This is a genomic window from Streptomyces sp. NPDC048185 (genome assembly GCF_043202495.1).
Taxonomy (GTDB): Bacteria; Actinomycetota; Actinomycetes; order Streptomycetales; family Streptomycetaceae; genus Streptomyces.
This window is the reverse complement of the sequence record NZ_JBIDAN010000001.1, coordinates 1-112,259: the sequence shown is the minus strand read 5'-3', so window position 1 is coordinate 112,259 and position 112,259 is coordinate 1. Positions and strand designations below refer to the sequence as shown.

The following is a 112,259-nucleotide window of genomic DNA, read 5'->3' as shown; positions in this document are numbered from 1 at the left end:
CGGCCTGCCGTCGGCCGTCGAGGTGGAGCTGCGCCTGGACAGCACGGAGCCGGGTGCCCGGGCCGGTCTGGCGGTGCTCGGCGACGCCTACCGCTGGATCGGTCTCCAGCGGGGCGCGGACGGGGCGGTGCACCTGGTGCACCGGTTCGCCGAGTCGGTGGCCGAGGCCGAACGCGACGCCGACCACCCCCGTGTTGCACCCGCGGGGCGGGTACGGCTGCGCGTCGAGACGGCGCCCGGGGCGCGCTGCCGCTTCTCCTACGACCTCGGCGACGGCCACCGGAGCACCGGCCAGGTCTTCGCCGCCACCCCGTGGCGCTGGGTCGGCGCCCTGCTCGGCCTGTTCGCGCTGGCACCCGCCGGCCAGGGACACGCCGGGGCCGCCGAGTTCACGCGGTTCCGGATCCGTCCCCAGTGACCCACCCCACCCGTACGCCTGTTGGGAGCCGCAATGACGCACCTCCGTAGCAAGCGCTTGCCGGGCACCGGCAGAACCCTCGCCGCCGTCCTGGGCCTGGTCACCGCCCTCGCCCTCGGAACGGCCGGGGAGACGCGTGCCGCCGCCCCGCCGGACGGCCGGCCGGCGGGCGACCCGCACCTGTCCGACCGGCCCCACGGCTTCGCCTCCCTGGCCGGCGGCACCACCGGCGGCGCGGGGGGCCGGGTCGTCACCGTCACCGACCGGGCCGCGCTGGCGGCGTACGCGGCGGCCGAGGAGCCGTACGTCATCCGGGTGGCGGGCACGATCGCCGTCGAGCCCTTCGGCGCGCAGATCACGGTCGCCTCGGACAAGACGATCACCGGCGTCGGCGACACCGGTGAGATCGTCCACGGCGAGCTGCACCTGAACCCCGGCACGCACAACGTGATCATCCGCAACCTGACGATCCGCGACTCGGCGGTCGCCGGGAACTGGGACTGCAAGGACACCGACTTCGACGGCATCCAGATGGACACCGCGCACCACGTGTGGGTCGATCACAACCGCTTCTCGAACATCTGCGACGGGCAGCTGGACGTCCGCAAGGACAGCGAGTACGTGACCGTGTCGTACAACCGGTTCGAGAACAACAACAAGACGTTCGGGCTCGGCTGGACGACGAACGTCAGGACGCAGATCACCATCGACCACAACTGGTTCGCGAACACCAAGCAGCGCAACCCCTCGGTCGACAACGCAGCGTACGCCCACCTCTACAACAACTACCTGACGGCCCAGGCCGACCCGGGCGACCCCGTGTGGACGTACGGGAACTGGTCGCGCGGCGCCACCAAGATGGTCATCGAGAACAGCTACTACCAGGACGTCCAGCACCCCTACCAGGCCGACGCCACCGCCGAGCTGGTGCAGCGCGGATCGATCCTGCGCAACACGACGGGCCGCCACGACGAGTGGGGCACCGCCTTCGACCCGCGTGACTTCTACGCCTACCGGCTCGACCCGGCGGCGGCCGTGCCCGCGCTGGTGAAGCGGTTCTCGGGACCGCAGAAGCAGCTCGGCACCCACTGAACCACCCGCAGCACCACGCACCGACCCCCCACGTCGTTCAGCACCGCACTGTTGGATCCAGAAGAAGAGAGCCGACCAATGAAGATCAGCATGCGCAGCAGCAGAAGCACAGGCAGGCGCCGGACGTCCGCCGCCGTCGCCCTGGGGGCCGTGCTCGCGCTGACCGCCACCGCCTGCGGTGACGACGGCAGCGGGGCGGGCGGCGACAAGGGCGCCGAGGGCAGCGGCAAGGGGAAGATCGTCTTCTGGGACAACAACGGCGGCATCCGCACGGCCGTGTGGAAGGAGATCATCGCCGACTTCGAGAAGGCGAACCCGGACATCGACGTCGAGTACGTCGGCATCGCCGCCACCGAGTACCAGTCCAAGGTCGACACCGCCATCCAGGGCGGCGGCCTGCCCGACGTCGGCGGTGTCGGAGCGGCGATGCTCGCCGGGTTCTCGGCGCAGAACGCGCTGGAGCCGCTGGACAACCGGCTCACCGGCTCGTCCCTGAACGGCAGGGTCAACAAGGACATGATCGAGTCGCTGCGGGCCGCCGGCGGCGGCGACGGCCGGCTGTACTCGGTGCCGACCTCGGCCAACAACGGCGTCCTCTACTACCGCACCGACCTGTTCGAGAAGGCGGGCCTCGAGGCGCCGACGACCTGGGACGCCTTCTACACGGCGGCCGAGAAGCTGACCGCCGCGGGAAGGAACGAGTTCGGCTACACCATCCGCGGCGGCTCCGGCTCCATCGCCCAGGCGCTCGACGCGATGTACGGGCAGTCCGGCATCACCTCGTTCTGGGACGCCGACAAGAAGAAGACCACCGTCAACGACCCGAAGAACGTCGAGGCCCTGGAGAAGTACGCGGCCCTCTACAAGAAGGTCACGCCGGCCGCCGACGTCAACAACGACTTCGCCAAGATGGTCGCCCAGTGGGACTCCGGCACGATCGGCATGCTCAACCACAACCTCGGCTCCTACCAGGACCACGTGAAGGCGCTCGGCGTCGACAAGTTCCGCGGCATCCCGCAGCCGGTCGGCGACTCCGGCAAGCGGGTGCAGGTGTCCAACCCGGTCGACGGGCTCGGGCTGTTCAAGAGCTCCAAGAACAAGGAGGCCGCCTGGAAGTTCATCGAGTTCGCCACCTCGAAGCAGCAGAACTCGAAGTTCAACGAGTCGGCCGGGCAGGTGCCGTCCAACACGGACGCCGCGAAGGACGCGTGGATCGCCAAGGCCGAGCCGACGAAGCTGGCCGCGGAGGCGCTGAACGACGGGTCCACGACCATCGTGCAGCTCCCGTACTACCTGCCGGACTGGAACACCATCTCCAAGGCGGACAACGAGCCGAACTTCCAGAAGGTGCTGCTCGGGAAGATGAGCGCGAAGTCGTTCCTCGACACGATGGCGGAGCAGCTGAACGAGGCGCAGGCCGAGTGGAACGAGCAGATGGGCTGACCGTCCTGAGCCGGACATCGCCGTGGGGCGGCCTGTGCGTGGCAGGTTTGCGGGCCGTCCCTGGCGTGTCGCGCCCACGCGGCGGAGCCGCACATCGACACCGCCCCGCGCCCCCCGGGGGGTGTCCCTCCCCACTCATGAAAGGCACCCAGCGTGTCACTCAGCCGAAGGCAAGTCACCGCGGCCGCCGTTGCCGCTGTTCCGCTGGCGTTCGCCGGTGCCGGTGCCGCGCGGGCCGGTGGGCGCCGGTCCCGCACGCTCCACGTCGCCGGTGACTCCACCGCCGCGCAGAAGTACGCCGACGCCGCGCCCGAGACCGGGTGGGGCATGGCCCTGCCGTTCTTCCTCCACCGGGAGCTTCCCGTCGCCAACCACGCGGTGAACGGGCGGAGTTCCAAGAGCTTCGTGGACGAGGGACGACTCGACGCGATCCTCGGCCTGATCCGGCCGGGCGATCTGCTGCTCGTCCAGTTCGCGCACAACGACGAGAAGGACGAGGACCCCACCCGCTACACCGAGCCCTGGACCACGTACCAGGACCACCTGCGCCTGTACGTCGACGGCGCCCGGGCCCGCGGGGCGCGGCCCGTGCTGGCCACGCCCGTCGAGCGGCGCCGTTTCGACGCGGACGGCGAGGCGGTCCCCAGCCACGGCGAGTATCCGGCGGCGATGCGGGCGCTGGCCGCCGAGGAGGGCGTGGCGCTGCTCGACGTGCAGGCGCTGTCGCTCGCCCTGTGGCAGCGGCTCGGCGTCGAGGAGACCAAGACGTACTTCAACTGGACCGCCACCGAGCAGGACAACACCCACTTCAACCCGCCGGGTGCGATCGAGGTGGCCCGGCTGGTCGCGCGGGAGCTGCTGCGCACGCGGGTGCTGGCGCACCGTGACGTGCGCCGGCTGGACGAGGACATCCCCGCGTCGTGGATCACCTGGCCGCGGCCGGGCACCGCCTGACAACCCCCGAACCGAGAATGGAGAGCCGCACCATGAGCACATCGAGATGGCATGGGCATGCCACAGGCAGAGTGGCCGCGCTGGCCGGCTGCACCGCCCTCGTGCTGAGCCTGACCGCCGCCACCGCCGAGGCCCGCCCCGGCCACCACCACTCCCGTGACGTCGCCCGGCAGACGCTGCCGGCGAAGGACGGCTGGGCCTCCCAGGGCGCCGGCACCACCGGCGGCGCCCGCGCCGACGCCGCGCACGTGTACACGGTCACCACCTGGGCCGAGTTCAAGGCCGCCCTCGCCGCCGGCGGCGACGCGCCGAGGATCATCAAGGTGAAGGGCACCATCGACGCCGTCTCCGAGGGCTGCGACGCCTTCGCCGAGCCCGGCTACGACTTCGACGCCTATCTGGAGAAGTACTCGCCCGAGAACTGGGGCCTGGACACCGACCTGAGCGGCGAGCCCGCCGGCAGCCCCGAGGGCCTGCGCCGGGCCTCCGCCGCCCGCCAGGACCAGTCGATCAAGGCGAACGTGCCGGCCGACACCACCATCATCGGGGTCGGCAGGAACGCCGGGTTCAAGGGCGCCAGCCTGCAGATCAAGGGCGTGGACAACGTCATCGTCCGCAACCTCGCCTTCGAGAGCCCCGTCGACTGCTTCCCGCAGTGGGACCCGACGGACGGCGACAAGGGCAACTGGAACTCCGAGTACGACAGCGCCGTCGTGTACGGCTCGACGCACGTCTGGCTGGACCACAACACCTTCACCGACGGCGAGCACCCCGACAGCGCGGCCCCCACCTACTTCGGCATGCTCTACCAGCAGCACGACGGCCAGCTGGACGTCGTCAAGGGCGCCGACTACGTCACCGCCTCCTGGAACGTCTTCACCGAGCACGACAAGACGATCCTGATCGGCAACAGCGACAGCGAGTCCACCGCCGTCGGCGACCGCGGCCACCTCAAGGTGACCTTCCACCACAACCTGTTCGAGAACCTCGTCGAGCGCGCGCCCCGTGTCCGCTTCGGCCAGGTCGACGTCTACAACAACCACTTCGTGGCCTCCGACGACTACGCCTACAGCTTCGGCGTCGGCAAGGAGTCCGCGCTCGTCGCCGAGCACAACGCCTTCACGCTCCCGGCCGGGACCAGCGCCGCGAAGGTCCTGAAGAAGTGGAGCGAGGCACCGGTCACCGCCGCGCACAACCAGGTCAACGGCCGCACGGTCGACCTGATCGCCGTGCACAACGCCCAGATCCCGGAAGAGACCCTCCAGCCGGGCGCGGGCTGGACGCCCACCCTGCGCACCAAGGTCCTCCCGGCGAAGGCCGTCCCCGCGGTCGTCGACCACGGTGCGGGCGCCGGCCGCCTGCGCTGACGCGCCCCCGAAACCGGGCCGGGGCGCCCGCACCGCCCCGGCCCACCCCCGGCCCCGTCATCCCCGAAGGAGCACGCGCATGCACCGCCCCGCACCCTCCCGCAGAGGCTTCCTGCTCGCGGCCGCCGGCGCCGGCGCCGCCGTCGGCCTCACCGCCGGACCGGCCCTCGCCGGCGGCCGCCCCCGCCCGTTCGGCCGGTACGGCTCGCCGTCCGCCCGCCGCACGCCCAAAACCCTGTACGTCGACCCGCACGGCCGCGGCGACTTCACCACCGTCCAGGCCGCCGCGACCGCCGCCACCGGCAGCGGCTGGACGCTCGTCCTCGCACCCGGCACCTACCGCGAGACCGTCACCCTCGACGCCACCCGCACCGACGCCACCTGGATCGGCGCCGGTGAGGACCCGCGCGACACCGTCATCGTGTACGACAACGCGGCCGGCACCCCCAGGCCCGACGGCTCCGGCACCTACGGCACCAGCGGTTCGGCCACGACCACCGTGCAGGCCGACGGCTTCACCGCCCGCTGGATCACCTTCGCCAACGACTGGCTGCGAGCCGACCATCCCGACTGGACCGGCACCCAGGCCGTCGCCCTCAAGGCGCAGGGCGACCGCACGGCGTTCCACCACTGCCGCTTCCTCGGCCACCAGGACACCCTCTACGCCGACACCCGCGCCCTGGACCACTTCGCCCGCCAGTACTACGCCCACTGCTACGTCGAGGGCGACGTCGACTTCGTCTTCGGCCGGGCGACCGCCGTGTACGAGAGCTGCCACTTCCGCACGCTGGTCCGCACCGACCTCGCCGCCGCCCCGTACGGCTTCGTGTTCGCGCCGTCCACGGCGGGCGCCAACCCGCGCGGCTACCTCGTGACCCGGGGCCGCGTCAGCAGCGAGGCCCCCGACGGCTACTACAAGCTGGCCCGCCCCTGGGTGCCCAGCTCCGACACCACCGCCCGCCCCATGCTCACCGTGCGCGAGACCCGCCTCGGCGCGGGCATCGACGCCGTCGCGCCCTACGCCGACATGCGCGACACCTACCCGTGGCAGGAGCAGCGCTTCCGCGAGTACCGCAACACCGGCCCCGGCGCGGCGATCACCGTCCCGGACAACCGGCCGCAGCTGACCCGTGCCGAGGCCGCCGGGCACACCAGGGAGGCGTACCTCGGCGACTGGCGTCCGTATGCCGGCCACCGGTGACCTGCCCGGCTTCCACCGGGCGCTCAGGGACGAGCTGACCTTCCCGCTCGCCTGGGGCACCTCGCCGATCCGCGACTTCGCGGCGTGGCGGCGGACGGCCCGCGCCACCGTCGAGGCGCACCTCCTCGTCGACCGGCAGGAGGACACGCCGTACGCCCCCGAGTTCGCCGACCGCCACGACGGCGACGGATGCACCCGCGAGACGGTCACCCTCTCCCTCACCCGCTACGCCCGGGTCCGCGGCGCCCTGCTCACCCCGCAGGGCGCCGGGCCCTTCCCGGCCGTCCTCCTCCTGCACGACCACGGCTCCCGCTTCGACATCGGCAAGGAGAAACTGGTCCGGCCCTGGTACGACGACACGCGCCTCGCCGCCGCGCGGGACTGGGCGGACCGGCACTTCGGCGGGCGGTTCCCCGGCGACGAACTGGCCCGGCGCGGTTACGTGGTCCTCTGCCTGGACGCCCTCGGCTGGGGCGACCGCGACCCCCTCACCTACGAGCGTCAGCAGGCCCTCGCCAGCACCCTCTTCCACCTCGGCAGCTCCCTGGCCGGGCTGATGGCCCGTGAGGACGTCCGGGCGGCCGGCTTCCTGGCGGGCCTCGACCGGGTGGACGCCCGGCGGGTCGCGGCCCTCGGCTTCTCCCTGGGCGGCTACCGCGCCTGGCAGACGGCCGCGCTCAGCGACGACGTCGCCGCCGCCGTCAGCGTGTGCTGGATGACCGGCCTGAAGGAGATGACGGTCCCCGGCAGCAACACCCTGCGCGGGCAGTCGGCGTTCCACATGCTGCACCCCGGGCTCGCCCGGCACCTCGACCTCCCCGACGTGGCGAGCCTCGCGGCGCCGAAACCGATGCTGTTCCTGAGCGGCGAGCACGACACGCTCTTCACACCGGAGGGCGTCCGGGCGGCCCACGCCCGACTCCGCGCGGTCTGGCGGGCGTCGGGCGCCGGCGACCGGCTGCGCACCGAGGTCGTGCCCGGCACCGGACACGCCTTCACCCGCGCCATGCAGGAGGACGCCCTGGGCTGGCTTGACGCGATCTTTGCCAGGTAAAGGGGTACCGATCCGGCCACAGCTCTCGCGCAGCCGGGGGTGACGCGCGTAGAAACGTGTCTCATGCATAAACCACTGCGCATCGCCGCCGGCACCGCCGCCGGCACCGCCGCCTGCGCCGTCGCCGGTGCCGCCCTCTACGGCACGGGTGCGGCCACCGCCGGACAGTCGACGGCCAACTCCACCCACGAGCCCTACAACATCGGGCAGCTGACCAAGGACATCGACACCTACTACGGCACCACGCCCGACGGCGACGGCGTCTACCAGGCGTCCCCGGACAGCCCGTACGCCAAGGACCTGGCCGGCATCGACGCCGCGGCGAGGAAGCAGATCGACAAGGCGGCCCGCGCGGCGGCGCACCACAAGGGCTCCCGGCCGGCGGTCGTCTTCGACATCGACGACACGCTGCTGCTCAGCCTCGACTACGAGAAGAAGAACAACTACGGCTACGACGGCGCCACCTGGGCCGCCTACGTCGACAAGGCCGACCGCCCGGCCGTGTTCGGCAGCCCCGAACTCGTGCGCTACGCGCAGGGCAAGGGCGTGGAGGTCTTCTACAACTCGGGCCTGAGCGAGTCCCAGCGCGCCGCCGCCGTCGAGAACCTGAAGAAGGTGGGCGCCGACGTGAACCTCGACGCCGGCCACATGTTCCTCAAGGACAAGGCGAACCCGCCGTCCTACCTGTCCCACTGCGCCACCGCGGGCACCTGGAAGTGCACCACCGTGGAGTTCAAGGCGGGCACCCGCCGCCACATCGAGCGGGACCTCGGGTACGACATCGTCGCCAACTTCGGCGACCAGTACTCCGACCTGCAGGGCGGCTACGCGGACCGGACCTACAAGCTGCCGAACCCGACGTACTTCGTCGAGTGACCTCTCGCGGCCCGGGAACGCCCCCGCCGGTCGTCACCGGCGGGGGCGGCCGCCGCGCCGGCCGAGTGGGGGCTCGGACGGCACGCACCGGCCCGGGGGGCGGGCCGGCGGACCCGGGGTCCGGACGGTCACTCGTACCTGATGTCCGAGGCCGTGAAGTCGCACGTCGTGCCGTAGGGGCCGACCGGGGAGAGCGCCGTGGGCTCCTTGCCGGTGTTGTTGCCCTCGAAGCGGACGCAGGTCTCGATCTTCTTCTTGCTGTCGCCGTGGACGCGTATGTTGCGCAGCGCGGCGGTGTCGCCGTAGTTCTGGTTGACGCCGACGATCGACTTGCCGGGCGCGGTGACGTCCACGTCGTTGATGATGATCGTGCGCCGGTACTGCGTCTTGCAGTTGCCGCAGGAGCGCACCAGCTTGCCGAAGTTCTCGACCTGGAACTTGGTGACGACGAGCTTGCCCGCGCCGTTGAACTGGAGCACCTTGTCGTCGGCGTTCTTCGCGCCGCCTCCGTACACGGTGTACACGGCCGAGGACGACGTGCCCTTGAAGCTGGCGGCGTCCTCGCCGACGTCCAGCCACCAGACGTTCTGCAGCGTGCAGGAGCCCTTGCAGTGGACGCCGTCCGCGGCCGGGGTGCCGATGATCACGTTCTTCAGCACGGCGCCGTCCGCCAGCTCGAAGATCGGGCCCTGGTCCTCGTCCTGGCCGGAGGTGCCGAGGTCACCGGTGCCGTAGAACTTCTTCATCGCGCCGTCGTAGGTGCCGGAGACCGGGATCGTCGACGAGACGGGCTTGCTGCCGGTGTCCGTGGGCCAGGACGACGCGGCACCGGCGGTGGTCACCATCGTCGTCGTCACGATCGCCGCACCCGTGAGGCCCAGGGCCGCGGCCGAGGCGATCACCGCCCGGCGCCTGCCGGGCCTGCGGCGGTGGCGGACGCGCTGTTCTGCTCGTGCAGTCATGCCCGAAGTCCTTGCGTGGGAGGGGGTGTTGTCGCTCCCTGGTCGCCACGGACGGGGAAAGGGTTGCCGGGTCCGCGGGGTTCCTCACGAACCGCTGTCGTGCGGCACGAAGTCGCCCCGCACCGACAGCCGTCCGGACGCGGCGGTGGCCGTCGCGGAGTAACGGTCGCCGTTCGCGTCCCGGCCGCCGCGCTCGTGGTTGTACTGGCCCGCGAAGACCCACTCGCCCGCCGGGACCGTACGGCCCCGCTCGAGCGTCCACCGGTACACGAGGAAGCCGTCCCGCTCCTCGACGGTGAACGTGAAGTCGTCCTCGGGCAGCGAGCGCCACGCGCCGGTGGAGGCGACCGAGCCGGTCTGCGCCACCCTCAGCTCGACGGTGAGCGCGGTCAGCGGGCTGCTCGTCCGCAGGGTGATGTTGCTCTGCGCCCAGTATTCGTTGCTGTGCGGGTCGACCACGGCGTCCGACGCCAACGGGCCGTCCTCGGTCCCGGCGGCCGGCGGACGTGCGGTGGCGGTCGCGGTGCCGGCCGGCGTCCCGGAGGGCGACGGTCCGTCCGGCCCCCGCGTCCCGGAGGAGGCGCTCGGTGCCGGGGCGCCGGACGACGGCCGGGGCGCGCGGCTCGTGGGGCCGGCCGCCGGCGGCGAGGACGCAGCCGACGTCGGCGACGTGGCGACCGAGCGCTGCGCGGGAGCGTCGTCCTTCACCGCGGTCGCCATCGTGTACCCGCCGACCGCGAGGACACCCGCCACCGCGGCCGTCGCACCGGCCACCCGGACCCAGCCCGGCACCGCGGGGCGGGCCGCCCGGCGCCCGGCGCGGTCCTGTCCCGCCATGCCGCGCTCGACCCGGGCCAGCATGCGCGCACGGTCGGGCTCGTGCGCCCCGGCCGCCTCGTGCAGCCGGGCACGCAGCTCCTCGTCCACGTCCCGCCGCCCGGTCATCGTTTCCTTCCCGCGGCCTCGCCGGTGCGGGCGATCGCCGCGTGCACCTGCCGCGCCGCTCCCCGTGTGCCGAGCACCCGCTGCAGTTCGGCCACCGCCTTCGACGTCTGGCTCTTCACCGTACCCACCGAGACGCCCAGGGCGAGCGCGGTGTCCTTCTCGGAGAGGTCGAACGCGTGCCGCAGCACCACGCACGCCCGCTTGCGGAAGGGCAGGGCGCGCAGCGCCTCCTGCACGTCCACCACGCCCGCGACGTCCGGGTTCTCCGCCTTCTCCTCGCGCTGCGACCAGAACAGGGCGACGCGCCGGCGCTCGCGCACCGCGCTGCGGATCCGGCTGCGGGCCAGGTTGGCGACGACGCCGCGCGCGTACGCCACCGGATGGTCGGCCGCACGCACCCGGTCCCAGCGGTGCCACAGCGCGAGCAGGGCGTCCGCCGCCAGGTCGTCGGCGGCGTCCGGCTCGCCCGTCAGCAGATGGGCGAGCCGGGACAGTTCGGCGTAGTGGCGTTCGAAGAAGGCGTGGAACTCCACGGAGGCGGCGTCGTCGACGACTGTGCCCACGGGCGGACTCTCCTCGCAGCGGCTTCCCCGGCGTCGAACAGCCGTGCGCCGGGCAGGGATCCGGAACTGTAGCAGCGTCGGCCGCGGCGACCGTACGGTGCGCCGAACACCGTATGGCAGCCCGAACCGGAGGTGGAGATGAGTTCCGGCCCCCGAGGCGCGGTCCGCGCGTCCTAGCCCTCGAGCGCCGCCTCCATCATCGCCTTGGCCACCGGGGCCGCCAGCCCGTTGCCGCTGACCTCGGAGCGGGCCGCGTCGGACTGCTCGACGAGCACGGCCACGGCCACCTCGTCGTCCGACGAGCCGGACTTGGCGTAGGACGTGAACCAGGCGTACGGCGTCTTGCTGTTGTTCTCGCCGTGCTGGGCCGTGCCCGTCTTGCCGCCCACGGTCGCGCCGGGGATCTGCGCGTTCGACCCGGTGCCCTCGTCGACGACCGTCCGCATGGCCGACTGAAGCTGCTCGGCGGTGGAGGAGCTGACGATCTGCTTCGTCTCCGCCGAGTCGTCGTAGTCCTCCAGCACATCGCCGTCACCACCGGTGATCTGCGACACCATGTGCGGCGAGACCAGCTTCCCGCCGTTGGCGATGGCCGCGGACACCATGGCCATCTGGAGGGGGGTCGCCGTCACGTCGAACTGGCCGATACCCGTCAGAGCGGTCGACGACCGGTTCATGTCCTTCGGGTACACGCTCGGGTAGGCCCGCACCGGCACGTCCTGCGTCTCGTCGTTGAACCCGAACTTCTCGGCCGTCGCCCGGAGCTTGTCCTGGCCCAGGTCCACGGCCATCTTCGCGAAGACGTTGTTGCACGAGTACTGCAGCGCGGTGCGGATCGTGGCGTTCTCGCAGGGGGCGTTCGGATTCTCGTTGGACAGGTCCGTCGTGGTGTCGGGCAGCGTGTACGGGTCCGGGCTGTCGGTGCGCTCGTCCACCGAGCCGTACAGCCCGTCCTCCAGCGCGGCCGCCGCCACCACGAGCTTGAACGTGGACCCCGGCGGCAGCGGCTGGCGCAGAGCGCGGTTGGTCAGCGGCTTGTCCGGGTCGCTCGTGAGCTGCTGCCACGCCTCACCCGCGGTGTTCGCGTCCGTCAGCGACGACGGGTCGTACGACGGGGTGGAGACGACCGCCAGGATCCTGCCCGTCTTCGGGTCGATCGCGACGGCGGCGCCCTTCTTGTCACCGAGGGCCTCGAGCCCGGCCTTCTGCACGTCCGGGTCGATCGTCGTGATCACGTTGCCCGGGTCGGCCCGCCCGCCGGTGACGGTGTCCATGAGCGTCTTCAGCCGCGGGTCGGTGCCGTTGAGCAGGTCCTGGTAGATGCCCTCCAGCTGCGTCGGCGCGTACGCCTGCGAGGCATAGCCCGTCACCGCGGAGTACAGCTCTCCGTCCGTGTACGTGCGTTTGTAGGTGAGGTCGCCGCCCTTCGTCGGCGCCGAGCCGGTGACCGACCGTCCGGCCACGATGATGTTCCCGAGCGGGTCCGCGTACGTCTCGATCGCGTTGCGCCGGTTGTCCTTGTCGTCCGCGAGCGCCTGGCCGTCGTAGAACTGCACCCAGGTCGCCCGCACCAGCAGAGCGAACACCAGGAGCAGCGTGAAGACCGATGCGCGCCTGATCGTCTTGTTCATCCCGCCCACAGGACGAACGGACGGGAGCGGATCGTTCCCATGCGCCCCGTTTTCTCATCATCCGTTCATGAAACCGGTTTCGCGAAGCCGGCCTCGTAGGCCCGGATGACCGCCTGGGTGCGGTCGCGGGTCCCGGTCTTGGCGAGCACCGACGCCACGTGCGTCTTCACCGTGGCCGCGCCCACCCGCATCCGCTCGGCGATCTCGGCGTTGGTCAGCCCGGTCGCCATCAGCCGCAGCACCTCGCCCTCGCGTTCCGTGAGCCGCGCCACCCAGGCCGGCGGGGCGGGCCTCGCGCGCGCGTGCTCGGCCGCGAGCGCCCGTACCGCCGACGGGAACAGCAGCGTGTCGCTGCGCGCCACCAGCCGCACGGCCTGGACGAGCGTGTCGGCGTCGGCGCGCTTGAGCAGGAAGCCCGCGGCCCCGGCGCGCAGGGCGTCGTAGACGTAGGAGTCGTTCTCGAACGTGGTCACCACGACGATGCGCGGCGGTTCGGCGAGCGTGGCGAGGATCCGCTCGGTGGCGCGGATGCCGTCGGCCTCGGGCATGCGGACGTCCATGAGGACGACGTCGGGCCGTGTCTCGCGCACCACGGAGACCGCCTCGGCCCCGGTCGCCGCCTCACCGGCGACCTCCATGTCCCGCTCCGCGGAGAGGATGGCGCGCAGGGCGGTGCGGACCATGCGTTCGTCGTCGGCGAGGACGATCCTGATCGGCGTACCTGTCATGCCAGTCCCTTCAACGGCAGGCGAACGTGGAGCCGCCACACCCCGTCGGCGCCACCCGCCTCGGCGGCGCCGCCCAGCAGCCGGGCCCGGTCGGCGACGCCGCGCAGGCCGTGTCCGCCGCCGGGACGCGGGGCACGGGCCTCACCGAAGGGGTTCTCGACGGTGATGCGCAGGTGGTCGTCCACGACGTCGATCCGCAGCGCCACGGTGACCCGCTCACCCGCGTGCCGCAGGGCGTTGCTCAGCCCCTCCTGCACGATGCGGTACGCCTCGCGGGACACCAGCGGCGGCAGTGCCTGCGGGTCGGCCGCCACGGTGGCCGTCACCCGGGGCCCGCCCGCGCGGGTGCGGCGCAGCAGGCCGTCGAGGTCGGCGGCGAGCGTGGGCGCCGGTGCGGTGCCCGGCGCGTCACCGTCCCGCAGCACGCCCAGGACGGCGTCGAGTTCGCCGACGGTGCGCCGGGTGGTGTCCTCGATCGCGGTGAGCGCCTCGCGGACGAACTCCGGATCGCTGTCCAGCACCCGCCGGGCCGCACTCGCCTGGAGTCCCACCGCGCTCAGCGCATGGCCGACCGAGTCGTGCAGTTCGCGCGCGAGCCGGTTGCGGACGGCGAGGTCGGCGGCCCGTGCCTCGGCCGCCGCGACCCGGTCCTCGGGGGAGGGGCCGAGCAGCGTGGGCGCCCAGCGGGCCAGCAGCGCGCCGCAGCCGGCCGCGCACCCGGCGAGCGCGACGAGCAGCGCGGCGCCCGCGACCGGGGTGAGCGCGAGCACCCAGGTGTGGTCGAAGAGGCCGGGCAGCGTCGGCTCGTCGCGCAGTGCCGGGACGAAGGGCAGCAGGATCAGTGCCGCCGCGAACGGCGGCACCGCCAGCGACATCCCCGCGATGATCCCGCCGGCCCCCAGGTGCAGCGTGAACCACGCGGCGGTACGCCCCTTCTCGCCCTTCGTCCGGGCGGGCCCGTAGGCGAGCCGGTCGGCCTCGACGCCGCACAGCCAGCGCACCACCCCCGACTCCAGCGGCCGGGTCGGCGGGAACAGCGAGGTGACGGCGGCGAGCGGCAACCCGAGGGTGAACGAGCCGAGTTGGAGGGCCAGCGAGCCGAAGACGTCGTCGACGCCGGTGAGCGGGCCGACCACGACCGAGCCGACCAGCACGTACGGCATGGCGAGCGCGCCGCCGAGGATCAAATGGATCCACCGCAGGCGCGCCCGCCGGCCGAACAGGGACCCGGCGAGGGCGGTCACGGCCGCACGCGGGCCGTGCCCGGCCGCCGGGCGGGGAACCGCGCGCCGACGGTGGCGAGGAGGAAGCCGACGATCATGTGGGCAGCGTAGGTGAGGATCGTCGGGCCTGTCGGGCGGTCGGCGGGATCGCCCGCCGGCGTCTGCGTCATGGGTCCACGCTCCCGCCCGGGCACCCCGGACGCGTCCCGCGCACGGACGATCCGTCTCCGCCGTGCGGCGGAGGACGTCAGCCCGCGAGGTGGAGGACGACCTCGTCGATCACCTCGCCCCGCGCCGGGGCGAAGCCCCGGGCCCGGGCACTCGTCTCGAAGCCGCACTTCTCCAGCACGCGCCGCGACCCGGTGTTGTCCGCGGCCGCCCGCGCGTACAGCGGACGGTCCTCGACCTCGGCGAGCAGGGCCCGTAGGGCGGCGGTGGCCACGCCCCGGCCCCAGTAGGCCCGGTCCACCCAGTACGTCACCTCGCGCTCGCCCGGATCCCCGTACACCGCGGCGCTGCCGATGACGTCACCGTCGCCGAGGATGGTCCGCACGACGTCGCGCGACGCCCGGATCGTGTTCCAGTGCTTGGTGAAGGCGTCCCAGTCGGCGGGATCGGGTGGGGTGAAGGCCGCCATGCGCAGGGCCTCGGGGTCGTTCATCTGCCGGAAGAAGACGGGCAGATCGCTGTCGTGGACCTCGCGCAGTGCGATGTGCATGGATCAGAGCCTACGCGTGGCCAGGGTCAGCCGGTCCCGCGCGTCGAAGAGTGCGTCCTTCACCATCTGCTCGTGCGCCGGCGTCAGCCGGGCCACCGGCACCGAGCAGCTGATCGCGTCCCGCGCGGGGGTGCGGTAGGGGATCGCCACCCCGAAGCAGCGCAGCCCCAGCGTGTTCTCCTCGCGGTCCACGGCGAAGCCCTGCTCCCGCACCTGGTGCAGCTCCTCGATGAGCTTCTCCCGGTCGGTGATGGTGTGTTCGGTCAGGGCCGGCAGGGTCTCCGGCAGCATCTTGCGGACCTGCTCGTCGCCGTAGGTGCTCAGCAGCGCCTTGCCCAGCGAGGTCGAGTGCGCGGGCAGCCGGCGGCCCACCCGGGTGAAGGGCCGCAGGTAGTGCTGGGACTGGCGGGTGGCCAGGTAGACGACGTTCGTGCCGTCCAGCCGGGCGAGGTGGATGGTCTCCGTGGTGTCGTCGGAGAGCCGGTCCAGCGTCGGCCGGGCCGCCGCGACCACCTCGTCGCCGTCGATGTACGACGTGCCCACCAGCAGCGCCCGGACGCCGATGCCGTACCGCGTGCCCGTCGCGTCCGTCTCCACCCAGCCCAGGTCGACCAGGGTGCGCAGCAGCATGTACAGGCTCGACTTCGGGTATCCGACGGCCTCCTGGACCGACGCGAGGGAGTGCATGCCGGGGCGCCCGGCGAAGTACTCGAGCAGTTCAACCGTCCGCACGGCGGACTTGACCTGCGCTCCGCCCCCCGTCTCGCCAGCCGACATCGCCCTTGACCCCTTCGTTCGACGGGAAATAATGTCCACCGTATTCATCATCGGAGACAGCGTTCAGTATATCGAACGACCCCGATGCAGAGAACGCAGAGCACGTGGAGGGACCCGCGGTGGCAGCAGCACCAGTCTGGAGTGTCGACCCCCGTACCGGGAAGCAGCGTGAACAGGTCGCGGTGGAGGCCACGGCCCAGGAGGTGGACGCCGCCGTCCGTGCCGCCCACGCGGCGCGCGAGGCCCTCGCCGACCGCGCCGTCCGCGCGGCCTTCCTGCGCACCGCCGCCGACGAGCTGAAGGCGGCCGAGAACACCCTCGTCGAGGTGGCCGACGCCGAGACGGCGCTCGGCCCGGTGCGGCTCACGGGCGAGCTCGCCCGCACCTGCTACCAGCTGCGGGCCTTCGCCGACATCGTCGACGAGGGCGAGTTCCTCGGCGTGGTCATCAACCACCCCGACGACACCGCCACCCCGCCCGTCCCCGACCTGCGCCGCTACAAGGTGCCGCTCGGGGTCGTCGCCGTCTACTCGGCCTCCAACTTCCCCTTCGCCTTCTCGGTCCCCGGCGGCGACACCGCGAGCGCGCTCGCCGCCGGCTGCCCGGTCGTCGTCAAGGCCCACCCCGACCACCCGGCCCTGTCCGAGCTGGTCGCGAGCGTGCTGCGCCGGGCCGCCGCCCGGCACGAGATCCCCGAGGGCGTCCTCGGCCTGGTGCACGGCTTCGACGCCGGCATCGAGCTGATCAAGCACCCGCTGATCGCCGCGGCGGGCTTCACCGGTTCCGTGCGCGGTGGCCGCGCCCTGTTCGACGCGGCGGCGGCTCGGCCCGTGCCGATCCCCTTCCACGGCGAACTGGGCTCCCTGAACCCGGTCGTCGTCACCGAGGCCGCGGCGGCCGAGCGGGCCGACGCCATCGGCGCGGGGCTCGCCGGTTCGATGACCATGGGCGTCGGCCAGTTCTGCGTCAAGCCGGGCCTGGTCCTGGTGCCGTCCGGCGCCGCCGGTGACGGCCTGGTCAAGACCCTCACGGACGCCGTCAGCGACACCGACGCCGGGGTGCTGCTCGACCACCGCATGCGGGACAACTTCGTCGCCGGGGTCGCCGAGCGCGCGGCGCTGCCCGGCGTGGAGTCACCGGTGACGCCGGGCGCGGGCGGCGAGCACACCGTCAGCCCCGGCTTCCTGACCGTGCCGGCCGGGCGGCTGGCCGACGGGGGCGAGCACGACCTGCTCCTCGAGGAGTGCTTCGGGCCGGTCACCGTGGTGGCCCGCTACGACGACGAGGCCGAGGTCCGGGGCGTGCTGTCGCGGCTGCCGGGGAACCTCACCGCGACCGTGCAGCTCTCCGCCGAGGAGGCGGCGGGCCAGGGGCGCGGGGCGGAGATCCTCGCGGAGCTGACGCCGCTCGCCGGGCGGGTGCTGGTCAACGGCTGGCCCACGGGCGTCGCGGTGGCCGCGGCCCAGCATCACGGGGGGCCGTACCCGGCGACGACGTCCACGTCCACGTCGGTGGGGGGCACCGCCATCGAGCGGTGGCTGCGGCCGGTCGCCTACCAGGGGGCGCCCGAGGCGCTGCTGCCGCCGGAGCTGCGGGACGACAACCCGCTGGGGCTGCCGCGGCGGTTCAACGGGGTGCTCGAGCGGTAGCGCCGTGGGGGTGCGGGCCGTTCGGCGGGCGCGGCGCCGTCGCGGCCCGCCGCGCCCACGCGGCGGAGCCGCACGCCGGTACCGCCCCGCGCCCCCGGGTGTCCCGCGGCACCCTGCGATACTCGGCCGATGGACGTGAAACTTCCCGAACTGCCCTTTCCTCTCCGCCCGTACGGCCCCGACGGCGACTGGTCCTATGCGGACGGTGTGCTCACCGGGACGGCCGGGCCCCGGCAGGACCGGTTCGTGCCGCCCGGCGGGGAATCGCTGGAGCCCGCCACCGACGCGCCGCGGCTGCTCGGGGCGCCCGAGGGTGACTTCCAGCTCATCGCCCGCGTCACCGTAGGTTTCCGGGCCGCCTTCGACGCCGGGGTGCTCTACGTCCACGTCGGCGAGCGGCACTGGGCCAAGCTGTGCCTGGAGTACTCCCCGGACGTGGCCACCGTCTGCACGGTGGTCACCCGGGGGCACTCCGACGACTGCAACTCCTTCACGGTGGAGGGGGATTCGGTGTGGCTGCGTGTCAGCCGCACCGGACGGGCCTTCGCCTTCCACGCCTCCCGCGACGGCGAACGCTGGACCTTCGTCCGCGTGTTCGCCCTGGGCGACGAGAAGGAGACGGGCGCGGCCCTGGCCGGCTTCATGACGCAGTCGCCGACGGGCGAGGGCTGCGCCGTCCGGTACGACCACCTGGAGTTCCGGCCGAGCCCGCCCGCGGACCTGCGCGACGGCAGCTGAGGCAACCGCGGGCCCGGTTCCCGCGTCTCGCACAGTGTGATCGACGAACGTGTGACCGGGAACCGGCTGATCCGCACCGTCCTGCCCGCCGAGACGGAGACCGTGGCCGCCCTGCACCTCCGCGCCCGGGCGACGTACTACCCCGACGGGCTCCCCGACGACGGCTACGACTGGGCCGGCGCCTGGCGCACCGCCGTCGAGCGGACCGACGGGCACGTGCTGTGCGCCGTGGAACGCGGGAGCATCGTCGCCATCGCCTCGTTCCGTGTCCCGGAGGACGCCCCGGCCGGCACGGTCAAGCTGTACCAGTTCCACGTCGACCCCGGCCACTGGCGCTCCGGCATCGGCACCGCCCTGCACGCGGCCTGCGTCGAGCAGTGGCAGGCCGACCGCAGGCGGACGGCGGTCCTCGACGTCCACGTCGGCAACCGCCGCGCCCAGGCCTTCTACGCCCGCCGGGGCTGGTTCCCCGACCCGGAGAACCCGCCGGCCGAGGACGACCACCACCTGTACCTGCGCTTCGACGTGCCCGGGGAATGAGACCCGACGCTTGAACGTTCACGTACGCGGCGGAGGAGAGGCCTGCGCACCGTACGACCTGGAGAAGAGCCGACACATGCGCGTCGAGATCTGGAGCGACATCGCCTGCCCGTGGTGCTACGTGGGCAAGGCCCGCTTCGAGAAGGCGCTGGCGGCCTTCGAGCACCGGGACGGCGTCGAGGTGGTGCACCGGTCCTTCGAGCTGGACCCCGGGCGGGCCAAGGACGACGTCCAGCCCGTCCTGGCGATGCTGACCGCGAAGTACGGCATGAGCGAGGCGCAGGCGCGGGCCGGTGAGGACAACCTCGGCGCCCAGGCCGCCGCCGAGGGCCTGGACTACCGCACCCGGGGCCGTGACCACGGCAGCACCTTCGACATGCACCGGCTGCTGCACCTGGCGAAGGAGGAGGGCCGCCAGGAGGCGCTGCTCGACGCGTTCTACCGGGGCAACTTCGCCGACGAGCGCTCCGTGTTCGACGACGACGAGCGGCTCGTGGAGCTGTCCGTCGACGCGGGCCTGGACGCGGCCGCCGTCCGCAAGGTGCTCGCCGACCCCACCGCCTACGCCGACGAGGTGCGCGCCGACGAACGCGAGGCCGCGCAGCTCGGGGCGACCGGGGTGCCGTTCTTCGTGCTCGACCGCGCCTACGGCGTCTCCGGCGCCCAGCCCGTCGAGGTCTTCACCCAGGCACTCGCACAGGCGTGGGGCGGGCGCACGCCGCTGAAGCCGGTCGACGCCGGGGACGGGGCCGCCGAGGCGTGCGGTCCGGACGGCTGCGCGGTGCCCCAGAGCTGAAAGCCCAGGTCACGGGGCGCGCATAAGCAGTCCTTGGGGGCATCGCGCAGAAATACGCGATGGACGGGGAGGTCCCGGGGCCCGCACAGTGGTGCCATGGAGAGCTTCGAGACCCTCGTCCGTGCCGAGTTCGACCCGAAGACCACGTACCTGAACACCGCCAGCACCGGGCTGCTGCCCGCCCGGACCCTGGCCGCGATGCGTGACGCGGCCCGGGCCGCGGCGGACGGGCAGCCCCTCGACATGTTCGCCGACGTCGAGGCGAGCCGGTCCGCCTTCGCCCGTCTCCTCGCCGTCCCCGCCTCCCGGGTGGCCACCGGGGCGTCGGTCGCCACCTTCAGCGGCCTGGTCGCGGCCTCACTGCCCGCGGGCGCCGAGGTCCTCACCGCGGAGGCCGATTTCAGTTCCCTGGTCAACCCGCTCCACACGCGGGGCGACCTCAAGGTCCGCAGCGTGCCGCTGGAGCGGATCGCCGAGTCGGTGGGACCGGACACGGCGCTGGTCGCGGTCAGCTCCGTGCAGTCGGCCGACGGCCGGCTTGCCGACCTCGCGGCGCTGCGGGACGCCGCCCGGGCGCACGGCGCGCGGACGCTGGTCGACGCCTCCCAGTCGAACGGATGGCTGCCGCTGGCCGCGGACGACTTCGACTACGTGGCCGCCGTCGGCTACAAGTGGGTGCTCTGCCCGCGCGGCGTCGCCTTCCTCGTCGTCCCGGAGGACCTGGGCGCGGCGGCCGGACTGACGCCGCTGTTCGCCGGGTGGGCGTCGGGCGAACACCCCTGGGACAGCTGCTACGGCCCCGTCGAGGAACTCGCGCACTCCGCACGGCGCTTCGACGAGAGCCCCGCCCTCTTCTCCTACACGGGCGCCCGGCACTCCCTCGCGCTCATCGAGGAACTCGGCGTGGACGCCGTGCACGCCCACGACACCGCCCTCGCCGACCGGTTCCGCGAGGGCCTGGGCTCCCTGGGCCACGAGGTGGTCCCCGCGCCGGGGTCCGCGATCGTGTCCGCGCCCCGGCTCGGCCACCGGCAGGGCGAGCTGAGCCGGGCGGGCGTGCAGGTCTCGGACCGGGCGGGCAACCTGCGGGCGGCGTTCCACCTCTACAACACGGCGGCGGACGTCGACCGGCTGCTGGACGTGCTGGCCGGCTGACGGCCGGGCCGGGACAGCAGCGGGCAGGGGCCCCCCGTCCCACACGAGGAGGCCCCTGCCCGAATCTCGGACGCGGCTTCACTTCACCGGCGTGAAGTCCCGCGCCCCGATGCTGTGTTCTTCGGGGGGCGACCCCCGGACCCCCGGCCGGAACCGGGGTCACCGTACCGGCGTGAGGTCCCGCGCCCCGATGCTGTGTTCTTCGGGGGGCGACCCCCGGACCCCCGGCCGGAACCGGGGTCACCGTACCGGCGTGAAGTCCCGCGCCCCGATGCTGTGTTCCCCGGGGGTGACCCCCGGACCCCCGGCCGGAACCGGGGTCACCGTACCGGCGTGAAGTCCCGCGCCCCGATGAACTCCGGCCGCCGGATCGGTGCCGCGAACGGCTCGACCGCCGTGTTCTCCACGCTGTTGAACACGATGAACACGTTGCTGCGCGGGAACGGCGTGATGTTGTCGCCCGAACCGTGCATGCAGTTGCAGTCGAACCAGGTCGCCGAGCCGGCCTTGCCGGTGAACAGCTTGATGCCGTACTCCGAGGCCATCTTCGTGAGCGCCTCGTCGGACGGGGTCCCCGCGTCCTGCATCTGCAGGGACTTCTTGTAGTTGTCCTTCGGCGTGGCCCCCGCGCACCCGAGGAACGTCTTGTGCGACCCCGGCATGATCATGAGACCGCCGTTGGTGTCGTAGTTCTCGGTGAGCGCGATCGAGACCGAGACGGTGCGCATGTTCGGCAGGCCGTCCTCGGCGTGCCAGGTCTCGAAGTCCGAGTGCCAGTAGAAGCCGCTGGCCCCGAAGCCCGGCTTGACGTTGATCCGCGACTGGTGGACGTAGACGTCCGAGCCGAGGATCTGCCGGGCCCGGCCGACCACGCGCTCGTCGCGCACCAGATTCGCGAAGACCTCGCTGATCTTGTGCACTTCGAAGACGGACCGGATCTCCTTGGACTGCGGCTCCACGATCGAGCGCTCGTCCGCCCGGACGGCCGGGTCGCTCGTCAGCCGCTCCAGCTCCCGCTGGTAGACGGCGACCTCGTCCGGCCCGATGAGCTGGTCGATGGCGAGGAAGCCGTCGCGGTCCAGGGCCTGGAGGTCACCGGCGGACACCGGTCCGGGGGCGTCGGGGCTGCCCCAGACCACCGGGTCCTTCCGGGGAGTGGCCACCTCGGTGGCACCGCGGGTGGGGTAGAGATCGGTGATGTTCGTGGTCGTGATGGTCACGATGACTCACACCTCCTCGGTGAGCAGCGGGTAGACGCCGTTCTCGTCGTGGTCCTCCCGTCCGGTCACGGGCGGGTTGAAGACACAGATGCAGTGGAAGTCCTCCTTGACCTTGAGCGTGTGCCGCTCATGGCCGTTCAGGAGGTACATCGTGCCGGGGGTGATGTGGTACGTCTTCCCCGTCTCGCGGTCGGTGAGCTCGGCATCGCCCTTGGTGCAGACGACGGCCTCGATGTGGTTGGCGTACCACATGTTCGTCTCCGTGCCCGCGTACAGGATCGTCTCGTGCACGGAGAAGCCGACCTTCTCCTTGGCGAGGACGATGCGCTTGCTCTCCCAGGTGCCGGACGCCGACTTCACGTGCCGGTCGGTGCCTTCGATCTCCTTGAACGAACGGACGATCACGGTGTTGCGATGCCTCCTAGGTGAAGGGTGTGCAGGGATCCCCGGCGCCCACGGTCGCGCGGGCCGAAGGCGCCGGAAGCGCGTGGGGCCGTGTCAGGCGGTCTCGCGCACGGCGCGGGCGAGGGTCTTCATGCCCTCGTCCAGCTCGTCGGGCGTGACGGTGAGCGCCGGCAGCAGCTTGACGACCTCGCTCTCGGGGCCGGACGTCTCGATGAGCAGCCCGAGCTCGAAGGCGCGCCGGGCGACGCGGCCCGCGCGGTCCTTGTCGTGGAACTCCAGGCCCCAGACCAGGCCGCGGCCCCGGTACTCCTTGACGTCGGCGAGGTTCTCCTCGGTGATGGCGATCATGTGCTGCTCGACCTGCTCACCGCGGGCACGGGTCTGCTTCTCCATCGCCGACCCGTCGGTCCAGTACGCCTCCAGCGTGGCGGTCGCCGTGACGAAGGCCGGGTTGTTGCCGCGGAAGGTGCCGTTGTGCTCGCCCGGCTCCCAGACGTCCAGTTCCGGCTTGAACAGGCACAGCGACATGGGCAGGCCGTAGCCGCTGATCGACTTGGAGACGGTGACGATGTCCGGCGTGATGCCCGCCTCCTCGAAGGAGAAGAAGGCGCCGGTACGGCCGCAGCCCATCTGGATGTCGTCGACGATGAGCAGCATGTCCTGGCGGGCGCACAGCTCCGACAGGGCGCGCAGCCACTCGGGACGGGCGACGTTGATGCCGCCCTCGCCCTGTACGGTCTCGACGATCACGGCGGCCGGCTTGTTGAGGCCGGAACCCTGGTCCTCGAGCAGCCGCTCGAACCAGAGGAAGTCCTCGACGGTGCCGTCGAAGTAGTTGTCGAAGGGCATGGGCGTGCCGTGCACCAGCGGGATGCCGGCGCCGGCCCGCTTGAAGGCGTTGCCGGTCACGGCGAGCGAGCCCAGCGACATGCCGTGGAAGGCGTTGGTGAACGACACGATCGACTCGCGCCCCTTCACCTTCCGCGCCAGCTTCAGCGCGGACTCCACGGCGTTGGTGCCCGTCGGGCCCGGGAACATGACCTTGTACGGCAGGTCGCGCGGCCGCAGGACGATGTTCTGGAACGTCTCCAGGAAGCGGCGCTTGGCGGTGGTCGACATGTCCAGCCCGTGCGTGACGCCGTCCCGCTCCAGGTAGTCGATCAACGCCCGTTTCAGGACGGGGTTGTTGTGCCCGTAGTTGAGCGAGCCCGCGCCGGCGAAGAAGTCGAGGTACTCGTGGCCGTCCTCGTCGTACATGCGGCTGCCGTGCGCGCGGTCGAAGACGGTGGGCCAGCCGCGGCAGTAGCTGCGCACCTCGGATTCGACGGTCTCGAAGACACTGAGGTCGGGCTGGGTGATGGTCACGACGAATCGCTCCTCGTGGGGTGAGGGTGGGAGAGGAAGGTCGTACGGATCCGGGGACCGGTGCGGTCTCTGCCGGGAAGTGTGAGGGGGCCGGACGGCCTGGGGTGCCGGGCCGGCCGGTCAGCCGCGGGCCGGGGCGGGAAGGGGGCCGATGCGGTACAGCACTTCGGGTTCGTGCGGCCCGTCGGGGAAGAGCTCCGTCTCGAAGAGCACCTCGCGCTCCAGCCGGGCTCCGTGCCGCTCGGCGAACGAGGTGAACAACCGCTGGGACGCGGTGTTGTCGGGTGAGATGGTGGTCTCCAGCGTCGCCGTCCCGCACTCCGCGGCAGTCCGGGCGGCCAGCTCGTCGAGCAGGGAAGCCGCGAGCTTTCGTCCACGGTAAGCCTCGTCCACCGCCACCTGCCACACGAGCAACGTGTCCGGCCGGTCCGGACGCAGGTAGCCGGTGACGAAACCAACTGGCACGCCGTGCCCGTCGCGGGCGACGGCCGATGTGGCGGCGAAGTCACGGCACCAGAGCAGATAGCTGTAGGACGAGTTCAGGTCGAGGACCTTGGAATCCCTCGCTATCCGCCACAGGGCGGCTCCGTCGGCCACTTCCGGGCGATCGATTCGCAGGTCTGCTTGCGCGGCGGTCATGCAAATTGAATTTACCCAGTGGAATTAAAAAATGCATCGCCGGAAGGGGTTACGTATGAGCGCTTCGTGTGTTATCGCGCGGGCGCGTGCTTCCGCGCGAGTCGGCGGCGATTTGGTAGTAAATGACCGGTGTATAAAACGCAAAACGGACACCATGTGCAACGGGTCACAATCATGTAACCCGTCGCGAGGTGTTCGGAGCCCGGTGTCCGGGCTTCAAGAAATCAGTGGGTTTAGGCCCGGGAAAACCGGGCAGGAGAATGCTGGAAGCATATCGAGGTAATTACTTAATTCACTTTCCGTGAAGCCATGTAATTACCTCGAATTCATGCTCCCGCGGAGCCGGTGGCGGACGGCCGGTCCCAGGCGCCCTCGGCGGCCCGTCGGGCCGCCTCCGGGTCGGTCGTGGCACCCTTCTCGGCCAGCGCGGCACCCAGTGCCGCCAGACAGCCCTCCACGGCCTCACGCGTCGCGTCCGGCCCGTAGTGGTTCACGCGGATCATCTCCTTGGCCAGCGCGCCGCCGCCCGCGGCCAGCGGCAGCGCCGGGTCGGACGCCAGCGCCCGCGCCACCAGCTCCGAGGCGTCCAGCTCCGGGGGGACCCGCAGGGTGGTCGCCACCGGCGCCGCCTCGCGGGCCTCGTGCACGTAGGGCTCCAGGCCGCCGCCCAGGGCGAGCGCGCCGGCCCTGGTGGCCGCCGCGGCCGAGGCGTGCCGCGCCATCACCGTCTCCAGGCCCTCCGCCTCGATGCGCTCGACGCACGCCTCCAGCGCCAGCATCTCCAGCTGTGCCGGCGCGTGCAGCAGCGCCGTGCGCCCGCCGTCGATCCAGCGCTCCTTCCAGTCCAGCAGCGACAGGTACGACCGGCGCGGCGCCCCGGGGTTCGCAGCCATCCGCGCCCACGCCCGCTCGCTCACCGACACCGCCGACACACCGGCCGGTCCGCCCATCGCCTTCTGCGCGCCGATGACGCACAGGTCCACGCCCCACGCGTCCGGCAGCACCGGCTCGGCGCCCACCGAGGCCACCGCGTCCAGGTAGAAGAGCGCGCCGTGCTCCCGCACCGCCTCGCCGATCTCCGCGACCGGGTTGGTGTTGCCGGTCGCCGCCTCCGCGTGCACCAGGGACACGAAGTCGATCTCCGGGTGCTCGGCGAAGGCCTGCCGGACCAGGTCGGCCGTCACGGCGGTGTGGAACGGCACGGCGAGGTCGTGCACCGTCGCCCCGCAGTCCCGCAGCCAGTTCCCGAACGTCTGCCCGTACGGCCCGGTGACGACGTTCAGCGCGACGGTGTCCGGCCCGGCGCACCCGCGGATCGCGCCCTCCAGCGGCAGGAGCGCCTCGCCCTGCGTGATCAGGACGTCCTGCCCCGTGCCGAGCAGGCGCGCCACCCGGTCCTCGATCGCGGCGAAACGGGCGGCGCTCAGCGGGGCGAGGTCCAGGAAGGGATGGGTCACGGCGGTGCTCTCTTCACTCACGGTCAGGTGTACGACGCGTACGGAGTCGAGAGTAACCGTGGCCCCCGCCGCCACTCGCGGGGGAGGCCGTCCGTTGCGACACCCCCACGCCCGGAATCGTGGCTTCCGCCACAGCCACGGTCATCTCCGGATGGTGGACTGTCCCCGTGATCGTCCTGCTGCTCGTCCTCGTCGCGGTGTTGGCGGCCGTAGTCCTCGGCCGGGGTACCGGCACGTATCCCCGCCGTCCGTACCCGGCGGCGGGCCCTCCGGGCGCCCCCGCGCCGCGCAGGCCGGGCGCCCCCTTCCGCGTCGCCGCCGCGGTCGCCGGCGGGGCCGCCGCCCTGCTCTGGGTCTGGGGCGCGCTGTGCGTGGGATCCGCCGTCATGGGGGCGGAGGACGGCGGCGCGGGCTCCTCGCCGATGCGGCCCTGCCGTGCCGGCGTGTCCCCGGAGCTGTCCGGACGGGTCGTCGACTACTCGGTCTCCTACCTGCCCCTCCGCTTCCGCTGCGAGACCGGTGACGGCGACGGTTACGCCTCCGCCGACGTCCCCGGCTACGTCAACCCCGTCCTCGCCGTCCTCGCCCTGACCACCGTCGCCGCCGTCGCGGCCGGATGGGCGACCGAGCGGCACCCCCGAGCGGGACGGCGGCCGGTGACCGGCCACTCGAACGGCCCCGCCGGCCCCGTCTAAGGTGCGGGCATGAGCGATCGCACGGTGCTGCACGTGAAGGGTCGGGTGCTCGTCGGACCGCGGGACGAGGACGTCCGCGACGAGCTGTGGGTCATCGACGGCCGGATCTCCTACGACCGCCCCACCGGGGCCGGGGAAGTCCGCACCGTCGAGGGCTGGGCGCTGCCCGGCCTCGTCGACGCCCACTGCCACGTCGGCCTCGACCAGCACGGCGCCGTGCCCGGGGACGTCGCCGAGAAGCAGGCGCTGACCGACCGGGACGCGGGCACCCTCCTCATCCGGGACGCCGGCTCGCCGTCCGACACCCGGTGGATCGACGACCGCGAGGACCTCCCGAAGATCATCCGCGCCGGCCGGCACATCGCCCGCACCCGCCGCTACATCCGCAACTACGCCTGGGAGGTGGAGCCGGAGGACCTCGTGGCCTACGTCGCCCAGGAGGCCCGGCGCGGCGACGGCTGGGTCAAGCTGGTCGGCGACTGGATCGACCGCGACCTCGGCGACCTCTCGGCCTGCTGGCCGCGCGGTGCCGTCGAGGCCGCCATCGCCGAGGCACACCGGCTGGGCGCCCGCGTCACCGCCCACTGCTTCGCCGAGGACTCGCTGCGCGACCTGGTCGAGGCCGGCATCGACTGCGTCGAGCACGCGACCGGCCTGACCGACGACACGATCCCCCTCTTCGCCGAGCGGGGCGTCGCCATCGTCCCCACCCTGGTCAACATCGCCACGTTCCCCGCCCTGGCCAAGGGCGGCGAAAGCCGGTTCCCGCGCTGGTCGGACCACATGCGCCGGCTGCACGCCCGCCGCTACGACACCGTCCGCAACGCCTACGACGCCGGGATCCCGGTCTTCGTCGGCACCGACGCGGGCGGCGCCCTGGCCCACGGCCTGGCGGGCGCGGAGGTCGCCGAGCTGGTCACCGCCGGCATCCCGCCCGTCGAGGCCCTCGCCGCGACGACCTGGGCGGCCCGGCGCTGGCTCGGCAGGCCCGGCCTGGACGAGGGCGCGCCGGCGGACCTGGTGGTGTACGAGCAGGACCCGCGCGCGGACGTGCGCGTGCTCGGCGCTCCGCGCCGCGTGGTGCTCAACGGGCGGGTCGTCGGATAGCCGGCACGGGTGACGCCGGGGAACACCCGTGCCCCGGGATTCGAAAAGGCTGGCGGAAGCCCCACGAAGGGGTGAAGTGCCCCTGGATCGCTGACGGTTGGGTGCGGACGGGGACATCCTTTCCGGGTCCCAAGCATGTCGCTCATGCGTGTTCCGCACGCATGTCTTACTGGGGGTCCCACCACCTTGAACGGCAACACCTTCCGCATGCCCGCCCGCCGCCTCGTCACCGTCATGGCGGCCACGGCCCTCGCCGCCGGTCCCGCGGTCCTGGCCGGCGCGGGCACCGCCCACGCGACCGGCGACCACGGCCGCGCGAGCGCCGGCGTCCTGCGCACCGACCTCGACGTGTCCCTGCTCAACAAGACCGTGAAGGTCCCGCTCACGGTCACCCTCAACGAGGTGCAGGCGCCCGAGAGCGCCCGGAAGACCGCGCTGACCGCCCGCCTGGACGGCGTGGAGGGCGGCAAGCCCTTCAGCGTCCTGCGTGCCGACGTGGCCGACGCCGAGGCGACGACGACGGCGGACAAGGCGGAGGGCCGCACCGAGCTGGCCCGGGCCCGGCTCCACGTCCCCGGCCTGCCGCTGCTGTCGGTCGTCGAGGTCGAGCAGGTCACCTCCACGGCCACCTGCGAGGCGGGCAGGAAGCCCGTCGCCTCCTCCGACCTGCTGGGCGCGGTGACGGTGCTCGGCAAGAAGGTCACGCTGACCACCGGCGGGACGACGGACGTGAAGGTGCCCGGCGTCGGCGAGGTGCGGCTCGACCTGTCGACGACGGAGACCACCTCGCGCACGGCCGCCGCCACCGCACTGCGGCTCACGGTGCACGTCGACCCGCTGAACCTGGGCGTGGCCGAGGTCGACGGCACCTTGACCCTGGCGAGCGCCGCCTGCGAGTCCCCGGCAGCCCCGCCGGCCGAGGCCGGACAGCCCCCGGCGAAGGCGGAGGAGGCGCCCGCCGAACCGGCCGCGGACGTGAAACCCCAGGGCGCCCCCGCCGAGGCCGACCTGGCCGAGACCGGCGGCAGCTCGACCACCCCGTACCTCGCGGCCGGCGCCGCCGCGCTGGTCCTGGCGGGCGGCGGAGCCCTGGTCGTGGCCCGGCGCAGGCGCGGCTGACCACCGCGGCCGACCACGGCGCGGGGCGCCGGACGGGGCCCGGACCGTGCGGCGACGGGGGCGCCGACGGCCGGTGGAGCGGGCGGGGAGGCCCGGCGGCCGGGGCGGCGGGCCGACCGCGTGGTGCGACCGACCGGCCCTGAGCCGGGCCCGGCGCAAGGGGACGCCTTCGTCGGCCCGTTCGGCGGACGGGTCCCGGGTGGCCGTGCCGCAGCCGAAGGGGGAGGGGCGGCCGCGGGCGCCGCACCGCAGCCGCCGGGCCCGTCCCGCCGGGGCTCCCCGCCTCAGGCGGCCGGTGCCGGCAGCGCCCGCTCCAGTGCCGCCAGGAAGCCGTCCGTCGTCGTCCGGTCCCGTACCGCCAGCCGCAGCCAGTCCACGCCCAGGCCCGGGAACGTGTCCCCGCGCCGCACCGCGTACCCGAGGGCACGCAGCCGGTGCCGTACGGCCGCCGCGTCCGGCAGGCGGACCAGGACGAAGGGGCCCTCGGCGGGCCCGGCGACCCGGACCCCGGCGGGGGCGAACCGCCGCAGCCCGGCGACGAGATGAGCCCGGTCCGCGGCGATGCGGTGGGCGGCGTGGGCCGCCTCCGCCAGCGCGCGCGGCGCCACGCACGCCTCGGCCGCCGCCAGCGCGGGCGTGGACACGGGCCACAGCGGCTGGGCGCGCTCCAGGTCGGCGACCGTCTCCGGGGCCGCCAGCGCGTACCCGATGCGCAGCCCCGCCAGCCCCCACGTCTTGGTGAGGCTGCGCAGGACGACCAGCCCGGGCACGTCCGTCCGCCCGGCCAGCGCCTCCCGCTCACCCGGCACCGCGTCCATGAACGCCTCGTCCACGACCAGGGTCCGCCCGGGACGGGCGAGCCGGGCGACCGCGTCCGCCGGGTGCAGCACCGACGTCGGATTCGTCGGGTTGCCGACCACCACCAGGTCGGCGTCCTCCGGGACGGCCGCCGGGTCCAGCCGGAAGCCGTCCTCCTCCCGCAGCAGCACCCGGCCGACCGTGTGCCCCGCGTCCCGCAGCGCCGCCTCCGGCTCCGTGAACTGGGGGTGCACCACCACCGGCCGGCGCACCTTTAGCGCCCGCGCCAGCAGCACGAACGCCTCCGCCGCGCCCGCCGTCAGCAGCACCCGCTCCACCGGCAGCCCGTGCCGCACCGCCACCGCCGCCCGCGCGGCCCGCCCGTCCGGGTAGGCCGCGAGGGAGCCGAGCGAGCCGGCCACGTGCTCGCGCAGCCACGCCGGGGGCGTGCCCGCGCGGACGTTCACCGCAAGGTCCACCAGCGCCGAACCGTCGTCCCGCACCTCGGCGTCCCCGTGGTGCCGCAGGTCGAGGCCGCCGGGCTCACTGTGCATGGGAGTGTGCGTGTCCATGCCCGTGATGGTGCCCGTGGTGGTGATGACCGTCGTCGTCGGGGTGGAAGTGCGGCTGCTGCGGCAGCCCCACCTTGTCCTCGAAGCCGGGCAGCGCGATCCGGTACACGCAGGAGTCGCAGTTCATCCGCAGATCGCCCTTCACCGCCTCCTCGTACCGCTCCCACACCAGGTCGAGCAGCTCCGGCTCGGGCCCGATGACGTCCGCCGACCGCACCTCGGTCTCCGGGTGCGCGGCGGCCCACTGCTCCGTCTGGTGCCTGACCCGGTCCGGGAGGATGCCGGTGAACAGGAAGTACGGCAGGACCACGATCCGCCCGGCGCCCAGCCGCGCGCACCGGTCCAGGCCGCCCGGCACGTCCGGCTGCGCCAGCGACACGAACGCCGTCTCCACGCCCGCGTAAGCGCGGCCCTCCCACAGCAGCCGCGCCGCCTTGAACACCTCGGCGTTGGCGTCCGGGTCCGTCGAACCGCGCCCCACCAGCAGCACGGTCACCTCGGAGGGGTCCCACGAGGGATCCACGGCCTCCGCCAGCCGTCGCTCCAGCACCCGCAGCAGCGACGGGTGCGGGCCCAGCGGACGCCCGTAGGTGTACGAGATGCCGGGGTGGCGCTCCTTCTCGCGGGACAGCGCCGCCGGGATGTCGCCCTTCGCGTGCCCGGCGGACACCAGCATCAGCGGCACCGCGGCGAACCGGCGCACGCCCCGCTCCACCAGCTCGGCGACCGCCTCGCCCAGCGGCGGCGGGGACAGCTCGATGAAGCCGCCCGCGACGGGCAGTTCGGGGTGGCGGCGGCCGAGCTCGCGCACGAAGTCGCGGAACGCCTCGGCTCCGGCCTCGTCCCGGGTGCCGTGGCCGGCGATGAGCAGGGCGGGCGGGGTGGTCACAGGTTCTCCTCGGAAATCGGGTGGTACAGCAGGGCGTTGAGCGCGGCGGCGGCCACCGCCGACCCGCCCTTCTCGGACACGTTGCTCACGGCCGGCAGCCCGCTCTCGCGCAGCGCGGCCTTGGACTCGACCGCCCCGACGAAACCGACGGGCAGTCCGACGACGAGCGCGGGGGAGGCGTCCAGGGTCAGCAACTCCTCCAGCGCGGTCGGCGCGTTCCCGATCACCCACAGGGCGCCGGGCCCGACCTGCTCGTACGCCAGCCGCATGCCGTGCGCCGAGCGGGTCAGCCCCGGCCCGGCGACGGCGTCCTTCAGCCGGCAGACGGTCTGCCGCCGGGTGATGCCCGCGCCGACCATCTCGACGTCCACGACGACGGGCGCCCCGGCGTGCAGCGCCGCGTGCGCCGTCGCCAGCTCGCCCTCGTCCATGACCAGGTCGGTCGCGTACTCCAGGTCGGCGGCGGAGTGGACGACCCGCTCCACCACCGACCGGGTGAGCGGGGGGAAGTGCGAGGTGTCCAGGCGGGCGCGCAGCCGCCGGTAGGACTCCTCCTCGATGGGGTGGACCACACGGTTCACCGGGAGCCCTCCTGCCAGCGGTAGCCGCGCGGGGTGACCATGCGCCCCGCGATCTCGCGGGTCGCGGTGTTGCCCACCGTCACGACCGTCATCATGTCGACGCTCGCCGGGTCCAGCGCCGCCAGCGTGGTCAGGCGGCTGGACTCGTCGGCACGGGAGGCGTTGCGGACGACACCGACCGGCGTCGCCGGCTCCCGGTGCCCGGCGAGGATCGCCAGCGCCTTCGGCAGCTGCCAGTCGCGGCCCCGGCTGCGCGGGTTGTAGAACGTCACGACGAGATCCGCCTCGGCCGCCGCCCGCACCCGCCGCTCGATGACCTCCCACGGCGTGTGCAGGTCGGACAGGCTGATCGACACGTGGTCGTGGCCCAGCGGCGCGCCCAGGATCGCCCCGGCCGCCAGCGCCGCCGTCACGCCCGGCACCCCGACCACCTCGATGTCGTCGGACGCCTCGGCCAGCGCCGGCGACGCCATGGCGTACACACCGGCGTCCCCGCTGCCGATCAGCGCCACCGCCTGCCCGCGCCGCGCCTCCGCCACGGCCGTCCGCGCCCGCTCCTCCTCCGCCCCGAGCCCCGACTCCAGGATCCGGGTGCCGGGCCGCAGCAGATCGCGGATCTGGTCGACGTACTGGTCGAGACCGACCAGCACGGACGCCCGCCGCAGCTCCGCCAGCGCACGCGGCGTCAGCAGGTCCCGGGCGCCCGGCCCGAGCCCGACGACCGCGAGCCGCCCGCGCCCCGGCCGCCGTACGACGGCACAGGTCGCCATGGCGGGCACCGCCGCCGACTTCCGCTTGGGCACGAGGAGTTCGCCGCCGCCCACCAGCGCCGCGGCCTCCGCCACCGACGGGGTCCCGACGGCGGCGAGCGGCGCGTCGGAGGGGTTGGGCACCTCGACGCCCGTGAGTTCCCCGGCGGCGTACGTCACCAGGGGCACGCCCAGCCGCCCGGCCGCGCCGACGATGCCGGGCTCCCCGGCCTTGGCGTCCACGGTGGCCAGGGCGGCGACCGACGCCGCCGACAGCCCGGCGTCGCTCAGCGCCGCCTCCACCAGACCGAGCACCTCGTCCACCGGTGCCCCCTTGGAGGCGCCGACGCCGACGACCAGGGACGGCGGACGCAGCACGGCCTCCCGCTCGGCCGGTTCCACCAGACGGTCCGTCAGCCGGAGCGTGTACGCGCCCTCCGCACCGAGGGGCAGCGGCGGCAGCGGCCAGGGCACCTCGGCCCGCAGCGCCACCGGCTCGCCGTCCAGCAGGGCACGGGAGACCCCGGCGACATCGCCCTCGACGGGCAGCCCCAGGGTGTCCAGGCCCGGCAGCCCCACGGCGTCGGTCGCCGTCGTCACCACCGGCTCGGCGCCCAGCACCCCGCCCACCGCGCGGGCGAGTTCGTTGGCGCCGCCGCCGTGCCCGCCGACCAGCGACACGGCGAACCGCCCGCCCTCGTCGACGCACACCACACCCGGATCGGTCCGCTTGTCGTCCAGCAGCGGTGCCACGAGCCGGACCACGGCCCCCGTGGCCAGGAAGCACACGAGCTGCTCGCACTCGGCGAACGCGGTCCGTACGGCGTCCGCGACGGGACCCCCGTACACGCGCGTGCGGTCCGGCCACGCCGCGGCCAGCCGGTCCCGCGCCGCAGCCCCCGCCGCGGTGGCGGAAATGAGGCCGATCACTGGGCCCCTCCTTCTTCGGTACGGCTGCAGGGCCTTACGCCCCACAGCAGGAAAACGGGATTGGTCGCCGCCAGCCGCGTCACGTCCCCCGGCAGCGGCGCGAGCCGGGACGACTGGAGCAGCACCCCGTCGCACTCCAGCCCCGCGTCGAGCAGCGCCTCGCGGGCCGCCGGCACCCGGTCCAGCGCGGCCATCGCGACGACCACCGCGCGCCGGGCGCGCCGCGCGCAGGCCGAGACGATCGCCGGGAGCTCGCGCCCGCCGCCGCCGACGAACACGGCGTCGGGATCGTCCAGACCGGACAGCACCGTCGGCGCCGCGCCGTGCACCACCCGGACGTCGACACCGTGGGCGGCGGCGTTGGCGCGCACGCGCCCGACGCCGTCCGGCGTCTTCTCCACGGCGGTGACGGCGGCGCCGAGCCGCGCGCACTCCACCGCCACGGACCCGGAGCCCGCGCCGACGTCCCACACCAGGTCGCCGGGGCGCGGACCGAGACGCGCCAGCGCCAGCGCCCGCACCTCGAACTTGGTGATCATCGAGTCGCGGTGGGCGAACGCGGCCTCGTCCAGCGCCCATCCGGCGGGCACCGGCCGGGGCCCGGCCACCGAGCGCACCGGGCCCAGCGCCCGCGCCTCGTCCAGGCACAGCACCACGCTCACCGCCGCACCCCAGTCCCGGACGGCGGCCTCGGCGGGCGTCACCCGCTCCACCCGCTCCTCGCCCGAGCCGAGCGCGCGGGCCACGACCAGCACCCGCCCGTCGCCCGCGAGGGCGGCCCCCAGCTCCGCGGGGCCCGCCCCCGGCCCGGTCAGCACCGCCACCTTCGGGTGGGCACGGCACAGGTTCACCGCCGTCCGCAGGTCGCGCCCGTGCGCGCTGGCCACCACGGCGTCGTCCCACGGCAGCCCGGCCCGCGCGAACGCGGCCGCCACCGAGGACACCCCGGGCCGCACGTCGAGCAGCTCCGGCCCGAACCGCTCGGCCAGCGCCCGCACGATCCCGAAGAACCCCGGGTCGCCGGAGGCCAGCACGAGCACCGGCCGCTCCTTCGCGACGTACCGGGCGACCGTGTCCAGGGCGGGCGCGAGCGCCCCGAGGACCACCCGCTCGACGCCCTCCGGCAGCCGTACGGCGTCCAGGTGGCGCCGCCCGCCGACGACCAGTTCCGCGCCGTCGGCCACGTCCTCGGGCAGCGGGGCACCGGTTCCCGCCCCGACCACCGTGATCACGTGCTCGCACCCCGCGCGCGCAGCTCCCTGCGGGCCTCGGGGTCAGCCCTGCGGTACCCGTGGAAGTGCCCCGGGTGGTACAGGTGCGAGCGGGTGCCGCGCGCGTCGAGCGCCGGGCCGACCAGGAACAGGGTGTGCTTCCAGAGCTTGTGCTCCTTGACGGTCTCCTCCAGCGTGCCGATCGTGCACCTGACGACCAGCTCCTCCGGCCAGGTCGCCTGGTAGGCGACGACGACCGGCGTGTCGGTCGGGTAGCCGCCCTCCAGCAGCTCCCGCACCAGCTGGCCGCTGCGCGCGGCCGACAGGAAGACCGCCATGGTGGTGCCGTGCTTCGCGAACTCGCGGACCTCCTCGCCGGGCGGCATCGGCGTCTTGCCGCCGCCGAGCCGGGTGAGGACGACGGACTGCGCGACCTCCGGAATGGTCAGCTCCCGCTGCGCGAGCGCGGCGACCGCGGAGAAGGCGGAGACGCCGGGCACGACCTCGGTCGCGATGCCGATCTCCGCGCACCGGTCCAGCTGCTCCTGCGTACCGCCCCACAGGGCCGGGTCACCGGAGTGGATGCGGGCCACCCGCAGTCCCTCCTCGCGGGCCCGCCGGTAGACGGCGACGACGTCCTCCAGCGACATCGTCGCCGAGTCCAGGACCTCCGCGTCCTCGCGCGCGTGCTGCAGGACCTCGGCCTGGACCAGGCTCGCCGCCCAGATCACGACGTCGGCCTCGGCGATGGCGCGGGCGGCGCGGAACGTCAGCAGGTCGGCGGCGCCGGGACCGGCACCGACGAAGGTCACCTTGCCGGCACCGGTACCGGCGGTGGGGGCCATGGGGTCCATGGGAATCGGTCCTCTCCTGCGCATATTTACTGCGGTTGCTGCTGTCGGACGCGCGTGAACGCGGGGTGATCGGATACCAAGGGCCCATGGCGGTCTTCGTCGCGCTCGGCGCGTTCCTGATGACGCTGGCCGGCGGCTGGACGGCGCAGCGCGTGACCGACCGGCGCCACCTGGTCCTGGGCCTGGCCGGCGGCCTGATGCTGGGTGTGGTCGGTCTCGACCTGCTGCCGGAGGCGCTCGAGGCGGCGGGCCGGGAAGTGTTCGGGGTCCCGGCGGCACTGCTGCTGTTCGTCGCCGGATTCCTGCTCGCCCACCTGGTGGAGCGCCTGCTGGCCGCCCGCCGCGCCGCGCACGGCGCCGAGGAGCACGGCCACCGCACGCCCGAGGTGGGCCTGACGGCCGCCGCCGCGATGGTCGGGCACAGCGCCATGGACGGCGTGGCGATCGGCGCGGCGTTCCAGGTCGGCGGCGGCATGGGCGCGGCGGTCGCGATGGCCGTGGTCGCCCACGACTTCGCGGACGGCTTCAACACCTACACGCTCACCAGCCTGTACGGCAACGCCCGCCGCCGGGCCGTCGCCATGCTGGTGGCCGACGCCGTGGCCCCCGTCGTCGGCGCGGCGTCCACGCTCCTGTTCACGATCCCGGAGGGCGTGCTCGGCGGGTATCTCGGCCTCTTCGGCGGCGTCCTGCTCTATCTCGCCGCCGCCGAGATCCTGCCGGAGGCCCACCACGAGCACCCCGCCCGGTCGACCCTGCTGTGCACGATCGCGGGCGCGGCCTTCATCTGGCTGGTGGTGGGCATCGCCGAGTGAGGCGTCCGCGCTCACAGCTTGCCGCCCCGCCCGCCCTCGCGCCGGGCCGGCGCGATGAGCGTCGACAGATAGGGCAGCGGCGCCCCGTCCAGCTCGCCGGCCGGCCGTACGGACTCCTCCGGCAGCCCCAGCGCCGAACCCCACACGGCGTCGTCGAGCCGCCCGGTCTCCCGCAGCGCCTCGGCGACCTCGGCCGCCTGCCGGCCGAACTTGTAGGCGACGACCGTCCCCGGGCCGTTCAACGCGTCCTTGAGCACCGCGGCCCCGGCGGTCACCGGCACCAGCGTCAGCGGCTCCGTGCCCTCCGTCAGCACGGCACCCGACCGTGCCGCGAGGTCCTGCATGGCGGTGATGCCCGGCACGGTCTCCACGACGGTGCCCGGCACGAGCCCGCCGACGGTCTGGGCGAGATAGGTGAAGGTCGAGTACACGTTGGGATCGCCGATGGTCGCGAACGCCACGGACCCGTGGGCCCGCAGCAGCGCGGCCACCCGCTCCCCGGCCGCGTCCCACGCCGCCTCCCGCCGCCCCCGGTCGGTGCGCTCGTTCAGCGCGAACACGACCCGGACGACCTTCTCGGCGCCCACGTAGTGCAGCACGGTCGCCTCGGCGCGGCCCCGCTCCCCGGTGTCCATCACGGGGACGACGACGACCTCGGCGGCGCGCAGCGCGTTGACGCCCTTGACGGTCACCAGCTCCGGGTCCCCGGGGCCGACCCCCACTCCGATCAGCCTGCTGCTCATGACGTCCGGCACCTCTCCACGAACCGACGGGCGACACCGGGCTCGGACGCCCAGTGCGTGTGCAGATAGCTCGCGTGCACACCGCGCTCCACAAATCCCTCGACGCGCCGCTCGGGCGCCCGCATCCCCCACGCCGGCGCCGCACCGGCACCCGGCTCCACGACCGTCCGGTGGAACTCGTGCCCCCGCATCCGCGTCCCCGCGGCGGCCAGCGCGCCGTCGCTCACGGCCACGGCGTCCCGGTAGCCCAGGGTCAGCCGCTCGGACATCCGCGCGGAGGCGTCCAGCACCCCGCACATCGGCAGTCCGTCCAGCTCCCGGCACAGGTACAGCAGCCCGGCGCACTCGGCGGCGACGGGAGCACCGCTCAGCGCGAGTTCGGCCACGCTCTTGCGCAGCCCCTCGTTGGCCGACAGCTCGGCGGCGTACACCTCGGGGAACCCGCCACCGATCACCAACCCGGCGGTCCCGTCGGGCAACTCCTCGTCCCGCAGCGGATCGAACGCGACGACCTCGGCCCCGGCGGCGGCGAGCAGCTCGGAGTGCTCGGTGTAGGAGAAGGTGAACGCGGCTCCGCCGGCAACGGCGACGCGCTTCAGCCCGTCCGGCGTTTGAGGACGAGGCCGTCCGGGCCGAAGCGGGGGCCCGGGGGCGGCAGCCCCCGGGGACGGGACGGGAAGGGGCGGCGGGGGCGAGGAAACCAAGGCCTCAGCCGCATCCCAGGCCGCACAGGGCAGCGCACCGGCCCCCCGCGCCAGCCCCACCAACGCCTCCAGATCACACCCGTCGGCCACCTGCGCCGCCATCGCCGCAACCGCCTCCACCGCCGAGGCCCGCCGCTCGGCGACCGGCACCAGCCCCAGATGCCGCGACGGCACATCCACCTGCGGCGCCCGCCGCAACACCCCCAGCACCGGCACCCCCACGGCATCCAACGCATCCCGCAGCAGCGCCTCGTGCCGGTCGGACCCCACCTTGTTGAGGATCACGCCCCCGATCCGCACCTCCGGGTCGAAGGACACGAACCCGTGCACCAGCGCCGCCACCGACCGCGACTGCGACGACGCGTCCACGACCAGCACCACCGGCGCCCGCAGCAGCTTGGCGACCTGCGCGGTGGACGCGAGTTCGCCCTCGCCCGCCGCCCCGTCGTACAGCCCCATCACGCCCTCGACCACGGCGATGTCGCACCCGCGCGCCCCGTGCAGGAACAGCGGCCCGACCAGCTCGGGCCCGCACAGGTACGCGTCGAGGTTGCGGCCCACCCGCCCGGTGGCGAGCGCGTGGTACCCGGGGTCGATGTAGTCGGGCCCGACCTTGTGCGGGGACACGGCGAGCCCCCGCGCGGCGAGCGCGGCCATCAGTCCGGTGGCGACGGTGGTCTTGCCGCTGCCCGAGGAGGGAGCGGCGACGACCAGCCGGGGGACGGAGGAGGTCACCACTCGATGCCCCTCTGCCCCTTCTGCCCGGTGTCCATCGGGTGCTTCACCTTCGACATGTCGGTGACGAGGTCCGCGAACTCCACCAGCTTCTCCGGCGCGTTCCGCCCGGTGATCACGACGTGCTGCGTCCCCGGCCGGTCCCGCAGCACGGACACGACCTCCTCGGTGTCGACCCAGCCCCAGTGCATCGGGTAGGCGAACTCGTCCAGCACGTACAGCTTGTACGTCTGGGCGGCGAGGTCCCGCTTGACCTGTTCCCAGCCCTCCCGGGCCTTCTCCTCGTTGGTCGAGTTGTCACCCTGGAGGTCCCGCTGCACCCAGGACCAGCCCTCGCCCATCTTGTGCCAGTCGACGGACCCGCCCTCACCGCCGGCGCCGAGCACCCGCAGCGCGTTCTCCTCGCCGACCTTCCACTTGGCCGACTTGACGAACTGGAACACCCCGATGGGCCACCCCTGGTTCCAGGCCCGCAGCGCCAGCCCGAAGGCCGCGGTGGACTTGCCCTTCCCCACGCCCGTGTGCACGACGACCAGCGGACGATTGCGCCGCTGACGGGTCGTCAGACCGTCGTCCGGCACGACACTCGGCTGCCCCTTCGGCATTACGCGGCCCTCCTGCTCGCCTGTACGTCCTTCACCAGCCCGGCGATGGAGTCCGCCCGCAGCTCGTCGAGCGTCACCGCCGTACCGCCCAGTTCACCCGCGAGGCGCCCGGCGAGCCCCAGCCGCACCGGTCCCGTCTCGCAGTCCACGACCACACAGGCGGTGCCCTCGGCCGCGAACAGCCGCGCCGCCCGCCCCGCCAGCGCGACGGGCTCGGGGCCACCGGTCGCCCGGCCGTCCGTCACCGTCACGACCAGCGGCCGGCGCGCCGGGTCCCGCAGCCGTTCCACGCGCAGCACCTCGTGCGCCTTCAGCAGCCCGGCCGCGAGCGGCGTACGGCCACCGGTCGGCAGCGACTCGAGCCGCGCGGCGGCCGCGTCCACCGAGGAGGTCGGCGGCAGGGCGACGTCGGCGGCCGAACCCCGGAAGGTCACCAGCCCCACCTTGTCCCGCCGTTGGTAGGCGTCCAGCAGCAGCGACAGCACGGCACCCTTCACCGCGCTCATCCGCTGCCGCGCCGCCATCGATCCGGAGGCGTCCACGACGAACAGCACGAGGTTGCCCTCACGCCCCTCCCGCGTCGCCTGGCGCAGATCGTCCCTGCGCACCAGCAGCCCGGGCCCGCTGCGCCCCCGCGCCCGCTGGTGCGGGGCGGCGGCCCGCACGGTCGCCGCGAGGTGCAGCTTGGTCAGCGCACCCCGCGGCCGCCGGGCCCCGGTCGTCCGCCCGTGCTCGGTCCGCGCCCGCGAACGCCGCCCGGCGGCGCCCTCGCCCAGCCCGGGCACGCTCAGCACCTTCGTCCGGAACGGCTCGGCGGCCCGCACGGGCGACTGCTCGCCGGCGCCGCCCCCGGAAGCCTGCGGCTCCCCGCCCTCGCCGGCCTCGGGCCGCGCGGCGGTGTCGCCGTCGCCCTGCGGCGCGTCGTCGGGCTCCGGCTGCCCACCGGGGCCGCCGCCGGGACCCGGGTCCGGATCGTCGTCACCGTCACCGTCACCGTCGCCCTGGTCCTGCCCGCCGAACTCCTCCAGCGTCTCGTCGAGCTTGTCCTCGTCGAGCCCCGGCGCGTCGAAGGGGTTGCGCCGCCGCCGGTGGGGGAGGGCCAGCAGCGCGGCCTGCCGCACGTCCTCCGCCAGCACGTCCGTCCGCCCGGCCCAGGCCGCCAGCGCGGTCGCCGTCCGGGCCATCACGATGTCGGCGCGCATGCCGTCCACCTCGAACGCCGCGCAGGTCGCCGCGATCTGCCGCAGCGCCCCGTCACCGAGGCGCACCGACGGCAGCAGCTCCCGCGCCGCCACGATGCGCTGCCGTACGGCGGCCTCCTCGCCGGCCCAGCGCGCGGCGAAGGCGGCCGGGTCGTCGTCGTACGCCAGCCTGCGCCGTACGACCTCCACCCGCAGGTCGGGTTCGCGCGAGGCGGCGACCTCGACGGTGAGCCCGAACCGGTCGAGCAACTGCGGCCGCAGTTCGCCCTCTTCGGGGTTCATCGTGCCGACGAGCAGGAACTTCGAGGCGTGCCGCACGGACACGCCCTCGCGCTCGACGTACGAGGCGCCCATCGCGGCGGCGTCCAGCAACAGGTCGACCAGGTGGTCGTGGAGCAGGTTGACCTCGTCGACGTACAGGATCCCGCGGTGCGCGTCGGCCAGCAGGCCGGGCTCGAAGGCCTTCACGCCCTCCGACAGCGCCCGCTCGATGTCCAGGGCGCCGACGAGCCGGTCCTCGGAGGCGCCGACGGGCAGCTCGACCATCCGCGCCGGCCGCGACCCGGAGGCGCCCGTCCCGTGCGGCCCGTCCGGGCACGCGGGGTCGGGGGAGTCCGGGTCGCAGGAGAACCGGCAGCCGGAGACGACGTCGACCTCCGGCATCAGCGCGGACAGGGCGCGCACCGCCGTGGACTTCGCGGTGCCCTTCTCGCCGCGCACCAGCACGCCGCCGACCGCCGGGGACACGGCGTTCAGCAGCAGCGCGAGCCGCAGGTCGTCCTGGCCGACGACGGCCGTGAACGGGAACGGGGTGGTCACTTGTCGTCGCCCTCCGAGTCGCCTTCGAGATCGCCTTCGAGCTCCAGATAGGTGGCGCGCAGCCGCTCCAGCGTCTCCGCGTCCGGCTCCGCCCACAGCCCCCGGTCGGCCGCCTCCAGCAGCCGCTCGGTGATGCCGCGCAGGGCCCAGGGGTTGGACTTCTTCATGAAGTCCCGGTTCTCCGCGTCGAACACGTACTCGGCGCTGAGCTTCTCGTACATCCAGTCGTCCACGACACCGGCCGTGGCGTCGTAACCGAAGAGGTAGTCCACGGTGGCCGCCATCTCGAAGGCGCCCTTGTAGCCGTGCCGCCGCATCGCCGCCATCCAGCGCGGGTTGACCACGCGGGCCCGGAAGACGCGGTGGGTCTCCTCGCCCAGCGTCCGGGTCTTCACCTGGTCGGGGGTGGCGGAGTCGCCGACGTACGCCTCGGGGGAGGCGCCCGTGAGGTGCCGGACCATGGCGACCATGCCGCCGTGGTACTGGAAGTAGTCGTCGGCGTCCACGAGGTCGTGCTCGCGGGTGTCGACGTTCTTCGCGGCGACCGCGATCCGCCGGAACGCCGTCTCCATGTCGCCGCGCGCCGCCCGCCCGTCGAGGCCGCGCCCGTAGGCGTAGCCGCCCCACACCGCGTACACCTCGGCGAGGTCCGCGTCGGAGCGCCAGTTGCGGGCGTCGATCAGCGGCAGCAGACCGGCGCCGTACGCGCCCGGCTTGGAGCCGAAGACGCGTGCCGTGGCCCGGCGCCGGTCGCCGTGCTCGGCGGTGTCCTCGTCGGCGTGGGCGCGGACGAAGTTCTGTGAGGCGGGCTCGTCCAGCTCCGCCACCGCCCGCACCGCGTCGTCGATCAGCCCGACCACGTGCGGGAACGCGTCCCGGAAGAACCCGGAGATGCGGACCGTGACGTCGACGCGCGGCCGGCCCAGCTCGGCCAGGGGCACGATCTCGAAGCCGGTGACCCGGCGCGAGGCGTCGTCCCACACCGGACGGCAGCCCAGCAGGGCCAGGATCTCGGCGATGTCGTCGCCCTGGGTGCGCATCGCGGACGTGCCCCACACCGTGAGGCCGACGGACTTCGGGTATGCGCCGGTGTCGCCCAGATAGCGCTGGATCAGCGAGTCCGCCAGGGACTGGCCGACCTCCCAGCTCAGCCGGGACGGGATCGCCTTCGGGTCGACGGAGTAGAAGTTCCGGCCGGTCGGCAGGACGTTGACCAGACCGCGGGTCGGCGAGCCGGACGGGCCCGCCGGGACGTAGCCGCCGTCCAGCGCCCGCAGGATGTGCCCGATCTCGTCCGTCGTCCGGGCGAGCCGCGGCACGACCTCCCGGCAGGCGAACTCCAGCACGGCGACCGCGTCGGGCAGTTCGGCGCCGAGCACGTCACGCACCAGGGCCGGTACGGCGGCCGCGTCCCACCCCTGGACCTCCATGCCCTCCGCGAAGCGCCGGCAGAGCTGCTCCAGGAGGTCGATCGCGTCGGCGGCGCTGCGGTTCGGGCCCTCGACCAGGTCCGTCAGCTCCACCGGCACCTTCACCGGAGCGCCGGGCTCGGCGAGCAGTTCCTTCTCCGCCAGCCCGAAGTGCGCGGCCAGCGCGGCCCGCAGACCGGGCAGCGCGTTCGCCTGCCCGCCCCACACCTGCGAGGCGCGCAGCACCGCCAGCACCAGGTTGACGCGCGGCTCGCCGACCGGACCGCCGCCCAGGACGTGCAGGCCGTCACGGATCTGCACGTCCTTGATCTCGCACAGATAGCCGTCGATGTGCATGACGAACTCGTCGAACGCGTCGTCGTCCGGCTGGTCGTCCACGTGCAGGTCGTGGTGGAGCTCGGCCGCCTTGACCAGCGTCCAGATCTGCGCCCGGACCGCCGGCGCCTTCGCCGGGTCCAGGTCGGAGACGAGCGCGTACTCGTCGAGCAGCTGCTCCAGCTTGGCCAGGTCGCCGTAGGTGTCGGCGCGGGCCATCGGCGGCACGAGGTGGTCGACCACCGTGGCGTGGCCGCGCCGCTTGGCCTGGGTGCCCTCGCCGGGGTCGTTGACGATGAACGGGTAGATCAGCGGCAGGTCGCCCAGCACCGCGTCCGGCGCGCACCCGGCACTCAGGCCGAGGCCCTTGCCCGGCAGCCACTCCATCGTGCCGTGCTTGCCCATGTGCACGACGGCGTCGGCGCCGAAGCTGTTCTCCAGCCACCGGTACGCCGCCATGTAGTGGTGGGACGGCGGCATGTCGGGGTCGTGGTAGATCGCGATCGGGTTCTCCCCGAAGCCGCGCGGCGGCTGGATCATGACGACGACGTTCCCGAACTGCAGGGAGGCCAGCACGATGTCGTCCCCGTCGACGTACAGCGAGCCCGGCGGCTCGCCCCACGCCTCGGTCATCGCGTCCCGCAGCTCCGGGTCCAGCTTCTCGAACCAGGCCCGGTAGTCGGCCAGCGGCACCCGCGCGGGCGCCGCGGCGAGCTGGTCCTCGGTCAGCCACTCGACGTCGTGCCCGCCCGCCTCGATGAGCCGGTGGATCAGCTCGTCGCCGCCGGAGGGGTAGTCGGTCAGCGAGTACCCCGCGTCCCGCAGCGCGTCCAGGACCCGGACCGCGGAGGCCGGGGTGTCGAGCCCCACCGCGTTGCCGACCCGGGAGTGCTTGGTCGGGTACGCGGTGAAGACCAGCGCGAGCTTCTTCCCGGCGTTCGGCTTGTGCTTGAGGGCCGCGTGCCGCACGGCGATCCCGGCGACCCGGCCGGCCCGCTCGGGGTCGGCCACGTAGACGGGCACGTCGTCCGGCCCCTGCTCCTTGAAGGAGAACGGAACCGTGATCAGGCGGCCGTCGAACTCCGGGATGGCCACCTGCATCGCCGCGTCCATCGGGGACAGCGCGGCGTCGGACGCCTCCCAGGCGGCGCGGGACGAGGTCAGGCAGAGCCCTTGCAGCACCGGCACGTCCAGGTCGGCCAGCGCGCCGATGTCCCACGCCTCCTCGTCACCGCCCGCCGAGGCCTGCGAGGCGTGCGTGCCGCCCGCGGCGAGGACGGTGGCGACCAGGGCGTCGGCCCGGCCCAGCAGCTCGTACAGCGCGGGGTCCGCGCCGCGCAGCGAACCGCAGTACACGGGCAGCGCGTTGGCGCCGCGCGCCTCGATCGCGTCGCACAGCGTGTCCACGAAGGCGGTGTTGCCGCTCAGCTGGTGGGCGCGGTAGAAGAGCACACCGACCGTCGGGCGGCCGGCCACGACGGTCCGGGAGCCGTGGACGCCGTACTCCGGCATCTTCCGCGGCTCGTCGAAGCCCTCGCCGGTCAGCAGCATCGTGTCCGACAGGAACCGGGCGAGCTGCGTGAGGTTGTCCGGCCCGCCCTCGACCAGATAGCGCAGCGCCTCCGCCACGACCCCGGCCGGCACCGACGACTCGGCCATCAGCTCCGCGTCCGGCACGGACTCCCCGCCGAGCAGCACGGTGGGGACGCCGGACGCCTTCAGCGCGGCGAGCCCGTCCTCCCAGGCACGCTTGCCGCCCAGCAGGCGCACGACGGCGATGTCCGCGCCCTCGACCAGCCCCGGCAGCTCCTCGCCCACGTCGACCCGGGTCGGGTTGCCGATCCGGTAGGCGGCGTCCGACGCGCGGGCCGCCAGCAGGTCCGTGTCGGCGGTCGACAACAACAACACTGTGCTCATGCGGGCGCTCCCGGTGGAATGAAGGGCAGTCCTTGTGGCGCGCCGGACTCGATGAGCCGCCACAGCGCGTCCGTGTCCGCGTGCTGTTCGATCAGGTCGCCGAGCCGGTCGAGCTGCTCCTCGCGCAGCGCGGCGAACGAGGTGTCGGGGGCCGGCACGAAGCGACGGCCCGCGGCGGCGGCCACCTCGCGCAGGAACGCCCGCCGGAAGCCGTCCGACTCCAGCGAGCCGTGCCAGTGCGTCCCCCAGACCTGGCCGACCCGGCAGCCGTCCAGGAAGGGCTCGCCGCCCACGATTTCGGCGACGCCGTGGTGGATCTCGTACCCCTCCACGTGCTCCCCGAGGGCCTCGCCGACGGGTCGCGTGAGGGTCTTCCCGCGGGCGAACCGCACCCGCACGGGCAGCAGTCCGAGCCCGTCCACGTGCCCGGCACGGGACTCGACCTCGTCCTCGATGTGCTCGCCGAGGAGCTGGAACCCGCCGCAGACGCCGAGCACGGGGCGGCCCTCGGCGGCCCGGCGCGCGATCGCCTCCGCGAGCCCCCGCTCCCGCAGCCACCGGAGCGCCCGCACGGTACCGCGCGTCCCCGGCACGACCACGAGATCGGCGTCGGCCAGCTCCTCCGGCCGGTCCACGAACCGCACCACGACACCGGGTTCGGCGGCCAGCGCGTCCACGTCCGTGAAGTTGGACATCAGCGGGACCGCGCAGACGGCGACCCGCAGCACGTCCTCGCCGACCGGCGGCGCGACGACCGACTCCCGCACCGTCCCGCGCAGGGACACCCGCAGCCCGTCCTCCTCGTCGATGCCGAGCCCGTGCCGGAAGGGCAGCACGCCGTACGTCCGCCGCCCGGTGAGGTCCCGGAGCATGTCGACGCCGGGCTCCAGCAGCGACACGTCGCCCCGGAACTTGTTCACGAGGAACCCGGCGACCAGCGCCTGGTCCTCGGGCGACAGCAGGGCCACCGTGCCGAAGAAGGACGCGAAGACGCCCCCGCGGTCGATGTCGCCGACGACGAGGACGGGGAGCCCGGCGCCCCGGGCGATCCCCATGTTCACGATGTCCGTCCGGCGCAGGTTGATCTCGGCCGGACTGCCCGCCCCCTCGCAGATCACCGCGTCGTACGTGCCCCGCAGCTCGGCCAGGCAGTCGAGGACCGTGCCGAGCAGCTGCCGCTGCCGCCCGCCGTGGTAACCGCGGGCGCTCATCTCCCCGACCGGCTTGCCGAGCAGCACGACCTGGCTGCTCTGCTCGCCGCCCGGCTTCAGCAGCACCGGGTTCATCAGCGCGGTCGGCTCGACGCGGCACGCCTGCGCCTGCATGGCCTGGGCCCGCCCGATCTCGGCGCCCTCGCGGGTGACGAAGGAGTTCAGCGACATGTTCTGCGCCTTGAAGGGCGCCACCTTGACGCCCCGGCGCACCAGCCAGCGGCAGATCCCGGCGGTGACGACGCTCTTGCCGGCGTCGGAGGTGGTGCCGGCGACGAGGAGGCCACCGTTCATGACGTACGTCCCTTCCTGCTGACCCCGCGGACGAGCAGCCGCGCGCCCGCGCACACGCCCAGCGCCAGCCAGCCCACGCGGCTCGACAGCCGCACCGCCCGCTCGATGTCGCCGGACCCGGCCCGGACGGCGCGTCCCGCCGCCCCGTTGAGCACCGGCCGGTGTTCGACCCGGCCGCCGTAGGAGAGCGTCCCGCCGAGCCGCACGCCCAGGGCGCCCGCGAAGGACGCCTCCACGGGCCCGGCGTTGGGGCTCGGGTGCTGCGCGGCGTCGGCACGCCAGGCCCGTACGGCACCCCGGGGATCGCCGCCGGCCACGGTGGTCAGGACGGCGGTCAGCCGGGCGCCCGGCCACCCGGCGAGGTCGTCGAGCCGGGCCGAGGCCCAGCCGTAGCGGCGGTACCTGGCGGACTTGTGGCCGACCATGGCGTCCAGCGTGTTCACGGCCCGGAAACCGAGCAGCCCCGGCACTCCGGCCACGGCGCCCCACACCAGGGCGCCCACGACCGCGTCGGAGGTGTTCTCGGCGACGGACTCCACGACGGCCCGCGCGATCCCGTCGGCGTCCAGCGCCTGCGGATCCCGCCCGCACAGGTGCGGCAGCCGGGCCCGGGCCGCCTCGACGTCCCCGGCCTCCAGCGCCCGCCCGACGGCGCGGGCCTCCCGGGCCAGCGAGGTCCCGCCCACGACGGCCCACGTGGCGGCGCCGGTCAGCGCGAGGGAGGCGGCGGGGGAGGGGCGGACGGCGCGCACGGCGGCGCTCCCCAGGACGACGGCGCCACCGGCGCAGACGGCGGTGTGCAGCGCGCCCCAGCCCCGGTGGTCACGCCACAGCACCCGTTCCACGGCGCCCGCGGCACGGCCGAACGCGGCGACCGGGTGCCCGCGGCGCGGATCGCCGAGGAGGAGGTCGCCGAGAAGACCGGCGGCGGCGCCGTACGCGAAGACGCGTTCGGCGCGCACGGCTCAGCCTGCCGTGCGGAGGGACGGCGGAAGTGCGTCTCGGGTGAGCCTGGAACGGCAGCCGCGCATGGCGATATGTCCTCACTCAGGGTGTCCACGCCCTGGTTCGACGAAATCGGCGGTGAGAGTTCCTGGCTCCCGGGACCGTACTCGCGTACTGCCCCGGTGACAGTGGCGGGACCGCGCCGGACTCGCACCGGCTTCCTCTCCTGCCGCCGTAATGGCTCCGGAAGTCCACCACGGCCCGCGAACACCCGTCAACTTGCTGTTGACCTGCAGCGGGGGAGTGTGCGGAGGCCCACACACGGGCGGTGTGCGCCGGCACGGAAAAAGCGCGGGGCGCGGGACGGTGGAGTCCGTCCCGCGCCCCGCGCACGATGTGCGCCCGGCGGTCAGGCGACGATCAGGTAGATGCCGTACGCCACCGCCGCCGCACAGGCCGCGAAGCAGGCGTAGGCACCGGTCACCGCGAGCACCGCGGAACCGCCCTGGGCGGCGGCCCGCTCCTGGCGGGAGAGGCCGACGACGCCGAGGGTGAACAGGGCCACCAGGGCCACGGTGGCCACGAGGCTGACGCCGAAGACGGAGCCGAGGGCTGCCCAGTCGATTGTCATGGCGGTTCTCTTCCTTCGTACCCGGACGCGGGCTCAGACGGTGGTGGCGGCCGACGGGGTCTTGGTGTCGGCGACGGCGGCCGGGGCCGCGACGGTGGCGGTGAGCTCCTCGCTCACGCCCGCGGGGGGCGGGGTCACGGCGGCGATCGCCGTGGTCACCACGCCGGCCGGCTCGGGCTCGCCGCCGCCGTTGACGTTGGTGTGGTCGACGACCTCGCGCCGGGAGATCCGCCAGATCGCGAAGCTGGAGGCGAGCAGGAAGACCGCGACGAGCGCCGTGCCCCAGTCCCCGAAGCCGCAGATCCACTCGGCGAGGGCGGCGACCAGGGCCGCGGCCGGCAGGGTCAGGCCCCAGGCGACGAACATGCGGGTGGCCGTGGACCAGCGGACCACACCGCCCTTGCGGCCGAGGCCCGCGCCCATGACCGCGCCGGAGACCGAGTGGGTGGTGGAGAGGGAGAAGCCGAGGTGCGAGGAGGCCAGGATGACCGTCGCGGCGCTGGTCTGGGCGGCGAAGCCCTGCTGCGGCTGGAGGTCGGTGAGGCCCTTGCCCATGGTGCGGATGATGCGCCAGCCGCCGAGGTAGGTGCCGAGCGCGATGGCCATGCCCGCGGACAGGATGACCCACACGGGCGGGTTCGAGCCGGGGGCGAGGGCGCCGCCGGCGATCAGGGCGAGGGTGATGATGCCCATCGTCTTCTGGGCGTCGTTGGTGCCGTGGGCGAGCGAGACCAGGCCGGCCGAGGCGATCTGCCCGGCGCGGTAGCCCTTCTCCGCGGCCTTGCCGTCGGCCTTGCGGCCGAGCGAGTACGTCAGCCGGGAGGCGAGCATCGCCGCGACACCCGCGACGATCGGGGCGGCGACGGCCGGCAGGAGCACCTTGGTGACGAGCACGTCGCCGTGGACGGCGCCGATGCCCGCCGAGGCGACGGCGGCGCCGATCAGGCCGCCCATCAGGGCGTGCGAGGAGCTGGACGGAAGCCCGACCAGCCAGGTCAGCAGGTTCCAGAGGATCGCGCCGACCAACGCGGCGAAGATGACCTCGGGACGGATGCCGGTCTCGTCGACGAGACCCTTGGAGATCGTGTTGGCGACCTCCACCGAGAGGAAGGCGCCCACAAGGTTCAGCACGGCGGACATGGCCACCGCGACCTTGGGTTTGAGTGCACCGGTCGAAATGGTCGTTGCCATCGCGTTCGCGGTGTCGTGGAAACCGTTCGTGAAATCGAACGCGAGAGCGGTTACCACCACAATCGCGAGGATCAGCGAGAAGCTTTCCATTTACCCAGGCAATCGTTCGAGGTCATTGGCGCGTCGAACGTAGGTAACCAGAGTGAACGGGAGATGAACTGGACCGGGCGTCATGGTGACCGGAAACGGGGTCGTGACCTCCGTGAACGCCTGCGCTGCGTGCCCGCGCCGGCGCTCTCCGGAGACGTGCCTGGCAGGATCGCCGCGGGGCGCCGGACCGCGGCGCGGTGAGGGGCGTCCGGGACGCCCGACGGGAGGCTTGGACTGTGACGGAATCGCGGGTCGGGCAGGTGTCCGGGGAGGAGTCCGAGGCCTGGGAGGCGCTCGTCGCGACGGCCCGGCGGACGGTGACCGACGGGCTGGTCGTCGGCACGTCCGGCAACGTCTCGGTACGGGTCGGCGACACGGTGCTGATCACCCCTTCGGGTGTGCCCTACGACCGTCTGGCCCCCGGCGACGTGACGGGCGTCGACCTCGGCGGCCGGCAGGTGCTCGGCACGCTGGTCCCGACCAGCGAGCTGCCCATGCACCTCGCCGTGTACCGCACCACCGACGCCCGCGCCGTCGTCCACACCCACGCCGTGCACGCGACGGCGGTCTCCCTGCTCGTCCCCGAGCTGCCGCTCGTCCACTACATGGCCGCCGCGCTCGGCGGCCCGGTCCGGGTCGCGCCCTACGCGACCTACGGCACCGACGAACTCGCCCGCGCCATGCTGGCCGCCCTCGCCGACCGCAGCGGCTGCCTCCTGCGCAACCACGGCACGATCACCTACGGCGACACGCTCGACCAGGCCTACGACCGCACCGCCCAGCTGGAGTGGATGTGCCGCCTGTGGCTGACGGCCTCCTCGGTCCCGGGCCGCACGCCGTCCCTGCTGACCACGGCCCAGCTGGACGAGGTGACGGAACGCCTGCGCGGCTACGGCCAGCCGACCTGACGGACCCCTGCCGGAGGGCTGTCCCTCGTCACACCGAGTGACGGGCACCCGCTGGGCAGCCCGGCGGCCGACCGGTGCGGGGGACCGTGGGGGCGCATGCGGAGGCGCCCCCTGGCCGCCGGGCGAGCGGCCCGCGCTCCACGGTGCCGGGCCCGGGTGCCGGTGCTCGGCGGCTGTGGGCAGCCCGGACGCGCGCCGTCCGTCGCGCCGGTCCGGCGGGCGGGCGCGCGTGCAGGGGCGTGGTGCGGGGCGTCCGTCGCCGGGCCGGGAGACGTCCGCCGCTCGGCGGCGCGGCGGTGGGTGCCGCACCGGACCGGCGGTCGGCGGTGCCGTGCCGTGGCACGTGCGTGGTGGTGGTGGGGGGGGAGCCACGGCGGCGGCCGGTCGTCGCCGGCACCGGCCGCGGCACGGAGCCCGGGGGTTACGGGGCGGCTTCGGGGGTACCGGCAGTCGAGCCGGTCCATGGTCCGGTCCGGCCGGGCGTCGTCACTCCGTGTCGTCCGCCCGCTGGCCGCCCACGGACTCCACCGGGAGACTGGCCCCATGCGCACTGTCACAGCAACGGCCGCCGCAGTCACCGCAGCCCTGGCGGCGGCCGGCGCAGCGAGCGTCGCCGCCGGCCGGCTGGCCAGCGACGCCGCGCTCAAGGCGCCCCCCGGCCGGCCCCTGCCCACCGAACCCCGGCTCACCGTGCACGGGACCGCCGCCGGGCAGATCACCCTCACCCGGGACCTCGCCGCGCTGCGCCCCGGCCGCTACGGCCTGGCGGGCGACGCGGCCCACGCGGTCGTCGGCCCCGTCCTGAGCAACGCGCAGCACGGCGCCGACACCGTCGTGCGCCGCCTGGAAAGCGTCACGCACGGCACCTTCGACACCGGTGACCGGGTCTGGCTCACCCCCAACCTGTACGTCGGCACTCCCGGCACCGCCCTCGGCCTGGACCACACCGAGGTCGACGTCCCCGGCGAACTCGGCCCGCTCCCGGCGTGGTTCGTGCCCGGCGCCCGCCCCACCTGGGTCATCGCCGTGCACGGCCTGGGCACCACCCGGGAACACGCCCTGAACCTCATGGCACCCCTGCACGGCCGGCACGTCCCGGTGCTGGCCGTCTCCTGCCGCGGCGACGCCGGCGCCCCGCCCTCGCCCGACGGCCTGCACCACTTCGGCGAGACCGAGTGGCACGACCTGGACGCCGCCGTCCACTACGCCCTCGACCACGGCGCCCGCAAGATCGTCCTGCTCGGCTGGTCCACCGGCGCCACCATGGCCCTGCGCACCGCCGCGCGCTCCGCCGCCCGCGACCGCATCGCGGGACTCGTCCTGGACTCCCCGGTCCTCGACTGGGAGACCACCCTGCGTGCCCTGGCCGCCGCCCGCCGGACGCCCGGCGTGCTGCTGCCCCTCGCGGTCCGCGCCGCGCAGGGCCGTGCCGGACTGCACGCCGACGGCGCCGCCGACCGGGCCGCCCGCGAGGCCCTCACCGTGCCGGCCCTCGTCTTCCACGGCCCCGACGACACGGTCGCCCCCTGGCGGTCCACCCGCCGCTTCGCCGACGCCCACCCGCGTCTGGTCTCCCTCCACACCGTCCGGGACGCCCCGCACGGCGCCATGTGGAACGCCGACCCCGAGTCCTACCTGGAGACCCTGCGCCGTTTCCTGACCCCCCTGGTGTGACCCCCGCGGGCCCTGCCCCGCCGGGCGCCGCTCGGATTCCGTTCGGGGCCGCGCCGATGGCCGGTTCTCCCTCCCCGGCCGCCTGCCGAGGCCCCTCGCGGGCCGTCCCCGCCGCCGCCGCGGGCATTCCGTTTGGGTTTTCGGACCGTCAACCGGAAGACTGCACCCGTGACGTCCCGTATCCCGCGCGACTCCAGGCTTCGACTCGTCCGTCCGCGACCCCTGGCCGCCGCCCCCAGAGCGGTGAACCAGCGCCGTACGCACCGCGCCGCACCGCGCCCCCCGGAGGGCACACCGGCCCGGTCGGAACTGGCCCGAATGGCACGCTCCGGCCTGGCCGACGCCGCCCGCATCGCCCGCTGGGCCGACGCCGCCCTCGGCCGCGGCAGCGCGACCGCCGACGGCAAGGCCACCCTGTCCGACGCGACCGCCGAACACGCGGCCCGCGAGCTGGGCCTGACCGTGGCCGAGGTCCGCGCCGACTGGGACACCGCCCGCCTCGCCGGTCTGGTCGAGGTCCACGGCGGCACCGCCCGCCCCGGCTGGCGCCTGCGCGCCTGGAACCGCGACGACAGCGCCGTACTGCGCGGCTGGGTCGCCCTCTTCGACGCCTGGTCGCTCGCCCACCCCGAGCCCGACGGTCACGAACCCGCCGCCGTCGCCGAGGTCGTCTCCGCGATGCCCCAGGTGCTCTCCTTCCTCCAGCTGTCCGCCGGACCGGTGCCCGTCGCACAGCTGCTGGACCTGCTGGAGCAGCGCGTCACCGAACTGCGCACCGAGCGCTGCGAGGTCCCCTACGGCCCCCGGCTGGAACCGGGGACCCCCGAGGCCCCGCAGCCGGAGCAGCCCGCCGACGACGCGGACGACGCCCCGCTCGCCCCCCTGCTCGACTGGGCCCTGCACGCCCTGGCCGCCGTCGGCGCCCTCACCTGCGGCGACGGACACGCCACCCTCACCCCGCTGGGCAGCTGGGCGGTGTGGGTCAAGCTGGAGCAGATCTGCGTGGCCGCGCAGAGCCCCGCCGGGAACATCGAACAGTCGGCCGAGGCGATGCTGCGCGGCTGCGGCCGGCTCCGCCCCAACGCGGCCCGCGCCGAGTACCGCGCCTGGCTCGCCGCCCGGCCCGTCGGCAGCGCCGTCACCGAGTTGCTCGCCGCCGCCCGCGGCGAGGACGCCCTGCTCCGCGGCCTCGCCTTCGAGGCGCTGCGCGTCGTCGGCGCCCCGGCCGAGCCCGACGTCCGCGCCGTGCTCGACGAGCCCACGCTGCGCCCGTACGCCCTGCTGTGGCTGGCCGAGCACGACGGCGCCGACCCGGAGGACGCCCACGAGGTCCTCACCCGCCAGGAGGCCACCTGGCTGTGGGTGGACACCGCGGCCGCCGTCGCCGACCACGGCGAGGCCCCGCTGCTCGTCCGGCACCTGGAGTCCGCCGTGCAGCCCACCGTCCCGGCCCTCCTCGACGAGGTCCGTGCCGTCGGGCACCCGCGCACCGTGCAGGTCCTGGTCGCCCTCGCCGCCGCCCACCCCGACCCGGCGCTGGCCAAGGCCGTACGCCGGGCCGCCTTCCAGGTGCACACGGGAGGCAGCTGAACGGGGCGCCCCGGCGGGCGGGGACCGGCCCCGGACGTCAGCCCGGGATCTCGGGCGCGTACGTCCCGAAGCTCCAGATGTTGCCCTCCAGGTCCCGCGCCATGTAGTCCCGCGAGCCGTAGTCCTGGTCCGTCGGGGGCATGAGGATCTCGGCGCCGTGCTCCACGGCCCGCCGGTGGTGTGCGTCGACGTCGTCCACCACGACGTACACCCCGGTCGTGCCGGCGTTCTTCATGGCCTCGTCGAAGCGGCTGCCCGTGCCCCGGGAGCCGAGCATCACCGCGCCGTTGCCCTGGGCCAGCTCGGCGTGCGCGACCGAGCCGTCCTCGCCCTCGTACACGGCCAGTTCCGTGAACCCGAAGGCCTGCGTGAGCTGGCGGACCGCCGCCCTGGCGTCCGCGTACAGCAGCGTCGGGTAGACGCTCGGGCGGCCGCCGTCCATGTCTGCCATGCCGATCACTCCCTTGTGAGCCGGTGCCGGTGACCGGACGCCGGGAGGCCCCGGGACCCGGCCCGTCGTCCAGTCTGGCACCGGCCGCCGACAACGCCCGTGACCAGCGCATCCGAACAGGGGAGCCCCGAACACGGGGCCGCGGACGCCGGCGCCCGGGAAAAGTGGTTGCACGGCCCCGTTAGACTGGCCCCATGGCCATTCTCCTCGCGCATTAGACGGCGGGAAACGTCCTCAGCCGCCCATCCCGTCAACCACCCGCCCTGGAGTCTGACCGTGATCTCCGCCTCCGGCATCGAGCTGCGCGCCGGTGCCCGCGTCCTCATCGAAAGCGCCACCTTCCGCGTCGCCAAGGGCGACCGCATCGGCCTGGTCGGCCGCAACGGCGCCGGCAAGACCACCCTCACCAAGGTCCTCGCCGGCGAGGGCATCCCCGCCGGCGGCACCGTCACCCGCTCCGGCGAGGTCGGCTACCTCCCGCAGGACCCGCGCACCGGCGACCTCGACGTGCTGGCCCGCGACCGCATCCTCTCCGCCCGCGGTCTGGACACCCTGATCCGCAAGATGCGCGAGAACGAGCAGCGCATCGCCAACGGACAGGGCGCGACCCGGGAGAAGGCGCTCAAGCAGTACGAGCGCCAGGAGACGGAGTTCCTCACCAAGGGCGGATACGCCGCCGAGGCCGAGGCCGCGACCATCGCCGCCGCGCTCAACCTGCCCGACCGTGTGCTCGGCCAGCCCCTGCACACGCTCTCCGGCGGACAGCGCCGCCGCGTCGAGCTGGCGCGGATCCTGTTCTCCGACGCGGACACGCTGCTGCTCGACGAGCCCACGAACCACCTCGACGCCGACTCGATCGTCTGGCTGCGGGACTACCTGAAGACCTACCGCGGCGGCTTCATCGTGATCTCCCACGACGTCGACCTGGTCGAGACGGTCGTCAACAAGGTGTTCTACCTGGACGCCAACCGCTCCCAGATCGACGTCTACAACATGGGCTGGAAGCTCTACCAGCAGCAGCGCGAGGCCGACGAGAAGCGCCGCAAGCGCGAGCGCGCCAACGCCGAGAAGAAGGCCGCCGCCCTGCACTCGCAGGCCGACAAGATGCGTGCCAAGGCCACCAAGACGGTCGCCGCGCAGAACATGGCCCGCCGCGCCGACAAGCTGCTGTCCGGACTGGAGGCCGTCCGCCAGTCCGACAAGGTCGCCAAGCTCCGCTTCCCCGAGCCCGCGCCCTGCGGCAAGACCCCGCTGACCGCCGAGGGCCTGTCCAAGTCGTACGGCTCGCTGGAGATCTTCACCGACGTCGACCTGGCCATCGACAAGGGCTCCCGCGTCGTCATCCTCGGACTCAACGGCGCCGGCAAGACGACCCTGCTGCGCCTGCTGGGCGGCGTGGAGAAGCCCGACACCGGCGCGGTCGTCGAGGGCCACGGCCTCAAGCTCGGCTACTACGCGCAGGAGCACGAGACCCTCGACCCCGAGCGGACCGTCCTGGAGAACATGCGCTCCGCCGCGCCCGACATGGACCTCGTGGAGGTCCGCAAGGTGCTCGGCTCGTTCCTGTTCTCCGGTGACGACGTCGACAAGCCGGCCGGTGTCCTCTCCGGCGGCGAGAAGACCCGCCTGGCGCTGGCCACCCTCGTGGTCTCCTCGGCGAACGTGCTGCTGCTCGACGAGCCGACGAACAACCTCGACCCGGCCAGCCGCGAGGAGATCCTCGGCGCGCTGCGCACCTACAAGGGCGCGGTCGTGCTCGTCACCCACGACGAGGGCGCGGTCGAGGCGCTCCAGCCGGAGCGGATCATCCTGCTCCCGGACGGCGTCGAGGACCTGTGGGGCTCCGACTACGCGGATCTCGTCGCCCTCGCTTGATCGAATGGATGATCCACTGGGTATGGATCATTCGGCCGATCCGTGATCCACCATCTGTGTGAGATCTCCTCATCATGAGGTGTGTCCTACATCGATTTCGCGGCCGGCGCCCCCACGGTGGAGGCCCCGGCCGCGCGCCTTTCTGACCTGCTGTTTCGCCAGGGAACCCGTTCGGCCGTAGGCGCGGAAATCTCTGGAACGGTCCATTCCGCATGTGCAGACGCGCTCCTGTCGTCACCACCTCGTCTCATCGACCTTGCCGAATGGGTGGCCATGAGGCCCAGGAGGGGTGATCATGAGGAGACCAGAGCGCACTTCCCATGAGGAGGCACGGGTGGCCGAGACTCTGAAGAAGGGCAGCCGGGTGACCGGCGCCGCGCGCGACAAGCTCGCGGCAGACCTGAAGAAGAAGTACGACGCCGGTGCGAGCATCCGGGCGTTGGCCGAGGAAACCGGCCGCTCGTATGGCTTTGTGCACCGCATGCTCAGCGAGTCGGGCGTCACGCTCCGAGGGCGTGGCGGGGCGACCCGGGGCAAGAAGGCCGCATCGGCCTGATCCTCCCGGGCGACCCCTCGGCTCCGAAAGTGAAGGTGGTCACCCGGTCGGTCGTCGGACCGTCCGGGTGGTTACTGTGCAGTCACTTAGCCCTGTCGTGACCGACCGGCGTGCCGGCCGGCGTGCGACGGGGACGACGACCGCACCTTTCGGAGGCGCCCCATGGCTTCGCCCGCCCACGACCCCGCTCCCGTACTCGACAAGGACGGCGTGCGGCTCACCGTCGACGACGCGATCGCCACGGTGACGCTGACCAACCCGGCCAAGCGCAACGCGCAGAGCCCCGCTCTGTGGCGGGCGCTCACCGAGGCGGGCCGGCTGCTGCCGGGCTCCGTCCGGGTCGTCGTGCTGCGGGCCGAGGGCAAGTCCTTCTCGGCCGGCCTCGACCGGCAGGCGTTCACGCCCGAGGGCTTCGACGGCGAACCGTCGTTCATCGACCTCGCCCGGGGCGGGGACGCCGAGCTGGACGGGACCATCGCCGAGTACCAGGACGCGTTCACCTGGTGGCGGCGCAGCGACATCGTCTCCGTCGCCGCCGTGCAGGGCCACGCCATCGGGGCCGGTTTCCAGCTGGCCCTCGCCTGTGACCTGCGGGTCGTCGCGGACGACGTGCAGTTCGCCATGCGCGAGACCAGCCTCGGCCTCGTGCCGGACCTGACGGGCACGCATCCCCTGGTGTCCCTCGTCGGGTACGCCCGCGCGCTGGAGATCTGCGCGACCGGGCGCTTCGTCACGGCCGAGGAGGCCGTGAACACCGGCCTCGCCAACCTCGCCGTGCCCGCGGACCAGCTCGACGGCGCCGTGCACGACCTGGTCTCCGCGGTCCTGTCCGCGCCGCGCGACGCGGTCGTGGAGACCAAGGCGCTGCTCCAGGGCGCCCAGAGCCGGGACTACGAGACACAGCGCGCCGCGGAGCGCGCCGCCCAGGGCCGCCGACTGCGCGACCTGGCCGGCCTCGGCGACTGACCCCCCGGCGGCCGCACCGGCTTCGTCGCCCCGGCACTGTCCGTACCGCCCCCGTCCGCTCCGGGTCGCTTCGGTGCGGGGTTCAGCCGATCGCCGTCACCAGTACCGCCACCGTGGGGTGGTCCGGCAGGGCCTCGGTCACCGCTGCACGGACGCGCCGGGCCACCTCCACGGCCGGCCGGTCCGCGTCGACCGCCAGCTCGATCCGGACGTGGCGGCGCGGCAGGGCCGCCTCCCGTCCGGCGTCCGGCGCCGAGATGTGCACCGGACGGCCCAGCGTGCCGGACAGCCCCCGCACCCCGGGGACCGCCAGCGCGGCCCCCGCGGCCCGGCCCTCGTCCGTGTCGTCCGCTTCCGCGCGGGCCACCGCGCCGTCGGCGGGCCCGGTGCCCGGCCCCGGTGCGGGAGCCGAGGCCGGCTCCTGCGCCGCGTCGAGCAGATCCGTCGCCCGCAGATCCACCTCCGTCACCGTCAGACCGATCCGGTGCGTCGCCGCCTCGGCCAGCGCCGCGCGCAGCCGGTCGGCCGCGGCCGGCAGCGGCTCGGCCGCCGACGCGGCGAAGTCGGCCGTCACCCGCAGCGGACCGGGCGGCAGCGCGCTCGGCGGCGCCGGTACGACCGGTTCCCGTGTCTCCTGCGGGGCGGCGAGGGCGATGCGCAGGCGTCCGGGCCGTACGCCCGGCACGTCCCGGACCGCGGCCAGCAGTGCTTCCCGCACCGCGCGCTCGGCGACCCACGCGCCGTCCCGCGGCCCGCCCAGGGGCAGCAGCCTGCCGAGCCCCAGCTGCTCCCGTACCGTCCGCGTCCACCGCTCAGGCGTTGTCATTCCTTCAGCCTGCCGCATCCCCGGCGCGCGATCGCGTCACCGTGCTTACGGTGGGAAACAAGGACGACCGAAGGGATGTGCGGACATGAGCGACTTGACGGAGAAGGACGCACCGGAGACCGCGAGGACGCAGGCGGTCCGGCGCGGAGGAGGCGAGCCCGGCAGCCGCGGCCGGACCACCATCGCCGACGGCGTCGTGGAGAAGATCACCGGAATGGCGGCACGCGACGTCGCGGGTGTGCACGCCCTGGGCAGCGGGATGGCCCGCACCTTCGGCGCCGTGCGGGACCGGGTGCCCGGCGGGTCCAAGTCGGTGACGCGCGGGGTGAAGGCCGAGGTCGGTGAGAAGCAGACCGCGCTCGATCTGGAGATCGTCGTCGAGTACGGCGTGTCGATCAGCGATGTGGCCCGGGACGTGCGGGAGAACGTGGTGGCGGCGGTGGAGCGGATGACCGGCCTCGAGGTCGTCGAGGTCAACATCGCCGTGAGCGACGTGAAGCTGCCGGACGAGGAGGACGAGGAACCGGCCGAGCCGCGGATCAGGTGACGGTGACGACGGATTGAGGGGAGCGCACCATGAGCATGGCGGTGGTCGGCATGATCGCCGGGATGGCGTTGGGATTCGCCGGGTACTTCGGCGGGTTCGGAGCCTTCGTGTTGGTGGCGGCCCTGGGCGCCGTCGGGTTCGTCGTCGGCCGGCTCCTGGAGGGTGACATGGACCTCGGCGACCTGTTCCGCACCCGCGACGACCGGCGGCGGTGACCGCCGTGAGCGAGGGGACCGGTGAGGTCCGTGACGGCGTGACACCGGTTCCCGCGGGGCAGCGCGGGGCCACGCGAATCGCCGACCGGGTCGTCGCCAAGATCGCCGCCCAGGCGGCCCGGGAGGCGGTCGGTGCGCTCCACCCGGACGCGGAACGCCCGCACGCCACCGTCGTCGTCCACCACGACATCGCGCGCGTACGCGTCCACGTCGAACTCGACTACCCCTGCGACATCGGCGCCCGCTGCGGGCAGGTGCGTCACCAAGTCGTCCAGCGGGTGCGCGGGCTGGCCGGCATGGCGGTGCCGGAGGTCGGCGTCCAGGTGGAGCGGCTGCACCTGGCGGCGGAGTACGGCGCGCGGCAGCGGAGGACGCGATGAGCGAACCCCTGGGCTCCGAGGGCAGCACGGAGCGCCCGCCCGCCATGGAGAAGACGGACGACACCGGGCCCCCGCCGCCGTCCCCGGCCGAGGACGAGCGCGGGCCGCGGGGCCGCTTCTGGTCGGCGCGCCGCGTCCCCGCGGGCATCGTCGCCCTGCTGCTCCTGATCGCCGCGGGCGCCTTCCTCTACGACGTCGTCGCCGTCCGCGCCGGCCGTTCCGCCCTCGGCTGGCGCCGGGACCTGGCCCAGCAGCTCGCCGAGCGCCCCCTCGACGACACGTGGGTGCGGGTCGGGGCCGGCGTCGCCGCCGCCCTCGGGCTCTGGCTGCTCGTGCTGGCGGTCACGCCCGGCCTGCGCAGGGTCCTGCCGATGCGGCGCACCCGTCCGGACGTACGCGCGGGACTGCACCGGGACGCCGCCGCGGCGGTGCTGCGCGACCGGGCCGTGGAGGTCGCCGGCGTGCAGTCGACGCGCGTGAAGATGCGCCGCGGGAAGGCCAAGGTGCGCGCGCTCGCGCACTTCAGGGAACTGGACGACGTACGAGCCGATCTGGACGGGGTGCTCGACGACACGGTGCGGGGGCTGGGCCTGGCCCGTCCGCCCGCCGTGTCGGTCCGGGTGACGCGGCCGGGACGGAAGGGGTGAGAGCCGTGCTCAGGACCGTCGACCGGGTACTGCTGGGGCTCGTGGGCCTGGTGCTGATCGCCGTGGGCGGCGCGGTGCTCGCGGTGTCGTACGGCGTGTCGCCCCCCTCGTGGTGGGTGCACCAGGGGCCGCACGACGTGCTGCTGAGCCAGGCCGAGCGGACCCGCTGGCGGGACTCCGGCTGGTGGTGGCCGGTCGTCATCGCCGCGCTCGCCGTCCTGCTGCTGCTCGCCCTGTGGTGGCTGGTCTCGGTACTGCGCCGCCGCCGGCTCTCGGAGGTCCTCGTCGACACCGGCGACGGCGAGGGCGCGGCCCTGCGCGGCCGGGCCCTCGAGGGCGTCCTCGTTCAGGAGACGGACCGGGTGGACGGGGTCGAGCGGGCCAGGGTCCGGCTCACCGGGCGGCGCGACGCTCCGCGGGCCCGCATCCGGCTGCTGCTGGCCCCGCACGTCGACCCCGGCACCGCGCTGGACGACCTCACCGCGCGCGCCCTCACCCACGCCCGCGACTCGGCCGGCCTCGCGGCGCTCCCGGCGGAGGTACGCCTCCACGGCGTCAAGCACCACGCCGAACGCGTCAGCTGACCCCGCCCCGGGAACAGAGACCCGGGCCACCCGCCGAACCTCCCCCGCCCGGACGGAGGGGCGGGGGAGGGCGACGGCCGGCTCTAGAAGCCGTGGCGGCCTCCGCCGTCCACCGGCAGCATCACGCCCGTCACGTACGACGCCGCGGGCGACAGCAGGAAAGCCGCCGCGCGGCCGAACTCCTGCGGGCCGCCGTAACGGCGCAGCGGGATGCGGGACTCGACCGCGGCCCTGGTCGCCTCCGGGTCGGCGGACAGGGCGTCCAGCTCGCGCACCCGGTCGGTGTCGATGCGGCCCGGCAGCAGGCCGACGACGCGGATGCCGCGCGGGCCCAGCTCGTCGGCGAGGGACTTGGCGAAACCCGCCAGCCCCGGCCGCAGGCCGTTGGAGATGGTCAGGCCCGGGATCGGCTCGTGCACGGAACCCGACAGCACGAAGCCGATGACGCCGCCGTCGTCCAGCTCGGCGGCCGCCGTGCGGGCCAGCCGCACCGCCCCGAGGAACACGGACTCGAACGCGGCCTGCCACTGCTCGTCGGTGTTGTCGGCGACGAAGCCCGGCGGCGGCCCGCCCACACTGATCAGGACGCCGTCGAAGCGCCCGAAACGCTCACGGGCGGCCGCGACCAGGCGGGCGGCGGCCTCGGGGTCGGCGTTGTCGGCGGCCACGCCCACCGCGTCCGGCCCCAGCGCGTCCGCGGCCTCCGCGACGCTCTTGTCGTCGCGCCCCGTGACCACCACCTTCGCGCCGTCGGCGACCAGCTCGCGCGCGGCGGCGTTGCCCAGGCCGCGGGTGCCTCCGGTGACGACGTACACCCGGTCCTTCAGTCCAAGATCCATGGCCTCTATCCTGCCTCCTCCTCGCCGAACAGCGCGAGGGCGGTGTTCACCAGGCCGATGTGGCTGAACGCCTGCGGGAAGTTCCCGAGCTGGCGGCCCGCCACCGGGTCGTACTCCTCGGCCAGCAGCCCCACGTCGTTGGCGAGCCCCACCAGCCGCTCGAACAGCTCCCGGGCCTCCTCGGTCCGGCCGGTCGCGTGCAGCGCGTCCGCGTACCAGAACGAGCACACCAGGAACGTGCCCTCGCCACCCGGCAGGCCGTCCACGGGCGGGCCCTCGGTGCTGTAGCGGCGCACCAGGCCGTCCCGGGTCAGCTCCTTCCCGATCGCGTCGACCGTGCCGACGACGCGCGGATCGTCCGCGGGCAGGAAGCCCACCCGGGGGATGAGGAGCAGCGCGGCGTCCAGCTCCGTCGAACCGTAGGACTGGGTGAAGGTGTTGCGGTCCGGGTCGTAGCCCCTCTCGCACACCTCCCGGTGCACCTCCGCGCGCAGCGTGCGCCAGCCGTCCAGGTCGCCGCTCAGCTCCGGGTGGGCCTCCAGGGTGCGCACCGCCCGGTCGGCGGCCACCCAGGCCATGACCTTCGAGTGCACGAACTGCCGGCGCCCGCCGCGCACCTCCCACAGCCCCTCGTCGGGCTGCCGCCACACCGTGGTCAGGAAGTCCATCAGGGCGCACTGGAGCTCCCACATCTGCGGCTTCGGGTGCATGCCCGCCAGCCGGGCCAACGACAGGGAGTCCATGACCTCGCCGTACACGTCCAGCTGGAGCTGGTCCACGGCGCCGTTGCCGATCCGCACCGGCGCCGACCCGGCGAAGCCGGACAGCCACGGCAGTTCGGACTCGGGCAGCCGCCGCTCGCCCGCCACGCCGTACATGATCTGCAGGTCGGCCGGGTTGCCCGCGACCGCGCGCAGCAGCCAGTCGCGCCACGCCTCGGCCTCCTCCAGATAGCCCGCCGACAGCAGGGCGCCCAGGGTGAGCGTGGAGTCGCGCAGCCAGCAGAAGCGGTAGTCCCAGTTGCGGACGCCGCCCGGTTCCTCGGGCAGCGAGGTGGTGGCGGCGGCCACGATGCCGCCGGTCGGCCGGTAGGTGAGTGCCTTCAGCGTGATCAGGGAGCGCACCACGGCGTCCCGGTGCGGACCGTCGTATCGGCAGTGGGCGGCCCAGGCACGCCAGTCCTCGACGCTGTGCCGCAGCGACTCGTACGGGTCGATCAGCGGCGGGCGCGGCTCGTGCGAGGGGTGCCAGGTGAGGACGAACGCGACCTTCTCGCCCGCGGCGACCGTGAACTCCGCGTGGGTCCCGAAGTCCTCGCCCCAGCCGCGCACCTCCGGCTCGCTGCGCAGCCACGCGGAGTCCGGTCCGGCGACGGCCACCCGGTGACCGTCGGTCCTGCGCAGCCACGGCACGATCGAGCCGTAGTCGAAGCGCAGCCGCAGCTCGCTGTGCACGGTGACCTCGCCGCGCAGGCCCTCCACGATCCGCACCAGGTCGGGGGCGCGGTCGCGCTGGGGCATGAAGTCGGTGACCCGGACGGCGCCGTCGTCCGTCTCCCACTCCGTGTCCAGCACGAGGGTGTCGGGGCGGTAGGCGCGCCGGGTGCAGTGGCCGGCGCCCACGGAGGCGACGCGCCAGTGGCCGTTGTCCTCGTCGCCGAGCAGCTTGGCGAAGCAGGCGGCGGAGTCGAAGCGGGGCAGGCACAGCCAGTCCACGGAGCCGTCCGTGGAGACCAGGGCCGCGGTCTGCTGGTCGCCGATGAGCGCGTAGTCCTCGATGCGGGGGTGCACGGGGGTCCGTCTTCCCGGCCGGTGGCGGAGCAATCGGCTCCGGACCGGCGGCCGCACGCCCCGCGGGCGTGCCGCTACACGGCGGCGGGTTCGGCCTCCGCGGTCTCCACGTCCTCGGGGGACTCCCGGTCGCGCTTCTCGCGGCGGACGAGGATCCACCAGCCCACCGGGACGGCCGCGGAGAACAGCCACCACTGGATCGCGTACGCGTAGTTCAGGGCGGCGTCCTCGTTGCCCGGCTTGCCGATCGGCTCGGGGGTGCCGTCCTTCGCCTCGGGCGCCGTGAGGACGATGTACCCGCCCAGCACCCGCGCGTTCAGGCGGGCGGCCTCCTGCTCGCTGTCGATGAGCATGATCTGCCGGTCCGGGAGGCCCTCGAGGTCCTTGATGCCGCTCGCGGCGGTCGTCTCGTCCGGCATCATCCGGCCGGTGACGGTGATCTCCCCCCGGGGCGGTGCGGGGACCTCGGGGTACTCGGTCTGGCTGGGGCCGTCCGCGGGGATCCAGCCCCGGTTGACGAGCAGGACCTTGCCGTCGTCGAGGACGAACGGGGTCAGCACGTGATAGCCGATCTTGTCCTGGGCGTTCGTGCGCCGGCGGACGACGACCTCGTGATCCGTGTCGAAGCGGCCCTTCGCGGTCACGGTGCGGTACCGCTCGTGCGTGGTGATCCTCTTGCCGGGAGCGGTGAGCGACTCCACGGGCACCGGCTCCGCGCCCAGCGCGTCGGCGACCAGGTCGTTCCGGGCGGTGCGCTCCTCGTAGCGGTGCATCTGCCAGAAGCCCAGCTTGATCATCGTCGGGATGAGCAGCAGGGCCACCAGCGTGAGGATCACCCACTGGCGGGACAACAGGAAGCGGTACACCCCACGACGGTACAACTCGGTCGCGGGGTGCGGTGCGGCGGGTACGGCTTGCGTGCCCGGTCCGGAGTCAGACCTTGTCGACGATGCCCGCCCTCCCCTCGGCGCGGGCGCAGTGGGCGCCGCAGTACCAGTGGCCCTCGACCTCGACGCCCTGGCCGATGATCTGCACCCGGCAGTGCTCGCAGATGGGGGCCATCCGGTGGATCGCGCAGGAGAAGCAGTCGAAGACGTGCACCGCCCCCTGCGCGTGGATCTCGAAGGTCATTCCGTAGTTGTTGCCGCAGACTTCGCATGTCGCCATGCGCCACAGGGTGAGCCGTCGCCGCGGCACGGGCGAGCGGGCGCCGGGCGAGTCGCCCGGCAATCACCCGTCCGTACGGCTCGCCCGGCTCAGCCGTCCGCCGGCTCGACGTCCCGCAGCAGCTGTCCGAAGGCCGCCTCGTCCACCACCGGCGTGCCGTACTGCCGGGCCTTGACCACCTTGGACGTCCCCGAGTCGGGGTCGTTGGTGACCAGCAGGCTGGTCAGCCGGGACAGGCTGCCGGCGACGTGCAGCCCGGCCTCGGTCGCGCGGTCCTCCAGCAGGTCCCGCTCGACCGAGGTGTCACCCGAGAAGGCGACCCGCATGCCCTGCTTGAGACGTTTGCCCTCTTCGTACCGTCCCGGGTTGGGATAGGGGCATGCGGGCCTTTTGCGGGAGGGGCGCCAACTGCTCTGCCGGGTCCCGCCGTAGCCCGCCTGCTGCCCGATGCGGGGCGTGGGCCGGTCCGACCACTCCGTCAGCGGCAGGCACTCGTGCAGCGGCAGCCGCAGACCGCCCGCCGCCGCGGCCCGCAGGGACGGCCGGAACGCCTCCGCCAGCACGCGCGCGTCGTCGAGCGCGTGGTGCGCCCGCTGCTGCACGACGCCGAAGTGCGCGGCCAGCGACTCCAGCTTGTGATTGGGCAGCGGCAGCCCCAGCTCCTTGGAGAGCGCGATGGTGCACAGCCGTTGGCGCACCGGGGCGGCACCCTCCGCGCGCGCGTACTCCCGGGCGATCATCTGCCAGTCGAAGACGGCGTTGTGCGCGACGAGCACCCGCCCGTCGAGCCGGGCCGCGAACTCCTGGGCGACGTCCCGGAACAGGGGCGCCCCCTGGAGCATCTCGCTCGTCAGTCCGTGTATCCACACCGGTCCCGGGTCCCGCTCCGGATTGACCAGGGTGTACCAGTGGTCCTCGACCTCTCCGCGCGCGTCCAGCCGGTAGACGGCCGCCGAGATGATGCGGTCGTGGCGGGCCAGGCCGGTGGTCTCCACGTCGACGACCGCGTACCCCTGCGGATACGCGGCCGGCCACGCGGTGGCGGACGACGCTGCGGTCGTGCGGTCTTCGAGCATGGTCCATGAGGATACGGGCCGGGACCGACAGTCCCGTCCCGCAGGTGCCCCGTCGGGCCCGGCTCACCGGTGCCGCGTCAAGTCCGGCCGCCCGGGAGCGGGTTGCCGCGGCCTCGGCCGCCCCGCCGCCCGCGGAGCGTGGTCCGGGTGTCCCGGCGGCCCGGGCCGCGGACTCCCGCGTGTGACGGAACCCACGCGCGCCGAGGGTCCGGCCGGCCGGGTCTCACCAGCGGATCGGCACCGGAAGCGCCGTCAGCAGCCCGGACACGGCGACCGCCAGACCCAGGGCGACGACCTCACCGGCCGCGGGGGAGCAGGCGGACAGCGGGTCGGCGGCGCGGCCCAGCCGCACCCGGGCCCACAGGGCGAGGACGGCGACGGCCACCACCAGGACCACCTTGGCGAGCAGCACCCTCCCGTACGCGGTGTCGGTCAGCTGGTGCAGGATCGTGCCCGCCGGCATCCGGCGCAGCGAACTGCACGCCCCCGTCGCCGTGATGGCGGCGAGCAGAACGGCCGCCACGCGCGCGTAGAGGCCCAGCAGGGCCGCGCCCGCCGCGGCGCCCCGCCACACCCGCAGGACGCGCAGCGCGTACAGCAGACCGCCCACCCACAGCGACGCGCACGTCAGGTGCACCAGGGTCAGGGCGGAGCCGGTCAGGGGGCTGTACTCGGTGGTGGGGTGGGCGCGCAGGGCCTCCGCGACGACCACGGCGGCCAGCGGCCAGACCTGGGTGCCCGGCCGGCCCGAGACGGCGCACAGGCCCGCGACGAGGAACGCGTTGACCTCGAGGAGCGCGAGCTTGCCGTCGCGGGACTCGTAGAGGCCGCCGACGTCGATCTCGGCGATGCCGCCCGGCACCAGGTTGCCGGTGGCCACGACCGACGCGAGCCCCAGCGCGGCGACGAACGCGACGGCGTTCGCACGGGGGGACCAGCTGCGGGGCCGGTCCGGGGGAGCGCCGGGCAGGCGCCGGGTCAGCCGGTTCACGAACAGCTCACCGGCCGGGATGCTCAGCGCCGCGAACAGCACCGTGCGCAGCAGGGCGATGCCGCCGGTGCCGGGCGCTTCGGCCTCCCCGGTGCCGTGCAGGGCGGGGGACGGGCCGAGCACGGGTATCAGCGCGCCCAGCGCCACCAGCACGAGGACGGCCGCGGCCCGGCCGGCGCCGGAGGGCCGCGCGTGCCGCCCGCTGTCGGTGGGCCGGGACGGGGGTCTTGTCGAGGTCACCCCGAGATCTTCACCAACTCGCCCAGAACCGGGCAAGTTCGGGGGAGGGACCGGCAGGACGTCACAGCCACGCCGCGGCGTCGGCGCCCCAAGGACCCGGCGGACGGGCCCAGTCGGCCGGACCGCCGGCGTAGGACACCGGCGGCAGGGCGTACCGCAGCCGCCCGAGCGGGCTGTCCCGCTCGGTGAGCCAGGGCTCAGGCCCTCCGTACGCCCCGGCGTGCTCGCCCCGCGTCCCTCCCGTGCCGTCCGGGCGGAATCCGTCCAGGAGCCATCCCGCGGTCCGAGCCAGGGACAGCCGCACGAGGCGGCTGCCGCCCTCCCGCGTCTGGTCGGTCAGCGACCGCAGTACGGCGGCCGCCAGCAGATGGCCGGTGCCGTGGTCGAGGGCCTGCGCGGGCAGGGCCCCGGGGCGTTCCGCGGACCCCTCGACGGCGGCGATGCCGGTGGCCGCCTGCACCAGGCTGTCGAAGCCGCGCCGCCCGGCCCACGGGCCGTCGACGCCCCAGGCCGACAGCTGGGCCACGACCAGTCCCGGCCGGCGCTCGGCCAGGGCCCGGGGGGAGAGCCCGAACCGGTCCAGGGCACCCGGCCGGTACCCCGTGACGACGACGTCCGCCCCGGCCAGCAGGTCCTCGAACGCCGCCCGGCCGGACGCCAGGTCCAGCGTCGCCGACCGCTTCCCGAAGCCCGTGTCGGCGTGCTGGTCGGCCAGTTCGGGCAGTCCGGGCGGGTCCACGCGCAGGACGTCCGCCCCGAGCAGCGCGAGCGTGCGGGTGGCGACCGGGCCCGCGATGACCCGGGTCAGGTCCAGGACGCGCAGTCCGGCGACGGGCGAGGCGACACCCGCCGGGGCGGGCGCGAGCACGCGCCCGGGGGCCGAGTCCAGCCGCTCCCGCTCGACCAGGGGACGCCGGGCCACCGCCGCTCCCTGCTCGTGTGCCGCCCACTGGGCCGGTGTGCGCAGTGCGACCGCCAGGCCGCCGGCGGCGTACACCGCCTCCTCGGCGTCCAGGGCGGCCCGTTCGCCGAGCGCCGCCGCGACGAGCGCCGGGTCGTCCGGCAGGTCCAGGGCGGAGAGCAGGCGCCCGCGGTGATGGGGGTAGTTCGCGTGCGTCCGCAGCCATCCGTCGGCGGTGCGCCAGAACCGGGACAGCGGTGCGAAGGACACCGGTTCGCGGCCGGCGATGCGCAGACGGCGCTCACTGGTGAACGCGGTGGCGACGGCTCCGTCGTCCACGCGCACGCCGGGCACGCGCGTGAGTCCTTCGCGCCGCGCCGCCAGTTCGGCGGCGGCCAGCGCGCACACGCCGACGCAGATCCGGGCTGACTCCCGCACGGGAAGGCGCCCCACCAGGGCACCCTCCCGCACGGTCGTCGTCACGCCCCGAAGAAGGGCGGTGTCACCGCCCAGGGCGGACCAGGCGTACGCGAAATCAGTCATGACTGCACCATGCAGTATGGACCGGATCAACGTGTACGCCGGTCCGGCATCCCGGCTAGCGGGTCACCGCGTCCAGCGCGTCGGCCATGCCCCAGCCGTAGAAGCCGTTGCGGTTCTTCGGCCCCTCGCACACCGCGTCGGCCTTGCCGTCGCCGTCGATGTCGTACGGCTTGGTGCACGGCGTGGCGTCGGCCTCCGCGTACAGCAGCGCCTTGACCATGGCCGGGGAGGCGTGCGGGTGCGTCGACTTGATCAGCGCGGCTACACCGGCGACGTGCGGCGACGCCATCGACGTACCGGCCATGTAGCCCCACGTGCCGCCGGGCAGCGTGCCCAGGATCAGGCCGCTGGTCGCCGGGGGCGCCGGGGTCTGGTAGGCGGTCGAGTCGCCGCCGGGCGCGGCGATGTCGATGATGCCCCGGCCGTAGTTGGAGAAGGACGACTTCAGACCCTTCGCGCCGGTCGCCGCGACCGTGACCACACCCGGCAGCTGGGTCGGGATGTCGTAGCACTCCGACGGGTCCACCACCCGGTCACCGGGCGTGGTGTCGTTGGGGGAGGACGGGTCGAGGATCTCGTCGGACGCGAGGTCGTAGTTCTCGTTGCCGGCCGCGGCGACGTTGACCGCGCCCTTCTTCTCCGCGTACCGCGAGGCCCGCGAGACGGCCTCGACGAGCGCCTTCTGGTCCGGGTCGTTCTTGCAGTTGAAGTACCAAGGGTCGGTGTAGTAGCTGTTGTTGGTCACGTCGACGCCGTGCTCGGCCGCCCACATGAAGCCGCAGACCACGGCCTCCGTGTAGAAGAAGCCGTCCGGGTTGGACACCTTGATGCCCGCGACCTTCACGCCCGGCGCCACGCCGGTCATGCCGACGCCGTTCTTGGCGGCGGCGATCTCCCCGGCCACGTGCGTGCCGTGCGGGCTCTCCGCCGCGCTCGGCCGCCAGGCGCCGTCGGTGGTGTCCGGCTTGCCCGCCACGCAGTTGACCGACGCCTGCCGGTCGAAGTTCGGCGCGATGTCCGGGTGCGTGTCGTCGACGCCGGTGTCGATGACGGCGACGGTCACCTTGCTGCTGCCCAGCGACTTCTCGTGCGCCTTGTCCGCCTTGATGGCGGGCAGGTCCCACTGGAGGGACTCCAGCGGGTCCTGGCCCGCGGCGGACTGCGCGGCGGCAGCCTCCCGCGCGGTGAGCACCTTCGGCGCGCCGACGTCGGTCGTCGCCGCCGAGGGCAGCGGCGCGGTGCGCGTGGCACCGGCCGACTGCACGCCGTGCGCCCTGCGCACGGTCTTCGCGAAGTCCGGGTTCGCCGAGTGGACGACGACCACGCCGATCCGGTCGTACGACGTCACGATCGTGCCGCCGGCCTTGGCTATCGCCCGCTTCACCTGCGCCGAAGGCCCGTGCCCGGGCTGCACGTTGACGACGTAGCTGAGCGAGGACGCGGCGGCGGCCGGGGCGGCCTCGGCCGCGGAGGCCTGGATGTTGGGCAGGAAGGCGAGGGCCGTGGCCAGGGCCATACCGGCCGGGATCGCGACGGCGCGGCGGTGACGGGAGTGAGGCGCTGTCATGAGCGAGGTCTCCAGTTCATGAGAGAGGGGAGGGACGAGCGGAGCGGGACGCTTCACCGCGCGCAGCGCGTCCCCGGCCCCGCGGCCCCCGGCGGGAGGCCGGGCGACGCGGTCAGCGACAGCACGACCGGTACGGCGGGAGAGAGCCGACGTCTGGAACGCAGATGAATCATGGGGTCTCCACTTCATCCGGAAAACGGACCGGCCCGGGACACAGGTGGTGCTCGGGCAGGTTCATGACCCAGTGGTGCAGGGCGAAGCTATCCCCCGAAGTCGCTGGCCAGCAATGACCTTCCACAAGTGACTTGGGAAAGTGCCGCGGGTGTTGAACCGGGCCCCGCGAGGCGCCGTGTCGTTGGACAGGGAGCCCGAGCACCATCAGGCCCCCGCGAGAACACCGAGGTACAAGCCGTCATGTCCGTCGTACGAGGAGACTCCGTGGCCACCGACGCACCGCCCCCCTCGAAAGAGGAGCCCGCCTCGCAAGAGGAACACCGACTCCCCTCCGCCGAGGAGTTCTCCGAGGTGCAGCAGAGTGCGGAGTTCGCCGAACTGCGCCGCTCCTTCCGCTCCTTCGCCTTCCCGCTGACGATCGCCTTCGTCGCCTGGTACCTGCTCTACGTGCTGCTGTCGAACTACGCCGGCGGCTTCATGGGCACCAAGCTGTTCGGCAACATCAACGTCGCGTTCGTCTTCGGCCTCGCCCAGTTCGTCACCACGTTCCTCATCGCCTGGTGGTACTCGCGGCACGCCGCCGCGAAGCTCGACCCCAAGGCCGAGGCCATCAAGTCCCGGATGGAGGGCGGCGCATGAGCCCCGCACAGACCGTCTTCGCCGCCGAGCTGGCCGCCAACGAGGCGAGCGAGCACCGGCCGCTGATCATCACGCTCTTCTCCGTCTTCGTCGTCGCGACCCTCTTCATCACCGTCTGGGCCGGCCGCCAGACCAAGGACGCGGCCGACTTCTACGCGGGCGGCCGGTCCTTCAGCGCCTTCCAGAACGGCCTCGCCGTCTCCGGCGACTACATGTCGGCCGCGTCCTTCCTCGGCATCGCCGGCGCCATCGCCCTCTTCGGCTACGACGGCTTCCTGTACTCCATCGGCTTCCTGGTCGCCTGGCTGGTCGCCCTGCTCCTGGTCGCCGAACCGCTCAGGAACTCCGGCCGCTACACGATGGGCGACGTCCTCGCGTACCGCATGCGCCAGCGCCCCGTGCGCACCGCCGCCGGTACCTCCACGATCGTCGTGTCGATCTTCTACCTGCTGGCCCAGATGGCCGGCGCGGGCGTCCTCGTCTCCCTGCTGCTCGGCATCACCTCCGACGCGGGCAAGATCCTCATCGTCGCCCTCGTCGGCGTCCTGATGATCGTCTACGTCACCATCGGCGGCATGAAGGGCACCACCTGGGTCCAGATGGTCAAGGCGGTGCTGCTGATCGGCGGCACCATCCTGATCACCTTCCTGGTGCTGCTGAAGTTCGACTTCAACATCTCCGACCTGCTCGGCAAGGCCGCCGAGAACAGCGGCGCGGGCTCCGCCTTCCTGGAGCCCGGCCTGCAGTACGGCGCTACCGGTACCACCAAGCTCGACTTCATCTCCCTGGGCATCGCCCTGGTGCTCGGCACCGCGGGCCTGCCGCACATCCTGATCCGCTTCTACACCGTGCCCAACGCCAAGGCCGCCCGTAAGTCCGTGAACTGGGCGATCGGCATCATCGGCGCCTTCTACCTGATGACCATCGCCCTCGGCTTCGGCGCGGCGGCGCTCATCGGCAAGGACGAGATCATCGCGTCCAACCCGTCCGGCAACACGGCCGCGCCACTGCTCGCGCTGCACGTGGGCGGCGTCGACTCGGCCTGGGGCGCGATCCTGCTGGCCACGATCTCGGCGGTGGCCTTCGCGACGATCCTCGCCGTGGTCGCGGGCCTCACCCTCGCCTCGTCCTCGTCCTTCGCGCACGACATCTACGCCAACGTCATCCGCAAGGGGCGGGCGACCGAGAAGGAGGAGATGCGGGCGGCCCGCTGGGCGACCGTCTTCATCGGCATCGTCTCCATCGCGCTCGGTGCCCTGGCCCGCGACCTGAACGTGGCCGGTCTGGTCGCCCTGGCCTTCGCGGTCGCGGCCTCCGCCAACCTGCCGACGATCCTCTACAGCCTGTTCTGGAAGCGGTTCACCACCCAGGGCGCCCTGTGGTCGATCTACGGCGGTCTGATCGTCGCCGTCGGCCTGGTGCTCTTCTCGCCCGTCGTCTCCGGCGACCCGAAGGCGATGTTCCCGGACGTCGACTTCGCCTGGTTCCCGCTGAAGAACCCGGGCATCATCTCCATCCCGTTCGGCTTCCTCATGGGCTGGCTCGGCACGGTCCTGTCCAAGGAGGAGCCCGACAAGGCGAAGTACGCGGAGCTCGAGGTCCGGTCGCTGACCGGCACGGGCGCCCACTGATCCCACCCCGCCGCGGCCCCGTCGTAGATCCCTACGACGGGGCCGCGCCGCACGTCGTAGGGATCGGGCCGCTGTCGTTGTCGGCGTGGTCACGTAGGCTCGCAGGTGTCGGAGGAGAGAAGCGCTCCGCCGATCCGCGTCGAGGAGGGGGCCCACGTGCTCATCGACACCTACGGCCGAGTGGCCACCGACCTGAGGGTCTCGCTGACCGACCGCTGCAACCTGCGCTGCACGTACTGCATGCCGGAAGAGGGCCTGCAGTGGCTGGCCAAACCCGACCTGCTCACGGACGACGAGATCGTCCGCCTCATCGACATCGCGGTCACCTCCCTCGGCATCGAGGAGGTGCGCTTCACCGGCGGCGAGCCGCTGCTGCGGCCCGGCCTCGTCGGCATCGTCGAGCGCGTCGCCGCCCTCGGACCGCGCCCCCAGATGTCCCTCACCACCAACGGCATCGGCCTCAGGCGCACGGCGGAGGCCCTGAAGGCCGCGGGCCTGGACCGGGTGAACGTCTCGCTGGACACGCTGCGCCCGGACGTCTTCAAGACCCTCACCCGCCGGGACCGCCACAAGGACGTCCTGGAGGGCCTGGCGGCCGCCCGCGAGGCCGGCCTGACCCCGGTGAAGGTGAACTCGGTCCTGATGCCCGGCCTCAACGACGACGAGGCCCCCGACCTGCTGTCCTGGGCCGTCGAGCACGATTACGAGCTGCGCTTCATCGAGCAGATGCCCCTGGACGCCCAGCACGGCTGGAAGCGCGAGGGCATGGTCACCGCCGGTGACATCCTCGCCTCCCTGCGCACCCGCTTCGAGCTGACCGCCGAGGGCTCCGAGGAGCGCGGCTCGGCCCCCGCCGAGCGCTGGCTCGTGGACGGCGGCCCGCACCGCGTCGGTGTCATCGCCTCCGTCACCCGCCCGTTCTGCTCGGCCTGCGACCGCACCCGCCTGACCGCCGACGGACAGGTGCGCACCTGCCTGTTCGCCACCGAGGAGACCGACCTGCGCGCCGCCCTGCGCTCCGGCGCCCCGGACGAGGAGATCGCCCGCATCTGGCGGCTGGCGATGTGGGGCAAGAAGGCGGGCGCGGGCCTGGACGACCCGTCGTTCGTCCAGCCCGACCGGCCGATGTCGGCGATCGGCGGCTAGCGGGCGCAGCCCGGACCACGCCGCAGGCCACCGCCGGCGTCCGGCCGACGCCGGCGACCGGACGCGGTGCGTGCGGCCTCGGCGCGCACGAGGCCTGCCCGTCGACGACCCCGGCGACCGGGCCCGCCCTTGCCCGGCGACGACCCCGGCGACCGGGCCCGCTCTTGCCCGGCGACGACCCCGGCGACCGGGCCCGCGCTTGCTCGGCGACGACCCCGGCGACCGGGCCCGGCCCGCCCCTGCCCGGCCGCGCGCCGTCAGCTCTGCGCGGTCCGCCTGCGCGGCTCCCGCCTGGGCCGGGGCGGCGCGTCCGCCTCGCCGAACAGCTGCGGGTGCCGCGCCCGTACCGTCTCGACGTCGGCGAAAACCTGCCGCAGATGCCCGCGCAGCGCCTCGGCGGCGCCCCGCGCGTCCCGCCGCTCCACCGCGTCCACGACATCCGTGTGCTGCCGCACGAGGAGGGCGAGCTGGTCCTCCAGGGGCAGGGTGAGGCGGCGTGCCCGGTCCAGGTGCGCCTTGGCGTGGTGCACCAGGGACCACGCCTCGGGATGCCCGGCCGCCGCCATCAGCCGGGCGTGGAACTCCTCGTCCAGCCGGAAGAACGTCTCGGGATCGCCGCGCCGCTCGGCGTCCGTCTGCGCGGCGAGCAGCGCCCTCAGCTCCAGGACGTCCCGCTGATCGGCCCGCTCCACACCGTCCCGCAACGCCGCCAGCTCCAGTGCCTCACGGACGAACTGGGCAGACGCGATGTCCTGTTCCCGCAGCCGTGAGACAAATGTCCCAAGCTGCGGATAGACGTCGACCAGGCCCTCCTCGGCGAGCAGGATGAGACTCTCGCGGACCGGGGTGCGGCTGACGCCCAGCTCCGCCGCCAGCTCGTTCTCCGACAGCGGTGTGCCGGGCTGGAGCTCGAGCCCCACGATCCTGGCGCGCAGCAGCTCGTGCACCAGTTGCCGGGCGTTCCCGCCCCGTGCCCGCGCCGCGTGCAGTCCTGACGGGGTCATCGGTGCCCTCCGAAGCCTTGACGATGTCTGACGTACTTGTATGGTAGCCGACGAACCACGAGGTCGCACGGCCCATGGCGTCCTCCGTGCCGCTCCGGCACGGAAGCCCCCTGTACGGCCCGGTGACCCCCTGCAAGGAGGCAGGCAGATGCGCGACACCCACAGCCCGGCACAGACACCTCCGAGGGAGCTGCGACGGACCGTCACGGCCTCCGTGATCGGCACGATCGCCGAGTACTACGACTTCTTCATCTACGGCACCGCCTCGGCGCTGGTCTTCAACAAGATCTTCTTCCCCGAGGTCGATCCCACCGTGGGCACCCTGGCCTCGTTCTCGACCTATGCGGTCGGCTTCTTCGCCCGACCGCTCGGCGGCCTGGTCTGGGGGCACATCGGCGACCGCGTGGGCCGCAAGAAGGCGCTCATCTTCACGCTGCTGCTGACCGGCATCGGCACCTTCCTCGTCGGCCTGATGCCCACCTACAACCAGATCGGCATCTGGGCCGCGGTCATCCTGGTCCTGGTCCGGCTGATCCAGGGCTTCGGCGTCGGCGGTGAGCAGGGCGGCGCCATCCTGCTCACCGCGGAGGCCGCACCGCCGCACCGGCGCGGCTTCCTCGCCAGCTTCGTGCAGCTCGGCTCGCCGGCCGCCTACCTGATCCCGACCGGCCTGTTCGCCCTGCTGACCGCGACCCTCTCCGAGGAGGCCTTCCTCTCCTGGGGCTGGCGCATCCCGTTCCTGCTGAGCGCGCTGGTGGTCGTCTTCGGCCTCGTCGTGCGCCTGAAGATCAACGAGTCGGAGACCTTCAAGGCCGCCAAGGAGACCCAGGCCCACCGGACCTCCCCGCTGAAACTGCTCGCCCGCGAGCACAAGCGCGAACTGTTCGGCGGCCTGTTCGCCAAGTTCGTCGAGGCCGCGGTCTTCCCGTTCTACACCGTCTTCCTGGTCAGCTACGGCAAGGAGCACGGCGTCGAGGACAGCGTGATCCTCAACGCCGTGATGATCGCCATCGTCTGCGAGCTGGTCACCCTCCCGCTGCTCGGGCGCCTCACCGACAAGGTCGGCCGCCGCCCGGTCTACCTGGCCGCCGCGCTGCTCAACCTGGTCCTGGTCGTCCCGGCCTTCAAGGCGATAGAGACCGGCGACACGGCAGTGATCGTGGCGCTGCTGATCGCCGGTCTCGCCCTCGGACACGCCGGCACCTACGCCCCGCAGGCCTCGTACTTCCCCGAGCTGTTCCCGGCCCGCGCCCGCTACAGCGGTGTCTCCGTGGTCTGGCAGTTCGGCTCCATGATCGCCTCCGGCCCCTTCACCGTGGTCGCCGCGGCCCTGCTGCTCGCCGGCGACGGCTCGTTCACCTGGGTCGCCGTCTACGTCTCGGCGCTGATCCTGGTCTCCGTCGTGTCCCTGCTCCGGTTCATGCCGGAGACGGCACCCGCCAGGCGCAACGGCGTCGAGTACGCCGACTGGGGCCCCGCCGGGCACTCCGCCGAGACGGCCGACACCACCGTGCACGCCGGCTCCCCCGCCGGCCACTGATCCACTCTGCTCCCCAGAAGGGCTGCTCCTTTGGCCACCATCACCGACGCGAAGGTCATCGTGACCTCGCCGGGCCGCAACTTCGTCACCCTCAGGCTCACCACCTCCGACGGGGTCACCGGCCTCGGCGACGCCACCCTCAACGGCCGTGAACTCGCCGTCGCCTCCTACCTGAAGGACCACCTCGTCCCGCTGCTGATCGGCCGCGACGCCGACCGCATCGAGGACATGTGGCAGTACCTCTACAAGGGTGCCTACTGGCGCCGCGGCCCCGTCACCATGACGGCGATCTCCGCCGTCGACATCGCCCTGTGGGACATCAAGGGCAAGGTCGCGGGCATGCCCGTCTACGACCTGCTGGGCGGCAGGGCACGCGAGGGCGCCCTGGTGTACGGCCACGCGAGCGGTGCCACGGCGGACGAACTGATGGACGACGTCGCCCGGTTCCTCGACCTGGGCTACCGGGCGGTCCGCGCGCAGACCGCGGTGCCCGGCGTGGCGGGAACGTACGGTGTCCGCAAGGGCAGCATCTACGAGCCCGCGGCAGCCGCCCTGCCCGAGGAGCAGCTCTGGGACACCGAGAAGTACCTGGACTTCGCGCCCCGCTACCTCACCGGGATCCGGGAGAAGTTCGGCTTCGGCTTCCACCTGCTGCACGACGTCCACCACCGCCTCACCCCCACGGAGGCCGGACGCCTGGGCCGGCGGCTGGAGGACGTCCGCCTGTTCTGGATGGAGGACCCTTCCCCGGCCGAGCTCCAGGAGAACTTCCGGCAGATCAGGCAGTCGACGACCACCCCGATCGCGGTCGGCGAGGTGTTCAACTCCATCTGGGACTGCCAGCAGCTCATCACCGAGCGGCTGATCGACTACATCCGCTGCTCCGTCGCCCACGCGGGAGGCATCACCCACCTGCGGCGCATCTTCAACCTGGCCGAGCTGTACCAGGTCCGCACCGGCTCGCACGGAGCCACCGACCTGTCGCCGGTCTCCATGTCCGCCGCCGTCCACCTGGACGTGACGGTGCCCAACTTCGGGATCCAGGAGTACATGGAACACGCCCCGGTCACCCACGAGGTGTTCCGGCCCACCTACGAGCTCCGCGACGGCGCGCTGCACCCCTCCGAGGCCCCCGGGCTCGGCGTGGAGCTCGACGAGGAGGCCGCGGCCCGCTTCCCGTACGACCCCAAGTACCTCCCGGTGGGCCGGCGCGCGGACGGGTCGGTGCACGACTGGTGACCAGGCTCGATCGCACCGCACTCGCCTCGCTGCCCGCCGGCACCGGACCACTGGCCGATCCCCGCGCCCTGCGCACCCGGATCGTCCACCTCGGCCTCGGCGCCTTCCACCGGGCCCACCAGGCCGTCCACACGGAGCAGGCCGAGGCCCTGCACGGCGGCGGCTGGGGCATCGCGGGCTTCTCCCAGCGCTCACGCTCCGTGCTGGAGGCACTGCGCCCGCAGGACGGCCTCTACTCGCTGACCCTGCGCACCCCCGAGGGCCCGCGCACCCGAGTGGTCGGGCAGCTCGCCGAGGTGCGCCACGCCGCCGACGACGCGGCCCGCCTGCGTGAGCTGCTCGCCTCTCCCGAGGTGAGCGTGGTGACCTCCACCGTCACCGAGAAGGGCTACTGGCGCGCGGCCGACGGCGGCCTCGACCTCCGCGCGGCGCCGGTCGCCGCCGATCTGGCGGGCGGGCCCGAGCCGGTCACCGTGGTCGGGCAGCTGGCACACGGCCTGCGGGCCAGACGGGCCACCTCGCGGGCACCGCTCTCGGTGGTGTGCTGCGACAACATGGCCGACAACGGCAAAGTGGTCGCCCGCCTGGTACGCGACTACGTGCAGGCGACCGGCTGGCCGGACACCGACCTGCTCCTGGAGTGGATCGCCGACCAGGTCGCCTTCCCGTCCACGGTCGTCGACCGCATCGTGCCCGCGGCCACCGACGCCGACCGTGACGCGGCGAGCGCGGTGCTCGGCGTGCGCGACGAAGGCGCGGTGGCCGGCGAGCCGTTCACCCAGTGGGTCCTCCAGGACACCTTCGCCGCACAGCGGCCCCGCTGGGAGGACACCGGCGCACGCTTCGTGCCGGACGTCGCCCCGTACCAGGTGATGAAGCTGCGCCTGCTCAACGGCAGCCACACGCTCCTGAGCTGCCTCGGCCTCGCGGACGGCCGCGAGACCGTCGCGGACGCCGTCACCGCCCCCTGGGGCGAGCCGGTGCTCCGCGCCTACGCGGCGGAGGTCGCCCGCACCCTGCCCGGCGACCTGGACGTCGAGGGCTACGTCGACAGCCTGGTCGCGCGCTTCGGCAACCCCGCGATGCGGCACCTCCTGCGGCAGATCGCCACCGACGGCTCCCTGAAGGTGACCGAGCGCTGGCTCCCCCCGCTGCGCGCGCTGCGCTCCGCCGGCCTGCCCGCGCCCGTCCTCACCGGCGCCCTCGCCGGCTGGGTCCGCCACACGCGCGACCAGCGGCTCGACGATCCGGCGGCCGACCGCATCCACGCGGTGTGGCGCACGACCGGACGCGGGGGAGCGGTACGAGAACTGCTCGCCCTCCTCGGCGCCCCGGACCTCGCCGAGGACACCCCCTTCGTGACCGCCGTCGAGGAACGCGTCGCCGCCCTGGACACGGCCGGCCCGACGGCACTGCTCCACTGACCCACGGCCCGCCGGGCAGCCCCCGGCCGGGGCGGCTCAGGAGCGCTCGGCGGCCTGCCAGTCCTCGAACCTGGCGACGTCCTTCAGGAAGCCCCGCACCCCGAGGAACTGGGACAGGTGCTCCCGGTGCTCCTCGCAGGCGAGCCACGTCTTGCGGCGCTCCGGGGTGTGGACCTTCGGGTTGTTCCACGCCAGCACCCACACGGCGGCCTCGCGGCAGCCCTTGGCGGAGCAGATCGGGGTCGGTTCGTCACTCACAGGTTCGTCTCACAACTCACGGAAAAAGGCGACGCCGAGCAGCCACGGGGGGAGCTGCCCGGCGTCGGTCCGTCGCTCCGACGGGGGATGCGGAGCGCGTACGAAGTATGTCACGGGTCACCCGCCACCCGGCACCGGAACAACATGATTGATCTGAGCCTTTCTTGAGCCTGGCGCGGAATCGACGCCCGCCCCGGGCGGTGCCCGGGCGCGCGATCACCGCCTCCCCGGCGGTCACGACGTGCCGTGCGGCTCACCCGCGTGGCCCGGCGCCGGACCCGGCTCCGCGTCCTCCGGGACGGATTCCGCGCGGCCGTCCTCGGCCCGCGAGGCCGTGATCATCGGCGGGGCGGGCACCGTCACGAACGTCGACGGCAGCGACGGCGCGTTCTCCCGTCCCGCGTTCGCGATCACGACCGCGATGTAGGGCAGCACCGCGCCGAGGACCAGCGCCACGATCGAGACGTGCCGTTCCACGTTCCACAGGCAGGCCGCGAGGATGACCGAAACCGTGCGGACCGACATCGAGATGACATAGCGGCGCTGCCGCCCGCGCACGTCCTCCTGGAGACCCGTACGGGCCCCGGTGATCCGAAAGACCTCTGTGTTCTGTCCGCCGCCCAGCTTCCGCATCACGTTCCACCAACCGCCCGCATCGGTCTTTCCCCGCCCCGCTTCCGTCCGCGGCCGCTCGGGGACCCCGGTCTCGGACGACTCCACGTTACGCCGCGTCCAGGCCTCGGACGAGACCGGGTCGCCCCGGGCCGGGGCGCCCGGCGTGCGCCGCGCCACGTAGGCGGAAGCCCCGTTCGGCCGTACCCGGCATGCGCCGTTCGCGGTACGCCCGAAGACTGGCGGCAATGCTCACCTAGAGCCGTACGAGGGAGGCAGCCATGGGCTGGTTGTGGGCGATCATCGTCGGATTCGTGCTCGGTCTGATCGCCAAGGCGATCATTCCGGGGAAGCAGCACAGCCCCCTGTGGCTGACCACCATCTTCGGCATGCTCGGCGCCATCGCCGGCAACGCCGTCGCGCGTGCGGTCGGCGTCGAGGCCACCTCCGGCATCGACTGGTGGCGTCACCTGTTCCAGCTGGTGGCCGCGATCATCATCGTCGCCGTCGGCGACGCCGCCTATATGGCGGTGCGGGGCAACAGGCGACGGGAACGCGCCTGACACCGTACGGCGAAGGGGCGGCCCACGGTCGCCGCACGGCACCGGGAACCGCCCCTCGTACGCACGCTCAGGCGCCGGTGACCTCCACCGCCGCCAGGTTCTTCTTGCCGCGGCGCAGCACCAGCCAGCGGCCGTGCAGCAGATCCTGAGCCGCGGGGACGGCGTCCTCGCCGGCGACCTTGACGTTGTTCACGTAGGCGCCGCCCTCCTTGACCGTGCGGCGCGCGGCGGACTTGCTGGCCACCAGACCGGTCTCGGCGAACAGGTCCACCACCGGACCCAGTTCGGCGACCTTCACGTGCGGCAGCTCGCTCAGGGCCGCGGCCAGCGTCCGGTCGTCCAGCTCCGACAGCTCGCCCTGGCCGAAGAGCGCCTTGGACGCGGCGATCACCGCGGCGGTCTGGTCGGCGCCGTGCACCAGCGTCGTCAGCTCCTCCGCCAGCGCGCGCTGCGCGGCCCGGGCCTGCGGACGCTCCTCCGTCTGCTTCTCCAGCTCCTCGAGCTCCGCACGGGACCTGAAGGACAGGATGCGCATGTAGGTCGAGATGTCCCGGTCGTCCACGTTCAGCCAGAACTGGTAGAACGCGTACGGCGTCGTCATCTCCGGGTCGAGCCAGACCGCGCCGCCCTCGGTCTTGCCGAACTTGGTGCCGTCCGCCTTGGTCATCAGCGGCGTCGCGTAGGCGTGCACGCCGGCGTCCGGCTCCAGCCGGTGCAGCAGGTCGAGGCCGGCCGTGAGGTTGCCCCACTGGTCGCTGCCGCCCTGCTGCATCGTGCAGCCGTAGCGCCGGTAGAGCTGGAGGAAGTCCATGGCCTGCAGCAGCTGGTAGCTGAACTCCGTGTAGCTGATGCCCTCGGAGGACTCCAGCCGCCGGGCCACGGAGTCCTTGGTCAGCATCTTGTTGACGCGGAAGTGCTTGCCGATGTCCCGCAGGAACTCGATCGCGGACAGGTTCTGCGTCCAGTCCAGGTTGTTGACCATCACGGCCGCGTTCTCGCCCTCGAAGGACAGGAACGGCTCGATCTGGCCGCGCAGCCGCTCGACCCAGCCCGCGACCGTCTCCGGCGAGTTCAGCGTGCGCTCCGCGGTCGGACGCGGGTCGCCGATCTGGCCCGTGGCCCCGCCGACCAGCGCCAGCGGCCGGTGTCCGGCCTGCTGGAGCCGGCGCACGGTGAGCACCTGCACCAGGTGCCCGACGTGCAGGGACGGCGCGGTCGGGTCGAAGCCGCAATAGAACGTGACGGGACCGTCCGCGAGCGCCTTGCGCAAAGCGTCCTCGTCGGTGGACTGGGCGAACAGCCCGCGCCACTTCAGCTCGTCGACGATGTCCGTCACGGTTCTCTTGTCTCCTCGGGTGGGCTCGGAATCAGGTACGAGGTTATACGCCCTGGCTGACGGAGCTCATATTGAAGTCCGGCACCCTCAGCGCGGGCATCGCGGCCCTGGTGAACCAGTCGCCCCACTCCCTGGGCAGGGTCTTCTCCGTGCGCCCGGCCTCCGTGGCCCGGCCCAGCAGCGACACCGGCGACTCGTTGAAGCGGAAGTTGTTCACCTCGCCGACGACCTCGCCGTCCTCGACGAGGTAGACGCCGTCCCGGGTCAGGCCGGTCAGCAGCAGCGTCGCCGGGTCGACCTCACGGATGTACCACAGGCAGGTCAGCAGCAGCCCCCGCCCGGTGCCGGCGACCATCTCCTCCAGCGAGCGGCCGGAGCCGCCCTCCAGGACGAGGTTGTCGATCGCCGGGGCCACCGGCAGCCCGGTCAGTCCGGCACTGTGCCGGGTAGTGGTCAGCCGGTGCAGCTCACCGGCGCGGATCCAGTCCGTCGCCGCCACCGGCAGACCGTTGTCGAACACCGACTGGTCACCGCCCGAGGAGTGCGCGATCACGAACGGCGCGCTCTCCAGACCCGGCTCGTGCGGGTCGCTGCGCAGGGTGAGCGGCAGCTCGCCGAGCCGTTCGCCGACGCGCGTGCCGCCACCCGGCGTCGAGAACACGGTGCGGCCCTCGGCGGCGTCCCGGCCCGAGGCCGACCACAGCTGGTAGATCAGCAGGTCGGCGACCGCGGTCGGCGGCAGCAGCGTCTCGTACCGGCCTGCGGGCAGCTCCACCCGGCGCTCGGCCCAGCCGAGCCGTACGGCCAGCTCGGCGTCGAGCGCCGCCGGGTCGACGTCCTTGAAGTCCCGCGTGGAACGCCCCGCCCACGCCGACCGGGTGCGGTCCGGGGACTTGGCGTTCAGCTCCAGCGTGCCCGTCGGCTGGTCGTGCCGCAGCCGCAGACCCGTCGACGTCCCCAGGTACGTCGACGTCAGCTCGTGACGGGCGAAGCCGTACAGCTCCCGTCCGCCCCCACGCGCGCGGGCGAACGCCTCGCCCAGGGCGGGCGCGAAGTCGGCGAACACGGCCGACGACGTCTCGGCGGGCCCGTCGGTGAAGTCGGGCGAGGCCGGCACGTCCGTGACCAGCGGCTGGGCGTCCTCCGCGGGCCCGGCGCCGCGTGCGGCGGCCTCGGCGGCACGGACCAGCGGCTCCAGCTCGTCCACGGTCACCGCCGAGCGCGACACGACCCCGGACGCCGTGCCCTGCTGCCCGTCGACGGTCGCGACGACGGTGAGCGTGCGCCCGCGCGTGACGCCGTTGGTGGTGAGCGCGTTGCCCGCCCAGCGCAGGTTGGCGGTGGACTCCTCGTCGGCGATGACCACGCACCCGTCCGCCCGGGACAGCTCCAGCGCCCGCTCGACGATCTCGTGCGGCCTGTTCGTGCGCGCGCTCATCGACCCGCCTCCTGGGTGGTGTTCAGAATGTTGACTCCCTTGAAGAGGGCGGACGGGCAGCCGTGGGAGACCGCCGCGACCTGTCCCGGCTGCGCCTTGCCGCAGTTGAACGCGCCCCCCAGGACGTACGTCCGCGGACCCCCGACGGCCGCCATGGAGCCCCAGAAGTCGGTGGTCGTCGCCTGGTAGGCCACGTCCCGCAGCTGTCCGGCGAGGCGCCCGTTCTCGATGCGGAAGAACCGCTGCCCGGTGAACTGGAAGTTGTAGCGCTGCATGTCGATGGACCACGACCGGTCCCCGACGACGTAGATGCCCCGGTCCACGCCCCCGATCAGATCCTCGGTCGACAGCCCGCCCGGATCCGGTCGCAGCGACACGTTGGCCATCCGCTGCACCGGCACGTGGCCGGGGGAGTCGGCGTAGGCGCACCCGTTGGACCGGTCGAACCCGGTGAGCTTGGCGATGCGCCGGTCGAGCTGGTAGCCGACGAGCGTGCCGTCCTTCACCAGGTCCCAGGACTGGCCCTCGACGCCCTCGTCGTCGTACCCGATCGTCGCGAGGCCGTGCTCGGCGGTGCGGTCGCCGGTGACGTTCATCAGCTCCGAGCCGTAGCGCAGCGTGCCGAGCCGGTCGAAGGTGGCGAAGGAGGTGCCGGCGTAGGCGGCCTCGTAGCCGAGGGCCCGGTCCAGCTCGGTGGCGTGCCCGATGGACTCGTGGATCGTCAGCCACAGGTTGGACGGGTCGACGACCAGGTCGTACAGCCCCGGGTCGACGCTCGGCGCGCGCATCTTCTCGGCCAGCAGCCCGGGCATCTCGGCCAGCTCGGCGTCCCAGTCCCAGCCGGTGCCCCGCAGGTACTCCCAGCCGCGCCCCGCGGGCGGCGCGAGGGTGCGCATGGAGTCGAACTCGCCGCTCGAGTCGTCCACCGACACGGCCGTCAGCACCGGGTGCAGCCGCACGCGCTGCTGCGTGGTCACGGTGCCCGCGCTGTCGGCGTAGAACTTGTTCTCGTGAACGGTGAGCAGCGAGGCGTCGACGTGGTCGACCCCGTCGGCCGCCAGCAGCCGCGCGCTCCAGTCGGCCAGCAGGGCCGCCTTCTCCTCGCCGGGCACGGCGAAGGGGTCGATCTCGTACGACGAGATCCACGTCCGGTCGGCGTGCACGGGCTCGTCGGCCAGCTCCACGCGCTCGTCCGACCCCGCCGCCTTGATGACCTGCGCGGACAGCTTCGCCATCGCCACCGCCTGCGAGGCGACCCGGGCGGCGGCGTCGAGCGTGAGGTCCACACCGGACGCGAAACCCCACGTCCCGCCGTGCACCACGCGCACCGCGTACCCGAGGTCGGTGGTGTCCGACGACCCCGCGGGCTTGGCGTCCCGCAGCCGCCAGGAGGCGCTGCGCACCCGCTCCAGCCGGAAGTCCGCGTGCTCGGCACCCAGCGAGCGCGCGCGGGCGAGCGCGGCGTCGGCGAGGGCGCGTAGGGGGAGTGCCGTGAAGGCTTCGTCGATGCTATGAGGCACCTGCGTCTCTTTCTGTCGACGTGACCGGTCGTCCGCGGCGGTACCGGGGGCTGCGCCGCATCATGTCGCGTCGACCGGTACGGGGACCACACCTTTCCGCCCGGAGCCGGAGCCTTTCTGTAGGGATCCGACAGTGGTTGCCGTACGCCACTGTGGGTGCCCGATTCCCCGCGAGGGGGCGGGGACCGATAGGTTTTCGAGGAAGCCGCCTGTCATCGCCGCCCGTGAACCCGGGTGTCGGGCGGACACCAGACCGCAATTGAAAGGGTGATCCGTTGAGCCGCTCGGTTCTCGTCACCGGAGGCAACCGGGGCATCGGCCTCGCCATCGCCCGCGCTTTCGCCGACGCCGGCGACAAGGTCGCGATCACGTACCGCTCGGGTGAGCCGCCGGCGGGCTTCCTCGCCGTCAAGTGCGACATCACCGACAGCGAGCAGGTGGAGCAGGCCTACAAGGAGATCGAGGAAGCGCACGGCACCGTCGAGGTCCTGGTCGCCAACGCCGGCGTCACCAAGGACCAGCTGCTGATGCGCATGTCCGAGGAGGACTTCACGTCCGTCCTCGACACCAACCTCACCGGCACCTTCCGGGTCGTCAAGCGCGCCAACCGCGGCATGCTGCGCGCCAAGAAGGGCCGCGTCGTGCTGATCTCGTCGGTGGTCGGGCTGCTCGGCTCCGCGGGGCAGGCGAACTACGCCGCCTCCAAGGCCGGCCTGGTCGGCTTCGCCCGGTCCCTCGCCCGCGAGCTGGGGTCGCGCAACATCACCTTCAACGTCGTCGCGCCCGGCTTCGTCGACACCGACATGACCAAGGTGCTCACCGACGAGCAGCGGGCCGGCATCGTGTCGCAGGTGCCGCTCGGCCGGTACGCGCAGCCGGAGGAGATCGCCGCGACGGTGCGGTTCCTCGCCTCGGACGACGCGTCGTACATCACTGGAGCCGTCATTCCCGTTGACGGCGGACTGGGAATGGGTCACTGAACACCATGAGCGGAATTCTCGAGGGCAAGCGCGTCCTGATCACCGGTGTGCTGATGGAGTCCTCCATCGCCTTCCACACCGCCAAGCTGGCCCAGGAGCAGGGCGCCGAGATCATCCTGACCGCGTTCCCGCGGCCCACGCTGACCGAGCGCATCGCCAAGAAGCTCCCCAAGCCCGCCAAGGTCATCGAGCTCGACGTCACCAACGACGAGCACCTCGGCCGCCTCGCCGACGTCGTCGGCGAGGAGCTCGGCGGCCTGGACGGCGTCGTGCACTCCATCGGCTTCGCGCCGCAGGACGCGCTCGGCGGCAACTTCCTGAACACGCCGTTCGAGTCGGTCGCCACGGCCATGCACGTCTCGGCGTACTCCCTGAAGTCGCTGACCATGGCCTGCATGCCGCTGATGCAGAACGGCGGCTCGGTCGTCGGCCTCACCTTCGACGCCCAGTACGCCTGGCCGCAGTACGACTGGATGGGCCCGGCCAAGGCCGCCCTGGAGGCCACCAGCCGCTACATGGCCCGTGACCTCGGCAAGCAGAACATCCGCTGCAACCTGGTCTCGGCCGGCCCGATCGGCTCCATGGCCGCCAAGTCCATCCCGGGCTTCGCCGAGCTCGCCTCGGTGTGGGACAGCCGCGCCCCGCTGGAGTGGGACCTCAAGGACCCGGAGCCGGCCGGCAAGGGTGTCGTCGCGCTGCTGAGCGACTGGTTCCCGAAGACCACCGGCGAGATCGTCCACGTCGACGGCGGCCTGCACGCCATCGGCGCCTGACGGCCGCCGCCCGGGGCCCGCGTCTTCCGGACGCGGGCCCTTCGCGTGCCCGGGGAGAGCTCCGCGGGTGTGCGCGCCGTGAGGACGGCTCCGCGCGTGTGTCGGCTGGGTGGCGCGCGGTGCTCGGGGCGGGCTCTGGGGGTGGGTCGGGCGTGGGCCTCGCGTGTACGTCGGGACGGCTCCGCGCGCGTGTCGGCTGGGTGGCGCGCGGTGCTCGGGGCGGGCTCTGGGGGTGGGTCGGGCGTGGGTTTCGCGCGTACGTCGGGACGGCTCCGCGCGCGTGTCGGCTGGGTGGCGCGCGGTGCTCGGGGCGGGCTCTGGGGGTGCGCCGGGCGTGGGCCTCGCGTGTACGTCGGGACGGCTCCGCGCGCGTGTCGGCTGGGTCCCGCGGCGTGCCCGGGGCGGGCTCTGCGCGTACGTCGGGACGGCTCCGCGTGTACGCGTCGGCAGGGTCCCGCGCGGTGCCCGGGTCCGGGCTGTGCCCGTGCGCGGGGGGAGTGGCCCTTGCGCGCCCTGGACGGGCGGGCCCGGTGCGTTCCTGCGGGAGGTCCCTCGGGTGCCGGGCGGTTTCCCCGCGTGTCACCCGTCCGGCTCAATCGCCGGGCGGCCGGACGGCCCGCGGCGCACGCTGAGGACGAGTCCCCACGCGCTTCCCCTCCCCTGCACGGCCGAGGAGGTCCTCTTGTGCGTCCACTCCACCGCCTGGCCTCAGCGACCGTCGCCCTCGCCTGCGTGCTGCTCCTGCCGTACGAAGCGATGTCCCACGCGCGCGTACCCGACCGCGACGCCGCGCCCGCCGAGCTGTTCGGCGCCGAGTGCCGGATCCGCGTCGACGGCTCCGACGTGACCGCCTCCTGCCACAACCCCTACCCGGGCACGGACGAGGTGCGCCTGCACATCGAGTGCGCCCGCTGGTGGGACCTCGACAGCGACGGCCCGGCGGTCGCAACCGGCCCCGCGCAGACGGTACGGCTGGACGGACGGTGCTGGAAGGACGTGCAGACGGCGTGGATCAGCCACCGCCCGGCAGCCTGATCCCCCGGCGCGCCGGTGCGTCCTGCGGCCTGCGGATGCATGGCTCCCGCGAGAGCCGCTACGCCGCCCCGGAGGGCCCCGCGCCGATCCGGCCCGGGCGGCACAGGAACGGGTAGCCCGCCGCCTCCTGGCCGGCCGTCGCCGCGTCCGACGCGCGGATCGCGTCGACCAGCCGCGTGTGGTCCATGTGCGTCTCCGGCGTCAGCTCGCTGCCCACGTCCTCGCGCAGCCAGTCCCGCATCACCTCGCCGAGGTCCGCGTACATCGCGGTCATCACGTCGTTGTGCGAGGCCGCCACGACGGCCAGGTGGAAGGTCGCGTCCGCCGTCACGAACGCCTCCGTGTCACCCGACTCCCACGCCTCCTCCCGGCGCACCAGGAGCGCGTCGAGCTGCTTGAGGTCCTTCTCCGTGCGCCGCTCGGCCGCGAGCCTGGCCGCCGACGACTCCAGCGTGGAGCGCAGCTCCGCGATGTGCCGGGGGTCGGCGTCGGCGAAGCGGCGGTGCATCACGCCCGCCAGCTCGCTGGTCGCCACCACGTAGGTGCCAGAGCCCTGGCGGATGTCCAGCAGCCCGTTGTGGGCCAGGGCGCGGACCGCCTCACGGACCGTGTTCCGGGCGACGCCGAGCTGCTCGACCAGCTCCGGCTCGGTCGGGATGCGGGAGCCGACCGGCCACTCACCCGAGGCGATCTGCTGTCGCAACGCCGTGATGACCTGCTCGGACAGTGCCGAACGACGGGGATGGCTCAGGGGCATGGCTCACCTTCGCACGTGGAGCTCGCGACAACCAGCCGCAAGTGGACAACCAATCATCCCATGATTCTATGATGGGTCTCATGGCTAGTGAGGAAACCCGGACGCTGAACTCCACGACCGTCGGCGAGTCGGCAGCACGCGACGCCCGGGAACCCGGACCCGCGGGCGCCGGACAACCCGGCACGCACGCGTGGACGACATGGACGACGCGCCTGCTCGTGCTCGGCATCGTCCTCGCCGCGCTCAATCTGCGCCCGGCCATCACCAGCCTGGGCGCACTCCTGGAAGAGGTCCGCGACGGACTGGGCATGAGCGGCAGCGTCGCCGGGCTGCTCACCTCGGTCCCGCCGCTCTGCTTCGCCGTCTTCGGGGTCACCGCCCCGCGCCTCGCCCGCCGCTTCGGCCCCGGCGCGGTGGTGTGCGCGGGCATGGTCGCCATCGCCGCGGGCCTGCTGATACGCCCGTACGCCGGCGGCACGGCCGGCTTCCTGGCCGCCAGCGCCCTGGCGCTCATGGGCATCGCGGTCAGCAACGTCCTGATGCCGGTCATCGTCAAGCGCTTCTTCCCCGACCGGGTCGGCTCCATGACCGGCCTGTACTCGATGGCCCTCGCCTTCGGCACCTCGATCGCCGCCGCGGCGACCGTGCCCGTCACGAACGCGCTGGGCGGGGACTGGCAGCCCGGACTCGCGGTGTGGGCCGTGCTGGCGGTGGCGGCCGTCCTGCCGTGGATCCCGTTCGTACGGAACCGGAAGGAGCCCTCCGCCCAGGAGGAGCCCACCGACGCCGCTCCGGCGGGCACGGACGGGGCGGCCGAGCAGCCCGCCCTGCGCATCACCCGCAGCCGCACCGCCTGGGCACTCGCCGTCTTCTTCGGCCTCCAGGCCACGGCCGCCTACATCACGATGGGCTGGGCGGCGCAGATCTTCCGCGACGCCGGGGTGTCCGCCGGCACCGCCGGTCTGCTGCTGGCCGTCATCATGGTCATGGGCGTGCCGCTGGCCTTCGTGATCCCGCGCGTCGCCACCCGCCTGCCCCAGCAGGGCCCGATCGTGGTGGTCCTCGGCGTGTGCGGGCTCGCCGGATACGCCGGGCTGTACCTGGCACCGGCCGGCGGTGCCTGGGCCTGGGCACTGCTCCTCGGCATCTCGAACTGCGCCTTCCCGCTCGCCCTGACCATGGTCGGGATGCGGGCCAGGACGGGCGGGGGCGTCGCCCAGCTGTCCGCCTTCGCGCAGAGCACCGGCTACCTGATCTCCATCCCGGGGCCGCTCCTGGTGGGCGTGCTCTACCAGCACAGCGGTGGCTGGGGCCTGCCGATCGCGTTGATGAGCGCCCTGATGGTGCCGCAGATGGTGGTGGGCGTCCTCGCGGGGCGCGACCGCACCGTGGAGGAGGAAGCGGCCCGCTGAGCCCGGGCCGCCGACCCCGGCACGGGACCGGGATGGGAGACTGGACCCATGCCAGTCCTGGACCCGAACCCCCAGAACAGCCAGAAGAAGATGCTGCTCGTCTTCGGCGCCTTCTTCGCGATCTTCGTGATCATCGGCATCATCGCGACGATCGCCTCGCCGTGACCGGCCGGGGGTGGGGACAACCCCCCGTCCCCTAGGGGGCTGGGGTCAGGGTCGAGTGGGTGGACCTCCGGATGGGCCGGGCCCCTCGGATTCCGTAGCTTCGAGAGGTGACCGCGCCAGGCGGATCGCGGAGCACGGACCAGGGACGTCCGAAGACCAGCGGAGGCACTCATGTCGGCCCCTACGTACACCCGGACCCACCCGGCGGCCCGGGGCCGCGTCGAGATGCGGCTGCCCTGGTGGGCGCTCGCCCTGCCCGCGCTCGCCTTCGTCACGCTGCTCCTGCTGATGCTCAATCCCTCGCAGGCCCACGCGGCCGGTGGCGAGCCGGCGATCGCGCACCTCCTGGAGCGGGTGCAGCACCTGACCGCCCGCTGAGGCGGCACGGCGGACCCGAGGCCCGAGGCCCGAGGCTCGCGGGCGGGTGCCGTCCGGTCGTGCGTTCCCCCGGTGAATCCGCATGTCAACTCCCTGCGCCCCGTGGCCTGTTTCATGCGAAGCTGGATGCCATGAGCGTCGCAGAATCTCGCAGGATCATCCTTTTCCGGCATGCGAAAGCCGACTGGCCACAGGTGTCCGACCACGAGCGGCCGCTCGCCGAGCGAGGCCGCAAGGAGGCCGCGGAGGCCGGACGCAGGCTCGCCGACACCGGAATCCCCGTCGATCAGGCCCTGTGCTCCACCGCCCTGCGGACCCGCGAGACCTGGAAGCTCGCCGTCGCGGAGTTCCCGCACCGGCCGAAAACCGTCTACGAGGAGCGGATCTACGAGGCCTCGCCCGGCGAGCTGATCGCCGTGCTCAACGAGACCCCCGACGACCTGCGGAACGTGCTGGTGATCGGCCACAACCCGGGCATGGAGGGGCTCACCGAGATTCTGGCAGGCTCCGCGGAGGGCGACGTCCGCGAGCGGATGGGCCGCCGCGGATTCCCGGCCGCCGCCTTCGCCGTGCTGTCCTTCACCGGCTCCTGGAAGACCGTGGAGCCCGGCGTGGCCTCGCTGGTCGACTACTGGGTGCCGACCGACTGACCCGACCCGGTGCGACAGGGCCCGGTACCCGTGCGGTCCGGGCCCTCGCCGTACCGGCGGCGGCTCAGGGCAGGTCGAGGCCGTCGACGAGGTCCTCGTCCAGGGTGTCCGCCGCCTCGACCTCTTCTCGGGTGATGCCGAGCAGATACAGGACCGTGTCCAGGAACGGCACGTTCACCGCGGTGTGCGCCGCCTCGCGCACCACCGGCTTGGCGTTGAAGGCGACCCCCAGCCCGGCCGCGTTCAGCATGTCCAGGTCGTTGGCCCCGTCCCCGATCGCCACGGTCTGCGACAGCGGTACGCCCGCCTCGGCGGCGAACCGGCGCAGCAGCCGCGCCTTGCCCGCCCGGTCCACGATCTCCCCGGTGACCCGGCCGGTCAGCCGGCCGTCGACGATCTCCAGCGTGTTGGCCTGGGCGAAATCCAGCCCCAGCCGCTCCTGCAGATCGTCGGTGACCTGGGTGAAGCCGCCTGAGACGACCCCCACCTGGTAGCCGAGCCGCTTCAGCGTACGGATCAGGGTGCGCGCACCCGGCGTCAGCCGCACCTCGGCGCGCACCTTCTCCACCACCGAGGCGTCCAGCCCCGCCAGCAGAGCCACGCGCGCGTGCAGCGACTGCTCGAAGTCCAGCTCCCCGCGCATCGCTGCCGCCGTCACCTCGGCGACCTGGTCCTCGCAGCCCGCGTGCGCCGCGAACAGCTCGATGACCTCGTCCTGGATCAGCGTGGAGTCCACGTCCATCACCACCAGGCGCTGCGCCCGCCGGTGCAGGCCCGCCGCGACGACCGCGACGTCCACACCGAGTGCCGCCGCCTCGGTGGCGAGGGCGGTGCGCAGGGGCTCGGTCTCCACACCGGACACCGCGAACTCGACAGCGGTCACGGGGTACTTGGCGAGCCTGAAGATACGGTCGATGTTGCTGCCGGTCCTGGTTATCGTGGCCGCTATGGCGGCCGTCGCCTCCGCGGTGAGCGGGTGGCCGAGGACGGTCACCAGGGAGCGCCCGAGGCCGCGCGGCCGGTTGTCACCGATGCCGGAGATGATCTCGGCCTGCATCTTCATCGACTCCGCCCAGCTGTGGACGGTCGCCCGCAGATCGCCCTCCAGCGCCCGGGGCGGCTCGGTCACGAGCGCGCACAGCACGATCCGGCCACGGGTGACGACCTGCTCGATGTCGACCACGTCGACGGAGTAGGCGGCGAGGGTGTCGAACAGGCCCGCCGTGATGCCCGGCCGGTCCTTGCCGAAGATCTTGACGAGAAGAGTGGGAACGTCAGAGGTCTGCGTAGCGCTCATGGTGTTCTTACCGTATCCGGCACCCGGTGCCTTCCGCCCGCGAGGTCCGCCTGGCGGACAGGGAACATCAGGCGACGCACAGGTTGCGCGACCATGACGAGACGGCGCAAATGCGGGCCACGGGACCTGGTGCGCTGCGGCACGGTACGGCCGCGGGCCACGGCAACCCGTGCGACGCCGGCCGCGGCACGGGTACGCACGGTACGGCCGCGGGCCACGGCAACCCGTGCGACGCCGGCCGCGGCACGGGTACGACCGCGGGCCACGGGATCTGGTGCGCTGCGCGCTGCGGCACGTGCACGGATATGGCCGCGGGCCACGGGAACTGGTGCGGCGCCGGCTGCGGCCCGGGTACGGCACGGCCGCGGCGCGCCCGGCGGGCTCACTGCCCGTCCCGCGGACGCCGTGGCGGCGCCGGGGGCGGGGGCGGGGGCGGCGGGGGAGGAGGGCCCTCACCCCACCGGGACGCGGGCCGGTTCCCGGGCCCAGGCGGACGCGGGGACGGGTCGAGGGGGCCGACCACGGTCTCGGCGCCGTACAGGTCGTCGCCGTCGTCGTCGGACGGCCGCTCACCCGGTGGGTCCGCTTCCGCCCCCGAGGGCCGGGCGTCCTCGGGCCCGCGCGATGTCTCCGACGGACGCATATAGGGGTTGGTGCCCGGGTCGGACGGCCGATACGGCTCACCTCCCGACCCGTACGGCCCGTACGGCCCGTACGGCCCGTACGACGGCACGGCACGCGACACCCCGTCCGCGCCCCCGGCACCCGAGGCATTGCCGTACGGCCACCCGAGCACCGCACCCCCCGCCTCCGGGACGTCCGCCGCCCCACCGAGCCCCGCCCCGCCGTCTCCCACCGTCCCGAAGGGCCCGACCCCCGCGGGCGCGGCACCCCGTGCCGTCGGTGTCGCCCGTCGTCCTGCCGCTCCGGTCGCCCGCGCCAGCAGCGCTCCCGCCGCCCCCGCGCCCGCGCCCCACGCGGCGCCCAGGAGCAGCGCCGCGCCGAGACGGCCGCGCAGATCGATCCCGGCCCCGAACGCGTCGATGCCGAGCACCGACAGCGAGGCGTCCACGGAGACCTCCGTCAGCACGGCCGCCAGCGGCAGCGCCAGCGCGGTGGCGATCCCGAGCCGCAGCGCACACCGCCCGGCGAAGCCCGGGGCGTCTGCCACCGGCGTCCGCGCCGCCGTCAGCACGCCCGCCAGCAGCATCAGCGACGCCGCCGCCACTCCCAGCAGCCAGACCCGCCCGTCCAGTTCCGCCAGCCGCCCCAGCGTGACCGGTTCGTCGGCACCCGTGCCCAGCAGGTCGTCCAGCGGGTCCGGCAGGAACCGGGTCAGCACACCCGTCGCCCGTCCGTCCCACGGCACGAACAGGCCGATCGGCACGCCGAGCCAGACGCCGTTCGGCGCGCCCAGCAGCGCGGCCCCCGCGATCCGCCGCGGATGGTCGTCGCCGACGGCCGCGTACACCGCGGCCGCGTACCCGGCGGCCACCGCCGTGAGCGCCACCGTCACCAGGGCAGACACGGCCGGCCGCACCACCCGGTGCACCGCCTCGCACCCGCGCGGCAGGGGCGTGCGGCGCGAGGCCAGCAACGCGACGAGCAGGACCCCGACGCACCAGACCAGTCCCCCCAGCAGCGTCGGCGCGGTCTCGACGCGGAAGCCGACCGCGGCCTCGGCACCGGCCAGGTCACCGATCCGGTCGGGCAGCAGCCCGCCGAGGTCCCCGAGATCACCCAGCCCCGGGACCTCCACGCCGGCGCCCGCGCCGCCGGGCAGGTCGTCGAGCCCGAGCTTGCCGCCGTCGATCGTGACGACGTCGTGCCCCGCCCAGGCGAGTCCTCCCAGCATCGCGACGAACAGGACCGTCACCGTGCCCGCGCGGGCGAGGAGTTCGGCCGGCGCGACCACAACTCCCGCCGCCCGCAGGGAGCGCAGGAAGAAGAACGACAGCAGCACCGCCCCGACGAGTCCCACGCCCAGTGGCGTGATCTCGATGGCCGTGTGCGCCTCGGCACCTTTCAGTCCGAACGCGGACACATCTCCGGACGGCCTGACCGACCCGCCCGCACCGAGCGCCACCGCAGCCGCCGTCATCGGTCCGAGTGAGCCCGCCGCGTCCGCGTCCAGCAGATGCAGACCGAGCGCCGCCGTGCCCGCCATTCCGATCAACGCCCAGCTCACGGAGGCGATCGCGGACAGCACCACGTCCCCCCACGGCACCCTCGTGCCATACCCCTCGTTCCCGACGCTCGTGGACGCGCACATGGCAGACCCCCCGATCCGCGGCGCGGCGGGGTTGCCGCGCATGTCCCCCTCGCGTGGATTACCACTCTCCGGGCAGGTTTCAACCCCGTCAACGCAAACGGCCGGTGGTCCTGTACGTCGTTTTCACAAGGCCCGACTTTCGGTCAGGGGCCGGGGCCTGGAATAGTTCCCCCCGATGTTCGACATCCCTAGACTCCCCGCGACGGGGGCAATTCGGGGGACAACTCAGTGGGGCATGGAGTGCCGGAACTCGTACTGGAATCTAATGGACGGACCTGGACGCTCGATCCGTCCCGGTCTTACGCGCTCGGGCGCGATCCGCAGGGGGAACTCGTCTTCGAGGACGCCAGGGTCTCCTGGCGCCACGCCACGATCAGCTTCAACGGCCGCAGTTGGGTCGTGGAGGATCACGGCAGCACCAACGGCACGTTCGTGCACGGACAGCGCATCCAGCACATGGAGCTCGGCGCCGGCACGGTCGTGAACCTGGGCAACGCGACCGACGGACCGCGCCTGAGCCTGACCGCCGGGCAGTCCGCAGCCGGCGCGCCGCAGGCCCAGCCGCAGCAGCAGCCGTACGCCGCGCAGGGAGCGAACGCGGGCTGGGCACAGAAGGCACCGGTGCAGGAGCCGCCGCGACAGCAGCCCCCTCAGCAGCACGGGCAGCAGGCCGGCTGGCAGCAGCCGCAGCAGGCCGTACCGCAGCAGGCCGCGCCGCAGCCGCAGCAGGCCGCGGCGCACTTCCCCCAGCAGCAGGGGCCGGGCGGCGCGGCGGGGGCGCCGCCGGTCCACGGGGACCGCAGCCCGACCACGTTCCACCAGTTCTCGCTCGGCCGCGTGATGCGCATCGGCCGTGCCCTGGAGAACGACCTGGTCGTCTCCGACCTGCAGGTCTCCCGCAACCACGCCGAGTTCCACGCGACGCCCGACGGCCGCATGGAGATCCGCGACCTCGGCTCGCACAACGGCACGTACGTCAACGGCCAGCCGATCACCAAGGGCGGCTCCCAGCTGCTCGGCCCGACCGACATCGTGGGCGTCGGCCACTCGACGTTCCGCATCGTCGGCGACCGGCTCGAGGAGTTCGTCGACACCGGTGAGGTGTCCTTCTCCGCCCGCCACCTGACCGTCACCGTCGACGGCGGCAAGCAGATCCTCAAGGACGTCTCCTTCGGCGTCCCCGAGAAGTCGCTGATCGCGGTCATCGGCCCGTCCGGCTCCGGCAAGTCGACCCTGCTCAAGGCGCTCACCGGCTACCGGCCCGCCGACCAGGGCGAGGTCCTCTACGACAACCGGAACCTGTACAAGCAGTTCGCCGAGCTGCGCCAGCGCATCGGTCTGGTCCCGCAGGACGACATCCTGCACAAGGAGCTGACCGTCAAGAAGGCCCTGAAGTACGCGGCCAAGCTGCGCTTCCCGGCCGACACCACCGGCGCGGAGCGCGACGCCCGCATCGACGAGGTGCTGCGCGAGCTCAAGCTCGACATCCACAAGGACAAGAAGGTCACCTCCCTGTCCGGCGGCCAGCGCAAGCGCGTGTCCGTCGCCCTGGAGCTGCTGACCAAGCCGTCGCTGATCTTCCTGGACGAGCCCACCTCGGGCCTCGACCCGGGCATGGACCGCGACGTCATGCAGCTGCTGCGCGGCCTCGCCGACGACGGCCGCACCGTCCTCGTCGTCACCCACTCGGTGGCCGAGCTGGCGATCTGCGACAAGCTGCTGGTGATGGCGCCGGGCGGCTCGGTCGCCTACTTCGGCCCGCCCGAGGAGGCGCTGAACTTCTTCGGCTACGACACCTGGGCCGACGTCTTCTCCGCCTTCGAGAACTACCGCGACTACGACTGGGCGGGCCGCTGGAAGGGCTCGCAGCACTACCAGATGTACGCCGCGGACATCGACGCCGTCGCGCCGCAGGCCGTACAGGTCCCGCCGATGCAGGCGATGAAGCCGCCGAAGCCGCAGGGCTGGATGTCGCAGTTCGTCACGCTGGTGCGCCGCTACGTCTCGGTGATCGCCTCCGACAAGGGCTTCCTCGCCCTGATGGTGATCCTGCCGGCCGTGCTCGGCGCGGTGAGCCTGCTCATCGACGCGGACAAGGGCCTGCTGCCCAACCCGGCCAACCCGAAGACCGGCCGGATCATCCCGAACGGCACCGCCACCACGGTCCTGCTGATCCTCGCGGTGGGGGCCTGCTTCGCCGGCGCGGCGAACTCCGTCCGTGAGCTGATCAAGGAACGGGTCATCTACGAGCGGGAGCGCGCGACCGGCCTGTCGCGGTCCGCGTACCTGATGTCGAAGGTGTTCGTGCTCGGCATGATCACCGTCTTCCAGGGCCTGCTCGTCGGCGTGATCGGCTTCGCCAGCCGGGAGATCCCGCAGGAGGGCCTGATCCTCGGCAGCGCCACGATGATCGAGCTCTCCCTGCCGATCATGGCGCTGGGCTTCACCTCGATGATGTTCGGTCTGATCATCTCGTCGCTGGTGAAGACCGCGGAGAAGACCATGCCGCTGCTGGTCATGTTCGCGATCATCCAGGTCGTCTTCACCGGCTGCCTCTTCGCCCTGAACGGCGCGGTCGGCGTCAACCAGTTCTCGTACCTGATGCCGTCCCGCTGGGCGGTCGCCGCCGCCGGCGCCACGCTGGACTTCAACCGCATCAGCCCGCCCGAGGAGGGTGCCGGGACGGACCCGCTGTGGGAGCACTCCGCCGGCGCCTGGGGCATGGACATGGCCGCGCTGATCGTCCTCGGCGTGATCTGCGGCTTCTTCGTGGCCCGCTTCCTGCGCCGCCACGAGCCCGAGGTCATGCGCAAGTAGGTCCGGCCTCACGCCCCGAAGGGCGGCACCCCGTCAGGAGGGTGCCGCCCTTCGGCGTTCGGCGGAGCGTCGGCGTGAAGAGGTCCGCGCCGACCTCAGTACGCGCTGTTGACGTTGTCCATGGAGCCGTACTTGTCCGCGGCGTAGTTGCAGGCGGCGGCGATGTTGGCTACCGGGTCGTAGATGTCCCAGGACGTACCGGGCACGTGGTAGGCCTTGAACGTCGGCGGGATGACCTGGAGCAGGCCCTTCGACGGGATGCCGTTGATGGCGTTGATGTCCCAGTCGTTGATGGCCTTCGGGTTGCCGGAGGACTCCCGGATGATGTTGCGGTGGATGCCGCTGTAGGTACCCGGGATGTCGTGCTTGGCCATGATGGCCTTGGCCTCGCGGATCCAGCCGTCGAGGTTGTTCGGGTAGGAGACCTTCTTCACCTCGGCGCGCTTGACGGACCGGCTCGCGGCCTCCTTCGCCTCACGCTTGGCGGCGGCCTTCTTGGCGGCGGCGGCCTTCTCGGCGGCCGCCTGCTTCTGGGCGGCGGCCTGCTTCGCGGCCGCCTCCTTCTGCGCCTCGATGGCGGCGACCTTCTGGCTCGCACCGGCGAGCTGGTCGGCGACGCCGGCGTGCACGTCCTTGATCTGCTGCTGGCTGCTGTACGCCACCTTGGCCGCGGGCGCGGCCTCGCTCGTGGTCGTCGTCTGCGCGCCGGCCGGGAAGGCGGCGAGCGCGACGGCGGTGACGCCGAGCGTGCCGACACCGGCGACCGCTGCCTTCTGGGCGCGGTTCAGCTGCTGGACGCGGTCGAGGGAACGACGATAACCACGGGTGAGGATGTTCTTGGGCATGGCGGGATAGACCTCTTCGAGTAGCGCGGAGGTCGCTCTCGTCCGGTGGGGACAGGGGTGCATCCGGGGCACAAACGCTGCGGGCCAACCCGCCGCGCTGAGCGACGAGAGCAATTCTTAGCGGCCGCAAAATCCGGAGGCAAAGGTGTGACGTACGAAGCCGGGTAGTGGATCAGGGTCCGGCAAAACAGGGCAGACGGGACTGTCTGCCCCGCTCAAAACGGACGAGTCGTTCTCCTACTCCGCTTCGTACGTGACGTGCACCCTATGCGGGGGCTCACATCGGGGGCACGGTCATCTCACTGCGCGTTGCTTGAGCAATGCATTGTGTGAGGGGGGTACGGGGGCTCTCCTACGGCAGGAGGAGATGGACGTCCCCGAACTCGTGCCACAGGTAGCGCCCGCGCACCGCCTCCTCGTACCCGCGGTCGACCGCCGCACGTCCCGCCACTGCCTCCAGCATCAGCAGATGCGAGGCCTCCGGCTCGTGCAGCCCCGTCAGCAGCCCGTCCACCACCCGCACCCCGCGCTCCGGAGTGACGACCAGATCCGTCCACCCCTCGCGGGCCCGTACGACCCCGTCGGCACCCGCCGCCGACTCCACCGCCCGCACCGCTGTCGTCCCCACGGCCACGACCCGCCGGCCTCCCGCCCGCGCGGCGTCGATCAGCCGCGCCGAGGCCTCCGGCACGCGGAACCGCTCCGGATACGGCGGCTCGTGCACCTCCGCCGACGCCACGCCCGTGTGCAGCGTCACCGGCGCGAACTGCACCCCCCGGCTCACCAGCTCCGCCACCAGCCGCGCCGTGAAGGGCCGCGCGGCGCTCGGCATCTCCGCACTGCCCGTCCCGTCGGCGGACGGCAGCGCGAACACCGTCTGGTACACGGACAACGGCTGGTCCCGCTCCGTGTAGGAGTAGCGAATGGGCCGCCCGTGCTCCCGCAGGACCACCGGCACCTCCGCCCCGGCCACCCGCGCCCACCACAGCCGCTCCCCGCGGGCACTCAGCGGCTCCTCCAGCACCAGCCGACCGCCGCCCGGCAGCCGCACCTCCGTTCCCGCGAGCCGGCCTCCCTCCCGCGCCGCCTCTCCCACTCCTCCCGCACGCGCGCGCGTGGTGCCCCGCCCGTCCGGCTCCCGCAGCTCCACCGCCCACCGGCCGTCGTCGCCACGCGTGGAGAAGTGCACCACCACGTGTGCGTCCCGCACCCGCCCGTCCACGGCCGCGGCCAGCGTGGGCGACGTGTTCACGATCAGCAGGTCCCCGGACCGCAGCAGGCGCGGCAGCTCCGCGAACGAGTGGTGCGACACCTCCGTGCCCCGCGACACCAGCAGCCGCACGTCGTCCCGGCCCAGACCGGGCCCCCGCTGCTCGGCCGGCAGCCGGGCCGACAGCTCCTCGGGCACCCTGAGCGCGAGCGTCACCGCCGGCCCTCCAGCAGCGCGGGGGCCGCGTAGCGCCCGCTCGCCGGCCGCTCGTCCAGCAGCCGCAGCAGCGCCGGCACGACATCCGCCGGATCGGGCCGCGGATCGTCGTCGTCCGGTACGGCCGCCGCGTACAGGTCCGTCGCCATGTCCCCGGGATCGACCGCCCACACCCGCAGCCCCGGCTCCTCGGCGGCCAGCACCGCCGCCAGCTGGTCCAGGGCCGCCTTCGACGTCCCGTAACCGCCCCACGTCTCGTACGCCTCGGCGGCGGCGTCCGAGCTGACCGTGATCACCGCGCCCGCCGCGGCCGACCGCAGCAGCGGCAGCGCCTCCTGCACCAGGCCCAGCGCCGCCACCGTGTTCACCTCCAGCGCCCGGCGCAGCCCGTCCAGCGGCAGCTCCTCCAGCCGCACCAGCGGCTCCGCACCCAGCGCACTCGCGTTGCTGACCAGCAGATCCACCCCGCCCAGCCGCCACGCCGCCGCCACCAGCTCCGCCCGGTGCCCGGCGTCCGTGACATCCCCCGCCAGCGCCGTCACCCGGGTGCCGTACGACGCCAGCGCCGCCGCCGTCCCCTCCAGCGCCTCCGGCGTCCTCGCGTCGAGCACCAGGTGCCAGCCCCGCTCCGCCAGGCTTTCGGCGAGCGCCCGGCCCAGTCCCTTCGACGCCCCTGTGATGATCGCTACCGGCATGACCCGTCTCCTCCTCGTCGGCGCCTCCTGAACGGCGTGGCCTCAACCTAGGAACCGGCCCGCACCCACCGCCTCGGGCACCGGCCGCAACCGCGTGGGGCCCTTCGCCCTAGGCCCCACGGGCGGGACCCCGGCCCTAGGCCCGCCGACCTAGGGCCGGCGCCCCAGGAGACGACCGTCACAGGTCCCATCCGCGCTGTCAGGGCCCGCCGGTACCGTGAGGACATGAGTCACGGCCCCCGGACCGGCCTGGCCGCGGTGAGTTCCGCGCTGCTGGCCATGAGCAGGCACCTCGAGGTGCGCGACGTCCTCAAGACGATCGTCGCCTCGGCCCGCGAGCTGCTCGACGCCCAGTACGCGGCCCTCGGCGTCCCCGACGACCACGGCGGCTTCGCCCAGTTCGTGGTCGACGGCGTCAGTGACGAGCAGTGGAAGGCCATCGGCCCCCTGCCCCGCCAGCACGGCATCCTCGCCGCGATGCTGCACGAGGCCCGGCCCGAGCGCCTCGCCGACGTCCGCAAGGACCCCCGCTTCGAGGGCTGGCCGTCCGCCCACCCCGACCTGGCCGACTTCCTGGGCCTGCCCATCCGCGACGGCGACGAGGTCATCGGCGCGCTGTTCCTGGCGAACAAGCTGCTCCCCGCTGAGGGACACCCCGCACAGGGCCCGTGCCAGAAAAACCGGGCCGGCTGCGGCTTCACCGAGGAGGACGAGGAACTGCTCGGCATCCTCGCCCAGCACGCCGCGATCGCCCTCACCAACGCCCGCCTGTACGAGCGCAGCCGCGAGCTGACCATCGCCGAGGAACGCTCCCGGCTCGCCCACGAGCTGCACGACGCCGTCAGCCAGAAGCTGTTCTCGCTGCGCCTGACCGCGCAGGCCGCCGCCACCCTGGTCGACCGCGACCCCGCGCGCGCCAAGGGGGAACTCCAGCAGGTCGCCGCGCTCGCCGCGGAGGCCACCGACGAGTTGCGCGCGGCCGTCGTGGAACTGCGCCCCGCCGCCCTCGACGAGGACGGACTCGTCGCCACCCTCCGCACCCAGATCCAGGTCCTCGACCGTGCCCACACCGCGCGGGTGACCTTCGCCGGCCACGGCGTGAAGGCACTGCCCGCCGCGCAGGAGGAGGCCGTGCTGCGCGTCGCCCAGGAGGCGCTGCACAACGCACTGCGCCACTCCGGAGCGGACCACGTCGACGTGACGCTGACCCGGCGCGGCCCCGGAGCGGTGCTGCGGGTCACCGACGACGGCAGCGGCTTCGACCCGCGCACGGTGCGCCGCGCGGGACGCCACCTGGGCCTGGTCTCGATGCGGGACCGGGCGAACGGCGCGGGCGGCTCGCTGACCGTCGAGTCGGCGCCCGGCAAGGGCACCACGATCGAGATGGAGGTTCCCGGTGGCTGATGCGATCAAGGTGCTGCTCGTCGACGACCACCAGGTGGTCCGCCGGGGACTGCGCACGTTCCTGGAGGTGCAGGACGACATCGAGGTCGTCGGCGAGGCCGCCGCCGGTGCCGAAGGCGTCGAACGCGCCGAGCAGCTCCGGCCCGACGTGATCCTCATGGACGTCAAGATGCCGGGCATGGACGGCGTCGACGCGCTGCGCAGACTCCGCGAGCTCGACAACCCCGCGCGCGTACTGATCGTCACCAGCTTCACCGAGCAGCGCACGGTCGTCCCGGCCCTGAAGGCGGGCGCGGCGGGCTACGTGTACAAGGACATCGACCCGGACGCGCTGGCCGGCGCCATCCGCTCGGTGCACGCCGGGCACATCCTCCTCCAGCCCGAGATCGCGGGCGTCCTGCTCTCCCAGGAGGAGAGCGGCTCCGGCCAGGGAAGAGGGGGGTCCCTCACGGAGCGGGAGCGCGAGGTGCTGGGCCTGATAGCGGACGGCCGGTCCAACCGGGAGATCGCCCGTGCGCTGGTCCTCTCCGAGAAGACCGTGAAGACCCACGTCTCGAACATCCTGATGAAACTCGACCTCGCCGACCGCACCCAGGCCGCGCTGTGGGCCGTACGTCACGGTGTGACCGGCTGACCGGTACGCCGCGGCAACCCGGAGGGTTCCACTCCGGTCGGAGATTCATACCGTCGTGGGAATGTCACCCACATGGCGCATCCTTCTCCGCGCCCGGCCGTTCTCCAGTGCGTGCTGCGGCGAGTGCCGTGGCAATCACTAGGGAGGGTTTGGCACGTGAAGAACCTGAAGAAGGCAGCGGCCGTGACGATGGTGGCCGGCGGGCTGATCGCCGCCGGTGCGGGCATGGCCTCCGCCACCGACGGCTCCCACGCCCACGGCGAGGCCGTCGGCTCCCCGGGAGTCATCTCGGGCAACGTCGTCCAGGTCCCGGTCCACATCCCGGTCAACGCCGTCGGGAACAGCGTCAACGTCATCGGCCTGCTGAACCCGGCCTTCGGCAACCTGGGCCTCAACCGCTGACCCACCCCAGCCTCCCGGCCCCACCCGGGAGGCCCCCACACCCCTACCCTGCAGACAGCCGCACGGCGCCCCCACACCTACGCAGCCTGGGTAGACGCACCGCGCCCACCCCCCAGCCTGCGGGCAGTCGTGCCGCGCCCACCCCCCAGCCTGCGGGCAGTCGTGCCTCCCCCAGTGCCTGAACGGCCTGGGAGGTACCCCAAGGGGCGGCACGGGTGGGCGCAGGCGGCACCCCGTCAGCGCCGGGCCGCGCGACCCACCCCCGCCCCGCACCGACGCCGGGCACCCCCACCGAGGGACCTCACCGCCGCCGCTCCACCAAGGGACGTCACCGCTCCCGCAACTCCACAACGGAGTTGTACGCCGCGACCTGCGCCCGCCGAGCCGTCCGCTCCACCGGCCGCAACGCCTCCCCCCGCGCCGCCATCTCCGACGCGCTCACCGCACCCCCGTGCCCGTTCTCGTACGCCAGCGCCACCAACGCCCCCACCCGCTGTGCCAACTCCAGCACCCGCACGGCCCGCGGCGGATACCCCGGCGCCAGTACCTCCCGCCCCCGCTCCGCCCGCGTCCGGTACGCCGCGATCGCCGCCTCCGCCACCGGCCCCGACCCGGCGACGTCCAGCCGCGTCAGCACCTCCGTCGCGTCCCGCAGCACCTCCGCCAGCTCCCGCTCCGCCTCCCCGAGCGACGGCACGTCCGCCGGCGGAGCCTCCCGCACCGGCAGGCAGTGCCAGACCACCTCGACGTGCACATCACCCGAGGGCCCGGCCTCGTACACCTCCGGCACCAGCCCCAGCGCGGCACCGTGACAGACCACCGCCTCCTCGGCCTCCAGCGCCCGCGCGTTGAACTCCGGCGGCCCGCTCAGCCCCAGCGGATGCCCCGGCGCGGGCAGCGCGACCCGCAGCCCGGTCGCCCCGAGCGACCGCAACCGCCCGAGCGCCAGCGTGAGACCGACGGGCCCCGCCTCACCCGGCAGCCCCTCCACCCGATGCACCGCGTCCTCACCGACGATCGCGACCGCGGCGTCATCCGGCGAGACCATTCCGGCAATAAGGGCATTTCCCCAGGCGGCAAGGCGCCCTGCGCGTGGTTCCGAGAGCATGCCCCCACCCTAAGGACCGGACCGATGGAACAGCGAAGCCGACCGGTGGCGTAGATTTCCTGGAGGGCCTGCGCCCACCGGCGCGGCGGCCCGAGCCACAGGCGTACGCGACAGCCGAGACCGGCCACACTGCAAGGGGAGACACTGCGCTCATGAGCGATGTTCTGGAGCTTCAGGACGTATCCGTGGTCCGCGAGGGCCGGGCTCTGGTGGACCAGGTCTCCTGGTCGGTCAAGGAGGGCGAGCGCTGGGTCATCCTCGGCCCCAACGGCGCCGGCAAGACCACCCTCCTCAACGTCGCGTCCAGCTACCTCTACCCCAGCAAGGGAACCGCCACCATCCTCGGCGAGGCCCTCGGCAAGCCCGGCACCGACGTCTTCGAGCTGCGTCCGCGCATCGGCATGGCCGGCATCGCCATGGCCGACAAGCTGCCCAGGCGCCAGACCGTCCTGCAGACCGTGCTGACCGCCGCCTACGGCATGACCGCCGGCTGGCAGGAGGAGTACGAGGACATCGACGAGCAGCGTGCCCGCGCCTTCCTCGACCGCCTCGGCATGACCGAGTACCTGGACCGGAAGTTCGGCACCCTCTCCGAGGGCGAGCGCAAGCGCACCCTGATCGCCCGCGCCCTGATGACCGACCCCGAACTGCTGCTCCTGGACGAGCCGGCCGCCGGTCTCGACCTCGGTGGCCGCGAGGACCTCGTCCGCCGCCTCGGCCGCCTCGCCCGCGACCCCATCGCCCCCTCGATGATCATGGTCACCCACCACGTCGAGGAGATCGCGCCGGGCTTCACCCACGTCCTGATGATCCGCCAGGGCAAGGTCCTGGCCGCGGGCCCCCTCGAACTCGAACTCACCTCCCGCAACCTGTCCCTCTGCTTCGGCCTCCCGCTCGTCGTGGAGCAGGTCGGCGACCGCTGGACCGCACAGGGACTCCCGCTGTCCTGACCGCCCCCCGTGCGCCCTGTCCCCGGCACGTGTCACGGACCTACCATGACCACGTGAACGACATCGACGCATGGGTGTGGTGGCTCGTCGCCGCGGCAGCGCTCGGAATCCCGCTCGTCGTGACCGCGATGCCGGAGTTCGGGATGCTCGCCGTCGGCGCGGTCGCGGCCGCCGTCGCCTCCGGCGTCGGGGCCGACCTCGTCGTCCAGGTACTCGTCTTCGTCATCGTCTCGGTCGCCCTCATCGCCGTCGTACGGCCCATCGCCGCCCGGCACCGCTCCCAACGGCCCCAACTCGCCACGGGCGTCGACGCCCTGAAGGGCAGACAGGCCGTCGTGCTGGAGCGGGTCGACGGCAACGGCGGACGGATCAAACTCGCCGGCGAGGTCTGGTCGGCACGCGCACTCGACACCGGCCGGGCCTACGAGGCGGGGCAGGAAGTGGACGTCGTGGACATCGAGGGGGCCACGGCGATCATCATGTGACCGGCACGGCGCAAGTGGCCCGAACGTGCCCCGGGGCATGCGACGGTCTGTCAGACTCGACCAGCAAGATCCTCAGGCGGAGAAGGGTACGCGGAGCCACGATGCAACCGGTCATCATCGTCCTGATCATCCTGGTGGTGTTGGTCTTCATCGCCCTGATCAAGACCATCCAGGTCATCCCACAGGCCAGTGCCGCCATCGTCGAGCGCTTCGGCCGCTACACGCGGACGCTGAACGCGGGCCTCAACATCGTCGTCCCGTTCATCGACACCATCCGCAACCGCATCGACCTGCGCGAACAGGTCGTCCCCTTCCCGCCGCAGCCGGTCATCACCCAGGACAACCTGGTCGTCAACATCGACACCGTCATCTACTACCAGGTGACCGACGCCCGCGCCGCCACCTACGAAGTCGCCAGCTACATCCAGGCGATCGAGCAGCTCACCGTCACCACCCTGCGCAACATCATCGGCGGCATGGACCTCGAGCGGACCCTGACCTCCCGTGAGGAGATCAACGCGGCCCTGCGCGGTGTCCTCGACGAGGCCACCGGCAAGTGGGGCATCCGCGTCAACCGCGTGGAGCTCAAGGCCATCGAACCGCCCACCTCCATCCAGGACTCGATGGAGAAGCAGATGCGCGCCGACCGCGACAAGCGCGCCGCGATCCTCCAGGCCGAGGGTGTCCGGCAGTCCGAGATCCTGCGCGCGGAGGGCGAGAAGCAGTCCCAGATCCTGCGCGCCGAGGGCGAGGCCAAGGCCGCAGCCCTGCGCGCCGAGGGCGAGGCCCAGGCCGTCCGCACGGTTTTCGAGGCGATCCACGCGGGCGACCCGGACCAGAAGCTGCTCTCCTACCAGTACCTGCAGATGCTCCCGAAGATCGCCGAGGGCGACGCCAACAAGCTCTGGATCGTCCCGAGCGAGATCGGCGACGCCCTCAAGGGCCTGTCCGGCGCGATGGGCAACTTCGGCGGTCTGGGCGGCGGTTCAGGCAGCGGCGGCAACACCGCGGGCACCTCGGTCCCGGCCCAGGAGCGCCGCGAGAAGCCGTCGATCGACTGACGGCGCCCACCCGCGCCCCGAAGGGGCGCGGGGCCGCGTCGATATGCGGCTCCGCCGCGTGGGCGCGACCAGCCACGACGAACCGGCGGTCGGCGACGCACATCAGCTCCTACGGCGAAGCCCTCACGCGGCGTCCATCACCAGCCACTCCGGCAGCGCCTCAAGGTCGTCCCGGGCCAGCGCCAGCAACATCGCGTCGGCCGGCGTCGGCTCGAACGGCGCCCGCAGCAGTGGCATGCCCGCCTGCTCCGGCGTCCGGTTCGCCTTGCGGTGATTGTCCTCCGCGCAGGACGCCACCGTGTTCAGCCAGGTGTCCTGCCCGCCGTGCGACCTCGGCACCACGTGGTCCACGGTCGTCGCCCTCCGGCCGCAGTACGCGCACCGGTGCCGGTCCCGGACCAGCACGCCCCGCCTCGACCACGGTGCACGTCTTCGGAAGGGCACCCGCACGTACTGGCACAGCCTGATCACCCGGGGTGCCGGTATGTCGAGCGCTGCTCCGCGCATCCGCAGTTCGGGGTGGGCCTGCTCGACGACGGCCTTGTCCTGGAGCACCAGAACGACGGCTCGATTCAGCGTCACCGTCGACAGCGGCTCGAAGCTCGCGTTCAGCACCAGCGTGTCCCGCATACCAGCCCACCTCCCGTGTGCACCGGCCCACCCCCTGGCGGGCTGGGATCAACTCTGGCCGGGCACGCCGGGATGGACAACGCAATATCCGCCGCTCACCACGAGGGCCGTTCCCGCGTCCCTCCAAGGCCCCCGGCAAACAAAAATGCCCGCCCCTGATCAATTCCAAGACCAGGGACGGGCAAACGTTCCAAGAACGCTCGGTTGCTCAGCTTCCGGCGGGCACCTCGTACTCACCGACGAGCTGGGCACGCCCGATCGTGTGGAACCGCAGGTTGAAGCCCACGGCGGCGGGCGTCGTGTCGGCGTCCGGGCCGAGCTTCTCCTCGTCCACGGCGTACACCGTGAAGACGTACCGGTGGGGGCCGTCCCCGGGGGGCGGCGCGGCGCCGCCGAAGTCCTTGCTGCCGTAGTCGTTGCGCGCCTGTACGGCACCCTTCGGCAGGCCCTCGAAGGCGCCGCTGCCCGCACCCGCGGGCAGCTCGGTCACCGAGGCCGGGATGTCGAACACCACCCAGTGCCAGAAGCCGCTGCCCGTCGGGGCGTCCGGGTCGTAGCACGTCACGGCGAAGCTCTTGGTCTCGGCGGGGAAGCCTTCCCACCGCAGGTGCGGAGAAGTGTTCCCGGCCGCGTGGACCTGAGCGTCCTTGAGCGTTGCCCCCTCCTGGACGTCGTCGCTCGTGACCGTGAACGCCGGCACGGGCGGGTGGAAGTCATGGGGGAGCGGACGCCGCTTGAGCTCGGTCACCTCGGTACCTCCTGATCGTTCGGTGCAGAGATCACCGAGCCTAGAACCACTAGAACCAGTTCCGCTTGCTGCCGACCTCGGAGAGCCACTGGTTGAGGTACGCCGCCCAGTCGGTCCCCTGGTAGTCGTTGAGCCCCACCTTGAAGGACCGGAACGTGTCGCTGCCCTCGCTGAACAGACCCGGCTTCTTGTCCATCTCCAGCACGACGTCCATCGCCTGGGAGTCGGCGACGAAGCTCAGCTCGACCTGGTTCAGCCCGCGGTACTGCTGCGGCGGGAAGAACTCGATCTCCTGGTAGAACGGCAGCTGCTGCCGGGTGCCCCGGATGTGACCGCGCTCCATGTCCGCGCTCTTGAAGCGGAAGCCCAGCTGGATGAACGCGTCCAGGATCGCCTTCTGCGCCGGCAGCGGATGCACGTTGATCGCGTCCAGGTCACCGGAGTCCACGGCCCGAGCGATCTCCAGCTCGGTCGTGACCCCGATGTTCATCCCGCGCAGCGCCTGCCCGTCGATCATCGTGACCGGCGTCTCCCACGGGATCTCCAGCCCGAACGGCACCGCGTGCACCGCATTCGCCTTCAGCTCGAAGGCACCACCGAGTCGCACCTTCGTGAATTCGATGTCCTGCTTGTACTCCTGGTCGCCGCTCTCCACCTCGACCTTGGCCTGCAGACCGACCGACAGACCCTCGATCTGCTGGTCGACCGAACCGCCCTGGATCCGCACCTCACCCTGGACGACACCGCCCGGAACGACGTTGACCTCACTCAGCACGGTCTCCACCGAAGCACCGCCGGCCCCCAGGCTCGCGAGCAGCTTCTTGAACGCCATGTCTCTCCCTCTCCAGGCTGTGTGTGAACCCTTGATCCCTAGAAACGCGATCCGGCCGCGACCGGTTCCGCGCCCCTCACCCTGACAAGCCGGGCGCCCGCTGACCACCCCTGCGAACCCACCCACCTGCGTTACGCTCGGACGGCATGATCGCGAGCCCCGACCGTACGCCCCTGCCCCGGGAATTCTTCGACCGCCCCATCCTCGACGTGGCCCCCGACCTCCTGGGACGCATCCTTCTGCGGAACACCCCGGACGGTCCGATCGCCCTCCGCCTGACAGAGGTGGAGGCCTACGACGGCCAGAACGACCCCGGCTCGCACGCCTACCGAGGCCGAACGCCCCGCAACGACGTGATGTTCGGTCCCCCCGGACACGTCTACGTCTACTTCACCTATGGCATGTCAAGGCGGTCGGCATGAACGTCGACGTCCTCGCTCATCCTGCCGAAGAGGTCGCCCCCAGGCTGCTCGGGAGCGTCCTCACCTGCAAGACTCCCGAGGGAACCGTGAGCATCGCCATCACGGAGACCGAGGCGTACTCCGGTACGGCTGACCCCGCCTCCCATGCCTACCGAGGCCGGACACCCCGTAACGCCGTCATGTTCGGACCCGCAGGACACCTGTACGTCTACCGGTCCCACGGTCTCCACTGGTGCGCCAACGTCGTCACGGGGACGGCCGGCATCGCCTCGGCCGTCCTCATCAGGGCAGGCAGGGTCATCGAGGGGGAAAACCTGGCACGCGAACGGCGAGGCGAGAAGGTCGAGAGTCCACGCCTTGCCCGAGGGCCGGGGAACTTCTGCCAGGCACTCGGCATCACGGGAGAGCACAACGGCGCAGACCTCCTGGCAGGTGCCTCGGTCATGTTGTCCGAGGGCGAGTCTGCACCTGCCGCGCTCATCCAGGTTGGTCCCAGGGTGGGCGTGAGCAAGGCCCACGACTGGCAGCACCGGTTCTACCTTGCCGGTGATCCGACGGTCTCGGCGTACCGACTGAGTCCGAGAGCCAAACCGTCCGCCGGAGCCTGAGCCGCTGTGCGCCTCGCTCACGGCTCGGCGCCGAGTCGGGTCAGGAGATGCGTGATCGTTCGCGAGCGCGGCGCGTGACGCGTTCCTGGCCGGTCGGGTGACCGTCGACGAGCGCCAACTCCGACCTGCGGGGGATTTTGTGTGACTGGGCACTCCGGTTGGCATTTGAGCAGCCGAGTTGGGATCTTGTCCCTACCTGGTGCACCCAAAGCAACAGACACAGATCTGGGTCGGGCAGACGTAGGGGGGCGGATGAGCGCAGATGTGGAGCGGGAGCGCTGGGAGCTGCGAACCGGAGAAGGTGTGGGGCCGCTGAAGTTCGGGATGTCTCCAGCCGAGGTCGCCGACGCACTGCTGGTCTCTGGGCCTCTGGTACGCGTCGGCGGTCCGTACGACCAGGAAGACTTCCCGGGCGGGGTGAAGGCGTTCTACGACGCTGGCAAGCTCGCATGCGTTGCGCTGGATGCAGTCACCGGTCCGCCGGTCTTCCTGGCCGGCTTCCCGTTGGCAGGGAGCGATCCGGTGCAGGGCCATCAGTTTCTGTTGGACCACGCTGCGGAGCATGGGAACTGGATCCTTTACACCCCTGACGAGTCACTTTCCCTGACCGATCTCGGACTTCTTCTGCGTTCGCAGCGGGTCGGGAACGTGCGCCTTACACGTCCACTCTTCGTCAAGGAGGAGTGGCTGGAGTCGCAGTACTTCCGAGACCACCTTCCGCTGGAGGGTGGCCCCAGGCTGAGCGCTCTATCTGGCGAGAGGTGACGAGAGGGCTAGGACTCATGCACTCGACGTCGACCGCTCGGCCCGATCAGGCCCTCTGAGTTGCACGAACTGGGGAGCGAGAGGGGCGCGCTTCCTCGGCGGGCATGGCGAAGGGCCCCGCCCGACACTCTTCGGCAGGGCCCGTGCTCACCGAGCGCCGACAGCCGGCTCGGCGTTCCGCAGTCGGATCTCAAGGGTTCCGGAACGTGATCCGGCAGTGCTCGCCCTTGAAGGACCGAACCCCACGACCGCGCGGCATCAGTTCGACTCGCTCGCAGACCTGCATGACGACGGTCCGCACGTAGTCGATGCGGTCGGGGTCCTCGTAGTCCAGTTCCTCCCACAGGTACTCGACGTCACCCAGGTCGACGCGTACCCGCTTCGCTGCCAGGTCTGCCAGCTCGGCCCGGATTTTGGTCAGGTCGGCGTCACACCTGCCGATGCCCGTCCGCAGGGTCGACGCGTCGATGTCTCCTGCGGCGAACATCTCCGCCAGGGCGGTGCGCCTCTCGGATGCGGCAGTCTCCTCGGCCAGCAGTCCGGCCTCTCGCTCCTCGTCTGCGTTATCCGTGGCCGGTGACGCGTTCCACTCTTCGGCCTTGTCGATGACCTTCCGGATCACGAAGGAGTCAAGAGCGTCTGCCGGACAGGTAATGCACCGGCCACCTGAACAGGTGTAGATGCGGTACCGCTCGCCTGCCGCGTTCTTCCTGCTCCACCCCTGAGTGGCGACGGCCTGACACTTCGAGCAGCGGACGACGCCGGACAACAGGGCCTTGCGCTTGCCGCCGCCGCCCGTGTTGCGCTCGGGATCGCTCAGATGGCGGACCAGAGCCCGGAACATGCCCTCGGAGACGATTGCCTCCCAGTTGCCGTCGCCGGTCTCCTCGGTCAGCCGCACGCGCTTCCCGTCCGGCTTCTCGACCCACTGCGAGTACGTCTGGATTCCCGCGTTCCTCGGCTTCAAGAGGACGCTTCGAAGGTTCGAGCTGCGCCACTCCTTACCGTGAGGCGAGAGCAGTCCACGTGTGTTCCAGTCCTTCGCGATGGACCAGAGGGTGACGCCGGCCAGGACATCCCGGTACGCCTGCCGCAGGGCTTCCGCCTCTGCTTCCCGGTGTCTGCCGTCCCGCTCGAAGCCGAAGGGGCGAGTACTCCAGAAGGGCCTCCCCGACTCCCTGCGCCGCTGGTGTCCGAGCACCTGACGCTCGACTCGCATCTCGGTCTCGTTGCGAGCCACCACAGCGCCGATCCGAGCAGCGAGACGGCCGGACGGGGTGGACAGGTCGAGCACTCCCTGCGCCTGTGCGGCGGCCAGCGTGACGCCGGTCGCCTCGGCCAGGTCCACCAGATCCTCAAGGTCCCAGGGGGTTCGGTACATACGGTCGTAGTGGCGGGACACGATGGCGTCTGCCTTGCCGTCCTCCACCAGAGCCTTGACGCGCTCCCACTCGGCGCTCCGCTTGGTTCCCCGCTTTGTCGAAGCCGACGTGTCCTTCTCAACGATCGTGGCTACGACCGACCAGCCTTTCCGGTCGCACAGCGCCTGACTCAGCTCGACCTGTTGTGTCAGGTTCCCGCCCTTGGACTCCTCGCCCCTCGGAGTGGGGCTGAGTCTGGCGTAGATGATCGCTCGCACTGCCTGGCTCCTGCTTGGTCGCTTGCGGATGATGCCGGACCAACGACATACATGCCTAGTGAGTTACCTACGCATGTGGTTCTGCTTGAACCTGGTCTGCGGGCCCGAAGGCAGGGCGAGCGCCGCGCTGCTCCGCGCCGGCGAGATCATCGAGGGCGCCGAGCTGGCCCGCAGCCGACGGCTCTCGGCCCGCAACGACAAGGAACTGGCCAAAGGCCCGGCCCGCCTGGCCACCGCCCTCGGTGTGGACCGCGCCCTGAACGGCACGGACGTGTGCACCGCCGAGGACACCCCGCTGCGCGTCCTGACCGGCGCCCCGTGCCCCGCGGCCAGGTACGCAACGGCCCGCGCACCGGCGTGGCCGGCGAGGGCGGCGTCCACCCCTGGCGTTACTGGGTCGGCGACGACCCGACGGTCAGCCCGTACCGGGCCCACGTGCCCCGGCGCCGCCGAAGTTGACTCGCCTCGACGAGGCGCGTAACGTGGCCCGAGCCGCTGAACCGGGTACGGCGATCGCCTGCAGCCGGAGCGGCCAACCCACTACAACGATTCCTCTCGCGAGGCGGATTTTGGCGTGTCGTCATGCCCGAATTCGCACTCACCGGCTCGATTATGAGCCGGCAGGGAAATCGGCTAACGTAGTGAATGTCGAAAGGCCGACGAGCGAAAGCTCGAAAGCTCGACAACCCCCTCTGACGGGGAATCGGAGCCCGAAAGGATCTGATAGAGTCGGAACCGCCGGAAAGGGAAACGCGAAAGCGGGAACCTGGAAAGCACCGAGGAAATCGGATCGGAAAAGGATCTGATAGAGTCGGAAACGCAAGACCGAAGGGAAGCGCCCGGAGGAAAGCCCGAGAGGGTGAGTACAAAGGAAACGTCCGTTCCTTGAGAACTCAACAGCGTGCCAAAAGTCAACGCCAGATATGTTGATACCCCGTCTCCGGCCATCAGGCTGGGACGAGGTTCCTTTGAAAAAACACAGCGAGGACGCTGTGAACGGTTGGACCTATTCCGTCCGACTGTTCCGCTCTCGTGGTGTGCACCGGATTACCGGTAAACATTCACGGAGAGTTTGATCCTGGCTCAGGACGAACGCTGGCGGCGTGCTTAACACATGCAAGTCGAACGATGAACCACTTCGGTG

General features: G+C 72.9%; 107 protein-coding genes, 1 rRNA gene, 2 pseudogenes and 1 riboswitch (1 of these 111 running past the window's edge). Of the genes and pseudogenes, 54 read left to right on the top strand and 56 right to left on the bottom strand.

Translation table 11 applies throughout. The features are described from left to right. From ACGF3H_RS00550 to ACGF3H_RS00515, 8 genes are all read left to right on the top strand, one after another. Nucleotides 1-418, top strand: the end of a protein-coding gene (locus tag ACGF3H_RS00550; protein ID WP_362493961.1) for a family 43 glycosylhydrolase. Its footprint begins 1,100 nt before the window's first position; the window shows 418 of its 1,518 coding nt (coding positions 1,101-1,518); its start codon lies beyond the left edge, outside the window; the stop codon is at nt 416-418. A gap of 33 nt (nt 419-451) precedes the next feature. After that, a complete protein-coding gene (locus ACGF3H_RS00545; RefSeq protein ID WP_362493959.1) occupies nt 452-1,510 on the top strand; it encodes a right-handed parallel beta-helix repeat-containing protein in 1,059 nt (352 codons plus the stop codon). A 78-nt stretch (nt 1,511-1,588) separates the two neighbouring features. Beyond that, nucleotides 1,589-2,953: a sugar ABC transporter substrate-binding protein gene (locus tag ACGF3H_RS00540; protein WP_362493957.1), complete on the top strand. Its 1,365-nt coding sequence runs from the start codon at nt 1,589-1,591 to the stop codon at nt 2,951-2,953. A 153-nt stretch (nt 2,954-3,106) separates the two neighbouring features. Next, a complete protein-coding gene (locus tag ACGF3H_RS00535) occupies nt 3,107-3,907 on the top strand; it encodes a rhamnogalacturonan acetylesterase (RefSeq protein ID WP_362493955.1) in 801 nt (266 codons plus the stop codon). Nucleotides 3,908-3,939: 32 nt separating this feature from the next. Continuing rightward, nucleotides 3,940-5,274 carry a polysaccharide lyase family 1 protein gene (locus ACGF3H_RS00530; RefSeq protein ID WP_362493953.1) on the top strand — a complete coding sequence of 445 codons (1,335 nt, stop codon included), beginning with the start codon at nt 3,940-3,942 and terminating at the stop codon, nt 5,272-5,274. A 79-nt stretch (nt 5,275-5,353) separates the two neighbouring features. Continuing rightward, nucleotides 5,354-6,475 carry a pectinesterase family protein gene (locus tag ACGF3H_RS00525; RefSeq protein WP_362493951.1) on the top strand — a complete coding sequence of 374 codons (1,122 nt, stop codon included), beginning with the start codon at nt 5,354-5,356 and terminating at the stop codon, nt 6,473-6,475. Continuing rightward, nucleotides 6,459-7,529: a dienelactone hydrolase family protein gene (locus ACGF3H_RS00520; protein ID WP_362493950.1), complete on the top strand. Its 1,071-nt coding sequence runs from the start codon at nt 6,459-6,461 to the stop codon at nt 7,527-7,529. The genes ACGF3H_RS00525 and ACGF3H_RS00520 overlap by 17 nt, the downstream gene beginning before the upstream one ends. 63 nt (nt 7,530-7,592) lie before the next feature. Further along, nucleotides 7,593-8,405 (top strand): HAD family acid phosphatase, encoded by an 813-nt coding sequence (locus ACGF3H_RS00515; RefSeq protein WP_362493947.1) that lies wholly within the window; start codon nt 7,593-7,595, stop codon nt 8,403-8,405. A 128-nt stretch (nt 8,406-8,533) separates the two neighbouring features. Here the strand turns inward: ACGF3H_RS00515 and ACGF3H_RS00510 are convergent, their stop codons facing one another. From ACGF3H_RS00510 to ACGF3H_RS00470, 9 genes are all read right to left on the bottom strand, one after another. Next, nucleotides 8,534-9,367: a pectate lyase gene (locus ACGF3H_RS00510; protein WP_362493945.1), complete on the bottom strand. Its 834-nt coding sequence runs from the start codon at nt 9,365-9,367 to the stop codon at nt 8,534-8,536. 84 nt (nt 9,368-9,451) lie between these two features. Then, a complete protein-coding gene (locus tag ACGF3H_RS00505; protein WP_362493942.1) occupies nt 9,452-10,312 on the bottom strand; it encodes a hypothetical protein in 861 nt (286 codons plus the stop codon). Beyond that, nucleotides 10,309-10,875: a SigE family RNA polymerase sigma factor gene (locus ACGF3H_RS00500; protein WP_362493939.1), complete on the bottom strand. Its 567-nt coding sequence runs from the start codon at nt 10,873-10,875 to the stop codon at nt 10,309-10,311. Before ACGF3H_RS00500 ends, ACGF3H_RS00505 begins: the two co-directional genes overlap by 4 nt. Before the next feature lie 173 nt (nt 10,876-11,048). Continuing rightward, on the bottom strand, nt 11,049-12,506 hold the full coding sequence (locus ACGF3H_RS00495; RefSeq protein WP_362493936.1) for a penicillin-binding transpeptidase domain-containing protein: 1,458 nt from the start codon (nt 12,504-12,506) through the stop codon (nt 11,049-11,051). Nucleotides 12,507-12,571: 65 nt separating this feature from the next. Further along, entirely contained in the window at nt 12,572-13,234 is a 663-nt protein-coding gene (locus tag ACGF3H_RS00490; protein ID WP_362493933.1) for a response regulator transcription factor, read from the bottom strand. Then, on the bottom strand, nt 13,231-14,478 hold the full coding sequence (locus ACGF3H_RS00485; protein ID WP_362493932.1) for a histidine kinase: 1,248 nt from the start codon (nt 14,476-14,478) through the stop codon (nt 13,231-13,233). Before ACGF3H_RS00485 ends, ACGF3H_RS00490 begins: the two co-directional genes overlap by 4 nt. Continuing rightward, entirely contained in the window at nt 14,475-14,627 is a 153-nt protein-coding gene (locus ACGF3H_RS00480; RefSeq protein WP_362493930.1) for a hypothetical protein, read from the bottom strand. The genes ACGF3H_RS00485 and ACGF3H_RS00480 overlap by 4 nt, the downstream gene beginning before the upstream one ends. A 77-nt stretch (nt 14,628-14,704) precedes the next feature. After that, nucleotides 14,705-15,175 (bottom strand): GNAT family N-acetyltransferase, encoded by a 471-nt coding sequence (locus ACGF3H_RS00475; RefSeq protein WP_362493928.1) that lies wholly within the window; start codon nt 15,173-15,175, stop codon nt 14,705-14,707. Nucleotides 15,176-15,178: 3 nt separating this feature from the next. Further along, nucleotides 15,179-15,952, bottom strand: coding sequence for an IclR family transcriptional regulator (locus ACGF3H_RS00470; RefSeq protein WP_362493926.1), 774 nt, complete (start codon nt 15,950-15,952; stop codon nt 15,179-15,181). A gap of 119 nt (nt 15,953-16,071) precedes the next feature. On the opposite strand from ACGF3H_RS00470, the gene ACGF3H_RS00465 reads away from it, so the two are divergent. The 5 genes from ACGF3H_RS00465 to ACGF3H_RS00445 all read left to right on the top strand — a co-directional run bounded on the left by ACGF3H_RS00465 (nt 16,072) and on the right by ACGF3H_RS00445 (nt 20,830). After that, nucleotides 16,072-17,601 carry an aldehyde dehydrogenase (NADP(+)) gene (locus tag ACGF3H_RS00465; RefSeq protein WP_362493924.1) on the top strand — a complete coding sequence of 510 codons (1,530 nt, stop codon included), beginning with the start codon at nt 16,072-16,074 and terminating at the stop codon, nt 17,599-17,601. Between the two features lie 129 nt (nt 17,602-17,730). Then, nucleotides 17,731-18,339: a DUF1349 domain-containing protein gene (locus ACGF3H_RS00460; RefSeq protein WP_362493921.1), complete on the top strand. Its 609-nt coding sequence runs from the start codon at nt 17,731-17,733 to the stop codon at nt 18,337-18,339. Between the two features lie 36 nt (nt 18,340-18,375). Further along, complete coding sequence (locus tag ACGF3H_RS00455) at nt 18,376-18,879, top strand: GNAT family N-acetyltransferase (protein WP_362493919.1); 504 nt, start codon at nt 18,376-18,378, stop codon at nt 18,877-18,879. A 76-nt stretch (nt 18,880-18,955) separates the two neighbouring features. Then, complete coding sequence (locus ACGF3H_RS00450) at nt 18,956-19,675, top strand: DsbA family oxidoreductase (protein ID WP_362494021.1); 720 nt, start codon at nt 18,956-18,958, stop codon at nt 19,673-19,675. Between the two features lie 96 nt (nt 19,676-19,771). Then, nucleotides 19,772-20,830, top strand: a complete 1,059-nt coding sequence (locus ACGF3H_RS00445; protein WP_362493917.1) for an aminotransferase class V-fold PLP-dependent enzyme — start codon at nt 19,772-19,774, stop codon at nt 20,828-20,830. A gap of 320 nt (nt 20,831-21,150) precedes the next feature. Here ACGF3H_RS00445 and thpD read toward each other — a convergent pair whose 3' ends face one another. The 5 genes from thpD to ACGF3H_RS00420 form a co-directional block, all read right to left on the bottom strand. After that, the gene (gene thpD / locus ACGF3H_RS00440) at nt 21,151-22,050 is read right to left on the bottom strand and encodes an ectoine hydroxylase (RefSeq protein WP_362493915.1); all 900 of its coding nucleotides are present in this window, start codon (nt 22,048-22,050) and stop codon (nt 21,151-21,153) included. A 6-nt stretch (nt 22,051-22,056) separates the two neighbouring features. Continuing rightward, nucleotides 22,057-22,455, bottom strand: a complete 399-nt coding sequence (locus ACGF3H_RS00435; protein ID WP_362493912.1) for an ectoine synthase — start codon at nt 22,453-22,455, stop codon at nt 22,057-22,059. 93 nt (nt 22,456-22,548) lie between these two features. Further along, nucleotides 22,549-23,820 carry a diaminobutyrate--2-oxoglutarate transaminase gene (ectB, locus tag ACGF3H_RS00430; RefSeq protein WP_362493909.1) on the bottom strand — a complete coding sequence of 424 codons (1,272 nt, stop codon included), beginning with the start codon at nt 23,818-23,820 and terminating at the stop codon, nt 22,549-22,551. 120 nt (nt 23,821-23,940) lie between these two features. Next, on the bottom strand, nt 23,941-24,459 hold the full coding sequence (gene ectA / locus ACGF3H_RS00425) for a diaminobutyrate acetyltransferase (RefSeq protein ID WP_362493906.1): 519 nt from the start codon (nt 24,457-24,459) through the stop codon (nt 23,941-23,943). 326 nt (nt 24,460-24,785) lie between these two features. Then, the gene (locus tag ACGF3H_RS00420) at nt 24,786-25,916 is read right to left on the bottom strand and encodes an aminotransferase class V-fold PLP-dependent enzyme (RefSeq protein ID WP_362494018.1); all 1,131 of its coding nucleotides are present in this window, start codon (nt 25,914-25,916) and stop codon (nt 24,786-24,788) included. A gap of 119 nt (nt 25,917-26,035) precedes the next feature. Between ACGF3H_RS00420 and ACGF3H_RS00415 the strand changes: the two genes are divergently transcribed. The 3 genes from ACGF3H_RS00415 to ACGF3H_RS00405 all read left to right on the top strand — a co-directional run bounded on the left by ACGF3H_RS00415 (nt 26,036) and on the right by ACGF3H_RS00405 (nt 28,837). Continuing rightward, nucleotides 26,036-26,611, top strand: a complete 576-nt coding sequence (locus tag ACGF3H_RS00415) for a hypothetical protein (protein WP_362493904.1) — start codon at nt 26,036-26,038, stop codon at nt 26,609-26,611. A 9-nt stretch (nt 26,612-26,620) separates the two neighbouring features. Further along, nucleotides 26,621-27,718: an amidohydrolase family protein gene (locus tag ACGF3H_RS00410; RefSeq protein ID WP_362493901.1), complete on the top strand. Its 1,098-nt coding sequence runs from the start codon at nt 26,621-26,623 to the stop codon at nt 27,716-27,718. A gap of 186 nt (nt 27,719-27,904) precedes the next feature. Beyond that, entirely contained in the window at nt 27,905-28,837 is a 933-nt protein-coding gene (locus ACGF3H_RS00405) for an SCO1860 family LAETG-anchored protein (protein ID WP_362493898.1), read from the top strand. Nucleotides 28,838-29,121: 284 nt separating this feature from the next. Here the strand turns inward: ACGF3H_RS00405 and cobC are convergent, their stop codons facing one another. The 6 genes from cobC to cobM are packed head-to-tail and all read right to left on the bottom strand — an operon-like array spanning nt 29,122 to nt 35,421. After that, the gene (cobC, locus tag ACGF3H_RS00400) at nt 29,122-30,207 is read right to left on the bottom strand and encodes an Rv2231c family pyridoxal phosphate-dependent protein CobC (RefSeq protein ID WP_362493895.1); all 1,086 of its coding nucleotides are present in this window, start codon (nt 30,205-30,207) and stop codon (nt 29,122-29,124) included. Then, nucleotides 30,179-31,096, bottom strand: a complete 918-nt coding sequence (locus ACGF3H_RS00395) for a sirohydrochlorin chelatase (protein ID WP_362493893.1) — start codon at nt 31,094-31,096, stop codon at nt 30,179-30,181. The genes cobC and ACGF3H_RS00395 overlap by 29 nt, the downstream gene beginning before the upstream one ends. Further along, a complete protein-coding gene (locus tag ACGF3H_RS00390) occupies nt 31,093-31,677 on the bottom strand; it encodes a precorrin-8X methylmutase (RefSeq protein ID WP_362493890.1) in 585 nt (194 codons plus the stop codon). Before ACGF3H_RS00390 ends, ACGF3H_RS00395 begins: the two co-directional genes overlap by 4 nt. Further along, nucleotides 31,674-33,356, bottom strand: coding sequence for a precorrin-3B C(17)-methyltransferase (gene cobJ / locus ACGF3H_RS00385; protein ID WP_362493887.1), 1,683 nt, complete (start codon nt 33,354-33,356; stop codon nt 31,674-31,676). The genes ACGF3H_RS00390 and cobJ overlap by 4 nt, the downstream gene beginning before the upstream one ends. Beyond that, nucleotides 33,353-34,588, bottom strand: coding sequence for a precorrin-6y C5,15-methyltransferase (decarboxylating) subunit CbiE (gene cbiE / locus ACGF3H_RS00380; protein WP_362493884.1), 1,236 nt, complete (start codon nt 34,586-34,588; stop codon nt 33,353-33,355). The genes cobJ and cbiE overlap by 4 nt, the downstream gene beginning before the upstream one ends. Continuing rightward, complete coding sequence (gene cobM, locus ACGF3H_RS00375) at nt 34,585-35,421, bottom strand: precorrin-4 C(11)-methyltransferase (RefSeq protein WP_362493881.1); 837 nt, start codon at nt 35,419-35,421, stop codon at nt 34,585-34,587. The genes cbiE and cobM overlap by 4 nt, the downstream gene beginning before the upstream one ends. 86 nt (nt 35,422-35,507) lie before the next feature. On the opposite strand from cobM, the gene ACGF3H_RS00370 reads away from it, so the two are divergent. Continuing rightward, on the top strand, nt 35,508-36,236 hold the full coding sequence (locus ACGF3H_RS00370; RefSeq protein ID WP_362493879.1) for a ZIP family metal transporter: 729 nt from the start codon (nt 35,508-35,510) through the stop codon (nt 36,234-36,236). A gap of 11 nt (nt 36,237-36,247) precedes the next feature. On the opposite strand, the gene cobI is transcribed toward ACGF3H_RS00370, so the two are convergent. From cobI to ACGF3H_RS00325, 9 genes are all read right to left on the bottom strand, one after another. Next, nucleotides 36,248-36,979, bottom strand: coding sequence for a precorrin-2 C(20)-methyltransferase (cobI, locus tag ACGF3H_RS00365; protein ID WP_362493877.1), 732 nt, complete (start codon nt 36,977-36,979; stop codon nt 36,248-36,250). After that, nucleotides 36,976-38,421, bottom strand: a complete 1,446-nt coding sequence (locus ACGF3H_RS00360; RefSeq protein ID WP_362493874.1) for a cobyrinate a,c-diamide synthase — start codon at nt 38,419-38,421, stop codon at nt 36,976-36,978. Before ACGF3H_RS00360 ends, cobI begins: the two co-directional genes overlap by 4 nt. Further along, nucleotides 38,415-39,023, bottom strand: coding sequence for a cob(I)yrinic acid a,c-diamide adenosyltransferase (gene cobO, locus ACGF3H_RS00355; RefSeq protein ID WP_362493872.1), 609 nt, complete (start codon nt 39,021-39,023; stop codon nt 38,415-38,417). Before cobO ends, ACGF3H_RS00360 begins: the two co-directional genes overlap by 7 nt. Then, nucleotides 39,023-41,044, bottom strand: coding sequence for a putative cobaltochelatase (locus ACGF3H_RS00350; RefSeq protein WP_362493869.1), 2,022 nt, complete (start codon nt 41,042-41,044; stop codon nt 39,023-39,025). Before ACGF3H_RS00350 ends, cobO begins: the two co-directional genes overlap by 1 nt. Then, entirely contained in the window at nt 41,041-44,706 is a 3,666-nt protein-coding gene (gene cobN / locus ACGF3H_RS00345; RefSeq protein WP_362493866.1) for a cobaltochelatase subunit CobN, read from the bottom strand. The genes ACGF3H_RS00350 and cobN overlap by 4 nt, the downstream gene beginning before the upstream one ends. After that, on the bottom strand, nt 44,703-46,211 hold the full coding sequence (locus ACGF3H_RS00340) for a cobyric acid synthase (RefSeq protein ID WP_362493864.1): 1,509 nt from the start codon (nt 46,209-46,211) through the stop codon (nt 44,703-44,705). Before ACGF3H_RS00340 ends, cobN begins: the two co-directional genes overlap by 4 nt. Beyond that, complete coding sequence (locus ACGF3H_RS00335; RefSeq protein ID WP_362493861.1) at nt 46,208-47,173, bottom strand: cobalamin biosynthesis protein; 966 nt, start codon at nt 47,171-47,173, stop codon at nt 46,208-46,210. The genes ACGF3H_RS00340 and ACGF3H_RS00335 overlap by 4 nt, the downstream gene beginning before the upstream one ends. A 104-nt stretch (nt 47,174-47,277) precedes the next feature. Then, nucleotides 47,278-47,428, bottom strand: a riboswitch (cobalamin riboswitch). A gap of 137 nt (nt 47,429-47,565) precedes the next feature. Continuing rightward, nucleotides 47,566-47,787 carry a hypothetical protein gene (locus ACGF3H_RS00330; RefSeq protein WP_362493858.1) on the bottom strand — a complete coding sequence of 74 codons (222 nt, stop codon included), beginning with the start codon at nt 47,785-47,787 and terminating at the stop codon, nt 47,566-47,568. Nucleotides 47,788-47,820: 33 nt separating this feature from the next. Continuing rightward, nucleotides 47,821-49,068, bottom strand: coding sequence for an inorganic phosphate transporter (locus ACGF3H_RS00325; protein ID WP_362493856.1), 1,248 nt, complete (start codon nt 49,066-49,068; stop codon nt 47,821-47,823). Nucleotides 49,069-49,304: 236 nt separating this feature from the next. Between ACGF3H_RS00325 and ACGF3H_RS00320 the strand changes: the two genes are divergently transcribed. The 3 genes from ACGF3H_RS00320 to ACGF3H_RS00310 all read left to right on the top strand — a co-directional run bounded on the left by ACGF3H_RS00320 (nt 49,305) and on the right by ACGF3H_RS00310 (nt 53,240). Continuing rightward, the gene (locus tag ACGF3H_RS00320) at nt 49,305-49,976 is read left to right on the top strand and encodes a class II aldolase/adducin family protein (RefSeq protein ID WP_362493853.1); all 672 of its coding nucleotides are present in this window, start codon (nt 49,305-49,307) and stop codon (nt 49,974-49,976) included. Nucleotides 49,977-50,519: 543 nt separating this feature from the next. Beyond that, entirely contained in the window at nt 50,520-51,650 is a 1,131-nt protein-coding gene (locus tag ACGF3H_RS00315; protein ID WP_362493851.1) for an alpha/beta fold hydrolase, read from the top strand. A gap of 168 nt (nt 51,651-51,818) precedes the next feature. Then, nucleotides 51,819-53,240: a hypothetical protein gene (locus tag ACGF3H_RS00310; protein ID WP_362493848.1), complete on the top strand. Its 1,422-nt coding sequence runs from the start codon at nt 51,819-51,821 to the stop codon at nt 53,238-53,240. A 37-nt stretch (nt 53,241-53,277) separates the two neighbouring features. Here the strand turns inward: ACGF3H_RS00310 and ACGF3H_RS00305 are convergent, their stop codons facing one another. Then, on the bottom strand, nt 53,278-53,691 hold the full coding sequence (locus tag ACGF3H_RS00305) for a VOC family protein (RefSeq protein ID WP_362493845.1): 414 nt from the start codon (nt 53,689-53,691) through the stop codon (nt 53,278-53,280). A gap of 276 nt (nt 53,692-53,967) precedes the next feature. On the opposite strand from ACGF3H_RS00305, the gene abc-f reads away from it, so the two are divergent. The 3 genes from abc-f (at nt 53,968) to ACGF3H_RS00290 (ending at nt 57,088) form a co-directional block, all read left to right on the top strand. Beyond that, the gene (abc-f, locus tag ACGF3H_RS00300) at nt 53,968-55,566 is read left to right on the top strand and encodes a ribosomal protection-like ABC-F family protein (RefSeq protein WP_362493843.1); all 1,599 of its coding nucleotides are present in this window, start codon (nt 53,968-53,970) and stop codon (nt 55,564-55,566) included. A gap of 334 nt (nt 55,567-55,900) precedes the next feature. Beyond that, nucleotides 55,901-56,122 carry a helix-turn-helix domain-containing protein gene (locus tag ACGF3H_RS00295; RefSeq protein WP_018567695.1) on the top strand — a complete coding sequence of 74 codons (222 nt, stop codon included), beginning with the start codon at nt 55,901-55,903 and terminating at the stop codon, nt 56,120-56,122. A gap of 162 nt (nt 56,123-56,284) precedes the next feature. Continuing rightward, a complete protein-coding gene (locus ACGF3H_RS00290; protein ID WP_362493840.1) occupies nt 56,285-57,088 on the top strand; it encodes an enoyl-CoA hydratase/isomerase family protein in 804 nt (267 codons plus the stop codon). Nucleotides 57,089-57,170: 82 nt separating this feature from the next. Here ACGF3H_RS00290 and ACGF3H_RS00285 read toward each other — a convergent pair whose 3' ends face one another. Further along, entirely contained in the window at nt 57,171-57,914 is a 744-nt protein-coding gene (locus tag ACGF3H_RS00285) for a nucleopolyhedrovirus P10 family protein (protein ID WP_362493837.1), read from the bottom strand. An 85-nt stretch (nt 57,915-57,999) separates the two neighbouring features. Between ACGF3H_RS00285 and ACGF3H_RS00280 the strand changes: the two genes are divergently transcribed. From ACGF3H_RS00280 to amaP, 5 genes are read left to right on the top strand one after another with little or no spacing between them, the layout of a single operon-like run. Continuing rightward, nucleotides 58,000-58,461 carry an Asp23/Gls24 family envelope stress response protein gene (locus ACGF3H_RS00280; protein ID WP_362493834.1) on the top strand — a complete coding sequence of 154 codons (462 nt, stop codon included), beginning with the start codon at nt 58,000-58,002 and terminating at the stop codon, nt 58,459-58,461. Between the two features lie 29 nt (nt 58,462-58,490). Next, nucleotides 58,491-58,676, top strand: coding sequence for a hypothetical protein (locus ACGF3H_RS00275; protein WP_362493831.1), 186 nt, complete (start codon nt 58,491-58,493; stop codon nt 58,674-58,676). Continuing rightward, entirely contained in the window at nt 58,673-59,056 is a 384-nt protein-coding gene (locus tag ACGF3H_RS00270; protein WP_362493827.1) for a hypothetical protein, read from the top strand. The genes ACGF3H_RS00275 and ACGF3H_RS00270 overlap by 4 nt, the downstream gene beginning before the upstream one ends. Further along, nucleotides 59,053-59,703 (top strand): DUF6286 domain-containing protein, encoded by a 651-nt coding sequence (locus ACGF3H_RS00265; RefSeq protein ID WP_362493825.1) that lies wholly within the window; start codon nt 59,053-59,055, stop codon nt 59,701-59,703. Before ACGF3H_RS00270 ends, ACGF3H_RS00265 begins: the two co-directional genes overlap by 4 nt. After that, nucleotides 59,700-60,287, top strand: coding sequence for an alkaline shock response membrane anchor protein AmaP (gene amaP / locus ACGF3H_RS00260; protein ID WP_362493824.1), 588 nt, complete (start codon nt 59,700-59,702; stop codon nt 60,285-60,287). Before ACGF3H_RS00265 ends, amaP begins: the two co-directional genes overlap by 4 nt. An 83-nt stretch (nt 60,288-60,370) precedes the next feature. Here the strand turns inward: amaP and ACGF3H_RS00255 are convergent, their stop codons facing one another. From ACGF3H_RS00255 to ACGF3H_RS00220, 8 genes are all read right to left on the bottom strand, one after another. Further along, complete coding sequence (locus ACGF3H_RS00255; RefSeq protein WP_362493821.1) at nt 60,371-61,126, bottom strand: SDR family oxidoreductase; 756 nt, start codon at nt 61,124-61,126, stop codon at nt 60,371-60,373. A 5-nt stretch (nt 61,127-61,131) separates the two neighbouring features. Next, nucleotides 61,132-62,916 carry a glycoside hydrolase family 15 protein gene (locus tag ACGF3H_RS00250; protein ID WP_362493820.1) on the bottom strand — a complete coding sequence of 595 codons (1,785 nt, stop codon included), beginning with the start codon at nt 62,914-62,916 and terminating at the stop codon, nt 61,132-61,134. A gap of 74 nt (nt 62,917-62,990) precedes the next feature. Then, nucleotides 62,991-63,782 (bottom strand): SURF1 family protein, encoded by a 792-nt coding sequence (locus ACGF3H_RS00245; protein WP_362493817.1) that lies wholly within the window; start codon nt 63,780-63,782, stop codon nt 62,991-62,993. Nucleotides 63,783-63,849: 67 nt separating this feature from the next. After that, on the bottom strand, nt 63,850-64,083 hold the full coding sequence (locus ACGF3H_RS00240) for a hypothetical protein (protein ID WP_079160512.1): 234 nt from the start codon (nt 64,081-64,083) through the stop codon (nt 63,850-63,852). An 89-nt stretch (nt 64,084-64,172) separates the two neighbouring features. After that, nucleotides 64,173-65,159: a DEDDh family exonuclease gene (locus tag ACGF3H_RS00235; protein ID WP_362493814.1), complete on the bottom strand. Its 987-nt coding sequence runs from the start codon at nt 65,157-65,159 to the stop codon at nt 64,173-64,175. Between the two features lie 223 nt (nt 65,160-65,382). Then, on the bottom strand, nt 65,383-66,390 hold the full coding sequence (locus ACGF3H_RS00230) for a CopD family protein (RefSeq protein WP_362493813.1): 1,008 nt from the start codon (nt 66,388-66,390) through the stop codon (nt 65,383-65,385). 61 nt (nt 66,391-66,451) lie between these two features. Beyond that, nucleotides 66,452-67,834 (bottom strand): CoA transferase, encoded by a 1,383-nt coding sequence (locus ACGF3H_RS00225; protein ID WP_362493811.1) that lies wholly within the window; start codon nt 67,832-67,834, stop codon nt 66,452-66,454. 55 nt (nt 67,835-67,889) lie between these two features. Next, complete coding sequence (locus ACGF3H_RS00220) at nt 67,890-69,401, bottom strand: S8 family serine peptidase (protein ID WP_362493809.1); 1,512 nt, start codon at nt 69,399-69,401, stop codon at nt 67,890-67,892. A gap of 438 nt (nt 69,402-69,839) precedes the next feature. Here ACGF3H_RS00220 and ACGF3H_RS00215 point away from each other — a divergent pair, with 438 nt between their 5' ends. The 3 genes from ACGF3H_RS00215 (at nt 69,840) to moaA (ending at nt 72,991) form a co-directional block, all read left to right on the top strand. Then, entirely contained in the window at nt 69,840-70,214 is a 375-nt protein-coding gene (locus tag ACGF3H_RS00215) for a DUF485 domain-containing protein (protein WP_362493807.1), read from the top strand. Further along, nucleotides 70,211-71,845 carry a cation acetate symporter gene (locus tag ACGF3H_RS00210; RefSeq protein WP_362493804.1) on the top strand — a complete coding sequence of 545 codons (1,635 nt, stop codon included), beginning with the start codon at nt 70,211-70,213 and terminating at the stop codon, nt 71,843-71,845. The genes ACGF3H_RS00215 and ACGF3H_RS00210 overlap by 4 nt, the downstream gene beginning before the upstream one ends. A gap of 156 nt (nt 71,846-72,001) precedes the next feature. Beyond that, nucleotides 72,002-72,991, top strand: a complete 990-nt coding sequence (gene moaA / locus ACGF3H_RS00205; RefSeq protein ID WP_362494015.1) for a GTP 3',8-cyclase MoaA — start codon at nt 72,002-72,004, stop codon at nt 72,989-72,991. A gap of 257 nt (nt 72,992-73,248) precedes the next feature. Here the strand turns inward: moaA and ACGF3H_RS00200 are convergent, their stop codons facing one another. Then, a complete protein-coding gene (locus tag ACGF3H_RS00200) occupies nt 73,249-73,995 on the bottom strand; it encodes a GntR family transcriptional regulator (protein ID WP_362493801.1) in 747 nt (248 codons plus the stop codon). Nucleotides 73,996-74,143: 148 nt separating this feature from the next. Between ACGF3H_RS00200 and ACGF3H_RS00195 the strand changes: the two genes are divergently transcribed. From ACGF3H_RS00195 to ACGF3H_RS00185, 3 genes are read left to right on the top strand one after another with little or no spacing between them, the layout of a single operon-like run. Next, complete coding sequence (locus ACGF3H_RS00195; RefSeq protein ID WP_362493799.1) at nt 74,144-75,535, top strand: MFS transporter; 1,392 nt, start codon at nt 74,144-74,146, stop codon at nt 75,533-75,535. Between the two features lie 30 nt (nt 75,536-75,565). Then, nucleotides 75,566-76,774 (top strand): D-mannonate dehydratase ManD, encoded by a 1,209-nt coding sequence (gene manD, locus ACGF3H_RS00190; RefSeq protein ID WP_362493796.1) that lies wholly within the window; start codon nt 75,566-75,568, stop codon nt 76,772-76,774. Then, nucleotides 76,771-78,198, top strand: coding sequence for a mannitol dehydrogenase family protein (locus tag ACGF3H_RS00185; RefSeq protein ID WP_362493793.1), 1,428 nt, complete (start codon nt 76,771-76,773; stop codon nt 78,196-78,198). Before manD ends, ACGF3H_RS00185 begins: the two co-directional genes overlap by 4 nt. Before the next feature lie 36 nt (nt 78,199-78,234). Here ACGF3H_RS00185 and ACGF3H_RS00180 read toward each other — a convergent pair whose 3' ends face one another. Together ACGF3H_RS00180 and ACGF3H_RS00175 are read right to left on the bottom strand one after the other, a co-directional pair. Further along, the gene (locus ACGF3H_RS00180; protein ID WP_362493791.1) at nt 78,235-78,456 is read right to left on the bottom strand and encodes a hypothetical protein; all 222 of its coding nucleotides are present in this window, start codon (nt 78,454-78,456) and stop codon (nt 78,235-78,237) included. A 234-nt stretch (nt 78,457-78,690) separates the two neighbouring features. Then, nucleotides 78,691-79,089 carry a DUF3099 domain-containing protein gene (locus ACGF3H_RS00175; protein WP_362493788.1) on the bottom strand — a complete coding sequence of 133 codons (399 nt, stop codon included), beginning with the start codon at nt 79,087-79,089 and terminating at the stop codon, nt 78,691-78,693. Nucleotides 79,090-79,349: 260 nt separating this feature from the next. Here ACGF3H_RS00175 and ACGF3H_RS00170 point away from each other — a divergent pair, with 260 nt between their 5' ends. Further along, nucleotides 79,350-79,631: a GlsB/YeaQ/YmgE family stress response membrane protein gene (locus ACGF3H_RS00170; RefSeq protein WP_362493786.1), complete on the top strand. Its 282-nt coding sequence runs from the start codon at nt 79,350-79,352 to the stop codon at nt 79,629-79,631. A gap of 67 nt (nt 79,632-79,698) precedes the next feature. On the opposite strand, the gene tyrS is transcribed toward ACGF3H_RS00170, so the two are convergent. Genes tyrS through ACGF3H_RS00155 form a run of 3 tightly spaced genes read right to left on the bottom strand, consistent with a single transcriptional unit; the run spans nt 79,699 to nt 83,925 of the window. Then, on the bottom strand, nt 79,699-80,967 hold the full coding sequence (tyrS, locus tag ACGF3H_RS00165) for a tyrosine--tRNA ligase (RefSeq protein ID WP_362493784.1): 1,269 nt from the start codon (nt 80,965-80,967) through the stop codon (nt 79,699-79,701). A gap of 43 nt (nt 80,968-81,010) precedes the next feature. Beyond that, a complete protein-coding gene (locus ACGF3H_RS00160; RefSeq protein WP_362493781.1) occupies nt 81,011-82,405 on the bottom strand; it encodes a metallopeptidase TldD-related protein in 1,395 nt (464 codons plus the stop codon). Then, nucleotides 82,402-83,925 carry a TldD/PmbA family protein gene (locus ACGF3H_RS00155; protein ID WP_362493778.1) on the bottom strand — a complete coding sequence of 508 codons (1,524 nt, stop codon included), beginning with the start codon at nt 83,923-83,925 and terminating at the stop codon, nt 82,402-82,404. Before ACGF3H_RS00155 ends, ACGF3H_RS00160 begins: the two co-directional genes overlap by 4 nt. A gap of 275 nt (nt 83,926-84,200) precedes the next feature. On the opposite strand from ACGF3H_RS00155, the gene fabG reads away from it, so the two are divergent. From fabG to ACGF3H_RS00140, 3 genes are all read left to right on the top strand, one after another. Then, complete coding sequence (gene fabG, locus ACGF3H_RS00150) at nt 84,201-84,905, top strand: 3-oxoacyl-[acyl-carrier-protein] reductase (protein WP_362493775.1); 705 nt, start codon at nt 84,201-84,203, stop codon at nt 84,903-84,905. A 5-nt stretch (nt 84,906-84,910) separates the two neighbouring features. Continuing rightward, the gene (fabI, locus tag ACGF3H_RS00145; RefSeq protein ID WP_362493772.1) at nt 84,911-85,678 is read left to right on the top strand and encodes an enoyl-ACP reductase FabI; all 768 of its coding nucleotides are present in this window, start codon (nt 84,911-84,913) and stop codon (nt 85,676-85,678) included. Nucleotides 85,679-86,362: 684 nt separating this feature from the next. After that, the gene (locus ACGF3H_RS00140; protein ID WP_362493770.1) at nt 86,363-86,713 is read left to right on the top strand and encodes a hypothetical protein; all 351 of its coding nucleotides are present in this window, start codon (nt 86,363-86,365) and stop codon (nt 86,711-86,713) included. 58 nt (nt 86,714-86,771) lie between these two features. Here the strand turns inward: ACGF3H_RS00140 and ACGF3H_RS00135 are convergent, their stop codons facing one another. Beyond that, entirely contained in the window at nt 86,772-87,470 is a 699-nt protein-coding gene (locus ACGF3H_RS00135; protein WP_362493767.1) for a FadR/GntR family transcriptional regulator, read from the bottom strand. Nucleotides 87,471-87,550: 80 nt separating this feature from the next. Between ACGF3H_RS00135 and ACGF3H_RS00130 the strand changes: the two genes are divergently transcribed. The 4 genes from ACGF3H_RS00130 (at nt 87,551) to ACGF3H_RS00115 (ending at nt 90,075) form a co-directional block, all read left to right on the top strand. Continuing rightward, nucleotides 87,551-88,882 (top strand): CynX/NimT family MFS transporter, encoded by a 1,332-nt coding sequence (locus ACGF3H_RS00130; protein ID WP_393816443.1) that lies wholly within the window; start codon nt 87,551-87,553, stop codon nt 88,880-88,882. A 48-nt stretch (nt 88,883-88,930) separates the two neighbouring features. Beyond that, complete coding sequence (locus tag ACGF3H_RS00125; protein WP_362493762.1) at nt 88,931-89,047, top strand: SGM_5486 family transporter-associated protein; 117 nt, start codon at nt 88,931-88,933, stop codon at nt 89,045-89,047. Between the two features lie 171 nt (nt 89,048-89,218). Next, a complete protein-coding gene (locus tag ACGF3H_RS00120) occupies nt 89,219-89,425 on the top strand; it encodes a hypothetical protein (protein ID WP_362493759.1) in 207 nt (68 codons plus the stop codon). A 131-nt stretch (nt 89,426-89,556) separates the two neighbouring features. Next, nucleotides 89,557-90,075 (top strand): histidine phosphatase family protein, encoded by a 519-nt coding sequence (locus ACGF3H_RS00115; RefSeq protein WP_362493755.1) that lies wholly within the window; start codon nt 89,557-89,559, stop codon nt 90,073-90,075. Nucleotides 90,076-90,139: 64 nt separating this feature from the next. Here ACGF3H_RS00115 and serB read toward each other — a convergent pair whose 3' ends face one another. After that, nucleotides 90,140-91,372: a phosphoserine phosphatase SerB gene (gene serB, locus ACGF3H_RS00110; protein ID WP_362493752.1), complete on the bottom strand. Its 1,233-nt coding sequence runs from the start codon at nt 91,370-91,372 to the stop codon at nt 90,140-90,142. Nucleotides 91,373-91,754: 382 nt separating this feature from the next. Beyond that, entirely contained in the window at nt 91,755-93,644 is a 1,890-nt protein-coding gene (locus ACGF3H_RS00105) for a streptophobe family protein (protein WP_362493749.1), read from the bottom strand. A 240-nt stretch (nt 93,645-93,884) separates the two neighbouring features. Here ACGF3H_RS00105 and ACGF3H_RS00100 point away from each other — a divergent pair, with 240 nt between their 5' ends. Then, nucleotides 93,885-96,461: an FHA domain-containing protein gene (locus tag ACGF3H_RS00100; RefSeq protein WP_362493746.1), complete on the top strand. Its 2,577-nt coding sequence runs from the start codon at nt 93,885-93,887 to the stop codon at nt 96,459-96,461. Between the two features lie 95 nt (nt 96,462-96,556). Here the strand turns inward: ACGF3H_RS00100 and ACGF3H_RS00095 are convergent, their stop codons facing one another. The 3 genes from ACGF3H_RS00095 to ACGF3H_RS00085 all read right to left on the bottom strand — a co-directional run bounded on the left by ACGF3H_RS00095 (nt 96,557) and on the right by ACGF3H_RS00085 (nt 99,427). Beyond that, entirely contained in the window at nt 96,557-97,306 is a 750-nt protein-coding gene (locus ACGF3H_RS00095) for a transglycosylase SLT domain-containing protein (protein WP_362493744.1), read from the bottom strand. 352 nt (nt 97,307-97,658) lie between these two features. Continuing rightward, nucleotides 97,659-98,732: an S-adenosylmethionine:tRNA ribosyltransferase-isomerase gene (locus ACGF3H_RS00090; protein WP_362493741.1), complete on the bottom strand. Its 1,074-nt coding sequence runs from the start codon at nt 98,730-98,732 to the stop codon at nt 97,659-97,661. Further along, a complete protein-coding gene (locus ACGF3H_RS00085; protein WP_362493739.1) occupies nt 98,729-99,427 on the bottom strand; it encodes an SDR family oxidoreductase in 699 nt (232 codons plus the stop codon). The genes ACGF3H_RS00090 and ACGF3H_RS00085 overlap by 4 nt, the downstream gene beginning before the upstream one ends. Nucleotides 99,428-99,652: 225 nt before the next feature. Here ACGF3H_RS00085 and ACGF3H_RS00080 point away from each other — a divergent pair, with 225 nt between their 5' ends. The 3 genes from ACGF3H_RS00080 to chpE all read left to right on the top strand — a co-directional run bounded on the left by ACGF3H_RS00080 (nt 99,653) and on the right by chpE (nt 101,867). Then, entirely contained in the window at nt 99,653-100,831 is a 1,179-nt protein-coding gene (locus tag ACGF3H_RS00080) for a GAF domain-containing sensor histidine kinase (RefSeq protein ID WP_362493736.1), read from the top strand. Continuing rightward, nucleotides 100,824-101,465 (top strand): response regulator transcription factor, encoded by a 642-nt coding sequence (locus ACGF3H_RS00075; RefSeq protein WP_362493734.1) that lies wholly within the window; start codon nt 100,824-100,826, stop codon nt 101,463-101,465. The genes ACGF3H_RS00080 and ACGF3H_RS00075 overlap by 8 nt, the downstream gene beginning before the upstream one ends. Nucleotides 101,466-101,621: 156 nt before the next feature. Then, a complete protein-coding gene (gene chpE, locus ACGF3H_RS00070; RefSeq protein ID WP_362493732.1) occupies nt 101,622-101,867 on the top strand; it encodes a chaplin ChpE in 246 nt (81 codons plus the stop codon). A gap of 328 nt (nt 101,868-102,195) precedes the next feature. On the opposite strand, the gene ACGF3H_RS00065 is transcribed toward chpE, so the two are convergent. Continuing rightward, the gene (locus ACGF3H_RS00065; protein ID WP_362493729.1) at nt 102,196-102,975 is read right to left on the bottom strand and encodes a hypothetical protein; all 780 of its coding nucleotides are present in this window, start codon (nt 102,973-102,975) and stop codon (nt 102,196-102,198) included. A gap of 152 nt (nt 102,976-103,127) precedes the next feature. Between ACGF3H_RS00065 and ACGF3H_RS00060 the strand changes: the two genes are divergently transcribed. From ACGF3H_RS00060 to ACGF3H_RS00050, 3 genes are all read left to right on the top strand, one after another. Further along, nucleotides 103,128-103,925, top strand: a complete 798-nt coding sequence (locus ACGF3H_RS00060) for an ABC transporter ATP-binding protein (protein WP_362493727.1) — start codon at nt 103,128-103,130, stop codon at nt 103,923-103,925. Between the two features lie 53 nt (nt 103,926-103,978). Continuing rightward, nucleotides 103,979-104,410 carry an NfeD family protein gene (locus ACGF3H_RS00055; RefSeq protein ID WP_189228524.1) on the top strand — a complete coding sequence of 144 codons (432 nt, stop codon included), beginning with the start codon at nt 103,979-103,981 and terminating at the stop codon, nt 104,408-104,410. Between the two features lie 101 nt (nt 104,411-104,511). Further along, complete coding sequence (locus tag ACGF3H_RS00050) at nt 104,512-105,471, top strand: SPFH domain-containing protein (RefSeq protein ID WP_362493723.1); 960 nt, start codon at nt 104,512-104,514, stop codon at nt 105,469-105,471. Between the two features lie 123 nt (nt 105,472-105,594). Here the strand turns inward: ACGF3H_RS00050 and ACGF3H_RS00045 are convergent, their stop codons facing one another. From ACGF3H_RS00045 to ACGF3H_RS00035, 3 genes are all read right to left on the bottom strand, one after another. Beyond that, on the bottom strand, nt 105,595-106,101 hold the full coding sequence (locus ACGF3H_RS00045; protein ID WP_362493720.1) for an HNH endonuclease: 507 nt from the start codon (nt 106,099-106,101) through the stop codon (nt 105,595-105,597). 208 nt (nt 106,102-106,309) lie between these two features. Further along, nucleotides 106,310-106,849: a YbhB/YbcL family Raf kinase inhibitor-like protein gene (locus ACGF3H_RS00040; protein ID WP_362493717.1), complete on the bottom strand. Its 540-nt coding sequence runs from the start codon at nt 106,847-106,849 to the stop codon at nt 106,310-106,312. A gap of 49 nt (nt 106,850-106,898) precedes the next feature. Next, nucleotides 106,899-107,681 carry a sporulation protein gene (locus ACGF3H_RS00035; protein ID WP_362493714.1) on the bottom strand — a complete coding sequence of 261 codons (783 nt, stop codon included), beginning with the start codon at nt 107,679-107,681 and terminating at the stop codon, nt 106,899-106,901. 146 nt (nt 107,682-107,827) lie between these two features. Between ACGF3H_RS00035 and ACGF3H_RS00030 the strand changes: the two are divergent. The 3 genes and pseudogenes from ACGF3H_RS00030 to ACGF3H_RS00020 form a co-directional block, all read left to right on the top strand. Continuing rightward, nucleotides 107,828-108,087: pseudogene (locus tag ACGF3H_RS00030) on the top strand (DNA-3-methyladenine glycosylase); the annotation flags it as partial. Nucleotides 108,088-108,099: 12 nt separating this feature from the next. Further along, the gene (locus ACGF3H_RS00025; RefSeq protein WP_362493711.1) at nt 108,100-108,711 is read left to right on the top strand and encodes a DNA-3-methyladenine glycosylase; all 612 of its coding nucleotides are present in this window, start codon (nt 108,100-108,102) and stop codon (nt 108,709-108,711) included. 252 nt (nt 108,712-108,963) lie between these two features. Further along, entirely contained in the window at nt 108,964-109,476 is a 513-nt protein-coding gene (locus ACGF3H_RS00020; protein ID WP_362493709.1) for a hypothetical protein, read from the top strand. 190 nt (nt 109,477-109,666) lie between these two features. Here ACGF3H_RS00020 and ACGF3H_RS00015 read toward each other — a convergent pair whose 3' ends face one another. After that, nucleotides 109,667-111,115 carry a recombinase family protein gene (locus tag ACGF3H_RS00015; protein WP_362493706.1) on the bottom strand — a complete coding sequence of 483 codons (1,449 nt, stop codon included), beginning with the start codon at nt 111,113-111,115 and terminating at the stop codon, nt 109,667-109,669. Between the two features lie 73 nt (nt 111,116-111,188). Here ACGF3H_RS00015 and ACGF3H_RS00010 point away from each other — a divergent pair. Then, a pseudogene (locus ACGF3H_RS00010) lies at nt 111,189-111,574 on the top strand (DNA-3-methyladenine glycosylase); the annotation flags it as partial. 601 nt (nt 111,575-112,175) lie between these two features. Continuing rightward, nucleotides 112,176-112,259, top strand: a 16S ribosomal RNA gene (locus ACGF3H_RS00005); the annotation flags it as partial.

Excerpts from the sequence above, each read along its gene's own strand:
- ACGF3H_RS00545 (WP_362493959.1), top strand. The coding sequence starts at position 452 with ATGACGCACCTCCGTAGCAAGCGCTTGCCGGGCACCGGCAGAACCCTC.
- ACGF3H_RS00540 (WP_362493957.1), top strand. The coding sequence starts at position 1,589 with ATGAAGATCAGCATGCGCAGCAGCAGAAGCACAGGCAGGCGCCGGACG.
- ACGF3H_RS00530 (WP_362493953.1), top strand. The coding sequence starts at position 3,940 with ATGAGCACATCGAGATGGCATGGGCATGCCACAGGCAGAGTGGCCGCG.
- ACGF3H_RS00525 (WP_362493951.1), top strand. The coding sequence starts at position 5,354 with ATGCACCGCCCCGCACCCTCCCGCAGAGGCTTCCTGCTCGCGGCCGCC.
- ACGF3H_RS00520 (WP_362493950.1), top strand. The coding sequence starts at position 6,459 with ATGCCGGCCACCGGTGACCTGCCCGGCTTCCACCGGGCGCTCAGGGAC.
- ACGF3H_RS00515 (WP_362493947.1), top strand. The coding sequence starts at position 7,593 with ATGCATAAACCACTGCGCATCGCCGCCGGCACCGCCGCCGGCACCGCC.
- ACGF3H_RS00510 (WP_362493945.1), bottom strand. The coding sequence starts at position 9,367 with ATGACTGCACGAGCAGAACAGCGCGTCCGCCACCGCCGCAGGCCCGGC.
- ACGF3H_RS00505 (WP_362493942.1), bottom strand. The coding sequence starts at position 10,312 with ATGACCGGGCGGCGGGACGTGGACGAGGAGCTGCGTGCCCGGCTGCAC.
- ACGF3H_RS00495 (WP_362493936.1), bottom strand. The coding sequence starts at position 12,506 with ATGAACAAGACGATCAGGCGCGCATCGGTCTTCACGCTGCTCCTGGTG.
- ACGF3H_RS00490 (WP_362493933.1), bottom strand. The coding sequence starts at position 13,234 with ATGACAGGTACGCCGATCAGGATCGTCCTCGCCGACGACGAACGCATG.
- ACGF3H_RS00480 (WP_362493930.1), bottom strand. The coding sequence starts at position 14,627 with ATGACGCAGACGCCGGCGGGCGATCCCGCCGACCGCCCGACAGGCCCG.
- ACGF3H_RS00475 (WP_362493928.1), bottom strand. The coding sequence starts at position 15,175 with ATGCACATCGCACTGCGCGAGGTCCACGACAGCGATCTGCCCGTCTTC.
- ACGF3H_RS00470 (WP_362493926.1), bottom strand. The coding sequence starts at position 15,952 with ATGTCGGCTGGCGAGACGGGGGGCGGAGCGCAGGTCAAGTCCGCCGTG.
- ACGF3H_RS00460 (WP_362493921.1), top strand. The coding sequence starts at position 17,731 with ATGGACGTGAAACTTCCCGAACTGCCCTTTCCTCTCCGCCCGTACGGC.
- ACGF3H_RS00450 (WP_362494021.1), top strand. The coding sequence starts at position 18,956 with ATGCGCGTCGAGATCTGGAGCGACATCGCCTGCCCGTGGTGCTACGTG.
- ACGF3H_RS00445 (WP_362493917.1), top strand. The coding sequence starts at position 19,772 with ATGGAGAGCTTCGAGACCCTCGTCCGTGCCGAGTTCGACCCGAAGACC.
- ectA (WP_362493906.1), bottom strand. The coding sequence starts at position 24,459 with ATGACCGCCGCGCAAGCAGACCTGCGAATCGATCGCCCGGAAGTGGCC.
- ACGF3H_RS00410 (WP_362493901.1), top strand. The coding sequence starts at position 26,621 with ATGAGCGATCGCACGGTGCTGCACGTGAAGGGTCGGGTGCTCGTCGGA.
- cobC (WP_362493895.1), bottom strand. The coding sequence starts at position 30,207 with ATGGACACGCACACTCCCATGCACAGTGAGCCCGGCGGCCTCGACCTG.
- cobM (WP_362493881.1), bottom strand. The coding sequence starts at position 35,421 with ATGGACCCCATGGCCCCCACCGCCGGTACCGGTGCCGGCAAGGTGACC.
- ACGF3H_RS00370 (WP_362493879.1), top strand. The coding sequence starts at position 35,508 with ATGGCGGTCTTCGTCGCGCTCGGCGCGTTCCTGATGACGCTGGCCGGC.
- cobI (WP_362493877.1), bottom strand. The coding sequence starts at position 36,979 with ATGAGCAGCAGGCTGATCGGAGTGGGGGTCGGCCCCGGGGACCCGGAG.
- cobO (WP_362493872.1), bottom strand. The coding sequence starts at position 39,023 with ATGCCGAAGGGGCAGCCGAGTGTCGTGCCGGACGACGGTCTGACGACC.
- cobN (WP_362493866.1), bottom strand. The coding sequence starts at position 44,706 with ATGAGCACAGTGTTGTTGTTGTCGACCGCCGACACGGACCTGCTGGCG.
- ACGF3H_RS00340 (WP_362493864.1), bottom strand. The coding sequence starts at position 46,211 with ATGAACGGTGGCCTCCTCGTCGCCGGCACCACCTCCGACGCCGGCAAG.
- ACGF3H_RS00330 (WP_362493858.1), bottom strand. The coding sequence starts at position 47,787 with ATGACAATCGACTGGGCAGCCCTCGGCTCCGTCTTCGGCGTCAGCCTC.
- ACGF3H_RS00325 (WP_362493856.1), bottom strand. The coding sequence starts at position 49,068 with ATGGAAAGCTTCTCGCTGATCCTCGCGATTGTGGTGGTAACCGCTCTC.
- ACGF3H_RS00315 (WP_362493851.1), top strand. The coding sequence starts at position 50,520 with ATGCGCACTGTCACAGCAACGGCCGCCGCAGTCACCGCAGCCCTGGCG.
- ACGF3H_RS00305 (WP_362493845.1), bottom strand. The coding sequence starts at position 53,691 with ATGGCAGACATGGACGGCGGCCGCCCGAGCGTCTACCCGACGCTGCTG.
- ACGF3H_RS00290 (WP_362493840.1), top strand. The coding sequence starts at position 56,285 with ATGGCTTCGCCCGCCCACGACCCCGCTCCCGTACTCGACAAGGACGGC.
- ACGF3H_RS00285 (WP_362493837.1), bottom strand. The coding sequence starts at position 57,914 with ATGACAACGCCTGAGCGGTGGACGCGGACGGTACGGGAGCAGCTGGGG.
- ACGF3H_RS00280 (WP_362493834.1), top strand. The coding sequence starts at position 58,000 with ATGAGCGACTTGACGGAGAAGGACGCACCGGAGACCGCGAGGACGCAG.
- ACGF3H_RS00275 (WP_362493831.1), top strand. The coding sequence starts at position 58,491 with ATGAGCATGGCGGTGGTCGGCATGATCGCCGGGATGGCGTTGGGATTC.
- ACGF3H_RS00265 (WP_362493825.1), top strand. The coding sequence starts at position 59,053 with ATGAGCGAACCCCTGGGCTCCGAGGGCAGCACGGAGCGCCCGCCCGCC.
- ACGF3H_RS00255 (WP_362493821.1), bottom strand. The coding sequence starts at position 61,126 with ATGGATCTTGGACTGAAGGACCGGGTGTACGTCGTCACCGGAGGCACC.
- ACGF3H_RS00240 (WP_079160512.1), bottom strand. The coding sequence starts at position 64,083 with ATGGCGACATGCGAAGTCTGCGGCAACAACTACGGAATGACCTTCGAG.
- ACGF3H_RS00235 (WP_362493814.1), bottom strand. The coding sequence starts at position 65,159 with ATGCTCGAAGACCGCACGACCGCAGCGTCGTCCGCCACCGCGTGGCCG.
- ACGF3H_RS00225 (WP_362493811.1), bottom strand. The coding sequence starts at position 67,834 with ATGACTGATTTCGCGTACGCCTGGTCCGCCCTGGGCGGTGACACCGCC.
- ACGF3H_RS00220 (WP_362493809.1), bottom strand. The coding sequence starts at position 69,401 with ATGACAGCGCCTCACTCCCGTCACCGCCGCGCCGTCGCGATCCCGGCC.
- ACGF3H_RS00210 (WP_362493804.1), top strand. The coding sequence starts at position 70,211 with ATGAGCCCCGCACAGACCGTCTTCGCCGCCGAGCTGGCCGCCAACGAG.
- ACGF3H_RS00200 (WP_362493801.1), bottom strand. The coding sequence starts at position 73,995 with ATGACCCCGTCAGGACTGCACGCGGCGCGGGCACGGGGCGGGAACGCC.
- ACGF3H_RS00195 (WP_362493799.1), top strand. The coding sequence starts at position 74,144 with ATGCGCGACACCCACAGCCCGGCACAGACACCTCCGAGGGAGCTGCGA.
- ACGF3H_RS00175 (WP_362493788.1), bottom strand. The coding sequence starts at position 79,089 with ATGCGGAAGCTGGGCGGCGGACAGAACACAGAGGTCTTTCGGATCACC.
- ACGF3H_RS00170 (WP_362493786.1), top strand. The coding sequence starts at position 79,350 with ATGGGCTGGTTGTGGGCGATCATCGTCGGATTCGTGCTCGGTCTGATC.
- ACGF3H_RS00160 (WP_362493781.1), bottom strand. The coding sequence starts at position 82,405 with ATGAGCGCGCGCACGAACAGGCCGCACGAGATCGTCGAGCGGGCGCTG.
- fabI (WP_362493772.1), top strand. The coding sequence starts at position 84,911 with ATGAGCGGAATTCTCGAGGGCAAGCGCGTCCTGATCACCGGTGTGCTG.
- ACGF3H_RS00135 (WP_362493767.1), bottom strand. The coding sequence starts at position 87,470 with ATGCCCCTGAGCCATCCCCGTCGTTCGGCACTGTCCGAGCAGGTCATC.
- ACGF3H_RS00130 (WP_393816443.1), top strand. The coding sequence starts at position 87,551 with ATGGCTAGTGAGGAAACCCGGACGCTGAACTCCACGACCGTCGGCGAG.
- ACGF3H_RS00125 (WP_362493762.1), top strand. The coding sequence starts at position 88,931 with ATGCCAGTCCTGGACCCGAACCCCCAGAACAGCCAGAAGAAGATGCTG.
- ACGF3H_RS00120 (WP_362493759.1), top strand. The coding sequence starts at position 89,219 with ATGTCGGCCCCTACGTACACCCGGACCCACCCGGCGGCCCGGGGCCGC.
- ACGF3H_RS00115 (WP_362493755.1), top strand. The coding sequence starts at position 89,557 with ATGAGCGTCGCAGAATCTCGCAGGATCATCCTTTTCCGGCATGCGAAA.
- serB (WP_362493752.1), bottom strand. The coding sequence starts at position 91,372 with ATGAGCGCTACGCAGACCTCTGACGTTCCCACTCTTCTCGTCAAGATC.
- ACGF3H_RS00105 (WP_362493749.1), bottom strand. The coding sequence starts at position 93,644 with ATGTGCGCGTCCACGAGCGTCGGGAACGAGGGGTATGGCACGAGGGTG.
- ACGF3H_RS00095 (WP_362493744.1), bottom strand. The coding sequence starts at position 97,306 with ATGCCCAAGAACATCCTCACCCGTGGTTATCGTCGTTCCCTCGACCGC.
- ACGF3H_RS00085 (WP_362493739.1), bottom strand. The coding sequence starts at position 99,427 with ATGCCGGTAGCGATCATCACAGGGGCGTCGAAGGGACTGGGCCGGGCG.
- ACGF3H_RS00080 (WP_362493736.1), top strand. The coding sequence starts at position 99,653 with ATGAGTCACGGCCCCCGGACCGGCCTGGCCGCGGTGAGTTCCGCGCTG.
- ACGF3H_RS00065 (WP_362493729.1), bottom strand. The coding sequence starts at position 102,975 with ATGCTCTCGGAACCACGCGCAGGGCGCCTTGCCGCCTGGGGAAATGCC.
- ACGF3H_RS00060 (WP_362493727.1), top strand. The coding sequence starts at position 103,128 with ATGAGCGATGTTCTGGAGCTTCAGGACGTATCCGTGGTCCGCGAGGGC.
- ACGF3H_RS00050 (WP_362493723.1), top strand. The coding sequence starts at position 104,512 with ATGCAACCGGTCATCATCGTCCTGATCATCCTGGTGGTGTTGGTCTTC.
- ACGF3H_RS00045 (WP_362493720.1), bottom strand. The coding sequence starts at position 106,101 with ATGCGGGACACGCTGGTGCTGAACGCGAGCTTCGAGCCGCTGTCGACG.
- ACGF3H_RS00035 (WP_362493714.1), bottom strand. The coding sequence starts at position 107,681 with ATGGCGTTCAAGAAGCTGCTCGCGAGCCTGGGGGCCGGCGGTGCTTCG.
- ACGF3H_RS00025 (WP_362493711.1), top strand. The coding sequence starts at position 108,100 with ATGAACGTCGACGTCCTCGCTCATCCTGCCGAAGAGGTCGCCCCCAGG.
- ACGF3H_RS00020 (WP_362493709.1), top strand. The coding sequence starts at position 108,964 with ATGAGCGCAGATGTGGAGCGGGAGCGCTGGGAGCTGCGAACCGGAGAA.